Source organism: Georgenia sp. Marseille-Q6866, assembly GCF_965111665.1.
On the sequence record NZ_CBCOOR010000012.1, the window covers coordinates 1 to 115,343 of the forward strand.

Consider the following 115,343-nt stretch of genomic DNA (forward strand, 5'->3'; position numbering starts at 1 on the left):
GGGGAGAGTGGGCGGGAAATGGGCGAGGCCCGGACCTGTCGGTCCGGGCCTCGCGCTCCGGGTGAGTGACGGGACTTGAACCCGCGACATCCGCGACCACAACGCGGCGCTCTACCAGCTGAGCTACACCCACCATGCACGCCTCAGGGAGGCGCAGCAGTCACCCACTGTAGCCGCTGGACCCCAGCGGTGTGGAATCCGGACGGCTCAGGAGCCGGTGATGCGTGTCTCACCGCCGGCCTTGGCGGCCGCCTTCGCGGCGAGGCGCTCGATCTCGGCCGCCGTCGGGCTGGAGGTGACGGCCTCGGCGGCCGCCTTGACGGTGGGCGTGTCCGGGCCCTCGCCCTCGGGCCACAGGACGGCGCGGTAGTAGCGCAGCTCGTCGATGCTCTCGAGGATGTCCGCCAGCGCCCGGTGGCCACCGTGCTTCTGCGGGGAGTGGAAGTAGGCGCGTGGGTACCAGCGCCGGGCCAGCTCCTTGACCGAGGACACGTCGATGATCCGGTAGTGCAGGTGCTCGACGAGCTCGGGCATGTCGCGCTCGAGGAAGGTGCGGTCGGTGCCCACCGAGTTGCCCGCCAGCGGGGCCTTGCGCTGCTCGGGCACCCAGCGGCGCACGTAGGCGAGGACCTGCTCCTGTGCATCAGCCATCGTGAGCCCGGCATCGAGCTCCTCGAGGAGGCCGGAGGACGTGTGCATCTCGCGCACGACGTGGCCCATCTGCTCCACGGCCCCGGCGGGCGGCGCGATGACGAGGTCGATCCCCGCGTCCACCGGCCGCAGCTCGGAGTCGGTGACGACGACGGCGACCTCGATGAGCGCGTCCCGGCTGAGGTCCAGCCCGGTCATCTCGCAGTCGATCCAGACGATCGGGTCCTTGATGGTTGCAGGCACCGTCCCACTCTAGGTGCTGGCCCCCGACCGTTACCGAATCGAGTCCGCCGACGGCGGAAATCATTCCTTGGGACGACGCCGACGGGACGGCCCGCTTACTAGCGTGACTCGCATCGGCTCGCAACTGGAGCGCGCCCCACCCGAGGAGATGCCCATGCGCACCGCCCGAGTCGTCCTTGCCTCCGTCGCCGCTCTCGCGGCGCTCACCGCCTGTTCGGACGGTCCCTCCGCCGAGAGCGCCGAGCTCACCTGGGAGGACAGCCCCCTCAACAAGGCGCTCGGCGCCGTCTGGGGCAGCGGGCAGGACCCGGAGGAGATGGAGCGCGAGGAGGCGGAGCGCATGCGCGAGGTCGAGGAGGTCGTCGCCTCCTGCATGGCCGACGAGGGCTTCGAGTACACGCCCGTCGAGTACGACACCGGCGGCATGATCGTCACCGAGGACGAGGACTGGGACACCGAGGAGTGGGCCCAGCAGTACGGCTACGGGGTGACCACCGACCCGTGGTCGGCGCAGGAGGAGGAGGTCGCGGAGCCCGAGGAGGAGTGGGTCGACCCCAACGACGAGTACGTCAGCGGGATGTCCGCCTCCGAGCAGGAGGCCTACTACGAGGCCCTCTACGGCCCGCAGACCTTTATCGAGGAGGATGAGTGGGTCGAGGACGAGGAGTTCGTCGAGGAGTACGACTGGGAGGAGGCCGGCTGCCAGGGCCTGGCCAACCACGAGGTCTACGAGGAGGGGGACCCGTGGTCCGACCCGGCCTTCACCGAGCTCTTCGAGGCGATGGACCAGCTCTACCAGGACGGTGAGAAGGACCCCCGCATGCGGGAGGTCAACGACGAGTGGGCCGCCTGCATGGCGGACGCCGGCATCACCGGCATGACCACCCCCACGGCCGCGACCGAGCAGTTCTACGAGGAGTACGACGCGCTCTACCAGCAGGCCGACGCCGAGATCGACTGGGAGAACCTCGACTGGGAGGCCCTGGATGCCGCGGGCGGGACCGACCCCGTCGCGGAGGTCATGGAGAAGATGGGGCTGGCCGAGCTCCGCGAGCGGGAGATCGCCGCCGCCGTCGCCGACTTCCACTGCCAGGAGGAGCTGGACGTGGAGGCCCGGTCCCTCGAGATCCAGTTCGAGCTCGAGGAGAAGTTCATCGAGACCTACCAGGCGGACATCGACGCCGTCGTCGCGGCGTACGGGAAGGACGCGTGATCCGCCTCCGCCGCCGGCAGCAGCCGAGCGAGCCGGACGGCGCCGTCCTCGACCTGCCCGGTGAGCCCGAGGAGGAGCTGCCGCCCGGGGTCCGGCCGCCCCGCGCGAACCGGACGATCGTCGTCGTCGCCGCGACCGCCGTCGCGAGCCTCGCGGCCGGGATCGGGGTGAGCAACCTCGTCATCTCCCCGGCGCAGCGCGCGGCGGAGGCCGCGCCGCCCGAGGCCGGGCTCATCACCGTGCCGGTCGAGGAGCGCGAGCTGTCCACCGACCTCACCCTGCGCGGCGACGCGCTCTACGACGACCCGGTCTCGGTGGCCCTCGAGACCACCGACATGGGCGGGCCCGCCATCGTCACCGGGCAGGTGCCCGAGGTCGGGGACCTCGTCGAGGCGGGGCAGGTGGTCATGGAGGTCGCCGGGCGGCCGGTCGTTGTGCTGCCCGGGGAGCTGCCCGTCTACCGCACGCTGCGCGTGGGCAGCTCGGGGCCCGACGTCACCCAGCTCAAGGACGCGCTGCACTCGCTCGGCCTGGGCGTCGGCAACCGCGACTCCGACGTCTTCGACGCCGCCACCTCCGCCGCCGTCGACGCCCTCTACCAGGAGGCCGGCTACGCCTCGCCCGTCGCGGAGGAGGGGGCCGACGAGGCGCTCACCGCCGCCCGCGAGGGGCTGCGGATGGCCGAGGAGGCCTACGCGCAGGCGCAGGCGGAGGTCAACCGGGCCGCGGGCGGGCTGCCCCGCTCGGAGCGGCTGCGGCTCGACACCGCGGTGGCCCGCGCCGAGCGAGCCGTCCAGGTCGCGGCGCCGGAGGGCGCCGAGGCCGTCACCCAGGCGCGGGAGGAGCTGGCGGTCGTCCGTGCCGAGCGTGAGGAGGCGCTTGCCGCCCCGGACACCTCCGCCGAGCGCTCCGCCCGGGACGCCGCCGCCACCGCCGTCGAGGACGCCGCGCGGGCGCTCGCCGAGGCGCGCAACAACGCGATGACCCCGCTGCCGGCGGCGGAGGTCGTCTTCGTCGACACCCTGCCGCGCCGGGTCGACTCCGTCATGGTGCGCCGCGGGGACACGGTGAGCGGGGAGGCGCTGACCATCTCCGGGGCGACCCTCCAGGTCCTCGCCAGCGTCTCCGACGCCGACGCCGCCCTCGTCCCCGAGGGCACCACGGCCTACGTCACGGTGGGGGACGAGGAGATCGAGGCGACCGTCACCGAGACGCGCACCCCCAGCGCCCGGCCCGACGCCGACGGCGAGGGGGAGGGTGACGGCGGCGGCGGCGGTGGCGGCGACCGGCACGAGCTCGTGCTCGTCCCGGTCGACATCACCGAGGAGCAGCGCGCCGAGATCGTCGGCGCCAACGTCCGCGTGACGGTCCCGCTCGAGTCGACCGGCGGGGAGGTCCTCGTCGTGCCCGTCGCCGCGCTGACCGCCGGCGCCGGCGGGGAGAGCCGCGTCGAGGTGGACCGCGGCGGTGAGCGCACCGAGATCGTCGTCGTCGAGACCGGCCTCACGGCTGACGGGTACGTCGAGGTCAGCGGCGAGGGCCTGGCCGTCGGCGACCTCGTGGTGGTCGGACGGTGACGGCCGCGCCGGTCCACGAGGACACGGTCGTCGACGACGGCGAGGTGCCGCCCGTCGTCGACCTTCGGGAGGTCTCCCGCTCCTTCCCCGGCCCGCCCGCCGTCACCGCGCTGCACCCCGTCTCCCTCCGGGTGCCGCGCGGGGAGTACCTCTCCATCGTCGGGCCCTCCGGCTCGGGCAAGTCGACGCTGCTCAACCTCCTCGGCCTCCTCGACCGGCCCTCGGCCGGGGAGTACTGGCTCGACGGCATCCCCACCCACACGGTGGGCGAGCGGCAGCGCACCGCGCTGCGCGGCGGGCTCATCGGCTTCGTCTTCCAGGCCTTCCACCTGCTCCCGCACCGGACGGTCCTGGAGAACGTCCTGCTCGCCACGATGTACTCCGGCCTGCCGCGCGAGGAGCGCCTGCGCCGCGCCTACGCCGCCCTGCAGCGGGTGGGGCTCGAGCACCGCATCGGCTTCCGGCCCACGACGCTCTCGGGCGGGGAGCGCCAGCGCGTCGCCGTCGCCCGGGCGGTCGTCACCGCGCCGCGGCTGCTGCTCGCCGACGAGCCCACCGGCAACCTCGACACCGTGACGTCCGGGGAGGTCCTCGACCTCTTCGACGAGCTGCACGCCGACGGCCTCACCCTGCTCGTCATCACCCACGACGACGCCGTCGCCGCGCGCGCCCAGCGCCGCGTGCGGATCACCGACGGCGTGCTGCGGGAGGTGCCGTGAAAGGCAACGGCTTCGGGCTGCGTGACCTGCTGCGCGAGTCCGCGCACGGCATCGGCGCGCGCCCCGGCAAGCTCGCCCTCACGATCCTCGGCACGGTGCTCGGCATCGCGGCGCTCGTCGTCACCATCGGGATGGCCCAGACCGGCGGCGGTCAGATCGCCCGCCAGTTCGACGCCGTCGCGGCGACCCAGGCCGTCGTCACGCCCGGCACCGCGGAGGGGGCGGGCGGCGCGAGCCGCTCACGCACGGCGCTGCCCTGGGACAGCTCCGAGCGGCTGGAGCGCCTGGCCGGCGTCGAGGCCGCCGTCCTCATGGCCGACCTCGACGCCGGGGAGCGCCGGATCACCTCCGTGCCGCTCGTCGACCCCGCGGCGGCCACCCAGGCCCAGCCCAGCCTCGTGGCGAGCTCGGACCAGCTGCTGCCCGCCCTGCGCGGGGAGCTGGCCACCGGGCGCATGTTCGACGCGGGCCACGACGCCCGCGCCGACCGCGTCGTCGTCCTCGGCTCCGGCGCCGCCCAGCGGCTGAGCATCAACCGGGTGGACTCCCAGCCCGCCATCTTCATCGGCGAGGAGGCCTACACGGTCATCGGCATCATCGACGACGTCGCCCGCCGCAAGGACGTCCTCGACGCCGTCATCCTCCCGCTGGGGACCGCACGCGCCGACCTCGACCTCACGGCGGCCACCGAGGTGCAGGTGCGCATCGCCGTCGGCGCCGGTCCGCTGCTCGCCGAGCAGGCGCCGCGCGCGCTGTCGCCGAACACCCCGGAGAACGTCACCGTCCAGGCCCCGTCCCTGGGGAACGTGCTGCGGGAGAACGTCCAGGGCGACATCAACGCGATCTTCCTCGCGCTCGGCGGGGTGGCGCTGCTCGTCGGTGGCCTCGGGATCGCCAACGTCACGCTGCTGGGCGTCATGGAGCGGGTGGGGGAGATCGGTCTGCGCCGGGCGCTGGGCGCGAGCCGCCGCCAGATCGCCACCCAGTTCATCGCGGAGTCGGTGACCATCGGTTTGCTCGGTGGGCTCATCGGGGCCTCGCTGGGCGCCTTCGCGGTCGTGGGGATCAGCGTGGTCCAGGAGTGGACGCCGATCCTCGACCTCGGTCTCGTCGCCGGCGCCGCCGCCCTCGGCGGGGTCATCGGTCTGCTCGCCGGGGCCTACCCGGCGCTCAAGGCCGCGTCCCTCGAGCCGGTCGCCGCCCTGCGCGGGGGGCTCTGACGCCGGCCTCTTGACCCCCGCTGAACGCGTGTTTAGTCTGTTGAACATGAGTTCAGCCGGTGCCACGGACGGTGGCGAGCTCACCGCCCGCGCCCGCATCCTCCACGCCGCCGTGCGCCGCTTCGCCGCCGACGGCGTGGGCGCCCCGCTCCGGACCGTCGCGGCGGACGCCGGGGTGAGCGCGGCGCTGATCATCCACCACTTCGGCTCCCGCGACGGGCTGCGCGAGGCCTGCGACGCCCACGTCCTCACGGTGGCTCGCGAGAACAAGACCCCCGTGCTCGGCGGCGGCGGTGGGGCGGGGGCGATGCTCACGCAGCTGGCGCAGATCGAGGGCTACGCGCCGGTCGTCGGCTACGTCCTGCGCCGGCTGCAGGCCGGTGGCCCGCTGGCCACCCAGCTCGTCGACGGTTTCGTCAGCGACGCCGTCGAGTACCTCCGGCAGGGGGAGGTGGCCGGCATCGTGCGGCCCAGCAGGTATCCCGAGGCCCGTGCGCGGGTCCTCACCGAGCAGGCGCTCGGCGCCCTGCTCCTCCAGCTGCCCGCCCAGCAGGAGCACCTCGACCTCGACGAGCTGCCCGGCTGGCTGCGCGCCTACTCCGAGCGCATCGTCGGCCCGCTCCTCGAGGTCTACACCGAGCCGCTGCTCACCGACCGGTCGCTGCTCGACTCCTACGTCGAGAGCCGCACCGGCCAGGCACCCGAACGCTGACAGGAGAGACACGATGTCGGACACCGCCATCCTCGCGCAGGACCTCGTCAAGACCTTCGGCTCCACCCGCGCCCTCGACGGCTTCTCGCTCCGCGTGCCGGCAGGTCAGGTCACCGGCTTCCTCGGTCCCAACGGGTCGGGCAAGTCGACGACCATCCGCGTCCTGCTCGGCATGCTCCGAGCCGACTCGGGCACCGCGCAGGTCCTCGGCCGGGACCCGTGGAGCGATGCCGTCGCCGTCCACCGGCGCCTCGCCTACGTCCCCGGCGACACGAGCCTGTGGCCCGGCCTCACCGGCGGCGAGGCGATCGACGTCCTCACCCGCCACGAGACGGGCAGTGCGCATCGCCGCCGGCGCGCCGAGCTGCTCGAGCGCTTCGAGCTCGACCCCACCAAGCGGACCCGGACCTACTCCAAGGGCAATCGCCAGAAGGTCGCGCTCGTCGCGGCGCTGTCCCGCGACGTCGAGCTGTACCTGCTCGACGAGCCGACCTCCGGCCTCGACCCCCTCATGGAGGCCGTATTCACCGAGGAGGTCCGCCGGGTCCGGGACGAAGGCCGCACCGTCCTGCTCTCCAGCCACATCCTCGCCGAGGTCGAGAAGCTCTGCGACACCGTGACGATCATCCGCGCGGGCCGCGACGTCGAGAGCGGCACCCTGGCCGAGCTGCGCCACCTCACCCGGTCCACCGTCACGGCCACGACGACGGCGGACCTGGACGCCGTCCGGCGGGCACCGGGGGTCCACGACCTCGCCGTCGACGGCGGCCGGCTGCGCTTCGACGTCGACGACACCGCCGTCCCGCAGCTGCTGCCCGTGCTCGCCGGGCTCGGCGTGCACAACCTCACCATCACCCCGCCCTCGCTCGAGGACCTCTTCCTGCGCCACTACGGCGACGAGCCGGAGCACCAGACCGCAGGGCGGAGGGCCGCACGATGACGACGACGACCGCCCCGGCCGCCACCGCGCGTGCGAGCACCGACGGCGGGGAGCTCCTCACCGGCACGGGCCGGCTGCTGCGCCTCTTCCTGCGGGTCTCGCGCCGGCAGATCCTCGTCTGGGCGCTCGCCTTCGCCGGGCTCGTGGCCGGCTCGGTGGCCACGCTCAAGGACACCTACCCCGACGCGCAGGCACTGCAGGCCCGAGCCGCCCTCATGGACAGCCCGGCCGCCGTCATGATGACCGGGCCCGCGTTCGCGCTGGACGACTACACCTTCGGCGCCATGCTCGCCAACGAGCTGTCGCTGTGGGTGTTCCTGCCCGCCGCCATCATGAGCGTGCTCCTCGTCGTCCGTCACACCCGCGGCGAGGAGGAGTCCGGCCGCCTGGAGATGCTGCGCTCGCTGCCCGTGGGCCGCTTCGCCCCGGCGCTCGCCGCCGTGCTCACCGTCACGGTCGCCAACCTCGCCGTCGGCGCCGCCGTCACGGCCTCGCTCGTCGGGACCGGGATGGCCGCGGCGGACTCGGTGGCCCTGGGGGTCGCGACCGCCCTCACCGGCCTCGTGTTCGGCGCGGTGGCCGCGGTGACGGCGCAGCTCACCGAGCACGCCCGCGCGGCCTCGGGCATGGCGCTGGGGGCGGTGGCCGTCGCGTTCCTCGTCCGTGGGGTCGGCGACGTCATCGAGCCCCAGGGCTCGTGGCTCTCGTGGCTCTCGCCCTTCGCGTGGGCGCAGCAGACGCGCCTCTACGTCGACCTGCGCTGGTGGCCGCTGGTGGTGGCGACCCTCGTGACCGTCCTGCTGCTCGGCCTTGCGGTGTCCCTCGCCCGGCAGCGCGACCTCGGGGCCGGCCTGCGGCCCGCCCGCCCCGGTCCGCCGGCCGCGTCCCGGTCGCTGCTCGCCCCCACCGGCCTCGCCCGGCGCCTCGTGTCCGGCACCTTCATCGGCTGGGCCGTCGCCCTGTTCCTCTTCGCCCTCGCGTTCGGGACGCTCGCGAACTCCCTCGAGGGCATGGTCGCCGACATCCCAGCGGTGGGGGAGTGGATCGACCTCGACCTCAGCGACCTCACCCGGTCCTTCGCCGCGGTCATGCTCGGGTTCCTCGCCGTCGGGCCGGCAGCGCTCGTCGTCTCCGGCGTCCTGCAGCTGCGGGCTGAGGAGCGGGCGGGCCGGGTCGAGGGACTGCTCGTCTCCGGGAGCTCGCGCACCGCCCTCCTCGCCCGGTGGGTCGCCGTCGTCCTCGTCGAGACAGTCCTCGTCCAGGTGCTCATCGGGCTCGGCGTGGGAGCCGGTGTCGCGCTGGCCACCGGTGAGGCCGCCTGGGTCGGTGAGCTCACGCTCGCCGCGCTCGCCCACCTGCCCGCGATCCTGCTCGTCGGCGCGCTGGCCGTGGCGCTGTACGGCCTCGCGCCGCGGGCGGCGGCCCTCGCGTGGGCGCTGGTGGTGTGGGCAGCGGTCGTCGCCTTCCTCGGGGGCCTCCTCGGGCTGCCCGGCTGGGCGCGCGACGTCTCACCCCTCGCCCACACCCCGGCGGTCCCCGACGCCGACCTCGCCCTCGCCCCGCTGCTCGTCATGGCCGCGCTCGCCGCCCTGCTCCTGCTTGCCGGTCTGGTCGGGCTGCGCCGCCGGGACGTCGGGACCGCCTGACCCCGCCGTCGGCGATGATGCCCGTTCACCGTCCGGACACCCGGCCGACCTACCGTGTGCCGCCGGGCGGCACGCCGCGCCCGGCCGGAGGAGGAGGTGGCCATCATGAGCGCCGGTGAGGACGAGCTGGCCCGACGGCTGGGGACGGGGGACGCCGTCGTCATCGGGCTCTCCTCGATGGTGGGGGCCGGTGTCTTCGCGGCCTTCGCGCCCGCCGCCGCCGTGGCCGGTGCCGGCCTCCTCGTCGGGCTCGCCGTCGCCGGGTTCGTCGCCTGGTGCAACGCGACGGCCTCGGCCCAGCTTGCCGCGCAGTACCCCACGTCCGGCGGGACCTACGTGTACGGCCGGGAACGGCTCGGTGCGTGGCCCGGATTCCTCGCGGGCTGGTCCTTCGTCGTCGGCAAGACCGCGAGCTGCGCGGCCATGGCGCTGACCTTCGGCGCCTATGCGGCCCCGCCGGGGTGGGAGCGACCGTTCGCGGCTCTCGCGGTCCTCGCCCTCGCCGCGGTCAACTACGCCGGCGTCACCCGGACCGCAGCGCTCGCCCGCGTCATCGTCACGTTCGTCGTCCTCGTCCTGCTGCTCGCGGTCACCGTCGGGGTGGGCACCGCCGACCGTGACCTGGCAGTACTGGTGCCGACAGACATGTCCTGGTCCGGTGTCCTGCAGTCGGCAGGACTCCTCTTCTTCGCCTTCGCCGGCTACGCACGCGTCGCGACGCTGGGCGAGGAGGTGCGCGACCCCGGGCGGGCGATCCCCCGGGCGGTCCTCACGGCGCTGGGACTGGCGCTCGTGCTCTACGCCCTCGTGGCCGTGATGCTCCTGCTCGCCCTCGGCCCGGAGCGGCTGGCCGCCTCCGCCGCTCCGGTGGCCGAGGCCGTCGCCGGGATGTGGCTCGCGCCGCTCGTGCGGGTCGCGGCGGCGCTCGCGGCACTCGGCGCGCTGCTCGCGCTCCTCGCCGGCATCGGCCGGACGAGCCTGGCCATGGCCCGGAACGGCGACCTGCCCGAGTGGCTCGCCGCGGTGCACCCGCGCTTCCGGGTGCCGCACCGTGCGGAGGTGGTGCTCGCCGTCGTCGTCGCCGTCCTCGTGCTGCTCGTCGACCTGCGCGAGGCGATCGGCTTCTCCTCCTTCGGCGTCCTGCTCTACTACGCCGTGGCCAACGCGGCCGCCTTCACCCAGCCCCGCGGCCGGCGCCGGTTCCCGCGGCTGCTGCAGGTCCTGGGCGTGGTCGGGTGCCTCGTCCTCGTCGCGTCACTGCCGCCGACGGCGGTGGTGGGCGGCGTCGTCGTGCTCCTCGCCGGGGTCGGCTACCGCTACGGGCGCGGGCGGCGGGCCAGCCGCCGGTAGGCGCGGTCCCACCAGTGCTCGGTCTGCGGGACGACGACGTGCTCCCCGCGCGCCATCCGCTCGAGGATGTCCGCGCGCACCCCGAGGAGCGTGAGGACCTGCGCGAGGGTGGAGAAGACGGCGATGAGGGCGATGGAGGCCACCGCCCACCGGTAGTCGAGCAGGCTCGGGTCGGTGCCGCCGCGCAGGTCCAGCACCCGCCCGACGACGATGGCCGCGAGCATCGCCCCGACGAAGCCGCCCGCGTTGACCAGGCCCGTCGCCGTCGAGATCCGCACGGGCGCGTTGTAGTCGCGGGCGATGTGGAAGCCGATCTGCGAGCCGGGGCCACCGATCGCGAGCATGACGAAGGCGATCGTCACGACGCCGTGCGGCGGCTGCCCGCCTGGCCACAGGACGAGCAGGGCCAGGGCGAGGATGCCGAGGAGCGCGACGACGATCGCCATCGGGGAGCGCCACGTGGGCCTGCGCCCCGCGAGCGGCCCGACGACGAAGCTCATCGTGAGCGTGCCGAGGACGAAGATCGACAGCTGGGAGGCGGCCGCGGCGTCGGACCAGCCGAGCCCGGCGGTGAGGTAGGGGAAGCCCCAGACGAGGGAGATGACGACGCCGGGGGTCATCGTGGCCTGGTGGGTCCAGAAGCCGAGGCGGGTCTCGCGACGGGCCCACGCGGCGCGGACGTCGGCGACGGCGCTGCGCGGGACGGCGGGCACGTCCGGGGACGGCACGGCACGGTAGGGCGCGGCGACCGCGGGCCGCAGCAGCAGGAGCGCATAGAGGAGCGACGCGGCCGCGGTGAAGGCGAAGGTGCGCGTCCAGCCCAGCCAGCCCAGGGCGGCGGCGAGCGGGACGGTGGCGGCGAGGTTGCCGGCCATCCCGATGAGCCCGGTGAGCATCGTGAGGAAGGCGTACCGGTGGTGCGGGAACCACATCGCGGCCAGCCGCAGGACGGCGATGAAGACGGCGGCGTCCCCGATGCCGAGCAGGGCGCGGGCCCCGAGGGCGACGGGGTAGCTCGTCGCGAGCGCGAAGCCCAGCTGCGCCGTCCCGAGCACGAGCGTGGCGACGAACAGGACGCGCCGCGGGCCGAAGCGGTCGATGGCGACGCCGGCGGGCACCTGCATGACGGCGTACAGGCCCAGCTGGACCATGACGAAGGAGCCGAGCTGGGTGGACGTGATCCCGAGACGGTCCACCGCGTCCGGGCCGGCCACGCCGAGCGAGGCACGGTGGAGGAGGGCGAGGAAGTAGACCCCGCCGCCGGCCAGCCACACGGCCCACGCCGACCGGCGGGCACGGTCACCGAAGCGGGAGAGAGGAGTCGTCACGATGCTCCATGATCCACCTGACCGCGGCGGTGCGTAGCATTCGTGGGGCATCACACCGTGAGAGAGGCGGCCCACCCTGAGCCCGGCGGACGACGGCACCACCCCCGACCCGCGGCGCTGGCGCATCCTCGCGGTGCTCCTCGTCGCGATCTTCATGTCGCTCGTGGGCGTGAGCATCATCAACGTCGTGCTGCCCTCGATCCAGCGCGGGCTGGACGCCTCGGACTCCGAGCTGCAGTGGGTGCTCACCGGCTACGCCCTCACCTTCGGCGTCGTCCTCGTCGCCGCCGGCCGCGCCGGGGACATTCTCGGCCGGGGCCCGCTGTTCATCGCCGGCGTCGCCCTCTTCACCCTCTCCTCGATCGCCGGCGGGCTCGCTCCCGACCCGCTCAGCCTCAACATCGCGCGGGTGCTCCAGGGCCTGGGGTCGGGCCTGCTCAACCCGCAGGCCGTGGGGATGATCCAGCAGTACTTCCGCGGTCCCGAGCGGGGCCGGGCCTTCGGTGCGCTCGGCAGCGTCATCGGGGTGTCGGTCGCCATCGGCCCCGTCATCGGGGGGCTCATCGTCCAGCTCGCCGGCGAGGCCCAGGGCTGGCGGTGGACCTTCCTCGTCAACGTGCCAGTCGGCATCGTCGCGATCGTCCTCGCGCTGCGCTGGCTGCCCCGGCCGCTGCGGAACCCGCGCGAGCGCGGCGGGCGGTCGGTGCTGCGCGAGCTCGACCCGGTGGGCGCCGTCCTGCTCGGCCTCGCGGTGCTCGCGCTGCTCCTGCCCTTCGTCGAGCGGTCCCTCGGGCCGGGCGGCTGGCTCGTCCTGCCCGTCGCCGTCGTGCTCCTCGGGGTGTGGCTGTGGTGGGAGCGCCGCTACCGGGACCGCGGGCACGCGCCCATGGTCGACCTCGCCCTCTTCCGAGTCCGCAGCTTCACCACCGGCACGCTCATCGCCGGCCTGTACTTCATGGGCGTGACGAGCGTGTGGGTGCTCGTGGCGCTCTACGTCCAGAACGGCCTGGGCCGCAGCGCCCTGGAGGCGGGGCTCATCGGCATGCCCGCCGCGGTCCTGTCCGCGTTCACCGCGAACTGGTCCGGCCGGCGGGTGACGCGCCACGGCCGGCGGATCGTCGTCGCCGGGATCTGCAGCGCGATCGTCGGCCTGGGGCTGAGCATCGCCGTCGTCCAGCTCGTCGACGCGGGCCACGTGAGCGTGTGGTGGATGCTCCTCACGCTCGCCTTCGTCGGCGGCGCGCAGGGACTGGTCATCACCCCGAACCAGACGATCACGCTGGGGGAGGTGCCGCTCGAGTACGCCGGCAGCGCCGGCGGGGTGCTGCAGACGGGGCAGCGCATCGGGACCGCGATGGGGCTGGGCATCATCACGGCCATCGCCTTCGCGGTGCTCGACGGCAGCGGGTGGCCGCTCGCCGTCACCGCCGGGTTCGCGGCGACGGCGGCACTGCTGCTCGTCACCCTCGTGGTCGCCGTCGTCGACGCGCGGAGGGGGACGGCGGGCGAGCTCCGGTCCTAGGACTCCCCGCCGAGGTGGCCGGCGAGGCGGGCATGACGCTGGGCGCTCGCCTCGTTCAGCCCGGTGATGGTGACGTTCTTGCCCTTGGCGGCGTACTTCGTCGTGATCGCGTCGAGCGTCGCGACGGTCGACGCGTCCCAGATGTGGGACCGGGAGAGGTCGATGACGACGTTCTTCGGGTCCCCGGTGTAGTCGAACTGGTAGACGAGGTCGTTGGACGACGCCCACAGCAGCTCACCGACGACCGCGTAGACGCGGGTGTCGTCGTCGGGGTGAGCCACCTCGACGACCTCGGTGAAGTGGGCGACCCGGTTGACGAACATGACGGCCGCGACGACGACGCCCGCGATGACGCCGTAGGCGAGGTTCTCGGTGACGACGGTGACGACGACGGTCGCGAGCATGACCGTCGTCTCGCTCTTGGGCATGCGGCGCAGGGTGGAGGGCTTGACCGAGTGCCAGTCGAAGGTGGCGACCGAGACCATGACCATGACCGCGACGAGCGCGGCCATCGGGATCAACCCGACGATGTCGCCCAGCCCGACGACGAGGATGAGGAGGAAGACGCCGGCGAGGAAGGTCGAGATGCGGGTGCGGGCGCCCGAGACCTTGACGTTGATCATCGTCTGGCCGATCATTGCGCAGCCGCCCATCCCGCCGAAGAAGCCGGTGATGATGTTGGCGGCGCCCTGGCCCCAGGCCTCGCGGGTCTTGTTCGAGTGGGTGTCGGTGACGTCGTCGACGAGCTTCGCCGTCATGAGCGACTCCATGAGCCCGACGAGCGCCATCGCGACGGCGAAGGGGCCGATGATCTGCAGCGTCTCCAGGGTGAGCGGGACGTTCGGCAGGAACAGGGAGGGCAGGGAGTCGGGCAGGTCGCCCTGGTCCCCGACGTTCGGGACGGCGAGGCCGAAGGCCAGGGTCACCCCGGTGAGAACGACGATCGCCACGAGCGGCCCTGGCACGGCCCTGGTGAGCCGCGGCATGAGGACGATGAGCGCGATGCCCACGACGACCATGGCGTAGACGTGCCACGAGACGTCCGTGAGGTAGGGGAGCTGGGCGAGGAAGATGAGGATCGCGAGGGCGTTGACGAAGCCGACCATGACGCTGCGCGGGATGAAGCGCATGAGCCGGGCGACGCCGAGGAGACCCATGGCGACCTGGATGAGGCCGGCGAGGATGACCGTCGCGATGAGGTAGTCCATGCCGTGCTCGCGCATGACCGGCGCGATGACGAGCGCGACGGCGCCGGTCGCCGCCGAGATCATCGCGGGACGCCCGCCGAGGAAGGCGATGGAGACGGCCATCGTGAAGGAGGCGAAGAGCCCGACGCGGGGATCCACGCCGGCGATGATCGAGAAGGAGATCGCCTCGGGGATGAGCGCCAGCGCCACGACGAGTCCGGCGAGGACCTCCGTGCGCAGGCGTCGCGGGTCGCGCAGGGCGCCGATGACGGAGGTGACGTCCTGGGTGCGGGCCATCCGGCGTTCCATCGGGCTGCGGTCGGAGCGGCGCATGCCGGCGAAGGGTGAGGTCACGAGGTCTCCCGTGGTCAAAGGCGCGCACGCCCGGCGGTCAAGGACAGGTCGGCGCGCCGTCGGGCCAAGTCGGTGAGCGACGGGTGCCCGACCGTGGCCGGCACGGACCCGCGGTGCTCCGTGGGGAACCCTAACGTAACGTCAGGGTGGTGCCCACATGATCTCCCTCACGCCGCGTCGTCGGACCGCACGGCGTCGATAGAGTCGGGGCTCGAAACGCGGGAGAGGACGCTGGCGATGGGTCGGATGCAGATCGGTGAGGTCGCCGAGCGGACAGGGCTGTCCCTGCGCACGATCCGCTACTACGGCGAGGTCGGCCTCGTCGCGCCGTCGGGCAGGACCGAGGGCGGCTTCCGTCTCTACACCGACGGCGACGTCGCCACGCTCGAGCTCATCAAGACGATGAAGCCGCTGGGCTACACGCTCGAGGAGATGAGCGAGGTCCTCGGGGTCATTGCCGAGCTCGACCGTGAGACGGCGGCCGGTCGGAGGGCCGAGCTCCTCGAGCAGCTGGCGGCCATCCGCGCGACCGCAGCGACGCGGAAGGAACGCCTCGTCGAGCAGCTGGCCGCCGCCGAGTCCTTCATCGTCCGGCTCGACGAACGAGCCGGCCACACCCCGGCGCCGTAGGGGACGGCGCCGGGGCAGGAGTCAGCTCGCCGCGCCGTCGCCCGACTCGTCGCGACCGGCACCGGCGGCTGCGGGCGTCAGGCCCGCCGACCGGCTGTCGTCCGCGCGGCCGCGGACGAGGTCGAGGAGATCGATGCCGGTCTGGGCCTTGAGCAGCGTGCCGAGCTCCTGAACACCCACGGAGACCTGCTCGGTGAGGCGCGAGGCGCCGGACTTGTCGATGACCGTGATGTCGTCGATGCTGCCGAGCGCGTCCGCGTAGGGCTGGGCCATGCGGGGCAGCGCGTCGAGGATCATCTGGAGACGGGCCGACTCGGGGAACGCCTGGTAGGCGTCCGACTCGGCCTTGATGGCGGCACCGCGGGCCTCACCCTTGGCACGCTCGGCGGCCGCCTCGGCCTCGCCGCGCGCCTGGGTACCGTCCGCCTCGGCACGGGCGAGGGCGAGGGCACCCTCGGCACGGCGCTGCTGCTGGACGAGGTCGGCCTCGGCGCGGGCGCGGGCCGCGGACGCCTCGGCGTCGGCCTGCGCGATGGTCCGCTGGGCCTCCGCCTCGGCCTTGCGGATGGCGGTCGTCTTGGACGCCTCCGCCTCCTGCTCGACGGCGTACTTGCGGGCGTCGGCCTCCTGCGCGGCCTCGTACTTGCGGGCCTCGGCGGGCTTGCGGACCTCGGTCTGCAGCTCCTGCTCGCGCAGCGCCGCCCGACGCACGGCGACCTGCTCCTGCTCGATGAGGACGGCCTGCTGCGCCTCGGCCTCGGCCCGCTCCTTGGCCGCCTCGGCCTCGGCCTGGGCCTGCGCCGTCTGCTGGGCGATCTGGGCGTTGCGCAGGGCGAGGGCCTTGTTCGACTCGGCGATCTGGACCGCGGCCTCGTTGGACCGCTCGGTGCTCTCCTGCTGGGCCTGCGCCTCGGCGATCTCCGCGTCACGGGCGACGGCGGCGGCCCGGGGACGCCCGAGGTTGCGGATGTAGTCGCCGGAGTCCTCGACGGTCTGGATCTCGAAGTTCTCCAGGACGAGGCCGCGCTCGGCGAGCATCGGGACGGCGATGTCCTTGACCTCCTTCGAGAACTCCTGGCGCTCGTAGAGGATCGACTCGACGGTCAGCGTTCCGGCGATCGTGCGGAGCACACCGACGAGCACCTCGCTCGTCTGCTGCTCGATGACCTGCTCCTGGCTACGGCCGGCGAAGCGCTGGGCGGCGGCACGCACCATCCGCTCGGTGCCACCGACCTTGACGACGGCGATGGAGCGCAGCGTGACACCGACACCGCTCTTCGTGGTGGCGTCCTCGGCGGCGACCGAGAAGCTCTGGGAGGCCAGCGACAGGCGCACGACCTGCTCGAAGACCGGCTTGACGAAGGTGCCGCCTCCGATGACGACGCGCTGGCCGGACAGGTCGGTGGTCTCGTCCCCGGTCTCCGGGTTGATGACGGGCTTGCCGCTCTTGCGGCCGGTGATGATGAGCGCCTCGTCCGGGGTGGCGATCTTGAAGCGCACCTTGGCGTAGATGAAGCCGATGATGACGAGGACGATGAGGGCAACGACCGCCACGACGACGATCAGGGCGGTGCCGGCGAGTTCCATGGAGCTCCTATGCAGGTGAGCGGTACGGCCGTGCGCAGCCGCCACCGGCGAGCACTGCCGGCGGGGACTGGTGCCCGCAGATCGGCGGGCACTGCCACCCTACCGACGGCCGCGCCGACAGCTGTCGTTTTTCATGGGACGGCCAGGGCCGTCTCGGCAACGAGCCTGCTGCCGCTGCCCCCTCTTCTTCGTGGACCGGTCGAGTTGTGGCGCTCCCGCAGTCGCGGCGGTGCTAAGTCCATCGCGAAGGTAGTGGGGCTAGCTTCGGGTCCCGTCTCGCGCCGTCGAGGGCGCTGGGCACCGTCCTGGTGGCCCAGCGGGTAGACGCTCGGCGTCGTGCCGCTCACCGCCGTCGGCGCCGGAGGTGGGGCGCCTCGGCCATGACCAGTGCGATGACGGCGCGGGCGTCGTCGACGATGTCCATTGCGGAGCATCGTGCCAGCGGCAAGCTCGATTGTCAGTGGTCGGTCATAGCCTTGGAGCAGGACGGCAGAGCAGTCGAGAACCCGCAGAGGGGGTGGGGTCGGTGAGCACCATCGATGACTTCGACCCGCACGCGGCTTGGCTCGAGGACCCGAGCACTCACGAGCAGGTCGGCGAGCACTCCGCGCGCCGTCTGGAGGAGCTGTGGGCCCAGGAGGAGGACGCCGCCGACGTGTTCCTCGACGGCGGGGACACGCCGCCGCCGTCGATGGTCACCACCGAGCAGCCGAGCTTCGAGCCGGTCCAGCCGGTGTCGGCCCAGGCCCTGGCGGGCATGGCCCCCGACGGTCAGCTCCTCGCCGAGCTGGAGGACATCGACCCCCGCGAGGTGGACGAGTACTACCTCGTGGAGATGGCCGCCGGCTACCAGCGCATCGCCGCGTGGGCCACCGCCAAGCTCACCCGGGTGGCCGGTGAGCTGTCGCGGCGGCCGCTCATGAACGGCAGCGGCACCCTGCCCTCACACGTCAGGGGCGGGAACATGGCCGCCGACGAGCTCGCTCCGCGCCTGGGGCTGAGCCGCTTCGCCGCGCAACGGATCGTGAGCAACGCCCGCGCCTTCGAGGACGTCTTCGCCCTCACCGGTCAGGCGCTGGCCGTGGGACACATCGACGCCCGCAAGGCCACGACGATCGTGTCGATGCTCGAGGACTACCCGGTCGAGATCGCCGTCCTGGTCCAGGACTGCGTCATCGACGACGCCGGGACCCAGACCCACAGCCAGCTCGTCGAGGCCATCAAAAAGGCCGTCATCGCCCTCAGCCACGACGACGCCGACCTCTTCCACGCCCGCGCCCGCGCCAAGCGACGGGTCGAGCACCCCCGCCCGCTGCCCGACGGCATGGCCTGCATCCGCGCGGTCCTGCCGGCCACCGACGCCGCGGCCATCGACCTCGCACTCGAGGCAGCCGCCCGCTCCGCGCAAGCCGGCGGCGATGACCGCACCCTCGACCAGCTCCGCGCCGACATCCTCTCCCTCATGGGCCACACCGCGCTCGAGCTCGGATACGTCGGACTGCCACCAGGTGCCACCGTGACCACCGAACAGCCGACACCCCAGCCGGCGCCCGACCGCCTGGCCGCACCCGAGCCGGCACCCGACAGACCGGCCGCACCCGAGCCGGCACCCGACCCGCCAGGGGGTCCTGAGCGCGACCCGTCGCCGGCACCGATCGGCCCTTCGGACGACACGACGGTACCGAGCAGCCCAGCGGTCGAGGAGGCTCCCGCCGCGGACGCCCCCGAGGCGCTTCCCGGCCCGTCCACACCGGCCGCGGAGCAGGGTGACGCCGGCCGGCTCTCACCGCCGGGCACCACGGGTGCCGATCCGGCCGCTCCCGATCCACCAAGCCACCGGTCCGAGGGGACAGGTGCGCCCACGGTCGGCTCCTCCACCACCGCGCCACCGCCCGAGCCACCCGAGCCGCCCGCGCCACCCGAGCCGCCCGAACCGCCTGAGCCGCCTGAGGATGCTCCGCCGCCCGGCAGGGCCGGCACCCTGCCAAGTCGTTGGCACATGCCCGTGGGCCACATCGGCGGGCAGCGCGCCCAGATCCGCGTCCTCGTGCCCCTCTCGGTCCTGCTCCCACCCGACATCGCCAGACAGCTCGGCCTACCGGCCTCGAAGCCGGCCGACAGCACCGGCGCGGAGCTCGCCCCACTGCCCGACGCGGACGCCATGCTCGCCCTCCTCGACCGCGAGCCCGCCGAGGTCGCCGTCCTTGAGGGCTACGGCCCCATCTCCCCCGCCGTCGCCCGCGCCGCGGCACTCGGCGGGACGTGGCGACGGATCGTCACCGACCCGCTCACCGGCACCATCCTGGACCACGGCCGCACCCGCTACCGGCCACCCACCGAGCTCGCAGAACTCATCCGGCTACGGGACGGCACCTGCGTGCGCGCCGGCTGCACCCACCCCGCTCGCCGCTGCCAGCTCGACCACATCGTCCCGTGGAACACCGCAGGAACCACCTCCATGCTCGGCCTGGAGGACCTCTGCACCCACGACCACATCCTCAAGACCAGCGGCCAGTTCCAGCTCCGCCGCCTGAGCAGCGGCGCCTACGAGTGGGTGACCCCCAGCGGCCACGTCTACCGCCGCCACCCCGGTGGCCGCGTCACCCGCGAACGCCGCCGCAGACAGGCCATGCCGGACACGCCGAACCTCTAGGGAACCCAGGGTTCAGCCCGCGTCACGGGCCAAGCCATCGGACCCTCCGGGCAGGACACGGAGGAGCCGCTGTAGAAGGGCTCGACGGCGTCGTAGGACGGGAGATCGACGTCTTCCGGGAAACACGAACTCGGGTACGCCTCCCGTGCTGCGGTCCGGAGTTCCTCATGAATCTCGTCGCTGACGGCGCCCGCGGTCACGAGCAGGGTGCCCACTGCCACAGCGACGACGCTGTCCGGCGTCGACGCCGCATGGCCGGCCTGGGCGTCGGGACGTCGACGTCGGTGTCGTCCATGGTGAGCCCGTCTTACATGGAATGCGGCACCCTGTTCATGGCCACTATGAGGCTGAGCGTTGCAGGCGTGTTCTAGATGTACTGACCGGCGTCTGTTCCGCGACCCGACGGATCTACGGGAGCCCGTGAGAAGCCCGATCTCGGCGAGCTCGTCGCCTGTAGACGCACTCGGCCAGTCCGATGAGCGCCGCGACGGTGAGGCAGACAAGGCCGAGAACTGTGTAGACCATGACTTGGCTGCTCCTGTGCGGGAGGATCGCGAGCAAGGCGGCCAAGATGATCGAGACGGATGCACCGCCGAGCGCGCAGACTGCAGCCCAGAACCGTAGTGCCTCGCCCGCGAACGGGCGGCTGACTGCCCTCTTTGAGGTAACCGACCCACGCGGAACGCTCCTTTGCATGCCATGACCGTAGCGGAGGTCCGGCTCACGCATCTGACGTCCAAGGCGAGGAACCGGGCACGGCGCAGTGGAGCGTGGTGCGCCAGCGATGGACCGCCCGGGAGGGCATGCTCATGACGTTCCTAGAGCCAGTGGTGCCTCTTGAAGACGGTGTACAGGACCACGCCGAGCGCGACCATGGCGAGCAGTGCCAGGGGGTAGCCGTAAGCCCACCCGAGCTCCGGCATGTGGGTGAAGTTCATGCCGTAAATCGTCCCGACCAGGGTGGGGGCAAAGAGGATCGCTGCCCACGAGGAGATGCGTTTGACCTGCTCGCTCTGCTGGTAGCTGGCCTCGGTGACGCGGCGCATCTCCTCGTTCTGCTGCTGTGCCACGAGCGTGGCGTTGACCGCCAGGGCGTTCTGCAGCAGGCTGCGGAAGGCGTCGGCGCGCTCGACCACGCGCAGGGTGTGGTCGCGGACGTCGCGGAGCCGGTGCCGTAGCTCGACGTCCACCTCGTACGCGTCGAAGCCACGCTCGAGGTCCTCGAGCATGCCCACGAGCGGGTGGGTGGCGCGTTGGAAAGCCATCACCTCTCGGGAGAGCTCGTAGATCCGCCGTGAGACGGTCGGGTCGCTGTCGAAGAGCTGGTCCTCGATCTCGTCGATGTCGTTCTCCAGTCCGGCGACTACCGGGCCGTACTGGTCCACGACCTCGTCGAGGATCGCGTAGAGCACCGCCTCCGGACCGAGGCGGAGAGTGCCCGGGTCGTCCTCGAGCCGGCGCCGGACCCGGCCCAGGTCCGGTGACTCGGCATGCCTGACCGTGACGACGAAGCCAGGGCCGGTGAACACGTGCAGCTCTCCGAACTCGACCTCCTCGACGTCCTCGAGGTACCGGGCGGGGCGCAGGACGGTGAACAGGGTGTGGCCGTAGCGTTCCAGCTTGGGCCGTTGGTGGGCCTTGTTGGTGTCCTCCTCGGCCAGCTCATGGAGGCCGAACTCGCCGGCGATGGCGCTGACCTCCTCCGGCGTGGGGCGGTAGAGCCCCACCCAGGCCATGCCACCGTGCTGGTGGAGCAGCTCGAAGGTCTGCTCCAGGGTGTGCGGTGTCGCGGCCCGTTGCCCGTCGACGTAGATGACGTTGTCCACGACTCCCATGACGTGTGCTCCCTTGTTGGCCGTGTGGACGAAGTGTTCGGCGACGCGTGCCGGATCTGGCGGAGGCTCGGAACCTGACCCGACGGTAGTGGGTTGCCGCTCGGCGGGTGGGGCGACGGCGATCGCGCCGTGCAGGCGGCGGTGGTAGCGGGTCCGGAAACCGGCCTCCAGATGTCCGGCTCTGTGGCGCGGTGTCCTGGTGCGTCGGGTGGCGAGCAGTGTTGCGGTCCTGTCCGTTGTCGTGCTGGGCGCGTGCGCGGAGGCCGGTCCGCCTCCAGCACCAGCCGGCACGGGTGAACCTCCCGCGGTCGAGGCGTCCCCGGCCGCCATCCCCTTGCCCGAGCCGGTCGAGGGAACCCTGTGCGCGGAGCACCCGCGGGTCGCGGTCGTGGACACCCAGTCCGGCACCTGGGCCACCTGGGACCGGACGAGCTGTGGCGAGGCGCTCGAGTACGCCGCCGTCGTCGGTCCGGACTGGCCGGCGCTGTCCTACGCCGTCGTCGACATCGACTCCGGTGAGCTGCTCGACTCGGTGGAGCTTGCCGAGGTCGGGGAGGGAGGCCACCTCACCACGACCGCGAGCCTTATGGCGTCCACGCTGGCGAACGGTGGGGCAGTGCTCGACGCGGACGCTGCCGGCCCGTACTCCGACCTGGCTCGGCCGGAGGATCCCTTCGGCCTGGTCCTCGAGTCGGTGGCAGGCCTGGAGGATGCCGCGATCGTCGGTGGCACCTACGAGTCCCCGGGCGGAGTTGGCTTCAGCTTCCGCGTCCAGCGCGGCGAGGGCATGGTCCTGGCCGAGCCCCTCGGTTTCGCGACCGAGCCCCTGGAGGTCGACGGGGGCGAGGGGTGGACCTTCGGTGGCCCCTCGTGGAGCTTCACCGCGGACGCCGTGACCGCCGACCGTGAGTGCGGCGTCTCAGTCGCCGCGCAGCCCACCGGCACCGACGTGCCACCGTGGCCGGAAGGCTACGCGGAGTCCCTCTCCACGACCGTCCTCAGCCGCCTGCTGGCCACCTGCTAGTCAGGTGTTCCGCACCGCGTGGCGGACATGGACCACCCCGTTGTCGAAGCGGCGCTGGTCCAGCAGCTCGAGGTCGAGGCGGACGCCGCGGGGCAGCGCCGGCTTCCCGCCGCCCACGACGACGGGATAGAGAAGGAGGACGCACTCGTCGACCAGGCCGTGGCGGAACGCCTCGGCGCCGATCGCCGCACCGCCGATGCTCAGGTCCGCGCTGGAGTCGGCCTTCAGCTGCCGGACCGCCTCCGGCTCGAACCGCTGCTCGACCCTCGTCCGCGCCGTCGTCACGTCCTCGACGGTCGAGGAGTAGACGACCTTGTCGGCGTCGCGCCAGATCTGCGCGTACTCCCGGACGACGGCCGGCTCGTCGGTGAGCCAGTCGTCGTCCTCCCAGACACGCATCGCCTCGTACATGCGCCTGCCGTAGAGCGAGGTGCCGATGCCGCGCTCGTGCTCGTTCCAGAACGCGTGCACCGCCTCGTCCGGCTCCGACCAGTCGAAGGCGCCGGCCTCGTCCTCGAGGTAGCCGTCGAGCGAGACGTTGGCTGCGTAGATGAGCTTGCCCATGGGTGCCTCCGGGGCGTGACGGGGCTCCAGCGTCCAGCGGCGCGGAGGCGCCGTCAAGAGCGCGGCGCAGGAGCTCGTCAGGGGCGCCCCAGGCAGGACTCGAACCTGCAACCTACGGATTAGAAGGCCGTTGCTCTATCCATTGAGCTACTGGGGCCCGGCAAACCGGCAGGCCCAACGGTAGTGCCTCCCGGCGACACGCACCCCGACACGTGACGTCCAGGCTTGGTCTGCCCCTGCTGACCAGGGAGGATAAGGGCGTGACTGGCGCCCCCGACCCCCGAGACGCCGTCTCGGCACGTCATGTGCGGGGCCGGTCACCGATTCTCGACGTCGTCACCGACCTTCTCGACGACGTCACCTCCGCCCGCTTCCCCCTCGACCTGCCCGGTGCCGAGGCGCTGCGTGAGCTGCGGGACCGGGTCGAGACGCAGATCGGGGCCCACCTGCTGCCGCGCCTCAAGCGCGATGCGGGGCCCGCCGTCGTCGTCCTCGGCGGCTCGACCGGCGCGGGGAAGTCGACGCTCGTCAACTCCGTCGTCGGCCGCGAGATCTCCGACGCGGGTGTCATCCGGCCGACGACGATCAGCCCGGTCCTCGCCGTCCGCCCCGAGGACACGTGGCTCGTGGCCGAGCACCCGATCACCGAGCTCGCCGACGTCGTCCCCGACGACGGCGTGCCGGCCGGCCTGGCCCTGCTCGACGCGCCGGACCTCGACTCGGTCCTCGAGGGCAACCGCACCCTGGCCAACCTCCTCCTCGAGACCGCCGACCTGTGGCTCTTCGTCACCACCGCCGCGCGCTACGGCGACGCCGTGCCGTGGCGGGTGCTGCGCCAGGCGCAGGAGCGGGGCATCACCGTCGCCGTCCTCCTCAACCGGGTCCCGCGCCGCGTGCTCCCCGAGGTGCGTGCCGACCTCATGCGCCGGATGACCGACCTCGGTCTGGGGGAGGCCCCGCTCTTCGTCGTGCCGGACGTGGGCCCGCACGAGGGCCTGCTCCCCGCCGACGTCGTCGAGCCCGTCCGCACCTGGCTCGCGCTCCTCGGTGGCCGCAACACCGCCCGCGGCGTCGTGCGCCGCACCACTCAGGGCGTGTGGGGGACGCTGCGCGAGGAGCTGCTGCGCCTGGCCGACGGCATCACCGAGCAGGCCATGGCCGCCGGCACGCTCCGCTCCCGGGCGGAGCACGCCGTCGACGAGGCCGCCGACGCGCTCGTCTCGCGCCTGCGCACCGGCGTCGCCACCCAGGGCGCCCCGACCACCCGCTGGCTCTCCGCGGCCAGCACCGGTGGCGTGCTCGCACCCCTCACCGGTGACGCCTCCCGGGTCCGCAAGGGCTGGCGGGGCAGCGGCACACGCGACCGCAGCCGCGCCGCCGTCGCCATCGGGGCCGAGACGCGCCAGGCGCTCGCCCCGCTCCTCGTCGACGCCGCGGCGGACGCCGCCGCGGACCTGCGTCGCGCCTGGTCCGAGCCCGGCCGCGGCGGCGCGGACCTGCTCGTGGCCGACGACGGCGCACGCGACTCCCGCGCCGGGTCCGCCGTCGCCGCCTGGGCCGCACGGACCGACGCGCTCGCCGAGCGGGTGCTCGGTGACTCCGCGCGCGTGCTCGACGCCGCCGGGCTCAGCGGCCTGCTCCAGGCGGCCGCCGCCGGCCTCGAGGGTGCCGCCCGCGCCGTCCGGTCGCTCGTGCCCGGCGAGGACGTCGTCGCGACGGTGGCCGAGGACCTCCACGCGACCGCCGCCGCCGTGGTCCGTGACGAGGCCGGCCCCGCCCTCGACCGCCTCGCCGCCCTCGGGCTGCGCAGCGAGGCCGGTGCCGGTCTGCGGCTGCGGGCCAGTGAGCTGAGAGGACACCAATGAAGCACCACGGCGCCCACGCCGCTCCCGCCCACGACGACGAGCGGCTGAGCACACACGTCCAGCGGATCGCCGCGGCGCTCGAGCAGGCCGGTGACGAGGTCGCCCCCGAGCTCGTCGCCGCCTCCCTCGCCGACATCGCCCAGGTGGAGAAGCGGCTCGCGCTCGGCGTGGACCGCACGGTCGTCGCGCTCGTCGGTGGGACGGGCTCGGGCAAGTCCTCCCTGTTCAACGCGATCTCCGGGCTGCGCTTCGCCGACGTCGGCGCGATCCGGCCCACCACCGACCGGGCCGCCGCGTGCGTGTGGGGCGGCTCGGCCACCGAGCTGCTCGACTTCCTCGAGGTCTCCGAGCACCGCCGCATCGGCCGCGAGAGCGTCCTGGACGCCGACGAGGAGCAGGCCCTGCACGGCCTCGTGCTCCTCGACATGCCCGACCACGACTCCGTCGCCGAGGCCCACGCCGACCAGGTCGACCGGCTGCTGCCGCTCGTCGACATGCTCATCTGGGTGGTCGACCCCCAGAAGTACGCCGACCACGCCCTCCACGACCGTTACCTGCGCGCCCTGGCCGACCGCCAGGAGGTCATGCTCGTCCTCGTCAACCAGGTCGACACCCTCCCCGCGGGCGCCGTGCCGCGGGTGGTCGAGTCGGTCCGGGAGCTGCTGCGTGCCGACGGCCTGGGCGGTGTCGAGGTCATCACCACCTCCGCCGTCACCGGGCAGGGCATCGCGGACGTGCGGGAGATCCTCGCGCTCACCGTGGCGCGGTCCTCGACCGCCGCCCGCACCGCCGAGGCAGAGATCGGTGCCGTCGCCCGCAGGCTGCGCGCCGCCGTCGGGCAGGACGAGCCGGCCCTCGGCACCTCCGAGGTGGCAGCGGCCGCCGGTGAGCTCAGCCGTGCGGCCGGGGTCGGCTCCGTCGCGGACTCGGTGCGTGCCGCCGTCGTGCGGGTGCGGTCCAGCGCGTTGGCCCATCCCGAGCCGCCGGCCACCGGTGCCGTCGAGGCCGTGCGGGGGCGCTGGCTCGCGGCCGCGACCGCCGGCCTGCCCGAGCGGTGGGAGCGCGCCGTGACGCAGGCCGTGCCCCCCGCGGGGTCGCTGCGCGAGTCCGTCTCCTCCGCCGTCGACGGCGTGCCGCTGCCCGAGGTGCGCCGGCCGGGACTGCTCGCGCTGCAGGTGGGCGGCCTTGTGCTCGCCGCGCTCGGCGTGCTTGCCCTCGTCCTCGGTGCCGCCGGCGCCCTCGGGGCCGGTGACCTGCCCGGCGGTGTGCTCCTCGGCGTCGGGGCGGGGCTGCTCGTTCTCGGCGCCGCGGGCGTCGTCATTGCGCGGGTGTCACGCGGCTCCCAGGGGGAGCGGGTGGCGGCACGCTACCGCCAGGAGGTGGAGGAGCGGGTCGGTGAGGTCGTGCGCGGCGAGCTCGCCGCGCCGACGGTCGCCGTCCTCGAGCGGCACCGGACCCTGCGTCTCGCGCTGGACGCGGCTGCCGCACAGGACGGCTGAGCGAGGGCTCCGTCCACAGTCGGTCCCCTCGCCGCTCCCGGGTGAGGGCGCCGCACGGCATCGTCGTGCTCGACGCCGGCACCCCGCCGGCCCCGAGCCAGGAGCACTGCGATGAGCGACACCAACCAGATCACCGTCCGCGGACGCGTGGGGACCGACCCGGAGATCGTCCTCACGCCCAACGACAGGGAGGTGACGAAGTTCCGGCTCGCCTGCACCCGCAGCTACCGGGACTCCGCCAGCGGCGAGTGGCGGGAGACCGGCACCGAGTGGTTCACCGTCAAGACGTGGGGACCGAACGGCAAGTTCGTGCAGCGGTCGATCCGCCGCGGCATGCCGGTCCTCGTCCAGGGCATCTTCAGCTCCGAGGAGTGGGCCGGGCCGGAGCGCACGAGCCACACCAACGTCATCACCGCCGGTGTCATCGCGGTCGACATCAAGTACGGCCTCGTCACCTACGCGAAGGTCATCGAGCAGGCACCGGCGGAGGCCTTCGCCGCGCGGGAGACGGCACCCGGGACGGACGAGGAGCGGGACCCGGAGGACGGCGGCGCACCCGTGGGGGAGGGCCTGGAGCCCGCGGACCCGTGGGAGAAGGCGCCCGTCGAGGTGTGATCGCCTGCAGCGAAGGCCACACCGGCGGCAGACGACGACCGGGCGGCCGTGGCCTACCCTGGAGGACGCAAGTGGCCGGGGCTCCGGCCCGCATCCTCGAGCACTGGGAGAGTTGTGGCCGAGTACATCTACTCGATGGTCAGGGCACGCAAGGCGCACGGCGACAAGGTCATCCTCGACGACGTCTCCATGTCCTTCCTGCCCGGCGCCAAGATCGGCATGGTCGGTCCGAACGGCGCGGGCAAGTCGACGATCCTCAAGATCATGGCCGGGCTCGAGCAGCCCTCGAACGGTGAGGCGCGGCTGAGCCCGGGCTACTCCGTCGGGATCCTCCTGCAGGAGCCGCCGCTCGACGAGACGAAGAACGTGCTGGAGAACGTCCAGGACGGCGTCTCGGAGATCAAGGCCAAGCTCGACCGCTTCAACGCCATCGGCGAGGAGATGGCGAACCCCGACGCCGACTTCGACGCGCTCATGGCCGAGATGGGCACCCTCCAGGGCGAGATCGACGCCGCCAACGCGTGGGACCTCGACTCCCAGCTCGAGCAGGCGATGGACGCGCTGCGCCTGCCGCCGCCCGACGCGGACGTCTCCGTCCTGTCCGGTGGCGAGCGGCGCCGCGTCGCGCTGTGCAAGCTGCTGCTCGAGGCGCCCGACCTCCTGCTCCTCGACGAGCCCACCAACCACCTCGACGCCGAGTCGGTGCTCTGGCTCGAGCAGCACCTGGCCAAGTACGCCGGCGCCGTCATCGCCGTCACCCACGACCGGTACTTCCTCGACCACGTCGCCGAGTGGATCGCCGAGGTCGACCGCGGCCGCCTCTACCCCTACGAGGGCAACTACTCCACCTACCTGGAGAAGAAGGCCTCCCGCCTCGAGGTGCAGGGCAAGAAGGATGCCAAGCTTCAGAAGCGCCTCCGGGACGAGCTCGAGTGGGTCCGCTCCTCCGCCAAGGGCCGCCAGGCCAAGTCCAAGGCACGTCTGGCGCGCTACGAGGAGATGGCCGCCGAGGCCGACCGCATGCGCAAGCTCGACTTCGAGGAGATCCAGATCCCGCCGGGCCCGCGCCTGGGCTCGGTCGTCATCGACGCCAAGAACCTCGAGAAGGGCTTCGGGGACCGCACCCTCATCGACGGGCTGTCCTTCTCCCTGCCGCCCAACGGCATCGTCGGCGTCATCGGCCCCAACGGCGTCGGCAAGACGACCCTCTTCAAGACGATCGTCGGCCTCGAGCCGCTCGACGGCGGTGACCTCAAGATCGGGGAGACCGTGAAGATCTCCTACGTCGACCAGTCCCGCGAGGGCCTGGACCCGAAGAAGACGCTGTGGGAGGTCGTGTCCGACGGGCTGGACTTCATCCAGGTCGGCAAGGTCGAGATCCCCTCGCGCGCCTACGTCTCGCAGTTCGGCTTCAAGGGCGCCGACCAGCAGAAGCCGGCCGGCGTGCTCTCCGGTGGTGAGCGCAACCGCCTCAACCTCGCGCTCACGCTCAAGCAGGGCGGCAACCTCCTGCTCCTCGACGAGCCGACGAACGACCTCGACGTCGAGACCCTCGGCTCGCTGGAGAACGCGCTGCTCGAGTTCCCCGGCTGCGCCGTCGTCGTCTCCCACGACCGGTGGTTCCTCGACCGCGTCGCCACCCACATCCTCGCCTGGGAGGGCACCGAGGAGAACCCGGCGAACTGGTACTGGTTCGAGGGCAACTTCGCCTCCTACGAGGAGAACAAGGTCGCTCGACTGGGGCCCGACGCCGCGCGCCCCAGCCGCATGAGCTACCGCAAGCTCACGCGCGACTGATGACCCGACTGACCGTTCCCGTGAAGCTCCGCTGGTCGGACATCGACGGCTACGGGCACGTCAACAACGCGGCGATGCTCACCCTCCTCGAGGAGGCCCGCATCGCCGCGTTCTGGGCGAGCCCGGAGGACCCGGACGTCACCGGCGGCAGGATCCTCGCCGCCGGTGACGGCGCCCAGACGGCCACCTTCATCGCCCACCAGGAGATCGAGTACCTCGCGCCGCTGGAGTACACGACGGCGCCGGTCCAGGTGGAGATGTGGCTGGCCCGCATGGGTGGGGCCAGCATCGACGTCTGCTACGAGGTGCCCGGGCCCGAGGGCGTCGCCGTGCGGGCGATGACGACGCTCGTGCTCGTCGACCGCACCACCGGCCGCCCGCGCCGCATCAGCGACGACGAGCGTGCCGCCTGGTCCGAGCTCGTCGAGGAGCCGGTCACCTTCCGCCGCAACCTCACCCGCTGACCCCGCCGGACGAGACCCGGCTACCGGCGCGGCGGACTCCCTTCCCGGCGAGCGCTGAGTTGTTACTGACGTCCCGCCACAACTCAGCGCTCGACGCTAAGCGACCTTCGTCGAGCGCTGAGTTGTCACTCCGCGACGGAGGTCACCTCGACTTCGATTCCCCGGGGTGTGCACACTTGAGGAGTGACCCCTCCCCCTCTTCGGCTCGGCACGCGCGCCTCGACGCTGGCGCTCACGCAGTCCACCACCGTGGCCAAGGCGCTGGAGGCGGCGACCGGCCGGGAGGTCGAGCTCGTCCGGATCCGCACCGAGGGCGACCGCAAGCGCGCCTCCCTCGTCACCCTCGGCGGCACCGGCGTCTTCGCCGCCGCGCTGCGCGAGGCGCTGCTCGCCGGGGAGTGCGACCTCGCCGTCCACTCCCTCAAGGACCTGCCCACGGCCCCGACGCCCGGCCTGTCGATCGGCGCGCTGCCCGAGCGCGCGGACTCCCGCGACGCCCTGTGCGCCCGCGAGGGCTGGACCCTGCAGACGCTTCCCGACGGCGCACGGGTCGGCACCGGCTCACCGCGCCGGGCCGCGCAGCTGCTCGCCGCCCGTCCTGACCTCGACATCGTCGACATCCGCGGCAACGTCGAGACCCGCCTGGGGCGCGTGCAGCCCGGTGACCTCGACGCCGTCGTCCTCGCCCACGCCGGGCTCGCCCGCGTCGGGCGGCTCGAGGCGGTCACCGAGACCCTCGACACGGAGGTCGTCGTCCCCGCCCCGGGGCAGGGCGCGCTGGCCGTCGAGTGCCGCAGCGAGGACCTCACCGACCCGGACCACCCGCTCGCCGCCGGCCTGCGCGCCCTCGACGACCACGCCACCCGCCTGGCGGTCACCGCCGAGCGCGTCGTCCTGCGCGTCCTCGAGGCCGGCTGCGCCGCGCCGCTCGGCGCCCTCGCCCATCTCGAGGGCGGGGCGCTGCACCTCCACGCGACCGTCGTCGAGCACGACGGCAGCCGCCGCCTCAGCCACCGCGCCGACGTCGCGCTCCCGGCCGACGACGCCGCCTCGCTCGCGGCAGCGGAGTCCCTCGGCACCGAGGTCGCGAACGCACTCCTCGAGGCGGGTGCCGCGAGCATCACCGGGCGGCCCGCGTGAGCCTGGCCGCCTGCGCCACAGCCCCGTCCCGCCGGGCCGGATCGCTGCGGCCCAGGACCGCGCGCGCCACCGGACCGACGGCATGAGCCTCGCCGGCCGCACGCTCCTGCTCCCCAACACCGACGCCGCGAACCGCCTCGCCCACGCCGCCGAGGAGCTCGGCGCGCGCACGGTCACCGCGGACCTCATCCGGCACGAGACGATCGCTCCCACCGACGAGCTCGACGCCGCGCTCCGCGCCGCTGTGAGCGTCGACTGGGTCGCCCTCACCAGTGCCACGACCGTCGCGGCCGTCGCCGAGCGCGCCGCCGCCCTCGGCACGACGACGGCGCAGCTCCTCGCCGGCCCGCGCGTCGCCGTCGTCGGCCACGCGACCGGCGCCGCCCTCGCCGCGCACGGAATCGACGCGGACCTCGTCCCGCCGGAGCGCTCGAGCGCCGTCGACCTCCTCGCCGTCTGGCCCGCGGGCAGCGGCACCGTGCTCGTCCCGCGCTCGGAGATCGCCGCCCCCACCCTCGTCGCCGGCCTGCGCGAGCGCGGCTGGCAGGTGCGCGACGTCGTCGCCTACCGGACCGTCCCCGTGACGGTCCCCGACCCCGCGGTCACGGAGCTGCTCGACGGCGGAGGGGTCGACGTCGTCGTCCTCACCTCGGGCAGCACCGCGAGCGCCTTCGCCGCCCTCTACGGCACCGCCGCACCCACGCGCGTGTGCGCGATCGGCGAGAGCACCGCCGACGCCGCGCGCCGTGCGGGGCTGCCGGTGCACGCCGTCGCCGACCACCAGACCACCGCCGGCCTGCTCGAGGCGGCCGGCCGCGCCCTCACCACCGGAGCCCGCCCATGACGCACCCGATCCCCACCGCCCGCCCGCGCCGGCTGCGCCGCAGCCCGGCGATGCGGCGGCTCGTCGCCGAGACCCGCCTGCACGCGGCGGACCTCGTGCTGCCGATGTTCGTCAAGGAGGGCCTGGACGAGCCGGCGCCGATCACGTCGATGCCGGGCGTCGTCCAGCACTCGCTGGACTCCCTGCGCCGCGCGGCCGTCGAGGCTGCCGAGGCGGGGGTCGGCGGGCTCATGCTCTTCGGCGTCCCGGCCGTGCGCGACGCGGTCGGCTCCTGCGCGACGGACCCGGACGGGATCCTCAACGCGGGCCTGCGTGCGCTCGTCGAGGAGGTGGGGGACGCCGTCGTCGTCATGTCCGACCTGTGCCTGGACGAGTTCACGGACCACGGGCACTGCGGCGTCCTCACGGCCGACGGCACCGTCGACAACGACGCGACCCTCACCCGCTACGAGGAGATGGCGCTCGCGCAGGCGGAGACCGGCGCTCACCTGCTCGGGCTGTCCGGGATGATGGACGGCCAGACCGCGGCGGTGCGGGCGGCCCTCGACGGCGCCGGGCACACCGACGTCGCCGTCCTCGCCTACTCCGCGAAGTACGCCTCGGCCTTCTACGGGCCCTTCCGCGACGCCGTCGACTCCGCCCTCCAGGGCGACCGCCGCACCTACCAGATGGACGCCGGCAACCGCCGCGAGGGGCTGCGCGAGGCGACCCTCGACCTCGCCGAGGGCGCCGACGTCGTCATGGTCAAGCCCGCGATGAGCTACCTCGACGTCCTGTCCGACGTCGCCGCCCACTCCCCCGTGCCCGTCGCCGCCTACCAGGTGTCCGGGGAGTACGCGATGATCGAGGCCGCGGCGGCGCAGGGCTGGATCGACCGGCGCCGCGCGATCGAGGAGTCCCTGCTCGGCATCCGCCGCGCCGGCGCCGACCTCACCCTCACGTACTGGGCGACCGAGGTCGCCGGCTGGCTGCGCTGACCACCACGACCCCGAGAGGCACCCGATGAGCGACCTGCCCACCGACCCCATGGACGAGATCTTCACCTCCGCGCGTGCGGTGATCCCCGGCGGGGTGAGCTCCCCGGTGCGCGCGTACGGTTCGGTGGGTGGGGTGCCGCGGTTCGTCGCGTCCGCGCGCGGGCCGCACATCACCGACGTCGCCGGGCGGGAGTACGTCGACCTCGTGATGTCGTGGGGGCCGGGGCTGCTCGGCCACGCGCACCCCGAGGTGGTCGACGCCGTGCAGCAGGCCGCGGCGCGCGGGCTGTCCTTCGGGGCGCCCACCGTGGCGGAGGTGGAGCTGGCCGAGGCGATCCGCGAGCGCGTGTCCCCGGCGCAGCGGGTCCGCTTCGTCTCGACCGGCACCGAGGCGACGATGACGGCGATCCGCCTCGCCCGCGGGGCGACCGGCCGCGACCTCATTGTGAAGTTCGCCGGGCACTACCACGGGCACGTCGACGCGCTCCTCGCCGCAGCCGGCTCCGGGGTGGCGACCTTCGCCATGCCCGGCTCCGCCGGGGTGACCGCGGCGACGACGGCGCAGACCATCGTCCTGCCCTACAACGACGCCGTCGCCCTCACCGAGCTCTTCGCCACGCGCGGGCACGAGATCGCCGCGGTCATCACCGAGGCCGCGCCCGCGAACATGGGCGTCGTCCCGCCCGAGCCCGGCTTCAACGGGCTGCTGCGGCAGCTGACCGCGGCCCACGGCACGCTCCTCATCCTCGACGAGGTGCTCACCGGATTCCGCGTCCACCCCTCCGGCTGGTGGGGCCTGGAGCAGGCCGGCGACGGCGGCACGCGCGCCTGGGAGCCGGACCTCGTCACCTTCGGCAAGGTCGTCGGCGGCGGGATGCCGCTCGCCGCCGTCGGCGGACGGGCCGAGCTCATGGACCTCCTCAGCCCGCTCGGGCCGGTCTACCAGGCGGGCACGCTCTCGGGGAACCCGCTGGCGACGGCGGCCGGTCTGGCCACGCTGCGGCTCGCCGACGACACGGTGTACGCCCGGGTGGACGAGGCGGCCGGCGTCGTCGCCGACGCGGTGGGCGCCGCCCTGTCCGCCGAGGGTGTCCCGCACCGGGTCCAGCGGGCCGGGAGCCTGTTCTCCGTCTTCTTCGGCGAGGCCGCGGCTGCCGCGCCGGTGCGGAACTACGCGCAGGTGCAGGCGCAGGACGCCTTCCGCTTCCCGCCGTTCTTCCACGCGATGCTCGAGGCGGGCGTGGCCCTGCCACCGTCGGTCTTCGAGGCGTGGTTCCTCTCGGCCGCCCACGACGACGACGCCGTCAACCGCGTCCTCGACGCCCTGCCGGCCGCCGCGAGGGCCGCAGCCGCCGCCCGCCCGGAGTAGCACCGGGCGGCCCTGCCCGCCGTCCGTCCGCGCGGGCAGCGGCTCGCCCCGGTCGACCGTGCGCCCTCTGGTCCACCATGCTCCCGGTCTACCGGGCGCATGGTGGACCGAGGACCAGCACGGTGAGGCGGGCTCGCCCGTTGTGGCGCTCCCGGGAACACCTCAGCTGTCGGCGGGGGCTGGGCCTCAGGCGCAGGGCGCCGGCGGGGTTGGGCGGCGGCGCGGAGGGCGGAGGCGAAGGAGGGGTGAGCGGGACGTCGGCCATGAGGGCCGCCTGGTAGGCGTGGTAGACGTCCGGCTTGCCCTCCCACGTGCCCGACGCCGGCCGGTTCGCGGGGTCGAGCTCGTGGTGCCAGGAGCCGCCGTCGCGGTCGACGAGGTAGGTGTCGGCGTAGGCCCACCAGCGCTCAAGGTCGGCGGCGTGGGCGGCGTCGCCCGTCACCCGCTCGAGCACGGTGGACGTCGCGATGGCCTCGGTGACCACCCAGTGCATCCGGGCCCGGACGACGGGCTTCCCGGACCAGTCGGTCGTGTAGACGAAGCCCTCCGCGCCGTCGGCGTCCCAGCCGTCCGCAACGGCCCGCGCGGTGAGCGCCACGGCGGTCTCGGCCAGGTTGGCAGGAGCGTCCGCGCCCAGCGTGGCGTCGACGGCGAGGAGGAGGCGCGCCCACTCCAGGCCGTGGCCCACGGTGGCGCCGTAGGGCTTGAAGGGGTCGGCCGGGCGGTCGCGGTTGTGCTCGAGCAGCGGTGTCCAGTCGGTGGCGAAGTGCTCAGGGATACGCCACTCGTTCTCCCGCGCCCAGGTCGCGACCTGCGCCGAGATGCGCCCGGCGCGGCGGTGCCAGCGGGTGTCCCCGGTGACGTCCCCGGCGGCGAGGTAGGCCTCGACGCTGTGCATGTTGGCGTTGATGCCGCGGTAGGGGTCGAGCGTGGTCCACGCGCGGTCCCACTCGTCGACGACGAGCCCGGCGTCCTCGTCCCAGAAGTGCTCCTCCTGCACCGCGAGCGCGAGGTCGAGCAGCTCCTGCGCACCCTCGATGCCGGCGGCGACGGCGGAGCTCGCTGCGAGGACGACGAAGGAGTGCCCGTAGGCCTGCTTCGTCGTGTTCGACGGACCGTCGGCGGTGACGGCGGCGAACCAGCCGCCGTGCTCGTCGTCGTGGAGCGGGCCGCGCAGGGCACGTACGCCGTGGGCCGCGAGCGCCGCCAGCTCCTCGCGGGACGGACCGCCCGGTGCCGGCTCCTCGCCGGCGAGGACGCCCAGGCTGAAGATGTGCGTCATGCGGCAGGTGATCCACAGCTCGGCGGTCGTGGGGTCCACCCGGCCGCGCTCGTCGAGGTAGCCGAAGCCGAGCTCGCAGCGGGCACCCGCGCCGAACCGCAGGAGCTCGGCCCGCTGGGCGCGGCGGTAGTCGTCGCTGCCCGGACGGGGGTCGGCGGTGGTCGTGGGGTGCGTCATCTCGGTTCCTTCCGGATCGCGGCCGTCCATACCGTAGTGCCTCGGGCGGCCCGTCCCCCGCGCACCTGCCGCGCACTGTTACGCCGCCGAAACGTCCGCGACGCGCGCGCGACGCGTGTCCGCTGGGATGGCGTCGCCAGCCCACAGGGGCCGGCCTAGCGGAAGGACCTTCATGCCGACCTCGAAACGCCACGCCGCCGCAGGGCTGGCCGCCACCCTGGCGCTGCTCGCCGCCACCGCCCCCGCCGCCACCGCCGTCACGGACGTCACCACCCCGGGCGGCGCCAGCTACGATCCACGACGCCTACCGCCCAGGCCTGGACACCGGCTCGATCCGTTCCCTGTCCGGCTCGCGCGTCGAGGGCTTCGGCAACGTGTTCCTCGACGTCGACGGCGGCGAGGGCCGGATGAACGGCCAGATGCTCCGCGGGTTCGGGATCACGGCCGACGACGGCGGCTTCGAGTCCACCCGCTCCGTCCTGCTCGACGGCGTGCAGGTCGCCCGGACGCTCGACGTCGTCGGCGAGAGCCTCCGTTTCCTCGACACCTTCACGAACACGACGGGCGGGCCACTCACCGTCGACGTCTCCTTCGGCGGCTCCCTGGGCTCGGGCACCGGCAGGAACGCCGGGACCATCGTGGACACGTCCGACGGCGACACCACCCTCGAGGTCGAGGACGTGTGGCTGACGTCCGCGCCGGCAGGTGACGGCGTCCGCCCGGTGGGCATCGTCGTCGGGCACGGGGTGGACGCCCTCGGTGACCAGCAGGCCGGCCCGTTCACCGCGCCCTACGAGCCGACCGGCTCCCGCGCCAACCACCCCGGGTTCGTCCACTCGCTGACGATCGTGCCCGGGGAGAGCCAGTCCCTTCTCAGCTACGTCGTCGCCGGCTCTGACGAGGCCGGCGCGCTCGACGCGCTCACCGCGACCACCCGCACGCTCGCGGAGGAGCCGGACGTGGACGGGCTCGACCAGCCGGCGCTGTGCAGCGTCGTCAACTTCGACCTGTCCGACGACGCCGCGTGCGCCGCCGCCGGACTGCTCGCCCAGCCCACCGCCGAGCTCACCGCCCTCGCGTCGGAGGCCGCGTCGACGACGGCGGGCTACGACGTCACCGGGGCGACCATCGCCCAGCTGCAGGCCGACCTGCGCGCGGGCCGGACGACGAGCGTCGAGCTCACCCGCGCCTACCTCGACCGCATCGAGGCGTACGACGACGGCGCACTCGGCTTCCGCAGCTTCATCACCGTGGCGGACGACGCGCTCGAGCAGGCCGCCGCCGCTGACGCGGCGCGCGCGGCGGGCGCGGACAGCGACCTCCTCGGCATCCCGGTGGCCCTCAAGGACCTCTACGACACGGCCGACATGCCGACGACGGGCGGCACCCTGGCCCTCGAGGGCTACCGTCCCGCCGCGGACGCCTGGCAGGTCGCGCGGCTGCGCGAGGCCGGCGCGGTCATGATCGGCAAGACGAACCTCTCCGAGTTCGCGAACTCCGGGTCGATGTCGGAGTCCGGCTTCATGCAGACGTGGAACGCGCTGTACCCCTCGAAGACGTCGCACGGCTCCTCCGGGGGCTCGGGGACCGCCGTCGCCGCGGACCTCGCCGCCGCGGCGATGGGCTCCCAGACGGGCGTGTCCCTGTACGCGCCGTCGACCTCGGCCGGGCTCGCGACCTTCCGCGGCACCGACGGGCTGTCCTCCACCTCGGGCGTCATGCCACTCACCTGGGCCCAGGACTACGCCGGTCCGATGGCGAAGACCGTCACCGACCTCGCGTTCCTGCTCGACGCCACCTCGACGCGGAGCACCGGCAACAACCCTGACGACCTGCTCACCGCGCGGGTGGACAACACGCTGCGACCGGAGTCCTTCACCGCGGGACTGGACGACGGCGCCCTCGACGGAGCGGTCCTCGGTGTCATCCCCGGATCTTTCGTCTCCACCGCCATCTCCGGCGACCCGACCGGACCGGCGGCCCGCGAGTCGCTCGAGCTCCTGGCCGCGCAGGCCGGCGCGACCGTCGTCGAGATCCCGGAGCCCCCGAGCTTCGAGCGCGCCCCGGGAGGCAACCGCGGCGCCGAGGGCTGGGAGCGGTACATCGCCGAGCAGACCGCGTTCCCCTACGCGGACGGTGACGAGCTGCTCTCCTCCCCGCTCGTCCTGCCGTACAACCAGCGCGAGCGGGACACCGAGCCGATGACGGACGAGGAGGTCGAGGCCTACCTCGACTGGCGGGACCGCTACAAGGAGCACATCGCCGAGTGGATGGACGAGGCGGGCGTCGACGCCGTCGTGTACCCCGGCTTCCTCTCGGCCATCGGGAACAACGATGTCGCCTCCGCCGTCCACACCTCCGACCGCGCCACCGGCGTGCTCACCTCGAGCGTGGGTCTGCCGACGGTCGTCGTGCCGGTGGGTGCCAGCCCGCTGGGCGAGTCGATGAGCCTGCAGGTGCTCGGGCGGGCCTGGTCGGACGCCGAGGTGCTCGCCATGGGCTTCGCGCTCGAGCAGCAGGTGAGCGACCGCGTCACCACCGACTTCGCGCCGGCGCTGCCCGTGAGCGCCGGTGAGGTCCCGACCGAGGTCGAGGTGACCGTGCCCGACAGTCTGGAGACCGGGACACCGGCGACCGCGGTCGTCGACGTCGTCGCCGCCGGCGGTGTGCAGCCGGGCGGCGTGGTCGTCCTCGAGGTCGCCGGGCGCACCTTCACCGGGACGGCCGGCGCGGCCGGCACCACCTTCGCGCTCCCGGACCTCCCCGTGGGCGAGTACGACATCACCGCCTCCTACACCGGTGGCCCGGCCACGGCGCCGTCGTCGGGGAGCGCGGTGCTCGCCGTCGTCGAGCCCGTCGAGGAGCCGACCGACGAGCCGACCGAGGAGCCCACCGAGGAGCCCACCGAGGAGCCCACCGACGAGCCGACCGAGGACCCGTCCGAGGAGCCCACCGAGGAGCCGAGCGAGAACCCGTCCGAGGAGCCGGGCGCCGGCGCACCGACCGACGAGCCGAGCACCGACACCCCCGACGACGGAGAGCTTCCGGCGACCGGCGGAGACGGAGCAGCGCCTCCCGCACCGGGTGGTGGCCTGGCCATCACCGGTGCCGCCGTCACCGTCGCCGCCCTCGCCACGGTCGTCCTCCTCGCCGCGGGAGGCACGATCCTCCTCGCCCGCCGCCGGGCCTCCGCCTAGCCCGACAGCCGCTCCGCCGACAGCCGGACTCCTCACCCGAGGAGTTCGGCTGTCGGCGCGAGGCGGACCCGCAGCCGGGGTGTGCCACTCCCTGGTGCACCCCGGCCTTCTCCCGCAGCTGCGCCCGCGCGAGGCTGGAGCCATGCCCACACCACCCTCCCCGTCCTTCGTCCTCACCGGTGCCCACGTCATGCCGGTCCCGGGGGCCACGACTCCCGCGGACCTCACCGTCGTCGGGGACCGCGTCGCCGCTGGCTCACCGTCCCCCACCACCGAGCGCGTCCGCGCCGACGGCGCGTACGCGGTCCCGCTGCTCGTCGAGTCCGCCGTCGCTCAGCTGCCTCCCGCCGAGCGGGACAGGTTCGACCTCGTCCCCGGCAACGCGGCCACCTTCGCCGTCGTCCGCCGGCCGGTCGACGAGTCGCAGGTGCGCCGCATGCTCGTCGTCGACCCGCGCGACCTCCTCGCCGTGTACGTCGCCGGCCACCTCGAGGCCTGGGACGGCGAGCCGACGCGACCCGCGGGCGAGGACCTCACCGACCCCACCGTCCGTGCCACGTGGGCCGGCACCTGGCACGACACCGGTCGCGCCCTCCAGCAGCACCTGCGGCCCGACGGGCGCTACTCCGAGACCAGGAGCGGCCGCGCCGACGCGTTCACCGGCCGCTACTGGGTCCACGAGGACCGCATCACCTACCTCGACGACTCCGGCTTCTGGGCCTTCGGCCAGCTCGTGGACGGCGTCCTCCACCACGCCGGCTTCGTCATGACCCGACGGCGGAGCCTGCCAGGGAGCGCCAGGTCCTGGTTGGGCGCGGGCGCGGCCCGTACCGTCTGAGGGTGACCACCTCCGAGCTCGGCTCCTTCCTCAAGGCGCGGCGCGGCCACGTGCGGCCCGCGGACGTCGGCGTCACCGCGCACACCCCGCGCCGGGTGCCCGGGCTGCGCCGGGAGGAGGTCGCCGTGCTCGCGGGCGTGAGCGTGGACTACTACGCGCGCCTGGAGCAGGGCCGCGAGCGCAACCCCTCGCCGTCGGTGCTGGGCGCGATCGCCAGCGCCCTGTGCCTCGACCTCGACCAGCGCGAGCACCTCTTCCGCCTCGCCGGTCTCGCGCCCACGGCGCTGGCGCCCGCCACCGAGCCGCCCCCGCAGGCTTTGCGTGAGCTGCTCGAGGCGTGGCCGCACACACCCGCCGTCGTCATCGACCGCCGGCTCGACGTCCTCGCGCACAACGCCCTGGCGGCCGCCCTGTACGCCGACTTCGCCCGCCTCGACAACCTCGCCCGCATGACGTTCCTCGACCCGGTCGGGGCGCGGTTCTACGTCCGCTGGGACCGGGCGGCGGAGTCGTGCGTCGCCAACCTGCGTCTCGCGCTGGGGCACGTGGACGCGGCCGACGGCGTGCGCGCGCTCGTCGCCGAGCTCGCCTCGGCCAGCGCTGCCTTCCGTCACCTGTGGGCGCGGCACGACGTGCGCGGCAAGACGCACGAGTCCAAGGAGCTCCACCACGGCGAGGTCGGCGAGCTCTCCCTCGACTACCACGCCTTCGACGTCAGGGGACTGCCCGGGCACCAGCTCGTCGTCTACGGTGCGGCGCCCGGCTCGCCCAGCGCCGAGAAGCTCCAGCTGCTGGCCTCCCTCCACGCGGCGCCCGCCACCGCGGCCGCCCCGCCCGAGGTGTAGGCACTTCCCCGACCCGACGCCTAGGACGGCGCCCCCTCCCGGCACGGACGACGGCGGGAGGTGCACTGTCGGCGGCCGTGGCGTTACTGCGTGGTCGCCGTCGCCAGCTCGCGGGCCTCCGCACGGGCAGCGGCGACCGCCGCCTCCAGCCGTGCCGCGGCACGACGACGGCGGGCCACCGCGAGCACCACGAGCCCGGCCACCAGCGCGAGGAGCGCGAGCTGCGCCCACGGCACCGCCCACACCGAGACCGTCCCGACGGCGGCCGGCAGCTCACCGGGCACCTCGTCGCTCCCCACGACCACCGGCGTCAGGCCGACCTCGACGCCGAGCCGGAAGGTCGGCCACGCCTCGACCGACGCCGTCTGCGTCGCGGACTGGCCCGGCAGCACCTCACGCGGCCCGTCGACGACCACGTCGCCGCCCCCGGTCCCGAGCAGCCCCGTCACGCTCGCGACCTGCGCCGCCCCGAGCCGCACGTTGCCCTCGTTCTCCACGGTCCACGACAGGTCCACCGTCCCGGGCGCGAAGGGGTTCCACGACGGCCGGTACTCGGCCTGCAGGTCCGCGACGCCGAGCGCGGGCAGGAGGTCCCCGGCCACCCGCAGGTGCAGCCGCGCACCGGCGCGTGAGTCGAGGGAGACCGAGCTGCCCTCCACGTCGGTCCCCACGGACCGCAGCGAGGCGACGATCCCCGCGGGCTGGTCCCCCGGCGTCGCGTCGTCGGGCACGGTGACCGTGAAGGGCACGACGGCGCTGCCCATGGGCTCGAGGTCGACCTCCTCCTCGATCTCCACCCACGAGCCGGCCGCCTCGGGCGCGACGTCGCTGGGCAGCACGTCGAAGTTCCCACCCGCCGTCACGGTCCCGTCCGAGGCGAGGAGCGCGAGCGTGATCGGCTCCTCGGAGTAGTTCGCCACCTCGACGTGGTCGGTGTGGCTCGCCCCCGGCTCCAGCTCGAGCCGGAAGGACACCCGCCCGTCGGCGCCGTCGGCCCCCGCCGGCGCGATCCCGAAGGTGACCTGGTCGGCGGGGCGCGACGGCGCGTCACCGGTCGCGTCCTGCGGCTCCCCCTCCGTCGGCGGTGCCCCGCCATCGGGCACGGACTTCTCCCCGAAGTGCGGGTCGGCGACGTCCGCGTGCACCGCGGCGGGGACGACGACGGCGAGGGGCAGGGCGAGCAGCAGGCTCGCCACCGTGGTGCGCAGGTGACGCATGGGTGGGTCCTTCACGGGGTCGAGCCGTGCCCGCCGGCGGGTCGCACCGGCGGGCACGGCAAGGGGGTGGTGTGGTCAGTCGACCGGGAAGAGGGTCACGGTCAGCGACCCGGTGTAGGCGCCGTCGCGCGTGTCGACGGGCACCTCAAGCTCGAGGTCGGCGTCGAGCACGGCGGTGCCGATACGGCCCTCGGCGTCCGCGTACGCGAGGGTCTGCGCGGCGGCGAGGCCCTCGCCGCCGGACATCACCGAGCGCACGCGCTCGCCGGGGGTGACGCCGTCCTGCTCCTCGACGAGGCCCGGGGTCCAGCCGAGGTGGCCGGCGCGGATGACGCGCTCGTCCGCGGAGACGAGCGAGGAGGCCTGGCCGGAGACGGCCCAGCCGGCGGCCTCGGCGCGCGAGTCGGTCACCGAGACGGTGGGCAGCTCGCCGTCGAGACGAAGGCGGTCACCGGCGTGGCGCAGGTCGCCGAGCGCGACCTTGCCGTCGGCCACGGAGAGCACGAGCGTGCCGGGCAGGCCGGGGCCCTCGCCGTCACCGAGCTCGGGGATCACGGCCTCGACCTCGATGCCGCCCTCGGAGGGCTGGGTGGCCCACAGCTCGTCGAGGAGGACGCCTGCGAGGTCGGTGTTGTCGAGGTACTCGCCACGGACCGGGTCGGTGCCCGTCGCGCGGGCGAGGAGCGTGTCGACGCCGACGCCCTTGGCGAAGACGGGGACGAGCTGGTTGGTGTGGCTGCCGGAGTACCAGTCGAGCTCGGGCAGCTGCTCGGCGTCACCGTGCATGGGGGTCCAGCCCGGGTCGGAGCCGGCGCCGGCGAGGTAGCCGGTCTCGTGGTCCGCCGTGACGATGATGAGGGTGTTGTCCCAGGTGGCGTCGCTGTCCTCGGACTCGACCCACTCGACGGCTGCCTCGACGGAGGCGTTGAAGTCCTGGGTCTCCTCGATGTTGCGGACCGTGTCGTTGGCGTGGCCGGTCCAGTCGATGGCGCCGCCCTCGACCATGAGGAAGAGGCCGTCCTCGTCCTGCTCGAGGACGTTGAGCGCACCGGCGGTCATCATCTCCAGGGAGGGGACGTTGTCGTTGAGGGGCGTCTGGTACGGCGCGGTCTCCTCGCCGTCGGACGCGCGGCCCTGCTGGAGGGTGGAGGCGACCTGCGCGAGACCGAAGACGCGCTCGGGCACGTCCTCGCCGGCGGCGAGCGCCTCGAAGTCGGCTTTCTCCTCGACGTAGCTGAAGCCGGTCTGCCCGTCCTGGAGGCGGGCGAAGTCCCCCTCGCTGATGTAGTCGTACGACGGCGTCTCGCGCGCCTCGCCGGAGTCGGTGAAGCCGGGGTGGCCGGCGCCCATGACGACGTCGAGGTCGGTGCCGAGCATCTCCGTCGCCATGCCGACGTAGTCGTTGCGGTCGCCGTTGTGGGCGACGTACCCGGCGGGGGTGGCGTGGTTGAAGGGCACGGAGGTGACGACGCCGGCGGCGCGGCCGGTGGCCTTGGCGCGCTCGGTGAGGTTCTCGACGCGGTTGCCCTCGTGGTCCAGGCCGATGACGCCGTTGTTCGTCTTGACGCCCGTCCCCATGGCGGTGCCGGCCGCGCCGGAGTCGGTGCTGTTGCCGGCGATGTAGGCGAAGTCGGTCCAGGCCCGCTCGGGGTCGTAGGAGTTGCCGTGCTGGAAGGTCGTCATGTTCGTCAGCGCCCAGTCCTCGTAGACCTGGACGGCGTTGCCCGGCAGCGTCTTCACGCCCCCCTGGGCGTCGGAGAAGACCTGGTAGCGGCTCTGGCCGGTCTCGTAGAGGTTGGTGCTGGCGATGTGGTTGTAGCCCATGCCGTCACCGATGAAGACGATGACGTTCTCGGGGATGGCAGGCGTGTCCTCGGGGGCCGCGCTCGCAGCGGCGGCCGTGCCGACGAGGGCAGCGACGACTCCGGTGGCGATCAGACCGCGGCGGGTCAGGCCGCAAGGTCGGTGATCCATGGGGATGCTCACTCTCGACTCGATTCGTGCCCGCGGCGTGCGGGCCGCCTCGGACGGTAGGAAGCGGGGGTGAACCGAGAGGCCGAGTTGAGGGAAGTGTCAGTGAACGGCAAGCGACCGGCAGTCGAGACGATGCGGGGTCTGCTACCGACGCAGGAGCAGCTCTGCCCCTTCGACGGACCCGCTTCGGTGGCGCCCGGGGCCGTGAGGTGTGGGTTCGTGGACCTCAGAGGTCGAGAAGTCCACACCTTGCGATGCGCCGACCCGGCGAGAAGGTGACATGGCGCCGAGGCGTTAAGTTGCTCCGTCTGGTGGAGCAATCTCACGTCTCCGCACACACACGTCCCGCGGAGCCTCCCCTCCTCCGACGCCGACAGCCGGATCCCTCGGGGAGGAATCCGGCTGTCGGCCGTGAGTGGTGGCGTGGGGGGGCTGGCGACCTACAGGCTGGCGCGGAGGGCGCGGAGGCGGGTGAGGCTCGCGTCCTTGCCGAGGATCTCCATCGACTCGAACAGCGGCGGGGAGACGCGGCGGCCGGTGATCGCCACGCGCAGCGGCGCGTAGGCGAAGCGCGGCTTGATGCCCATCTCCTCGACGAGCACCGCCTTGAGCGCCTCCTGCTGGGCCTCCGGGGAGAAGTCCGCCAGCCCCTCGAGGACGGCGATCGAGCGGTCGAGCACGTCGGCGGCCTCGGGACGCAGTGCCCCCCGCGCGTCCTCCTCCACCACGACGGCGTCGTCGGCCACGAAGAGGAAGCCGAGCATCCCCGGCGCCTCGCCGAGCAGCGTCATGCGCTCCTGCACGAGCGGCGCGGCGGCGGTGAGCAGCGCCTGCTGCTCCGCCGGCAGCTCCTCGAAGGTGCCGGCCCCCACCACGCCGGCGTCGCGCAGGTACGGCACGAGCCGCCCGCGGAAGTCGTTCGCCGAGAGCAGGCGCAGGTGAGCGGCGTTGATGGCCTCGGCCTTCTTGAGGTCGAAGCGCGCCGGGTTGGGGTTGACGTCGGCGACGTCGAAGGCGGCAACCATCTCCTCGCGGGTGAAGATGTCGTTGTCCGGGGAGATCGCCCAGCCGAGCAGCGCGAGGTAGTTGAGCAGACCCTCGGGGGTGAAGCCGCGCTCGCGGTGGAGGAAGAGGTTGGACTCCGGGTCGCGCTTGGACAGCTTCTTGTTGCCCTCCCCCATGACGTAGGGCAGGTGCCCGAACTGCGGCATCACCGAGGCGACGCCGATGTCGAGCAGCGCGCGGTAGAGCACCACCTGGCGCGGGGTGGAGGACAGGAGGTCCTCACCGCGCAGCACGTGGGTGATGTTCATCAGGGCGTCGTCGACGGGGTTGACGAGCGTGTACAGCGGCTGGCCGTTGGCACGGACGATGACGAAGTCCGGTACCGAGCCGGCCTTGAAGCTGATCTCGCCGCGGACGAGGTCGGTGAAGGCGACGTCCTCCTCAGGCATGCGGATGCGCAGCACCGGCTCGCGGCCCTCGGCGCGGTAGGCGGCCTTCTGCTCCTCGGTGAGGTCGCGGTCGTAGCCGTCGTAGCCCAGCTTGGGGTCGCGCCCGGCGGCGCGGTGCCGGGCCTCGATCTCCTCGGGGGTGGAGAAGGACTCGTAGGCGTGCCCGGCCTCGAGGAGCTTCGCGGCGACGTCGGCGTAGAGGTCCATGCGCTGGGACTGGCGGTAGGGCTCGTGCGGGCCGCCGACCTCGACGCCCTCGTCCCAGTCGAGCCCGAGCCAGCGCATCGCGTCGAGGAGCTGCTCGTAGCTCTCCTCGGAGTCGCGGGCGGCGTCGGTGTCCTCGATCCGGAACACGAAGGTCCCGCCCACGTGGCGCGCGTAGGCCCAGTTGAACAGCGCCGTGCGGATGAGCCCGACGTGCGGGGTCCCCGTCGGCGAGGGGCAGAAACGGACGCGGACGGCGCCGGAGCGGGCGCCGTCGTCGGCAAGGGCGGGAGCGGGGTTCTCGGTCATGGTGCCCCCAGCCTATCGAGCGCCGTCGGCGACCTCCTTCAGCCGCTCGACGTACTCGGCCCACCACCGCTCACCGCGCCGCGGCAGGTTGGTCGCGCCGGTGCGCAGACCGGCGGTGCCGTCGATCTGCTCGCGGACGATGTCGGCGTGGCCGGCGTGCCGGGAGGTCTCGGCGATGACGTGGACGAGGATGTGGTGGAGCGTGACGTCGCCGGCCCGCCACCACGGCACGCGGCCGGGTGAGTCGAGGTCGAGCTCGGCGATGGTCGCGTCCGAGAGCGCCCACGCCCGGCGGTACAGGCCGACGACGTCCTCGACCGACTCCTCCGCCGTCGCCCACATGTCCGCGTTGTCCTCGGCGTCCTCGCTCATCCACGGCAGCGCGACGGGGCTCGGCCGGCCGAAGGTCTCCCCGAAGTAGCCGAGCTCGACGCCGGCGAGGTGCTTGACCAGGCCGAGCAGGTTGGTGCCGGTGGGCGTGTGCGGCCAGCGCAGCTCCCGCTCGGGCAGGCCCTCGAGCTTCCACAGCATCACGTCGCGGCTCCGCTGCAGGTACTCGTGGAGCATCTCCTTGGGGTCCCTCATGACGCCGCCCGGGAGAAGCACAGGCAGAAGGGGTGGCCGGCCGGGCTCGCGTACACCTGGAAGTCCTCGTCCTCGTCCGGGTACTGGGCCTCCTGGAGCAGCTCGGCCCCCACCGACATCACGTGCTCGTGGGCCGCGGCGACGTCCTCGACCCACAGGTCCACGTGCACCTGCTGGGGGTTGCCGTCGGGCCACTGCGGCGGGACGTGGTCGGGGGCGAGCTGGACCGAGACCGGGTTCGCGCCGTCGACCAGCACCTTGTGCCAGTCCTCGGCGGTGACGGTGACGGTGCCGCCCAGGACGCCCGCCCAGAAGCGGCTCTCGGCCTCGATGTCGGCGGCGTCGAAGACGGTGGTCAGACGCGTGATCCTCATGGTGGGTCCCTCCCTCGGGTGCGGGCCACGCTAGCGGGCACCGCGGCCGAGGGGAACGGCCCCTCGCGGGTGTGGGCGTGAGGGCCCCGGTGGGTCTACAGTCCTCGCGTGCCACACACGGGTCGCGCGCGACCTTCCCTCCGCCGGCGTTCCCCGGCACATCCCGCACAGGTCATCGTGGCGAGCTACGCCGCCGCGCTCGCCGCCGGCACCGCGCTCCTCATGCTCCCCGTCTCGGTGACCCCGGAGGCAGGCGGCAGCGCCGGCCTCGTCGACGCGCTCTTCACGGCGGGCTCGGCCGTCTCGGTGACCGGCCTGATCGTCGTCGACACCGCCACGTACTGGAGCGGCTTCGGGCACGTCGTCATCCTCGCGCTCATCGAGCTCGGGGGGCTGGGGCTCATGACCTTCGCGTCGCTGCTCGGCCTCCTGCTCGTCCACCGCCTGGGCCTGCGCTCGCGCATGGCCACGAGCGCCTCCCTCGGCACCCCGACCACCGGGGACCTGCGCGAGCTCGTCGTCGGGATCGCCAAGGTGGCCCTCACCGTCCAGGCCGCCACCGCCGTCGTCCTGGCGGCACGCTTCGCGCTCACCTACGACTACCCGCCCGGGCAGGCGCTGTGGCACGGCGTCTTCCACGCCGGCTCGGCCTTCAACAACGCCGGTTTCGCGCTGTACTCCGACAACGTCATGGGCTTCGTCGCCGACCCCTGGGTGTGCCTGCCCCTCGCCGTCGCCGTCATCCTCGGTGGCGTCGGCTTCCCGGTCTTCATCGAGCTGCGCCGCCACGTGCGCGTGCCGCGGCTGTGGAGCATGAACACCCGCATCGTCCTCGTCGGCACCGCGGTGCTGCTCGTCGGGGGCACGGTGACGATCACCGCCCTCGAGTGGGACAACCCCGGCACGCTCGGCCCGCTCGACGCGCCGGGGAAGCTGCTCGCGGGCTTCTTCGCCGCCACCGTCGCGCGCACCGCCGGCTTCAACTCGGTGGACACCGCGGAGATGAACACCCAGACGTGGTTCGCCCAGGACGTCCTCATGTTCATCGGCGCCGGCCCGGCGGGCACCGCCGGCGGCATCAAGATCACGACGGCGGCCGTCCTGCTCGCCATCGTCCTCACCGAGATCCGCGGCGAGGGCGCCGTCAACGTCTTCGGCAAACGGCTCTCCCGCTCCGTGCACCGCCAGGCCATCACGGTGCTCACGCTCTCCGTCGCCGTCGTCATGGGGAGCACGTGGGCGCTGCTCATCACCACCCAGTTCACCCTGGACCAGCTCGTCTTCGAGGTGATCTCGGCCTTCGCCACGGTGGGTCTGTCCACCGGGATCACCCACCTCCTGCCCGACGGCGGGCAGCTGCTGCTCGTCGTCGTCATGTTCGCGGGCCGGGTGGGTCCCGTCACGCTCGCGACGGCACTGGCGCTGCGTTCCCGCAAGCGCCTGTACGAACTCCCGAAGGAGAGACCCCTCATTGGCTGAGCACCTTCGCCCCCGCCGCCGCGGCATCACCTCCCTGGGGCGCGACGACTCCGTCGTCGTCATCGGCCTGGGCCGCTTCGGCCAGGCACTGGCCCTGGAGCTCGCCGCGTCCGGCGTCGACGTCCTCGGCATCGACACGGACGAGACGATCGTCCAGGACCTCAACGGCCGCCTCACCCAGGTGGTCCGCGCGGATGCCACCCGCGAGGAGGTGCTCCGCCAGCTCGGTGTCGCCGACCTCAGCCACGCCGTCGTCGCGATCGGCTCGAGCATGGAGGCCTCGATCCTCACGAGCTCGTGGCTGCTGCGCCTGGCCGTGCCGCACGTGTGGGCCAAGGCCATCACGGCGGCCCACGGGCAGATCCTCACCCAGCTGGGCGTCCACCACGTCGTCTACCCGGAGAGCGACATGGGCCGGCGGGTGGCGCACCTGCTGCGGGGAACCATCGCCGAGTACCTCGACCTCGGCGGCGGCTTCGCGATGGTGACCGCGGCGGCCCCGGAGGCGATGACGGGCCGGCCGCTGGACAAGGTCGGCTTCCGCAAGAAGCACAACCTCAACGTCGTCGCCGTGCGCCAGCCCGACGGCAGCTGGGGGCACGCCACCGGTGAGACCGTGCTCGCCAAGGGCGACACGATCATCGTCGTCGGCCCGGCCGCCGTCGCCGAGCGCTTCATGGAGATGACCTGAGGCGACGCACTGCCGTCGTCACGAGACGACGAACGCGCCCCCGCGAGCGCCGTCGACCGCTAGTGTGGGCACACGCACAGACCTCGAGCCGGTTCGCACGTGCCGGTGGGGGGCCGACGACGGCGCTACTTCTCGGGCGGGGAGTGGCGCCGCCGTCGTGCGGACGCCGACGGCAGGGCCTCCCGGCGGGAGCGGTACCCTCGGCCGGAGGTCGTCGGAGGGAGAAGCACCATGGCGCTGACCGTGGCGGTGGCGCAGTTCGCGCCCGGGCAGGACAAGGCCGCGAACCTGCGGATCATCGAGGAGCACCTGCGCACGGCGGCCTCCCGCGGCGCACGGCTCGCGGTGCTGCCCGAGTTCTCCGTCTTCACCGCGCCGGCCATGGATGAGCGCTTCGTCGCGAGTGCCGAGCCGCTGGACGGGCCGAGCGTCGGGCGGCTGCGGGAGCTGTCGGCCGAGCTGGGCCTCACCGTCGCCGCCGGCGTCAACGAGGCCGCCGACGGCGAGCGGATCCGCAACGCGCTCGTCGGCCTCCAGGACGGGGAGCTGCGCGCGGTCTACCGCAAGGTCCACCTCTACGACGCCTTCGGCTACCGGGAGTCCGACCGCGTCATGGCGGCCGACCCGCAGGAGGCCGCGCTGCTCGAGGTCGACGGCTTCACCGTGGGCCTGCAGACCTGCTACGACGTTCGCTTCCCCGAGGTCTCCCGCACGCTCGTCGACGCCGGCGCAGACGTCCTCGCCGTCCCCGCCGCCTGGGCGCCGGGGCCGCTCAAGGAGTACCACTGGGGCACGCTGCTGCGGGCGCGGGCGATCGAGAACACCGTCTACGTGCTTGGCGCGGACCAGACGGGGCCGACGAGCGTCGGCAACAGCGTCGTCCTCGACCCCATGGGCGTCGCGCTGGCCGCGGCCGGAGAGGCGCCCGGCGTGGCCGTGGCCCAGCTGGACCGCGCCCGCCTGGAGCAGGTGCGCGAGACCAACCCGGCGCTGGTCCTGCGCCGCTACCGGGTGTCCCCCAAGGAGAGCTGAGCAGCCCCGGACGGCTGCGTCCGATTTGGCGCACATGCCTATACAATTTCGCGGGCGGCAACGGGTGCCGCCGGACGGAGGCAACGATGCGCTCGAATATCCGGATGGCAACTGTCGTCCTCAGCCTGGGCCTTGTCGTGGCCGCGTGCTCCGACGCGGCGGAGGCGCCGGCGGACGCCACGCCCAGCCCCACCGCTGAGGCACCGGCGCCGACGACGGAGAGCACCGAGGCCGCGGATCACGGTGCCCACGGGGCGCACGGCGCCGAGGACCACGACGCCGCAGCCGCAGCGGCCACCGGCCCGGTCACCGCCTCCGTGCTCGGCACCTCGACCGGCACCTACGGCCCCCTCGACGAGGGCCTGGGCAGCGGGACGAACACGCTCGTCGTCGAGGGCACCGTGACGCTCGTCAAGGACGAGTACGGCACCCAGATGTCCACCAACGTCACCGGCCTCACCTCCGGGGCGCCCCACCCCGCCCACCTGCACGACGGCTCGTGCACCGAGTTCGGCGGGCACTACATGCACGACCACGCCGGCCCGCCCGAGCCGCCGAACGAGATCTGGCTGTCCTCGTCCAACGACCCGGCCGGCCCGCTCGAGCCGAGCCAGACCGGCAGCGCGCTCGGCTCCGGCGGGGCCGACTGGGTCCCGCGGGAGACACCGCTGTCGATGATGATCCACGACTCCGAGTTCCCCGGTCTGCCCATCGCCTGCGCGGACTTCGCCGCCTACGACGGTGCCGTCACCCTCGTGCTCGAGCCTGCCGAGGACGGCGTCGAGGCGATCGAGTACTCCCTAGACGGCGGCGAGTGGCTAGCCTACGAGGGCCCGGTCGAGATCGCCGACGCCGGTGAGCACACCGTGGCGTACGCGCCCGCGGGCGAGCACGACGACGCCCCGGAGATCTCCTTCACCCTCGCCGGCTGAGGCAGCGGCAGCAGCGGCAGCCGGCAGCCGGGCCAGCCTGCCGGCCCGGTCCGATCCCCGCTGCTGAGACCGAGCTGCGCGGCTGACATATCAGCAGCGCAGCTCGGTCTCAGCAGCGAGGTCCGGGGCTGCTGCTCCAGGACCGCCAGGTCACCCGGAGGGGTCGGTGACCTCCCGCAGCCGGATCAGCGCCTCCCGCAGGCACTCGGCCAGCTGGGCGCCGAGGTGCTCCTCCCACTCGCGTTCCACCGCGGCCACCACCTGCAGCGCCTGCTCGGCGGCCACACGGCCCTGCGGTGTGAAGCGGATGAGGCGGGCCCGCCCGTCGGCCGGGTCCGGGACCCGCTCGACGAGCCCCTTCTCCTCGAGCGCGACGACCAGCAGGCTCGCCGTCTGCTTCGTCACCTGCGCCTGCCGCGCGAGGTCGGTGAGCCGCGACCCGCCGTCAGCGATCCGCTGCGCGAGCCGGGCCTGGGCCGGCGTCACGTCGAAGCCGGCCGCCCGCATCGCGCCGACCACCCGCTCGTCCATGGCCCGGTAGGAGACGAACATCAGCGTCGCGAGATCCATCGGCACACCCCCTTGACAGCGGTCAGGTACGGAGGAAACTAGTCAGCAACACTGACCATCATAGGGGTCATCATGAGCAGGGTTCCTCCCACCCGGCTCGTCCGGGCCGCGACCACGGTCCGGACGACGGTCCAGAAGCTCGCCGCGCGCATGGTGCCGCCCGAGGTCGGCGTGCTCGAGCTGGCCTCCGGCTTCATGGCGACGCACGCGGTCTACGCCGCGACGCGCCTCGGCATCCCGGACGCGCTCGTCGCCGGCCCGCTGCCCCCCGCCGACGTCGCCGCGCGGGTCGGCACGCACGAGGACGCGACGCACCGCCTGCTGCGGGCGTGCGCCATGTGGGGAGTCTTCAGCGAGGAGCCCGACGGCCGCTTCGCGCTGACACCGCTGGCGGACCGGCTGCGCGCGGGAACGCGTGACTCCATGCGCGCCGTCGTCCTCATGCTCGGCGACCCGAGCTACCAACGGGTCTGGGCGGAGCTCGCCACGACCGTCCGGACGGGCGAACCGGGCGCCGAGCGGGCCCTCGGCCGGTCGATGTGGGAGCACCTGGAGCACGACGCCGAGTTCGGCGACGTCTTCCACGCGGCCATGACCCGTCTCTCCGCCCTGGACTGGCCCGCGGTCTCCGCCGTGTACGACTTCACCCGCTTCTCCCGGGTCGTCGACCTCGGTGGCGGGCACGGGCAGCTCCTCGCCCTCGTGCTCGGGGCCGCCCCCGCCGCCGAGGGGGTGCTCGTCGAGCGCTCGTCCATGGCCGACAGCGCTGCCCGCCTGCTCGGGGAGGCCGGCCTCGGCGACCGCTACCGGTTCGAGGCCGGGTCGTTCTTCGACACGGTTCCTGCCGACGGCGACCTCTACCTCCTGCGCCGCGTGCTCCACGACTACGACGACGCCCAGGCCGCCGCGATCCTCACCACCCTGCGCGAGCACGTGCGCGAACGCGCGACCCTCCTCGTGCTCGACGGCGTCGTCCCACCGGGGAACACGCGGGACTTCTCCAAGGCGCTCGACCTCGACATGATGCTGTTCGTCGGTGGCCGAGAGCGCACCGAGCCCCAGTGGCGCGCCCTGCTGGCCGACACCGGATTCCGGACCACACGGATCGTCCCCACGGTCTCGCCCATCTCCCTCATCGAAGCCGTCCCGGGCAGGAAGCCATGAGCACGTTCGCCCAGATCTGCGCCGCTCTCGCGGCGGTCATCGTCATCGCCGTCTCCCCCTTGGAGGCCTTCTACATCCACCGCCCCCGGGTCCAGCGCTTCCTCGGCATCGAGCCGGACGGCCTTTCGAATGTCCACCTGTGGTCCTTCTGCATCGGGGCACGCAACGCCCTGGTCGGCGTCGGCACGCTCGTGGGGCTGGGCATGGTGAACCTCGGCGACCCCGCCGCCGGCACCGTCCTCGTCGTCGCCTGCCTGGTGTACCTGCTGCTCTCCTCGCTGTCCATGGGCCTGGCCGACGCGCTCGGCTACTGGCGGCCGCGCGGGAAGAGCGTCAAGGGCACCGTCGCGTCGTCCGTGCTGCCGGCCGCCGCGCTCGTCGCCGTCGCGCTCTGAGGCGGCGGCCGGCGCCCCCTCCCCTGTCCTCGCTGCAGAAACGGAACTGCGCGGCTGATATGTCAGCCGCGCAGTTCCGTTTCTGCAGCGTGGTCCGCGAGGTCCAACGCCCGGAGCTCAGTTGTCCCGGATCACTGATCACTCCACCGGGATGATGACGCCCTGGTACTCCTCCTCGATGAACTGGTCCATCTCGTCGGAGGTGAGCAGCTCGTAGAGCGTGGCGATGCGCGGGTCCTCGGCGAGCTCGGGGGTCGTCGACAGGACGTTGTAGTACTCGCTGTCGCTCTCCTCGGCGAGGATCATCTTGTCCTCACCCAGGCCGGCGGGCAGGGCGAAGGCGGCGGTGACGATCGCGGCGTCCTGGTCCTCCACGGCCTGCGGGAGAGTGGCGTTCTCGATCTCGACGAACTCGATGTTGCGCGGGTTCGCGGTGATGTCGGCGACCGTGATGGGCTCCTCGGTGACCTCGATGAGGCCGTGCGCGGCGAGGAGCTTGAGGGCGCGGCCCTCGTTCGTCGGGTCGTTGGGGATCGCGACCGAGGCGCCGTCGGGCAGCTCCTCCAGCGAGCCGAAGTCGTTGGAGTACAGGCCCATCCGCGGCAGGTACACCTCGCCGACGGACACGAGGTCCTCCCCCATGGCCTCGTTGAAGGTCTCCATGAAGGTCGTGTTCTGGAAGAGGTTGGCGTCGGCGTCGCCGTCGACCACGGCGGGGTTGGGCGTGTTGTAGTCGCTGAACTCGACGAACTCCACGGTCAGCCCCTCGGCGGGGGCGAGCTCCTCGGCGACGAAGCGGAGCATGTCGCCGGCGGGGACGGCGAGGGCCGCCACGCGGATGGTGTCGGACTCTGCGTCGGAGGCTGCGCCGTCGTCGTCCCCTCCGCCACAGGCGGTGAGGGCAAGGGCGGCGACGACGACGACGGGCACGGTGCGGGTAAGGCGCATGGATCTACTTTCTAGCGGTGGGAAGCGCGTCGGGCGACGTAGTTGCCGACCGACTGGAGGATCTGGACGAGGACGACCAGGAGCACGACGACGACGAGCATGTACTCGAGGCTGTAGCGCTGGTACCCGTAGCGGAAGGCCACGTCCCCGAGCCCGCCGCCGCCGACGGCCCCGACCATCGCGGAGTAGCCGATGAGGCCGACGACGGTCGTCGACAGTCCCAGCGTGAGGGCGGGGACCGCCTCGGCGAGGAGCACCTTGAACATGATCGTGCGCTTGGTCGCGCCGAGGGAGACGGCGGCGTCGACGACACCACGCGGCACCTCGCGGACCGCGATCTCCACGAGCCGGGCGAAGAACGGGATGCCGGCGATGGTGAGCGGGACGATCGAGGCGGTCGGGCCGATGAAGGTGCCGACGACCAGCCGGGTGAAGGGGATGAGCAGGATCATGAGGATGATGAACGGGATCGAGCGGCCGATGTTGACGACGACGTCGAGCAGCCGGTTCAGCGCCTTCCCCAGGGCGCGGGAGCCGAAGGGCTTGGCGTAGAGGCCGCCGTCCTCGGTGGTGACGAGGAGGACGCCGATCGCGATCCCGACGACGACCGTGAAGAGGAGCGCGACGAAGACCATGTAGAGGGTCTCCCAGGTCGCGCCGGTGACGACCTCGACGAGGTCGGACCAGAAGTCCGGGTCGTTGCGGTCGATCATCGGACCACCTCCACGAAGAGTCCCTGCGAGCGCAGGTAGGTGAGCGCGGTCTGGACCTGCTCGCCGGTCCCGGGGATCTCGAGGCGGGTGCGGCCGGTCTGGGTGCCGTCGTGGATGGTCTCCATGGCGGCGCCGAGGATCGCGACGTCCAGGCCCTGGTCGCGGGCGAGGCGCGCGATGACGGGCTCGGAGGAGGTCTGCTTGGTGAAGGTGACGTCGATGATCGTCGTGCCGCGCGGGCCGGGCAGCTCGCCGAGCTGGAAGAGCTCGGCGGCGAGGCGCGAGCCCGGAGTGGTGAGCAGCCGGTCCATGGGGCCGTGCTCGAGGATGCGGCCGCTCTCCATGAGCGCGGCGGAGTCGCAGATGCGCTTGATGACGTCCATCTCGTGGGTGATGAGAAGAACGGTGAGGCCCAGCTCGCGGGACAGGCGCCGGATGAGGTCGAGGACCGAGCGGGTGGTCTCCGGGTCCAGCGCCGAGGTGGCCTCGTCGGAGAGGAGGACGCTCGGGTTGTCAGCCAGGGCGCGAGCGATGCCGACGCGCTGCTTCTGGCCGCCGGAGAGCTGGGCGGGGTAGGCGCCGGCGCGGTCGGACAGGCCGACGAGCTCGAGGATCTCGGTGGCGCGCTGGCGGCGGTCCGCGCGGGAGGTGCCGGCGATCTCGAGGGCGAGCTCGACGTTGGACTGCGCGGTGCGGGAGGACAGGAGGTTGAAGTGCTGGAAGATCATCCCGGCGCGACGGCGGGCCTCGCGCAGCTCCTTGCCCTTGAGCTCGGAGATGACGGCGCCGTCGACCGTGACGGTGCCGGAGTCCGGCTTCTCGAGGGCGTTGACCGTCCGGATGAGCGTGGACTTGCCAGCACCGGACTGCCCGACGATCCCGAAGATCTCCCCCGGCTCGACGTGCAGGGTGACGTGGTCGAGCGCGTGGACCTCGCCGCCGGGTGTGCGGAAGGTCTTGGACACGTCCACCAGATCGATCAACCGGGCCTCCTACGGTGCACGAGGCGCGCGGGGGTGCGGCGCGTCGTGGGCAGGACCAGGGTCCGACGCCAGACGGGCTGCTGTCCACCTCTAGAGACGCACATCTCAGGATGTGACTTGTGACGTGCAGCGCGGCAGGCGCGGCTGCGCGGCTGCGCGCCCGCCCGCGCTTGCGTCGCACTTCCCGATCTTAGGGCGCCGGCGGATCCATACGGTCGATGCAACACATGGGAGGTGTTGCATGGTTCGTGGTCGGCGCGATTGCCTACGAGCATGGGCGGGGAGCGGAAGGTGCGACCCAAGGGGGCACCGCTCGGGCCGCACCGCTCACCTCAATGAGCCGGCCTATCGCGGGTCGGAGACCGGCAAGAGGCGGCCGTCGACCATCTTCACCACGCGGTCGCAGTGCGTGAGGACGTCGTGGTCGTGGGTGACCATGACGACGGCGACCCCCCTCTCGTGGCAGCGGGCGGCAATGGGCTCGATGACCTCGTGGCTGCGCTTGCGGTCCGGCGCCGCCGTCGGCTCGTCGAGGAGCGGCAGCGGGTCGAAGGACCGCGCGCCGCGACGCCCGGCGATCGGCGGGCGTGGCGGTCACCCTCGTCGGCAGCCGCGACCGCCGGAGCATCACCCGCTCCCTCCCTCCACCGTCGGGCGTCCCGGTGGAACGGTGGGACCAGGAGGTTCGACGTCGGCGTCGGGAGCACACGATGGTCTGCAGGAGCGTCAGCAGTGCGGTCGGCGGTCGGATGCGCGCCGTCGTCGTCGTGCTGGCGGGGCTGCTCGCGGTCCTCGCCCTCCTGACGGCACCCGGGGCACAGGCGCAGACGGAGGAGCCGACCCAGGACCCCACCGATCGTGCCTGCGCACTCGCAGGCAGTCTCAACGCACAGGCCCGCCCTCAGGACGCGCGTGCCCTCATCGACGAGCATCGCGCCGCAGCGGCAGCGCATCGCCGCGACTGTGCCCCGGAGTACTTCGAGGCACAGGCCCGGACCTCGCTGGCGACGGTCATCTCCACGCTGGCGGACGACGGCGCCCTCGCCCCGCTGCGCGGCCAGCTCTCCGACGTCTGCGGCACGTCGGCGGACACGCGCAGCGAGGTTCTCGCGGCCTGCGACGTCGCCGTGTCCACCGAGCAGCCCATGACCTGGAGCGAGGACGTCGCGTCCTCCCTCGCGAGCTTCGTCGAGCGGTGGGCGCAACCACTCCGGGACCTTGCGCTCACCGTCCTGGGCTTCCTTGCCGCCGTCTACGTGCTCGCCCGTGTCCAGACTCGTCGCCTCTCGCCGACGCGGTACGTCGCGCTGGCCAGGATCGGTGCCAGCCGTCGTGGCGCGAAGGTCGCCGCCGGGGTGGTGGTGCTCGCCGCGACGGCTGCGTTCGTCTTCCTCGTCGTCTGGGCACCGCGCGCGAGCGGGGACGCACCGGTGATCGCTGCTGTCGCCGTCGGGGTCCTTGCCCTCACGGCGTGGGCGGTCAACAGCGTCGCCCGGCTCCTGGCGAGCTCGCTGCGAATCGCGGTGACGGTGCGGGGCGCGGACGGCAAGGAGTCGACGAGCGCGACCGCGCACGTCATCGGCATCCTCAACGAGCTCGGAGCCCGGGGCCCGCGGGGGGCGCAGTTCCCCCGCGGCACGGACGTCTCCGCGCTCGACACCGCCGTCATCAGCGCGCTCCCCGCGGGCGCCGTTGCGAAGCTCCTCCTCGCCGTCCTCCACGTGCTCGTCCCGCGCGCCCCGTGGGAGGTGTCCGTCGACGAGGAGTGCGCGGACCGCGAGACGGTGGAGGTGACCCACAACGGCCGCTCCGCCCTCGTCGCGGTCGTGGACCGGGACGCGCTCGGCCTCCGCACGCCGGTGCTCACCGCGAGCGCACCTCTCTCCACGGGAGCGGCGATCCTGCCCGACCTGCACCGCATGAGCGCCGCCCTGGTGCTGGGCAAGCTGCACGAGGTGCATCGGTTCCCCGGGCTGGGCGGCGCGACCGACGGCCTGTCCGTCGGGTTCCAGGCCGTGGCGACCAGCGACTTCGCACGCGACTACGACGCCGCCGCGCCGCTCCTCGCCCGGGCCGTGGGCCTGGACAGCGCGAACCTCGCCGCGACGCTCGGCCTGCTCCACTGCAGGTTTCGCAGCGCCAGCACCGCGCCGGACCTCAGGCTCTACGTGGACGAGCTCGCCGCTCTCCTCGAAAGGCTCGAGCACCTCCGCGAGGACGACCCTGCGGGCGCGATGCTCCTCATCTGCCGAGCACGGCTCAACCGGCTCGTCGCCCGGATCAACCTCGCCTTCGCCGACGGCGGTGACGGTGCCGCCGGGCTGGAGTGCGCCCGGGAGCTGGCGACGGCGCTGGTGACGGACGTGGACACGCGCGCCGCGGCTCCGGCCGTCCCCGCCGAGAGCATCACCCTGCTCCGGGCGATCGGGCGCAACGCCCGGATCCTCATGGTCGTCGGGACGAACGGCTCCCTTGAGGCACCACTCACCCCGCTCGAGCACCACCAGGCCGCCTGCCACTACGCCACGGCCCCCACGCCGGACTTCGAGCGCGCGGTCCACCACCTGCGTCTCGCGGCCGCCGAACCGCAGCTCGCCGCATGGCGCGCACTGGACCCCCAGCTCGCGCACTTCCGTTGTACCGACACATACCGCGCGGCGTTCCCGCCCGAGAAGGACGAGTTCTTCTCCCTGCCCGGGATCGGCCGCCTGAAGGAACACCTCGCGCGCCTGGGCATCACGAGTGAACGCGACCTCCTCGCGCACTCGCCCGCCGAGCTCGCCCAGCTGCTCGGCACGACCTCGGTCGTGACGGGCCGCCTGCTCGCGCTCGCCCGCCTGGTCTCTCAGGTGCCCGCCGACCTCCATCCCTGGCGTTTCACCATCGGCTCCTGGGTCGCGCGGACGGCGCATCCGGGCCTCACGCGAGCGGAGCTGGCGGAGGCAGTCGCCGAGGACCTCGCGGAGGACCTCACCGCCGGAGAGATCACGGCGCTCCAGGCGTGGGTCCGCGAGGGCTCCTGCCGCCGGTCCGACGTCGCGGACTATCTGCGGGCCGTCGCCTGAGCGAGCGGCGCGGCGCCGTCAGCCACCCAGTCGCGCGAGCCCCTCGGCCGCGCGCTCGAGGACGCTCTCCTGTTTGACGTAGGTGAAGCGCACCCACGAGCCGAGCGCCTCCGCCGTCGGGGACCCCGCGGCGCAGAAGGCGCTGACGGGGATGCCGACGACGCCGGCCAGCTCCGGCAGCCGGCGGCACAGGTCGACGGCGTCGGTGAAGCCGAGCGGGGCGGCGTCGGCGACGACGAAGTAGGTGCCGGCGGCGCGCACCGTCGCGAAGCCGGCAGCGTCGAGCGCGCCGGTGAGGAGGTCGCGGCGGGACTGCAGGGAGGCAGTGAGCCCGGCGACGTACTCCCCCGTCTGCCCGTCCTCGTCCGCGAGCGCCGTCGCGACGGCGTGCTGGAAGGGGCCCGAGGCGACGTAGGTGAGGAACTGCTTGACGGTGCGCACGGCAGTGACGAGCTCAGCGGGGCCGTGGACCCAGCCGACCTTCCAGCCCGTGAAGGAGAAGGTCTTGCCGGCCGAGGAGATGGTCAGCGTGCGGCCGGCCGCTGCGGGCAGCGTGGCGAGCGGGACGTGGCGGACTCCGTCGTAGGTGAGGTGCTCGTAGACCTCGTCGGTGACGATGACGGCGTCGCGCGCGGCGGCCTGCTCGGCGAGCAGGGTGAGCTCCTCGGTGGTGAGGACGGTGCCGGTGGGGTTGTGCGGGGTGTTGACCAGGACGAGGCGGGTGCGGGCGGTGAAGGCGGCGCGCACGTCGTCGGGGTCCAGGTGGAAGCCGTCCGGGCCGGGGCGCAGCGCGATGGTGCGGTGGGTGGCGCCGGCCATGGCGATGGAGGCGGCGTAGGAGTCGTAGTAGGGCTCGAGGGTGAGGACCTCGTCGCCCGGGCCGGCGAGCGCGAGGATGGTCGCGGCGATCGCCTCGGTGGCGCCGGCGGTGACGAGCACCTCGGTGTCCGGGTCCACGCCCAGGCCGTACTCGCGGGCCTGGTGCACGGCCACCGCCTGACGCAGCTGCGGGATGCCGGGGCCGGGCGGGTACTGGTTGTGGCCGTCGCGGATGGCTGCGATCGCGGCGTCCTTGAGGTGGTCCGGCCCGTCGACGTCCGGGAAGCCCTGGCCGAGATTGACGGCGCCCGTGCGGGTCGCCAGCTCGGACATCTCGGCGAAGATCGTCGGGGCGACGGCGCCCGACGGCGAGAGCAGGCCGGCGCCCCGGGCCACGTCGATCCAGCGGTCACTACGCATGCCGCGATCCTCGCACCTCACGCCGTGGTCGCGACGCGTCGTCCAGGGCGGTGAAGCTCTCGAGCGCGTCGAGTGCTCCACACGGCCGTCCCCTCGACGCGCGCTCCACAGACCGACGACCACGCACCCGTCTTGCTCGCCGAACCGCGAACCATGGAGCCATGGGAGTTCGCTACTACGCCTACCCGCTCGCCCCCGAGCTCCTCGGGAGGGCGATGGACGATCCCCGACCGTTCCTGTCGGACGACCCGCTCGCCGACGCCTGGGGACTTGGCCGGCCCAGACACTCGCAGATGCTCTATCTCGACAAGTGCTGGCGCCAGCTCCAGAGCCTCACGAGCCCTCCCGGTGGCAGGCCGCGCCCCTCCCACGCTCTCGTTGCGGGCAACGTGACGTACGTCGGCGGGGGCTGGCTGCCGTGGACCGACGTCCTCACCCCCAGCGACGTCGACGACGTCGCTCGAGACCTCGTCCTGCTCGACGCGAGCGATGTCGAGGCCCGCTTCGCCCCTGTGGACGGTGGAACCGCTGAGGAGCGCGACGACCGCAAGTACGTCACTCACTACCTTCGCAGGACACAGGAGTTCACTGCCCAGATGCAGGAGCGCGGATGGGGCCTGGTCTACCTCATCGGCTGACGGCTCTTCCTTGGCCAAGCTTGGCCACATAGACTTGGAGGCATGCGCGTGGTGAATGTCGGCGAGGCGAAGAGCCAGCTGTCCAAGCTCCTCGCGCTGGCCGAGGCCGGCGAGGAGGTTGAGATCGCGCGGGACGGTGTGCCCGTCGTGCGGCTCGTGCCCGTGCGGCAGGAGCGGCCCGGGGCCCGGTTCCTCACCGGGGCCGGCGCTCTCGCCGGCCAGATCCGGATCGGCACCGACTTCGAGCTCACCGACGCCGAGGTCGACGAGATGCTCGATCCGTGAGACTCCTGGTCGACACGCACGTCGTCCTGTGGCAGCTGTCCGGTGAGCGCTCTGTGTCGCCCGAGGCACACAAGGCACTCCTTGCCGCCGATGACCTCCTCATCAGTGCCGTCTCCTTCGCGGAGATCGGGATCAAGGTGTCGCTCAACAAGCTCGACGTGCCACCCGGTCTGGAGGACGCCGTCCAGGCGCTTGGTCTGAGGGTCCTGGGACTGTCGCCCGCGCACGGCCTCGCCGTGGGGGACCTCCCCCTCCACCACCGCGACCCCTTCGACCGCCTCATCATCGCCCAGGCCGTCTGCGAGGGCTTGCCCGTCGTCACTGCAGACCCGCGGTTCGACGACTACCCGATCACGATCGTTCACGCTGGGTAGGCCACCTGGAGTCGTCATTCGGCGGCTACCGCGCTCGGCGCCGGCCGAAACGTCAGCAGCAGTCCCGTTTCCAGCAGCACGAGGGCGCCAAGGCCGCCGAGGACCACCCCGGGAGCACCCGTACTGGGGAGCTCACCTCCCCTGCCGGGCGCAGCAGGCGACGGCGGCCCCGGCTCGGACGGTGCAGGCCCAGGCTCCGCCGGGGCGGCTCCTCCGTCGGCGTCGACTCATCCACCTCCCCTTCGACCACACCACACCATCGCCGCGTCGAAGGTCGCCTGCCCCTCCTCGGTGAGCACCGCCGTCACGTCGTCGCGCGCCGAGCCGGACGACGGGTACTGATCCCCCTCGCCGTGCGCTCCGCGCCGCCCTGGTGTCGACTGCCGAGAGAGCCGGAGCTGAGGAGTGAGCTGTTGGGACCGATGATGTGGATCGCGACCGCCGTCGGCGCCGCGCTCGTGCTCGCCGCGCTGTGGGACGTCTTCCAGACGCTGTGGAACCCGAGCGGTCAGGGGCCGGTCTGCCGGGTGCTCATGCGGCTGGTCTGGCGGGCGTCCAAGCACGCGGGCGCTCGCGCGCAGCGGCTCAGCGGCCCAGCCACGCTCGTCCTCGTCATCCTCACGTGGGCGGTGATGGTCGTCGTCGGGAGCGCACTGATCTACTGGCCGCACGTGCCCGAGGCCTTCTCCTACAGCCCCGGCCTGATGCCTGAGGAGCGCGGCGACCTCCCCGACGCGCTGTACCTCTCCATCGTCGCCCTCGCGACGCTGGGACTGGGCGACATCGTTCCCACGGCCGGGTGGCTGCGGCTGCTCGTCCCCCTCGAGGCGCTGCTCGGTTTCGCCCTGCTGACCGCAGCCGTCTCGTGGGTGCTCCAGGTCTACCCCGCGCTGACCCGCCGCCGTTCGCTCGCCCTCCGGCTCGACGCGTTGCGCCGTGCCGGCACCGTCGAGGCGCTTCCGAAGCTGGACCCGTCCGCCGCGTCCGGGCTGCTCGGTGAGCTGTCCGACGGCGTCGGGAAGGCCTACGTCGATCTCCTCCAGTACAGCGAGACGTACTTCTTCCGTGACAGTGCCGCCCGGACCACGCTCGCGGTGACGGTGCCCTACGCCCTCGAGCTCGCCGAGGTGGCCAGGAAGAGCACGACGGAGGATGTGCAGCACGGAGGACGGACGCTCTCAGCGGTCCTCGCCGACCTCGCCGAGGTGCTCGACGACCAGTTCCTCCACACCGGCTCGGACACGGCCGGCGTGCTCGCCGCCTACAAGGCCGACCAGAGCATGCCCTCGTAGGCGAGGACGTCGCCGGTCGCGAGCCCCGCGCCGTGGGTCGACACTGGGCCGGCAACAGACCCCGAGAGTGCGGAGGTGGCCCGTGACAGGGAACGAGCACCGACAGGACCAGGACGACGACGGCGGACACTCCGGCTCCGGACGGATGTACCTGCGCTTCGGCGTCATGCTGCTGACGGCCATGGTGGTCATGTACTGGGTGATGTTCGTCGGCACGTGGGAGTGGGACCACGTGCGCTTCAGCCAGAGCCGCGTGTTCATGGCCGTGACGATGGGCGGCGCGATGGGGCTCGTCATGCTCGCGTGGATGCTCAACATGTACCGGAGCACCAAGGCGAACGTCGTCGTCGTCGTGGTCAGCCTCGCCCTGCTCGCCGGAGGGACCGCGCTGGACCGCACCCAGGCCACGGTGGGCGACTCCTCCTACATGAAGGCGATGATCCCGCACCACTCGCTGGCGATCACGCGCTCCGAGCGCGCCGGGCTGGAGGACGTTCGCGTGTGCGAGGTTGCGGTGGAGATCAGCGAGGCCCAGCGCCGCGAGATCATGGAGATGGACTGGCTCATCGAGGACATTGCCGGCTCTTCGCAGATGAGGGTGTAGAGGTAGTGGGCGCGTCGGTCGCTGGGTAGAGGTCGAGGTCTTCCGATGATGGAGGTTCCTACGCCAGCCACCCGAAAGACCTCGACATACTCGACGCTACCTTCACGCGCCCTGACCTGACCACGTTCGCCCGCCTGGACGACCTCGGCTTGGAGGTCATCGGCCAGCTGCTCGAGCCCGACCGCGCGGTGCTCGCCTGCCGAGTCACTGCGGCCGACGAGTGGTGCCGCCGCTGCGGCTGCGAGGGCGTGCCGCGCGACACCGTCACCCGCCGGCTGGCGCACGAGCCGCTGGGCTGGCGCCCCACCACGCTGCTGATCACCGTGCGCCGCTACAGGTGCACCGGATGCGGGCACGTGTGGCGTCAGGACACCACCGCAGCGGCCGAGCCGCGGGCGGCGATCTCCCGCGGCGGGCTGCGCTGGGCCCTGGAGGCGATCGTGTGCCAGCACCTGACCGTCGCGCGCGTGGCCGAGGGCCTGGGCGTGTCGTGGAACACCGCGAACACCGCCGTCCTGGCCGAGGGACGCCGGGTCCTGATCAGTGATCCCGGGCGGTTCGGCGGGGTCCAGGTTGTCGGTGTGGATGAGCACGTGTGGCGCCACACCCGCCTGGGCGACAAGTACGTCACCGTGATCATCGACCTCACCCCGATCCGCGACGGGACTGGTCCCTCGCGGCTGCTGGACATGGTCCCGGGCCGCTCGAAGCAGGCGTTCAAGCAGTGGCTGAAGGACCGCGGCGAGCACTGGAGACAGGGCGTGGAGGTCGTGGCGATGGACGGCTTCACCGGGTTCAAGACCGCCACCACCGAGGAGCTGCCCGAGGCGGTCGCGGTCATGGATCCTTTCCACGTCGTGCGCCTGGCCGGCGACGCCATGGACCGGTGCCGGCGCCGCGTCCAGCAAGATCTCCACGGCCACCGCGGACGAGCCGCCGACCCGCTCTACCGGGCCCGGCGCACCCTGCACACCGGCGCCGACCTGCTCACCGACAAGCAGCAGTCCCGGCTTGAGGCGCTGTTCGCCCGCGAGGAGCACGTCCAGGTCGAGGCCACCTGGGGCGTCTACCAGCAGATGATCACCGCCTACCGCCAACCCGACCGCGCCGCCGGCCGCACGGTCATGACCCAGCTCATCACATCCCTGAGCTCCGGCGTTCCCGCCGCTCTCCACGAGGTCCGCACCCTGGGCCGGACCCTGAAGAAGCGCGCCGCCGACGTCCTGGCCTACTTCGATCGGCCCGGCACGAGCAACGGTCCGACAGAGGCGATCAACGGGCGCCTCGAGCACCTGCGCGGCTCCGCCCTCGGCTTCCGCAACCTCACCAACTACATCGCCAGATCACTGCTCGAGACCGGAGGCTTCAGGCCGCAGCTACACCCTCAATTATGAAGAGCCACATTGCCCAGAACGGCCCGGCCACCACCGCCGCGGAGGCCGAGGCCCGGCCCGTTCCCGTCTTCGCGGAACCCGCCGAGCGGGACTGCAGCGGTGGCTGACTCCCCACACGCAGGCAGCCGCGGGCTGCGTCAGATGAACTCTTCGGCGTCCCCCAGGTCGGCGATCGGGGGGCGCGCCACTGCCGGCTGAATGTCGTCCCCGTGAGCCACGGGATCGCGCGGCGCCTCTGCGCGCTCGGCTGTGATCTCCGTGAGGTGGTCTCGCTGCGTGCCCATAGGGTCGCCTTCCGGTTCGGCTGTGGTCACCGCCCGGTGTCGGGCCTATTGATATCACGACGCGAGCCGACCGACACAATTCTCCCGGCACCATTCCAGAATGCGGTTCACCCGGCTGAGCTGAAAGCGAGACCGGCCATTCCGGCCAGCTCTCTGGCGGACCTCATTCGCTGGACTGGTTGGCGGAAACTTATGATTCATGGACGGCGTGGAGGCGAAACACCTTTCCCCTTTCCGTCACGACCATGGACGACGTCCAAGGAACGCAGTGGCGTGGCTGACCGCCGGACTTACCAGCACAGACAGAATGGATGACCGACCGGGTCAGTGGACCTTCTCGCCCAGGCGCGGCGCGATGTCGGGGTTCGCGCGGAGGAGCTCGTGGACGGTGCCGTCGGTGAAGGCGGCCGAGACACGCGCCATGGGCTTGTCGTCGAGCACGACGATCGACTGCCGGCCGTCGGGGCTCCAGCCCGTGCCGCGGTAGGGCGCGGTGATGAACTGGATGCCCTCGGCCCTGAGGTGTCGGGCGCCGATGGCGAGGTCGCGCATCGTCCCGAGCGTCAGGCTGTCGTCCACAGCGACCGACTGGGTCGCGGTGTCGAGGAAGCGGGCGAGCCGGAGCGGGTCGGTGAGGAGGTCGCCGTCGACTGCCCGCGCCATGACGGAACGCATCCAGTTCTGCTGGCGCTGGACCCTGCCGAAGTCACCTCCCTCGACGTTGGTCCGCTCGCGCGCGTAGTGCAGGGCCTGGGCGCCGTCGAGCCGGTGCGGGCCCGGGTCGAGGACCTCACCGCCCACCTCGAGCGGCTGGCTGAGGGTGATGTCCACCCCGTCGAGCTCATCGGTGACTGCCACGAAGGACTCGAAGTCGGCGACGACGAAGTGGTCGGCACGGACGCCGGTGAGGTGCTCGACGGTGTCGATCGTCAGCTGTGGGCCGCCGAAGGAGAAGGCGGCGTTGATCTTGTGGTGCCCGTGGCCCGGGACCTCCACCCAGGAGTCCCGGGGAATCGACATGGCCGTGAGCGATCGCCGGTCGGCCGAGAGCTGCACGAGCATCATCGCGTCGGTCCGCTGCGCGCCCACCTCCCACTGGGTCGGGTCACCGGCGGAGATTCGCGAGTCGGTCCCGAGCAGCAGGACGTTGACCGGCTCGCTGTCCGCGGCGAGCGCGGCGCCGTGGTGCAGGGTGAGTCCGGGGATGCGTTCGATGTCCCGGTCCAGCCGCAGCTGCACGCCCAGCAGGAGCGCCGCCGCGCTCACCGTGAGCACGATGATCATCGCGACCGCCACGACGAGGGCGATCACCCCACGACGACGGCGAGGTTCGTCCCCGACCGTCGCAAAGATCTCCGCCATGTCCGCCCTCCGGAGCTGTGTCGAACGTGCCGCGGATCGGGTGCCCTGCGGCCGCCGGTCCGAGGCGCGCGCTGCACGGCAGCGCACTACTAGGACAACCCGCCGGGATGGGCGCCGTGCACGCTGACGCGGGTACCGGAAGATGATTGGCCCGACGGCGGGCGGTGATGAGGGTGAGCACGCATCCTCACCCTGCCGCCTCGGTGAGCCGGCTCCTTCCTCGTCGGCCGAGCGACGAAGGCGATGCCGCCCACGGTCACCCCGCCGGCCGCCACGGCCCACCACGGGAAGCCCAGCGCCTGGGAAGGCTCCCCCGCCACGGCCCCGGGCGCCGTCCCCACGCGTTCGGCGACGACGACGATCCGCTCGGTGTTCATCCCCAGCGGCGTGCAGGTGATGAGCGTCAGCAGGTCCCGGCCCTGCTGGACCGGCTGGTGCTCGGCGTCCCCGGGAGGCAGGACCTCGTAGCTGACGGCCTCGTAGGTGAGCACCTCGCCGGCCACCTCGACGATGACCTCGTCACCCACCGTCACGTCGTTGAGGTGGGTGAACGCCGTCGCGGTCGCGAGGCCGCGGTGCCCCCCGATGACGGCGTTGGTGCTCGGCCCGCCGACCGGCAGGCTCGTGCCCTCCACGTGCCCCAGCGCCCGGCTCAGCACCTCCTCGCTCATGCCGTGCCGGATCGGCTGGTCCAGCGCGATCGACGGGATCCGCAACCGGGCCATGACGTCGGTGTCGCCGACGGTGAGGATGGAACGGTAGCCGTGCTCCTCCAGCCCGACGCCGTAGAGCAGGGCGTCGTTGTACTCGCGAGCGCGCTCGAGCACGCGGGTCCGTTCGGCGGGGACGAGTGTGCGCATCGTGCCCGCGAGCTCGTCGTTGGCCCGGTCCTGCTCGAGCTGCATGAACCACGTCGCCATCGGGGCGTAGAGCATCACCATCGCCCCGCCCCACACCATGAGGGCGATGACGAGGCGGGTGGGTCTGCTCAGCGTTGACACGGGGTCCTCCGGGAGTGCGGCCGGGCGGCCCGCAGCGGGCCGCCCGACCACGGTCCTAGCTGTGGGCGCGGGCCTTGCGGCGCTTGCTCGCGACGGCGAGGCCGGCGCCGCCACCCATGAGCCCGAGGCCGAGGAACCCGGCCAGGGCCATCCCCTGGGCACCGAGCACGGGCAGGGTCACGCCGTCCCGCTGCGCGTTGGCGATCTCCACCCGGTTCTCGCCGGTGGTGATGGTGACCGGCTCGATGGTGCCCGCGGCCGTGTATCCCGCCGGGGCCTCGATCTCGACGAGGTGGACGGTCGTGCCGGCGCGGAAGCCGGGCAGGAGCACGGTTCCGTCCGTGCCGGTGGTGAACGTGCTGACGGGGCTGCCGTTGACGACGAGCTCGAGCGGGTTCGTCCCCTCCTTCGCGTCGTCGGCACTCGCGAAGGCCTGGAACACCGCACCGGCCAGCGAGGCGTCGTCGTCGCCCTCGGCGTACTTGTAGATCTCCAGGGAGCCCCACTCGCTGACGGCGGTGGCCGTCAGCCGTGCGTCACCGATGAGGAGCTCCGCGGTGTTCTCGATCGTGCCGTCCCCGATCTCCACCACGGTCGTCTCGCCGGAGAGGCTGAGCGTGGCAGTGGGCCCGGCGATCGTCGCGAGCTTCGCCAGGCCGCTCGCCGTGAACGCGATCGTGGCGGTCCGGGTGCTGGGGTCGAAGCCGCCGCTGTAGTCCTCGGTGTCGCGCAGGCCCACGTCGGTGGGCTGGGTGGTCACTCGGAAGGTGTCGACGACGTACGTCAGGCGCGGGTCGAGGGTGTCGGTGACGACGTACCGGGACAGTGGCTGTCCCGCCGTGGCAGCTTGCGGGACCGATCCGGTGATCGTCCACGTCACGCGGTCTCCCAGCGTGACCGCGCTCGCGTCGTCGACCGTCTTGTCCGCCGTGACGACGGAGCTCTTCGGGACCACGTCGACCTCGTAGAGCCACCCGCCGACCACGTCGTCGTCGGGGTACGGGATCGTCACGAGGAACGGCGCCGTCCGGGCCGCGACGTCGGGGCGGTGCCCCGTCTCGGTGACGTAGTAGAGGCCGAGCTCGAGGTTCGTGAAGACGGCCTTGCCGTCAGCGCCTGTCGTGGCGGAGCCGGCGGCAACCCGAGTGGCTAGGTCCCCGCTCACGTCGTCGACGTGGATGTCCTCGACTGCCTCCCAGCCGGCGGCGGTCGTGAGGTCCACCTGCTTCCCGTCGTACGCGGTGACCCGCTCGATGGTGAAGGTCACGCCGTCGATGAGGATGGGCTGGGCATTCTCCGCCACGCGGGCCTGCGCGGTGATGGTGAGCTCGCCGTTCCTGGCGACGTCGATGTTCGAGGGCGGCGCAGCCGCGGTAGCCGATGCGGTGACGGCGAGGCCGGGGACCACGAGGGCGGCGACGGTCAACGCGAGGGCAGCGCGGAGTCGCTTGGGCACAGGGAGCATGCTGGTTCTCCGGTTTCTCCGGCGGTGGCCGGCTGTTGGTCCCGACGGGTCTGGTTGAGCCGTCGGAGTGGGAGCAGGAGGGGTGCGCGACTACGTCGCGCTCGTGGTGCGGCGGCGATGGAGAACGACGCCGGCGGTGAGACCCACGGCCGTGACCGTGGCCCCGCTCGCGAGGAGGGCAGAGCTGCTGAGGCCCCCGAGGGGAGGCAGGGCGATGGGGCTCGGCACGAGCGTGACGAACCGGTAGATCTCGTGGGCGCTCCCGGCGACAGAGATCGCTGACGCGTCCACGCGTTCCCAGTGCGAGCGGACCGCATGGTCCGGCGCCGTGGGAGTGGGGCCGACGTACCGCTCGACGGCCACCTGAAGGGCGGTGCTGGGCACCCCCTCACCGGGGTGCTCGGCGAGTGCGTACTGGTGGCCCGGCCGGACGAGCACGGTGTTGCCGTGACCGGGGGACGTCGCGCCGTCGACGGTGGTCGCGCGCAGCGCCCCTCCCCCGGCGCCCGGCGTGGCACTGAGGTCCCAGGCGGAGGGCGCGGTGCCGGTGTCCCCGGTGACCGTCTTGAGCAGGGTGAGCCGCGCGGTGACGGCGGTGACGGCGCACGTCACGTGGGTACGATCGGGGACGACGACGGCGCCGTCGACGACGTCGACCGTCACCTTCACGCCGTCGTCCCGCTCTCCTGTGCACTGCCAGGGACCGTCCCGCACGTACTCGGGCGGCCCGCCGCTCTCCTTTAGGGTGTAGCGCACGCTGGCGTCCACGGGCGCGGTGGCGGTGCCGCGCCCGGTGACGGCGGGCTCGCCGTCGGGTGCGGTGGCCGAGAGGGTCCAGGCGGCCGGGTCACCGTCCGGCACGTTCATGTGGAGCGTGAGCACCGGGCGCGCCTCGAGGCTGAAGGTGTTGGTGGCCTTGACGGCCTGCGTGGTCCCGGAGGCGATGGAGAGGTTGACGGCGCTGACACGCAGCCCGCCGACCGTGTATTGGACACCGTCGAAGACGGCACCGGCGGGGGCGGTGACTGCTCGCTCGGTGACGGACACCGCGGTTCCCGGGACCAGACCGGTGAACGACCGGGAACCGCCGTTGGCCAGCCGCACCGCCTCGGTGGCGCCACCGATGGTCACGTCGAAGACGAACTCCCGGGCTCCGACCAGCGCAGCGCCGTCGCCTGCCACTGCCTTGGTGAGGGTGAACCCACCGGTCGGGGGCGAGGGGCACGGCAGCTCGCCGAGGAACGTGTGGTGGTGGATCTCCCCGCCGCCGGCCGTGGTGACGTTCTTCGCGAACCACTGACCGTTGGTGCTCCTGTCGGAGCTGAACTCGAGGTCGGCGCGCGGCGCCCAGATCGATCCGAGCTCCAGGCCGTCGACCCGGACCGTCCCGGTGACGCCGGAGAGGTCGAGCAGGATGTACCGCGCGTAGGACTGCTGGGCGTTTGCGTCGAGCGACCAGCCCTCGACGTTGATCTGCCCGATCGTGGTGGTGCCGGCAGGAACCTTGACGATCAGGGGCGCCTGGGCACTGGGGACGTAGGTCGACGCCGCGCCCTCGAGCTTGATCACCTTGCCGGCGACGTCGCTGTAGGACACGACGTTGGGTCGGGTGCTGTCGAGCGTGGAGATGTACGCGAGGTTCCAGTCCTGCCGGACGTCGACGACGTTCAGGAGGGACGGCTTCGCGCCGTACATCCGGCTCAGGCACTGACTGGTCCGCGCCAGCTGGGCGTCGACGTCGAAGTAGGCCGCCGCGCTGGACTGGCTCGTTGTCACGCGCTGCTTGGCGGTGGTCGTGTAGGGCAGCGCCTTGAGGTCGAGGCGCCCCTCGGTGTCGCTGCTCGAGCTGAGCAGCCGCGTGAACTGCCCGTTGACCTCCGGGACGGCGCTCAGGTTCCGCGTGTCGGCGAACTTGGCGATGGCCCGAGACTCCGCCGATCCCGCCGGCGCGTTGTCGTTGGTGAGATCGATGTTGCCCTGGCCGGTGAACTGGCCCGCGAGGACACGGACCGGGTCGCCGTCGATGGTGGGGGCCCCGTAGTCCCCCATCCCCGACGCCCGGTGCCGCACCGGGAAGTTCCCGGTGCTCGACGACACCGACCCGAAGGCCGCGATCGCTCCCTCGAGCTCACCGTTGCCCAGGGCTGCGTCTCCCTGCGCCAGGACCGTGAAGCCCCGGTTGATCTCGAACGGGTTGAACGGCTCGCTCGCGGCCTGGGCGGGAGCGGCGAGCTGGAGGCCGCTGAGCGCGAGGGTCGCGACGGCGACAGCCGCAGCGCCGACGAGCCGTACTCGGGTGCGCGTCATTACACCCCTCCCCTGCGTTCCATCGCGTGTGGGCGTCACATCCCGATAGCCTCATGCTTTCGGAGGACCCTTTCTATCCTCCTTTCGGAGGGTATGCCAGCGACTGTGGCGAACATCACGTCCGAAACCTCGCAGAATCGTCGATTTCCGGACGACGGCCACCGGGCAGGCTCGGGCCGGCGCACACTCGCGCCTACTCGACGTCACACCCTCCGGTCACGATGGGACCGTGACTCAGGAGCTGCTCGCGTGGGACGCGCACGCCACGCTGTGGCAGACCGTCCTCAACGAGGAGTCCATCCCCCACCGCCGCGCCCAGCGCAGCTGCGACCTGCCTGTCCCCGTGACGGCACGGCTCGTGTGGGAGCGCGACGGCGTGGAGCACCTCGAGACCGTCGCGTGGGCGTGGACCTCACGCAGCGTGCTCGTCGAGCTGCACGACAGGCGCCGTCAGACCATCGGCGTCTGGCTACCCGCACACGACGCCCGGCGCTCGGCGAGCGCCGGAAGACACCTCACTTAGACGGCTTCCTCGCCGTAGCTGTCGGTGACGAGGCTCTCTCGCAGCCGCGACTGCACCGTCGCGTGCTCCGCCATGAGGGCTTCGTACCACAGGGGCACGGCCTTCATCTCCGACGTCCGGTCAGCTGCCTGCTCTTCTCCCATGGGGCTCCCCTCCCGCCGGGTATCGGCACCCCGCCCGGTGCCGATATGTCCGACAGTAGACGATGACTCCCCGCGGAGCTCAAATTCCGCTACCGGCTGACGCGTGCGCCCGTACAGGCGCCTCGGGTGCGAGGGCGCGGTTAACCTCGGGTACGACAGCCCCGGCCACGGGGCAGGCCCGCACCCAGGAGGACCCGTGCACCCCTTCGACGAGATCACCGTCGACCAGCTCCGCGCCGCGGGCAGCACCAAGTGGACGACCTTCCCCGACGCGCTCGGGGCCTTCGTCGCCGAGATGGACTTCGGCGTCCCACCGCAGGTGGCCGACGTCGTCCGGCAGGCCGCCGACGCGCACGCCATGGGCTACCTCCCCGCCGCCGACCGCACCGCCGCCAGGCGCGCGACGTCGCAGTGGCTGGCCCGCAGCTTCGACTGGCACATCCCCGAGGACAACGTCCACCTCCTCCCCGACGTCCTGTCCGCCATGCGCATCACCATCCAGCGCTTCACCCGGCCCGGCTCCCCCGTCATCGTCCCGACGCCGGCCTACATGCCCTTCCTCACCGTGGTGCCCGCCCTGGACCGGGAGGTCATCGAGGTTCCCTCGCTCCTGGACGAGGACGGCCGCTACCGCCTCGACCTCGAGGCCATCGACGCCGCCTTCACCGCCGGCGCCGGCCTGCTCGTGCTGTGCAACCCGTGGAACCCCGTCGGCCGCGCCCTCACCCGCGAGGAGCTCACCGCCGTCGCCGAGGTCGTCGACCGTCACGGCGGGCGCGTCTTCTCCGACGAGATCCACGCCCCCCTCGTGCTGGACGACCTCCCCCACATCCCCTACGCCTCCGTCGACGAGCGCACCGCCGGCCACACCATCACCGCCGTCGCCGCCTCCAAGGGCTGGAACATCCCCGGGCTCAAGTGCGGACAGATGATCCTGTCCAACGACGACGACGTCGCCACCTTCGCCCCGTACGCCACCGACGCGAGCGACACGGTCGGCCTCCTCGGCGGCCGTGCCGCCATCGCTGCCTACACCCACGGCCAGGACTGGCTCGACGACGTCGTGGACTACCTGCGCGGCAACCGCGACCTCCTCCTCGAGATGGTCGACCAGATCCCCGGCCTCACGGTCAGCCCCGTCGAGGGCACCTACATCGCCTGGCTCGACTGCCGCGAGCTCGACCTGCCCGGCGGCCCGGCACAGTTCTTCCGCCGCGAGGCCGGCGTCGCCCTCACCGACGGCACCCAGTGCGGGGAAGCCGGCGACGGCTTCGCCCGCCTCATCTTCGCCACGCCCCGGCCCATCCTGCGGCAGGCCCTGGAGCAGATGCGCGCCGCCGTAGCCCGTGGCTGAGGAGGCCGCGGTCACAGCCCTTTCTCACGCCGCGACGTAGCGTGGAGGGAGAGCCTTCCCATCGAGCTGAGGAGTGTCGTGAAGCCCTGGCCTGAGATGGTCCCCCGCCTGGTCGCCACCGACATCGACGGCACGATCGTGCCGCACGGTGGCACCGTGAGGCCCCGGACCCGCGCCGCGTTGCAGCAGTACCTCGAGCGAGGCATCGACGTCGTCCTCGTGACGGGGCGCCCGCCACGGTGGCTGCCGCCGGTGGTCGAGGCAACGGGCCTCACCGGACCGGTCATCGCCGCCAACGGGGCGATGGTCGTCGACGCCCAGTCGCTGGAGCCGACCGAGCTCAAGGCCATCACGCTCGAGCAGCTCACCGAAGCGATTGAGCGCTTCACCGCAGCGCTGCCGGACGCCGTGTTCGCGGTCGAGACGCCCTCGGAGCTGCGCATCGGCCCCGGCTTCGCGGAGGCGCCAACGCGCGGCCCGCGTGAAGGCCTCACCCCGGAGGGACCGCCCATCATCGAGGCGTCCTCCATCGACAAGCTGATCCAGACCGCGGACGTCATCAAGATTCTGGTCCGCAGCCCCGCGTCCGACCCCGACGAGATGCTCGACACGGGCCGCGCCGAGGCCGGACACGTCGTGAGCGTGACCCGATCCGGCGTCGCCAAGCCGCTCCTCGAGCTCGGCCCGCTGGGCGTCACCAAAGCCTCGACCCTGGCCGAGTACGCGCGTACCCGCGGCATCGATCAGGCGGATGTCGTCGCCTTCGGGGACATGCCCAACGACGTCGAGATGCTCCGCTGGGCCGGCCACGGCTTCGCCATGCACGGCGGTCACCACGAGGCGCTCGCCGCAGCGCCCCACGTCGCCCCTCCCGTCGAGGAGGACGGCGTCGCTCAGGTGCTCGAGACCTTCCTCGCTCTGCGGCCTACCCACAGCTAGACCGCTCGCCCATCCTCCACACAGGCCAGTACGGCGGCACGCGGAGCATACGGGCCCGTGTCGCTGCGAAACCTGCCAGGATGCCCTCGTGACCGGGTTGCTGAATGTTCATGTCGACGGCACCTCGTCGCGCCGGCCCGCCGGCCTGCAGATAGCGCAGGTTGTTCTGGGCGCATTGATTTTCCTCCTGACGGCGCTCGGATTCTTCCTTCCTGACGGGGCAAAATGGCTCACGGGCATACCGGTAGCCGCCCTGGTGTTCGCCGGGCTCATCGTCACCTGGAAGAAGTCGGAAGCGGAGCAGGCCCTCCGGAGAGACTCGGAGAGGCTGGCCAAAGCGGAACGTGATCGTAGTGCGGTTCTGTTCGGCCACAATGTTCGCGAAGTTCTCGACACCATTGACGGTCTCGTCGAGAAGAGTCCGGGGAAACGCTCGGATGAGGTAGCAGCCGTACGCCTCTCGGCCGCGGTCCAGACCAAGGAGGGGGTCAGCCCGACCGATGCCCGGGCCGCTTACTTTCGCGTAGCAGACATCACCGCCCCGTCACGCACGATGAGTCCCGACAAGGTCGCAAGCAGCCCCGAGCGGCAGGACCGCTTCACCACCGTTTTCGACGAAGCGAATCCAGCAGACTCGGATGTGTGGGAGATCGTCGATGGCCACAGACCCCCCGCGTTCGTCGAGGACACCGCACGCTGGGTGGTAGAACGCGCCAAGGGCGACACGGTACCGACCTACGGCACCTTCATCACTGTCCGCGTCCAGGCAGGGGGCATTCCCTTCGGCGCACTGACGGTAAACGCAATCAGGCCAGGTAGCCTCCTCAAGGAGGATCGCTTGTTCGTGGAAGCGATTGCCAGCTTGCTCGGAATCGCTGAGCTGTTCTGCCTCACCTACCCCGCGTACCAGAAGGCCGTCACTGCCACGGCCAGTCGAGCCGCGGTGTCGGCGCAGGCGAGTACAGTGGGCACCTCAGAGGGAGGCGCAGGATGACCGTAATTTGGGATGCCAGCGGTGGAACATACATCGCGGCACCTGACGTGGATGCCCGCAGGGCCGCTATTCGCAGGCTGCTCCGGGAGATCGAGGACGAGCCCGCGAGCAACGAGGTGGCGGAGGAGCGACGGCGCGCTCGACTCCGTTGGTCGAACCTTGAACCTCAAGACACGGACGAGACCCCGTAGCGGTGTAGCAGCTCCCTCCTAGCGCTGTCAGTGAGGACACAAGCGTTACAGGGCAATGAGGCTGACTACCCAGGTGGCGAGGATGGCGGCGACGCCCTCGATCGCCGTGGCCGGGGTCAGGGTGCGGTAGGCGGTGGCGACCGGGATCCGGCTGAGCTGGGAGACGACCCAGAAGTAGGAGTCGTTGGCGTGGGAGACCACCATCGCGCCGGCGCCGATCGCGAAGACCGTCAGCACGGCGCCCATCGTCTCGCCCAGCCCGAGGCTCTCGAGCATCGGCGCGACCAGTGCCGCCGTCGTGATGATCGCGACCGTCGAGGAGCCCTGCGCCGTCTTGAGCGCCGCCGCGATGATGAAGGGCACGAAGATGCCCAAGCCCAGCGTGCTGAGGTTGTCGGCGATGAACCCGGTGAGCTCGCTCGCGCCGAGGACCCCGCCGAAGGCCGCCCCCGCGGCGGTGATGAGGAGGATCGGCGCGGCGACGCCGATCGAGCCGGTGACGATGTCGTTGAACTGCTCGAGGCGACCCTTCCCCCTGAGGAGCAGGACACCGAGCGCGAAGCCGATGATGAGCGCGATCGACGGGGACCCGACGAACTGCAGCGCGGTGAGGAGCGTCCCCTCGCCGAACGGGGCGCTGGGCAGGTTCCCGAACGAGGCGAGGCAGATGAGGACGATCGGCACGAGGATCGGCAGGAACGCGAGCGACGCCGGGGGCAGCGTGCCGTAGCTGGCGCGCAGCTCCTCGTAAGACTGGTCGAGCTCCGGCTCCCCCGAACTCTTGGGGAGCAGCTCGAAGCTCTTCCTCCGCAGCGAGCTGGCGAACAGGAGCGCCGCCCCGCCCGCCACCGCCGCGATGGGCAGCCCGAGCCCGATGACGAGCCCGAGGTCCTCGATGACGCCCAGCTCGCCGGCCGCCGCGAGCGGGCCGGGCGTGGGCGGGACCATCGTGTGCGTCGCGTACAGGCCGGTCATGAGCGCCACGGCCATGCCCACCGGGGAGACCTTCGCCCGCACGGCGATCGCCTTGCGCAGCGAGTTGAGGATGATGAACCCGGAGTCGCAGAACACCGGGATCGCGACGATGTACCCGATGACGCTCATCGTGAGGTTCGGGAACCGGGTGCCGAGCACCTTGATGAGCGCGTCCGCCATCGAGATGGCCCCACCGGAGCGCTCGAGCACCAGGCCGATCATCGTCCCGAAGAGGATGACGAGCCCGATGTTGCCCATCGTGTTGCCGAAGCTCGTGAGGATCGTCGGCACGATGTCGGCGGTGGGTAGGCGGAAGGCGAAGCCCCCGATGATCGCGGCCCCGATGAGCGCGAGGAACGGAGAGATCTTGAGCTTCGCCGTCGCGAACACGATGGCCGCGACGAGCGCGACGAGGATGAGGACGTCGATCATGAGGTGCTCCCTTGCACGTGGTGGTCGTCAGTGGCGGCTGCGGGCGAGGAGGCGGCAGACGGCTTCGGTCGCCTCGGCGACGAGCTCGGCGGCGCCCTCCCGGAGCTCGTCCTCGGTGGCCGGCCCACGGGCGATGGACACGGCCGCGGCCAGTCCCGCCGCGGCGGCTTCCGCCGCCGACAGCTCGACCCGACCGGCGACGACGACGATCGCCGCGCCGTCGGGAGCGCAGTCCCGGACGCCGTCGACGACCTTTCCGCGCAGGGACTGCGCGTCGAAGCTCCCCTCGCCGGTGAGCACGATGTCCGCGTCGGCGAGCACGGCGGGGAGCCCGACGGCGTCCGCCACCAGCCGCGAGCCCGGCACGATCTCCGCACCCAGGACCGCGGACAGCGACGCGGGCAGACCACCGGCGGCACCCATGCCCGGCGTGTGGAGGATCGCGGCCTCGTCGGTGCCCGTCACGTCGGCGAGCCGCGTGGCGAGGTGCGCCAGGCCGGCGTCCAGGGTGGCGACGTCCGACGGCGTTGCGCCCTTCTGGGGGCCGAAGACGGCGGCCGCGCCGCGTTCGCCGACGAGCGGGTTGTCGACGTCGACGGCGATGCGCCAGCTGGCCTGGCGGGCGAGCGGGTGGAGGTCGTCGAGCTCGATGCGGTCGATGGCGGCGAGCCCTCCCCCGCCCGGCTTGGTGGGGCGGCCGTCACTGTCGAGGAAGCGCACGCCGAGCGCTCGGAGGACGCCGGTGCCGCCGTCCGTCGTGGCGGAGCCACCGATGCAGAGCAGGATCTCCCGCGCCCCGGCCTCGAGGGCGGCGCGCGCGAGCGCACCGACGCCGGCAGAGTCCGCGCGCAGGGGCTGGAGGGCGACGTCGCGCACGTGCGGGAGCCCGTTGGCCTCGGCCGCCTCGATCACCGCCCTCGTCGCGTCCGCGGAGAGCCCGTACCTGGCGGTCCGCGGCCGACCAAGGGCGTCGGTGACGTCGTGGCGCAGTTCGCGGCCGTGCCAGGCATCGAGCAGCGCGTCGAGGGTGCCCTCACCGCCGTCGGCCATCGGCACCGCGGAGATGTTCGCCCCCGGACCGAGTGCGCGACGCGCTCCGTCGGCCATGGCGCGCGCGACCTGCAGCGCGCTGAGGCTCCCCTTGAAGGAGTCCGGCGCGGCGACGACGTTGAGCACCGGCTGCATGGAGGAAAGGCTATGGCCCGGCGTGCGCGCCCACCTGTCGCGGAGATCGCTACCTGACGACGTCGCCCGCTTCCGCGTCGATGGCCTGTCTCAGCCGCGTCCGCACCGCCGCATGCTCGGCTGCCAGGGCAGCGCGTCCCGGCTACACGGTCCCGGTCCTGACGCTGGCACGATGCCCCAGTGCCCGCTGCGACTGAGACCGTCCCTGTCACCACCTCCGCCCGGATCCGAAGCTGGCTGAGCTCGCGCTCCTCGCACTTCACGCTCGCGTCGTGGCTGGTTCGCCACGCCCCGGCCCATCCTGCGGCAGGCCCTCGAGCGGATGCGCGCCGCCTCGCGTCCCGCTGACCGGGGACAAGCGGACGCCGCGCCGGAGCCGTCATGGGGAGGACGGCTCCAGCGCGGCGCTGGTCCCGGTCCGCACCGCTACCGGGCGGTGGAGCGGTAGGAACCGGGGTCTTGAGGCCCGGTCCGCACCGCTACCGGGCGGTGGAGCGGTACGAACCGGAGGTCTTGAGGCCCCGGTCCGCACCACTCACGGGCGGTGGAGCGGTACGAACCGGGGGTCTTGAGGGCCGGTCCGCACCGCTACCGGGCGGTGGAGCGGTACGAACCGGGGTCTTGAGGCCCGGTCCGCACCGCTCTCGGGCGGTGGAGCGGTGCGGACCAGGGGTCTGGGAGGTGACTACCCCGCGGGGATCACCTCGATGGCGCTGACCTTCGGCTGGTCGACCGTGGCCGAGAAGTCGATGTCCAGGTTCCCGTCGGTGACGGTGATCGGGACGTCGACGACGTGGGCCGTCGCCGGTGCCACCTGCGAGTTGAGGTCGAGGTTGACGATCTCCGTCGCCCCGCCCTCGAGGTTGACGCTGAAGACGCGCTTGTTCAGGCCACCGGAACCACCACCGGGCGCCCCGTGGTAGATCTCGGCGAAGTGCAGCCGCACGATGTACTCGCCGCCGTTGACGCCGATGTCGTACCCGAACGTCCCCGCCGCGCTGCGCTCCGTGAAGTACAGCACGTCGTCCGTGGTCCCCGCGATCGAGGTCACCGACGAGTTGGAGAAGATCTTCCCGCCGTTGAACATCGTGTCCGCGAGCCACTGCACGCCACCGGTCGTCACCGCGCCACCGCCGGAGTTGATCCGGATCGGTGCCTCGTCGACATCCGGCAGCTCGACCTCCACCGGGGTGGCGGTCGTGGAGACCGTCCCGGAGATGTCGACGGCCAGTACCCGGTAGTACCCGGTGGCCGCGGCCGGCGTGCTCGCGTCGGTGAACGAGGTCCCGGTGACCGGGGTCCCCCCGGTCAGGCGGGACCACGGCCCGGACTCGGACAGCGCCCGCTCGACGTGGTAGCCGACGACGAGGTCCTCGTCGGTCGCGGTCCAGGACAGCTCGACCGACCCGTCACCGACCTCCGCCGCCAGTCCCGCGGGAGCGGCAGGCGCCGTCGCCGAGTGCGGGGTGACAGGCAGGACGTTGGTGATGAGGTAGACGTTGTCCTGGAAGTCGCAGTTCGTCGCACCGATGCCGCACTGGTTCGGCGAGCTGATGTAGTCGTGACCCACGATCCACGCCCCGGCCACCGCGTCGCCGTTCCGGTCGATGACCGGCCACGTCTTGGAGGCCATGTAGTTGGCGTTGTTCGTGGTCTGGCCACTGACGACGATCCCGAAGTTGCCGGACGGGTTGGCGGACAGCTGCGTCGGGTTGCCCTGGTTCGTCAGCGGGAGGATCGACTGCCCGTACGCCGCGGCGTGCGTGACGGTCGTCCCACCGATGTTGATCGTCTCCTGCTGCCCGCAGCAGCCGTGGAAGGCTGCCAGCTGGCGGACGACGACCGGCTGGCTCGGGTCCGCCTTCTTCCACTGCAGGGAGCGCACCTCGTCCCCGTTGAGGGGGGACGTCCGCATCTCGTCACCGTTCTTGAGGTTGCCGATGTCGGTCGTCCAGCCGTACAGCGCGGCGAGCTGGTTGAGGGAGAGCTCGTTCCCGCCCTCGGGCGCCGTCATGTACCCGCCACGGACCTGGATGGTCATGATCGGGTTCGTCGGGTCGCTCGAGGTGAGGACGAGCTGCGCGGCGCGGATGCCCTTGCTCCCGGAGTTCGCCGTGAAGGTGACCTCCAGGGGCAGGGAGTCCCCCGGCGCGACGACGAACGGGGCCGTCGGCGCGCCGGTGACGGTGAACTGGGTGGCGTTGCTGCCGCCCAGCGAGACGTCCGTGATGCGCAGGTCCTTGGTGCCGGTGTTGGTCACCGTGACGGTGGCCTTGTCGATGACCTTGTGGGCCACCACACCGCTGTTGATGCGGTGAAGGGTGATCCAGTCCTCGGACATCCCGGGGATCGGCGCACCCCCCTGACGCGTCGCCTGCTCGTTGCGGATGGACATCGTGCCGCCGACGTCGAGGATCTCCAGGGAGATCGCACGGACCGTGGTCCGCCCCTCGCTGTCGGTGGCCGTGACCTCCAGGACGTGCTCGCCCAGGCCCAGGGTGAAGGGCTCGGTGTAGTCCACCGGCTCCCCGCCGTCGACCGTGTAGGTGAGCGACTCGAGGGTCGAGCCACCGGGGGCGTCGGCCGAGATCGCGATCTCGGCCGGGCCACCGCTGTAGGAGTCGGCAAGCGCGACGCCGTTGGCGGTGACGGTGACGCTGGGCTTGAGGAGCGCCGAACCCGTGATGCGGATCCAGTTCACCTTGGTGTTGTCACCCGAGTTCGTCATCGTGAGCTTGCCGTCGGTGACGGTGACCGTCCCGCTGCCCGTCGTGAAGGGCGTCGCGTTGGAGGGAGCGAAGCTCTTGACGATCTCCACCCCCTCCACGGTCACGCCGTGGACGGAGTCGGTGTAGCCGGCGTCGCCGACCGACACCTCCACGCCGTATGTGCCGTTGCCCAGCGCGTACTCCCAGGTCCCGTTGGTGTAGGTGGGCTGGGTGGCGTTGTCGAGGAACGCGAAGGACTTGCGCACGTTCTCGGTCGGGAAGGCGATGCTGCCGGTGGGGGTGGCGCGGTAGCGCGTGGCTGCCGTCCGGTCCGCCGGCTGCCCGGTGGCGGCGTTGAGCCAGCCGTACCCGCGGGTCGCGGAGTACGCCTCACCGGCCTCCACCGTCCAGCCCGGCGTGGTCGGGGCCGTCGCCGGGGCGAAGGCCACCTGCACTGTCTCGGTGGGTGTGGGCTCCTCCCCGCCGAGGCCCTCACCGTCGATGGTCACCCAGGCGAGCTTGGTGTTGTGCCCACCGCTGGTGATCGTCAGGCGACCGTCGGTCACCTCCACCGTGCGCACGCCGGTCTGGTGCGGGTTGGTGTTCGTCGGGACGAAGCCGGTGATGACCGGCTGCCCCTCGGCGAGCACCGTGTGGGTGGAGTCGGTGTAACCCGAGTCACCCACGGCGGCCGCGACCTCGTAGGTGCCGTTGGGCACCTCGTACTCCCACGTCCCGTTCGTCAGCGACGTCACCTGGTTGTTGTCCAGGATCGTGAAGGTCTGCAGGAGCGGGTCGTTGATAAACGTGACGCCCGACGTCGGCCCCGTGCGGTAACGCATGGAGTCGGAGCGGTCGGCGGGCGAGGTGCCCACCAGCCAGCCGAACCCGGCCTCGGCGTCGAAGGCCGCGCCCGTGTCCGCCGTCCAGCCGGAGGGAGTCGGAGCCCCCGCCGTCTGGAAGTTGACCTTGACGGCGGCACCGTCACCCGGGTCGTCCGGGCCCTCGTCGACGTCGAGCGGGACGACGTCGATGTAGTTGATCTTCGTGTTGGTGCCGCCGACGGCGGTGACGGTGAGGAAGCCGTCCTCGACGTCGACGTCCGCCGTCGCCGTGGTGTGGCGCGTGTTCGAACCGGCGTTGCCGCTCGGCACGAACGGATCGATGACTCGCTCACCCTCGAGGTTGATGACGTGGCTCTCCGGGTCGGAGTTGACCGACGGGTCACCGGCGGCAACGGTCACGCGGTAGGAGCCCTCGGGGAGCGCGAGCTCCCAGTAGGCGTACGCCGAGACACCGTTGAACGTGTTGCCGTTGTTCGTCACGTCCTGCGACTGCATGTGCATGAGCGTGTCGAGCCGCTGGTCCGACTGCGAGGTGTTGCGGTCCCGGCCGTTGCCGGGCCCGCTCGTCCCGCCGACAGAGAGGTCGATGACCTGCCCGTTGGCCTGGTTCTTCCAGCCGTAGCTCAGGCCGGTGCCCTGGTCGGTGCGCGTCCGTGCACCAAAGGGCTGGCCGAAGTCACGCAGGTAGCCACTGGGCAGCGCGGCGGCCTCGTTGGAGAAGTTGATCCGGATCGGGTCACCGACCGGCTCGACGGGGGCCTCACCGGCGGGACGGACACCGGTGACGAGGAACAGGTAGTCCTGGTAGTCACCGTTGCTGGCGTCCTCGAAGGCCACGATGTAGGCGTTGCGGATGAGCGTGCCCTCGCGGTCCTTCGCCGGGTAGATGCGCGCCCGGTGGGCGTCCGCGGCCGGCGAGTTGAGCCGGTCCTCGGTGTAGCCGAACCGGTCGAACTTGTCGGAGCGGTAGAAGAAGCCGAACTCCGCGGTGCCCGGGTCGAAGTTCGTCGAGCCACCCGTCGTGATGGGCGGGAGGAGCGACTGGTACCCGGAGGTGTCGATCTGCGCGATGATGTTCCGCTCGGAAGCGCCGCCGTCACCCGTGTACCACCCGAAGGGCAGGTGCTCCTTCGGTGCGTAGTGCGCGAGCGGACGCATGTTGACGGGGGCGGTGCCGGCCTTGACGAACAGCGGCTCGAGCACCTCCTCGCCCCTGGCGGCGGGGTTCATGCCACCGGCCAGGTTGGTCCAGCCGACGTTCACGTTGTACCCGAGGGTGCCGAGGACGTTGTGCAGCGAGGGCTCGTTGCCACCCTCGATGCCCTGCATCGCCAGACCGTAGAGCCCGACGTCGATCGTCTGGTCCCCGCCGGTGAGGCGCAGGACCGCGGACCGCTGCCCCGCCGTCGACCCGGGCTTGAACGCCACCGTGATGGTGGTGCTCTGCCCGGCGGCGAGCGTCGTGGCGCCGCCGGTCACCGTGAACTCACCGGGGTGGGACCCGACGAGCGTCCGACCGAGGGTGACCGACTCCGTGGACTCGTTCGTCACGATGAGGGACTTGCCCGCCGACGTCGTGTTGACGACGGTCGAGTAGACGAGCTCGTCGGCCGAGACCGCCATGCTCGGGGCGCGCTGGTCCTCCGGCACACGCAGGAGGTACAGCTTCTGGTTCGACCCACCGCGGTCGTACTGGTTGACGTAGAGGTTTCCGTTGTTCGGGTCCTCCACGATCTCCAGCGGGTCGTCGAACCCGCTCACACCGGACATCGTCGTGTCCGGCACGCCAGTCAGACCAGCTGAGGTCTGCTCACCGAGCACCTCTCCGGTCTCCGAGTCGACCTGGAGGAACAGCAGGTCGTCGTTCTGAGAGAACCGGATGACGACGAGTCGGCCCTCGAGCTGCCCACCGAAGGTCTCGCTCTTGTACTCGAGCACACCGTTCGGGGACTTGTTGAAACCGAGGTTCCACTCGACACCGCGGTAGTTCGGGTCCGCCTTGACGCCCGAGGGGTACCTGCTGCCGCCCTGGCCCGCGTACTGCGGCGGGTTGGCCGGGTCGTTGCCCTCGTGCAGCACCCACTCGCACCGCTCGGGGTTCGGGTGGCCGTAGTAGCCGCCCTCCTCCACGCGGTAGAGGTGGTCCTGCTGCGTGGGGTGGCCCTTGATCGGCGGCACGTTCCCGCCGGTGTACTCCTCGCCGTCGATACGCCGGTCGAGGCAGGCCTCGGTGGCGTCCAGGCCGTCCACCTCGGAGAAACCGGGGATGCCGGAAGCAGCCTCGCGGGTGAACGTGCCGTCCGAGTTCACCGTGACGCCGGGGCTGTTCGCCCCGCCTGCCGTGCCGTTGGTGGGCACGTACAGGTGGCCGTTGCTGTGCCAGGCGAGGTCGTAGGCGTTACGGATACCCGTGGCGAAGATCTCCAGGGGAGCGTTCTCAGCGAACGGGTCGTAGGTGCCCCCGTCAGCCGTCTTGACGTCGATCGCCGGACCGCCGTCGATCGCCGCCGCCACCTGCGGGTGGTCCTGGTCGAAGACCAGGGTCGCTGCCGTCAGGAGCTTCTCCCCGCGCTGACCCCATGCGTCGTCGAGGTCACCAGCGGCCTGGTTGGAGCCCTGCAGGAAGTACAGGCGCCCGTCAGGGCCGTAGGCGATCGAGTTCGTGAGGTGGTCGGTGCGCGAGCGGGGCAGGCTGGTGAAGACCTTGTGCTCGGTCCCGAGGTCGTCACCGGTCAGCAGGCTGACGCCGCTGATCCACTCGTCGGTCTCGTTGCCGATGTTGGCGCTCGTGGAGGTGACCCACAGGCGCAGGTCGTCGGCGGTGGCGTCCCGGTCGAAGACCAGGCCGACCATCGCTCGACCCTGGTAGCCCAGGTTCGTCATGTTGGACAGCGTGCCGTCCTCGGCCACGTCGAACCGGAAGAGGCCCTGCCCGATGGTGGTGGCGTACAGCTTGCCGTCCGGTCCGAAGGCGAACGACGCCCAGTACTTCCCGGCCCCGATGGGCAGCTCCACCTGCTCGAACTCGATGTTCTTCAGCGGCGTGAACTCGTCGCTCCCCCCGCCTCCGATCTCGCCCTCACCGGTGGTGAACACCGACGTGAACGGAAGGAACGCGGCACCGAGGTTGTCCTTGACGTTGCTCGTGACGACGAACCGGTAGCCGGTGTTCGCCTTGAGCGGCTGGTCCGGGGACAGCGAGATGACGTCGTTGCCGCCGGAGGTGCCCACCTGCACCGGCACCTGCGTGCCCGAGGGCAGCTCGTACAGGTGAACGTTGCCCTGCAGGGTCGTCGGGTCGACGCCCACGCCGGCGTAGGGGATCCGGATGGTGGAGGACACACCGGCCGTGACGTCGTGGTCGACGCTGCGGTTGTCCGGGAGCACCGTGTCCACGTGCGGGGCGAGCGGCTGACCGACGACCTCGACGTAGGCGAGCTTGGTGTTCGTGCCGCCGACCGGGTTGATCGTCAGCGCGCCGTCCCACACGCCCACCGTGACGGTGGCGGTGCGGAACTGCTCGGCGTCGGTGGCGACGAAGGACTCGATACCGACGCCGGCCTCGATGTTGAGCACGTGTGTGGAGTCGTAGCCGTTGGTGCCCCGCTCATCGCCCACGGCGACGGTGACCTCGTAGAGGCCGTCCGGCACGGCGAGCTCCCAGGTGCCCGGGATGTCGACACCGTTGGTGCCGTCCACGTCGCCGTACTGCATGTGGATGATCGAGTTGAGGTTCGGGTCCACGTCGTCGTGCACGCGGATCCGGCCGTTGCCGACGAGCGAGACCGGGTTGCCGTCCTCGGTCGTCCAGCCGTAGGTCAGGCCGGTCCCCTGGTTGGCACCGGTGCGTGCGCCGAAAGGCTGGCCGTAGTCGAGGACATAGCCCTCGACAGGGGTCGCCGACGCCGTGGCGAAGTCGACCTTGACGTCGAGGGTGTTGGGCACGCGCGGCACCGCCATGACGACGTTCGACAGCTCCGACGTGTTGCCGGCCCTGTCCACCGCCTCGACGGCGTAGTGGTACGTGGTGCCGTTGGTGACGCTCATGTCCGTGTACGTCGGCTCGAGAACGAGTCCCTCACCGGAGACGACCTCCGTGGTGGTGCTGGTGCCCACCTCGGGCTCGAGGGCCCGGTGGATCCGGTACCCCGCAACGTCCTCGGAGTCGGACGCCGTCCAGGACAGGTCCACGACGCCGTCGCCGGCCGTGCCGGCGAGCTCGGCCGGGGCGGCCGGGGCCTCGGTGTCGGGCGTCTCGAGAATCTGTGCGACGACTTCGTTGGAGAGGTCGGACATACGACCCTCGCCGTCCACGGCGACGACCGCGTAGAAGTAGGCCTTCCCGACCTCGGCGGTGTTGTCGGTGAAGCTCGTCCCCATGACCGGGTCGGCCCCGGAGATCGGAGCCCCGTCGGCCGTCACGCCGGCCTCGGTACCGCGGTAGACGTAGTAGCCGACGACCGAGGTGGTGGCGCTCGCGGTCCACGTGACGCCGATGGTCTCGGCACCAGCCGAGGCAGCGACATCAGTGGGCGGGAGGATCTGCTCGAGCGTCACCTCGACCTCGTTGGAGGCCACGGACTCGTTGCCCGCGGCGTCGACGGCGGTGACGACGTAGTAGTACGTCTGGCCCGGGTCGACGTTCGGGTCGAAGAACGAGGTGTCGCCGAGGAGGGTCTCACCGGAGTAAGCAACACCCTCGGTGACGACGCCCTGCTCGAGGGAGCGGTAGACGCGGTAGCCGAGCGTGTCCTCGGAGACGCTGGCCTGCCAGCCGAGCTGGACGGTGTCCGTCGCCGTCGCGGTGAGAACCGTCGGGGCGACCGGGGCGGTGACGTCCACGGCACCGGTGCGCTCGTAGCTCACGGTGACGCGGGCGGCGCCGGCGGCCTCGAAGTACTCCACCACGAACTCGTGCGGGCCATCAGTGAGCTCAATCGAACCGGTGTGGAGCCGGGAATAGTCCCCCGTGCCCCACTTGTCGATCACAAGCTCGTCATCGACGTAGACGCGCACGCCGTCATCGGCCTGGGCCTGGAACTCATAGGTCCCCGCACCCTCGTTGACCGTCGTGGTGAACCGAGCAGAGAAGTCGTTGGACTCCAGACCAGCCGGGCTCCCGGAGTTGTACCAGTTCTTGTCGACCGCACTCAGGCACTCCCGAGAAACGGCCTCACCCTCCAGCTCACGACCATCGAAGTACTCCGCAGCCCACAGACCCGGCTCACACGCCGGACCCTCACCAGGCTGGACCTTGAAGTAGTCCACGGTGACGCGGGCGGCGCCGGCGGCCTCGAAGTACTCCACCACGAACTCGTGCGGGCCATCAGTGAGCTCAATCGAACCGGTGTGGAGCCGGGAATAGTCCCCCGTGCCCCACTTGTCGATCACAAGCTCGTCATCGACGTAGACGCGCACGCCGTCATCGGCCTGGGCCTGGAACTCATAGGTCCCCGCACCCTCGTTGACCGTCGTGGTGAACCGAGCAGAGAAGTCGTTGGACTCCAGACCAGCCGGGCTCCCGGAGTTGTACCAGTTCTTGTCGACCGCACTCAGGCACTCCCGAGAAACGGCCTCACCCTCCAGCTCACGACCATCGAAGTACTCCGCAGCCCACAGACCCGGCTCACACGCCGGACCCTCACCAGGCTGGACCTTGAAGTAGTCCACGGTGACGCGGGCGGCGCCGGCGGCCTCGAAGTACTCCACCACGAACTCGTGCGGGCCATCAGTGAGCTCAATCGAACCGGTGTGGAGCCGGGAATAGTCCCCCGTGCCCCACTTGTCGATCACAAGCTCGTCATCGACGTAGACGCGCACGCCGTCATCGGCCTGGGCCTGGAACTCATAGGTCCCCGCACCCTCGTTGACCGTCGTGGTGAACCGAGCAGAGAAGTCGTTGGACTCCAGACCAGCCGGGCTCCCGGAGTTGTACCAGTTCTTGTCGACCGCACTCAGGCACTCCCGAGAAACGGCCTCACCCTCCAGCTCACGACCATCGAAGTACTCCGCAGCCCACAGACCCGGCTCACACGCCGGACCCTCACCAGGCTGGACCTTGAAGTAGTCCACGGTGACGCGGGCGGCGCCGGCGGCCTCGAAGTACTCCACCACGAACTCGTGCGGGCCATCAGTGAGCTCAATCGAACCGGTGTGGAGCCGGGAATAGTCCCCCGTGCCCCACTTGTCGATCACAAGCTCGTCATCGACGTAGACGCGCACGCCGTCATCGGCCTGGGCCTGGAACTCATAGGTCCCCGCACCCTCGTTGACCGTCGTGGTGAACCGAGCAGAGAAGTCGTTGGACTCCAGACCAGCCGGGCTCCCGGAGTTGTACCAGTTCTTGTCGACCGCACTCAGGCACTCCCGAGAAACGGCCTCACCCTCCAGCTCACGACCATCGAAGTACTCCGCAGCCCACAGACCCTCAGGACATGCCGGCGCTGCAGGCGGCGTGGTGACGACGGCCTGGCTGGCTGCGGGGGTCGCGCTGCCGTCGCCCACGGCGACGACGAGGTAGTGGTAGGTGGTACCCGGCTGCACGTCCTGGTCGACGAGCGCGAGCCCGGTGACCGGCGTCGTGCCGTTGATCGGCTGGTCCGCCGTCGTGGCGGGGGCACCGATGCCGCGGTACACGTTGTAGCCCTCGGCACGCTCGGCCGCGTCCCAACGGAGCTCGATCGCGCCGTCGGTGCGGACGGTCGCGGCGACGCCACCGGGAGCGGCGGGAGCCTCGGGTGCCTGCTCGGGAACTGCGACCTCGACGGTCGCGACGTCGGACTCGCCGGCGTCGTTCATGGCGACGACGCCGTAGACGTATGTCGTCCCGGCGGTGACGTCCTCGTCGAGGTACGTCGGCTCGGTCACCTCCGCGAGGGGCTCACCCTCGGTGAGGGTGCCCTCGTCCTCGGAGCGGTACACGACGTAACCGGTGGCGCCGTCGGACTCCGTCCAGGACAGGCTGACACCGGACTCGGTGACGTCACCGGCGAGGTCCGCCGGTGCGGCGGGAGCGGTGGGCGCAGCGGGGACGTCGACGACGACGTGCTCGGAGATGGGCGACGTGCCGCCGGTGTTCACGGCGACGATGGCGTAGACGTAGCTCTCCCCCGCCTCCACGGTCTCGTCGAGGTACTCCGTGCCGGTGACCGGCTCGGAGTTGATCGGCGAGGCGTCGGCGAGCGAGTCCGCGTCAGCGGCGCGGAGCACGTTGTAGCTGTCGGCTCCCTCGCTTCCGCTCCACTCGACGGTCACGCCGGATGCCCCGTGCGTCGCGGAGACGTCGGAGGGAGCGGCCGGAGCGGCCACCTCATCGGCGTTGGCGTAGATCTCCACGTAGGCGAGCTTGGTGTTGTTGCCGCCCACCTGGTCGATCGTCAGCGTGCCGTCCTCGACCTCGACGGTGCCGACGACCTCGTCGAACTGACGGGAGGCGGTGCCGACGAACCCGTCGAGGATCGTCGTGCCCTCGGCACGCACCACGTGGGTGCTGTCGTAGTTGGCGCCGTCACCGACGGCGGTGACCACGGTGTAGCTGCCGTTGGGCAGGTCGTACTCCCAGACACCCTCCTCGACGGAGCCGTTGGGGATGTCCATGTGGGCGATCGTCGCGAGCCGCAGGTCAGGGGTGATCCCCGCACCTTCACGAAGGCGGACGTTGGCAGTGTTGTCGAGCGGGGTGCCATCGTCCGCGGCGATCCAGCCGAAGCCGCGGTCCGCGGAGTAGGCCAGTCCGGTGTCGGCGGTGTAGCCGGCGGGGGGACCGATGTCTCCGGTCTGGAAGTTGATCCTCTCGACCAGCTCGGCGTCGACCTCAGGAACGGTCGCCTCGGTCTCGGCAGGCGCCGAGACGCTCCCGTCGGAGTCAACGGCAACGATCGCGTAGTGGTACGTCTCGCCGACGAAGGTGGAGTCGTCCTCGAACTCCGGCGTCGTCAGCGGCGCGTCACCGCCCAGACCAGGGCCACTGGTCGCGACAGGAGTCGTCGTACCGCGGTAGACGCGGTAGCCCACGACGTCGGACGAGACGTCAGCGGCGTCCCAGCTGAGAAGGACGTTGGCGGGGCTTGTCACAGCCTCGAGTCCGGCCGGCGAAGCCGGCGGTGTCATCTCCTTGACGGAGAAGTCCGTGAACGAGTACGTGACCTCGCTGTTCGCCGGCATGTTCCGCTTCGTTGCGAAGATGCCGCCGAACGCGGTCACGTTCGGCACCGTGGCGCTGAGAAGAGTGGCGTCGATGAAGTTCTCCGGGAGCGCCAGCGGGGCTCCAAGGGACACCGCCGGACCGCTTCCGAGTCGGTAGGACCCGGTGATCGTCTCAGCGACTGCGTTGACGTCGAGCTGCAGGGTGACTGGGCCAGTACCCAGGGCAGCTGCCGTCGTCGTGAGCGTGCGCTGGTCGGTCGTCGCGTTCGGCACCGCCCCGTTCGTCTCGCGAGACAGCTGGATCTGGCGGCCCGAGGTGTTGCTCTGAGTGCCGTTACCGAGGACTGCCAGCTTCACGTAGTTGTCGTCGTTCGGGCCGAACCACAGGCCGCCCTGCGCGGAGCCGTACACACCGCTCGGGCTCTCAAGTGTGGTGGTGAAGCGCAGGATGGCGTCGGTCGCGTCGACACCAACTCCGAGAGTGTTGTCCTGCTTGTTGACGTCGCCGGTCGCACCGGCCGCGTTGGCGTGTGCGATTCCCTGAGTCGCGAGGATGTTGAGCTTGCTGTCGCTGACCGAGAGGTTCTGCGGCAGGTAGTACGTGCTGTCGGCGCTCGACGGCTGGATCATGGTGAAGCCGGTGCCGACGTCACCGGAGGTGTTGAGCCCGCCCTCGGTGCCGGTGAAGTCGAGCTCGACCGTGTTGTCCGGAGCTGCGATCGAGCCCGGGCCCAAGGGCGAGTACGGGGTGGTGGCCCACTCGCTCGGGTCTGTCGGGACCTCGTCGATGGGCAACCCCAGGGCGGAGGTCGCTCCGACCGTCATGGTGGCGAGGACAGCGAGGGCAGCGGAGCTCGCTACCACCTTCCGTTGTCCGTCGCGCGACCAGAGCCTGCTTCGTTGGCGCATCGTCACTCCTCTCAGTGCCGCGCACGGCTGACGGCCGCGCGCGTCTTCAGAAGTGCCGGGTGGGGACATGGAGGCATGGTGAACGTCCGTCTCTGTGAGGTGCTGGAGGGGCTGCCGGGCCCCCCAAAGCGACGGACCGGCAGCGCACCAGCAGAACAACACCTGGCGGCTCACTAGCGGCCAGGAGTCGCAGGTGACAGCGAGACGATCGGCTGCGGAAAGCGGGGTGACAGAGGCTGAGCGAGGGTGACTCGCTCGTGCGATTCGCTAGCCTCCCGTGAGGATCGCGCGCGCGAGGAACCGCGCCGCCGCGCCGGTCCGGGACCCCAGCCCCCCTCTTCCACCCCCTCCGGAGGGTGCCGTTCGGCCGCCGGTAGAGGCGTGGCAGTGCGCCCGGCCGGCGCAGCCACTCACCCCGATGGCAGCCCGCCCCTCGTCCTCGAGGCCGCCCCAGCGCCTGTTCGAGCGGCGTTGTGCGCGCCCGGTCCGCGAGCGCGCCGAAATCCGACTTTATGCTGCGACCGTCGACAGAGACGTCCTCGTCTCTATCACACGATCACACACCTGACCGAAGGAGGTTCGCCGTGGCCAGCACGACCTCGAACCCTCCCGGCCTCGCCGGCCTCCGCTCCTCCGCAGCGGTTCTCGACGAGGCGATGGTCCGTGAGGCCACGCAGCTGGACGTGCTCGGGCGCAGGCCGCTCGACCACGACATCGCCGGGCTGTCGGACTACCTCACGGGGCGGCGCGTCCTCATCACCGGCGCGGGCGGCTCGATCGGCTCCGAGCTGGCGCGCCAGGTGCACCGCTTCGCTCCGGCCGAGCTCGTCCTCCTCGATCGCGACGAGTCGGCCCTGCACGGGGTACAGCTCTCGCTCTACGGGTCGGCGCTGCTCGACACCCCGGACATCGTCCTCACGTGCATTCGCGACAGGGAGGCGCTTCGCGAGGTCTTCCAGCGGCACATGCCAGAGATCGTCTTCCACGCTGCCGCGCTCAAGCACCTCCCCCTGCTGGAGCAGTATCCCGCCGAGGGCTGGAAGACGAACGTGGTCGGAACCCACAATCTCCTCGTGCTCTCGGCCGAGTGCGGCGTCGAGAAGTTCGTCAACATCTCGACCGACAAGGCCGCGAACCCCACGAGTGTCCTCGGGCAGACGAAGCAGGTAGCCGAGCAGCTCGCGGCCTGGTACGGGGAGAACGCCGACGGGACGTACCTGTCGGTGCGCTTCGGGAACGTGCTCGACTCACGCGGCTCGGTGCTCCACACCTTCCGCGGCCAGATCGCGCGCGGTGGCCCTGTCACCGTGACCCACCCCGACGTCACCCGGTACCTCATGACCATCCCCGAGGCCTGCGAGCTCGTCCTTCACGCAGGAGCTGTGGGTAGTGACGGGGAGGTCCTGGTGCTCGACATGGGCCAGCCGGTGCGGATTCTCGACGTCGCACGCCAGCTCATCGCACGGTCTGGGCAGGGCGTCGAAGTGGTGTTCACCGGGCTGCGCCCCAACGAGAAGCTCCACGAGGAGCTGTTCAGCGCCGGTGAGGTGGCGGTCCGTGGCCGTCACCCTCTCATCTCCCACGTCACGGTGCCGCCGTTGGCGCCAGAGCAGCTCGGCGAGCTGCACGACGGCTCCTCCCAGCACCACCCCCGGCCGCACCGTCGCGAGCCGGTCCTCCACATGGAAGAACGCCGATGACCACCAGATCTGCAGACCTCTCACCAGGGCTCACTGGCCGTGCCAAACCCTCGAGTGCGACCCGGACCACGTGCCTCTTCGTCACCCAGTGGTATCCGCCGGAACCCGCTGTTGTGGCAGAACGCATCACTCAGGCTCTCCGTGACTCCAGCTTCGATGTCTCCGTCCTGACCGGGATGCCGCACTACCCTGCGGGGCGCGTCTTCAGCGGCTACCGGGCCGGTCGGCCGGTACGTGAGCACCTGGACGGCATCTCCGTGTCCCGAACCCCCGAGTATCCGAGCCACTCCTCGTCGGTGGTCGCCCGGATGGCCACGTACCTGAGCTGGGCCGTCTCGTCGACGCTCCTGGGTCAGCGAGCCCTGCGGTCCGCGGACGTCGCACTCGTCTACTCCTCCCCCGCCACGTCCGGGCTGCCTGCCCTCGTGGGCAAGTTGCTTCACCGGACTCCCTACGTCCTTGTGATCCAGGACCTCTGGCCAGACTCGGTCTTCGCCGCGGGCTTCGGCACACCGCTCGTCGCACGCGCCAGAGGAGCGCTCGACCTCATGTGCCGGGTGCTCTACCGGCATGCGGCGCACATCTGCGTGATCTCGCCCGGTATGGTCGACGTCCTTGTCTCCCGCGGCGTGCCGCGCGAGAAGCTCACGCTCGTCTACAACTGGCGTGACGATCCCCAGCCCGCGCCCCCGCACACCATCCGCCGGACCGGCCCCGTCCGGGTGCTCTACGCCGGCAACCACGGCCGGGCCCAGGGCCTGGAAGCCCTTGTCCGCGCTGCGGCCGCCTCCCCGACGATCGATCTCACGCTCATCGGGGACGGGGTGGACAAGCCCCGCCTCATACAGGTCGCAAAGGAGACCGGCGCCTCGAACGTCTACTTCCGTGAGCGGCTGGACAGGGAAGAGTTCGAGGCGTTACAGGGGGAGTTCGACGTCCAGGTCGCATCCCTCGGCGCGGACCCACTCTTCTCGTACACGATGCCGAGCAAGGTCCAGGGCATCCTCGCCGCCGGTATGCCACTGCTCGCGATCGCCTCCGGGGACGTCGCCCGTGCTGCCGACGCCTCGGGGGCTGGTTGGACAGCCGATCCTGACGACGTCGATTCCATCCGGCGTGCGCTCGGTCGGATCGGTGCGACGACTTCCTCCGAGCTCGAGTCGCGGGGCCACAAGGCACGCCGGTACTACGACCAGCACATGGGTCGCGAGGACAACCTCTCGCGCCTCCGTGCGATCCTCGAAACCGCGAGCAGCCGTCCGCAGGGAGCGCGGCGATGAACGGGCTCAGCGGTGCCACCGTCGTGATCACCGGTGGGACGGGTTCCTTCGGCTCTACGATGGTCCGTGACCTCCTCGGCAAGGACGTGGCTGCCGTCCACGTCCTCAGCCGCGACGAGGCGAAGCAGGACGACATGCGTCGCCGCTTCGACGATCCCCGGTTGCGGCTCTTCCTCGGTGATGTCCGTGACTCGCAGAGCGTCGAACGTGCGATGACCGGTGCTGACTTCGTGTTCCACGCGGCAGCTCTCAAGCAGGTCCCCTCGTGCGAGTTCTTCCCCGAGCAGGCGGTCAAGACCAACGTCCAGGGCAGCTACAACGTCATCGAGGCGGCCTCGCGTGCCGGCGCCCGCTCGGTCGTCTGCCTCAGCACCGACAAGGCCGTGTACCCGGTCAACGCGATGGGCATGTCGAAGGCGCTCATGGAGAAGACCGCTCAGGCCTTCGCCCGGAACAACCCGAAGTCCCGGACCGTCGTCTCGGTCACCCGGTACGGCAACGTCATGTACTCGAGAGGGTCGGTCATCCCGCTGTTCGCCAAGCAGGCCCAGGAGGGGCGCGCCCTGAGCGTCACGGAGCCGCGGATGACTCGCTTCCTCATGTCGCTCGACCAGTCGGTAGACCTTGTCAACCATGCCTTCCTCCACGCGGAGCCCGGGGACCTCTTCGTCCGAAAGGCTCCGGCCAGCACTGTGGAGACTCTCGCCCGTGCAGTCGCCGCGATCCTGGGCAACGACAACCCTGCCATCGACGTCCTCGGCACCCGCCACGGCGAGAAGCTCCACGAGACGCTCCTCACCCGTGAGGAGATCGTCTCCGCACAGGACCAGGGCGACTACTTCCGAGTTCCGCTCGACGGCCGCGGGCTGAACTACGCGGCGTACGTGGAGCAGGGTGAGCACCAGACGGCCTGCCTGGACGACTACACCTCGGAGAACACCGACCGGCTGTCACTCGCCCGAACCATCGACCTCCTTCTGACGCTCCCGGAGATGCGAAAGTTGCTGCCGGTCCCAGGAGTTCCGCCGCTCTACGAGCCGCAGGCGCGTCCGACGGTGCGGCAGCGCACGGCGAAGGTGCTTGCTTGATGCGGATCGTCGTGACCGGAGCCGACGGCTTTCTCGGCTGGCACACCCGTGCACGCCTGCGTGCCCTCACCACGCACACGGTCGTCCCGATCTCTCGGCCGACCTGGCTCCAGCTCACAGAGGCGATCAACGAGGCTGACGCCGTCCTCCACCTCGCGGGCGTCAACCGAGGCGCGGGCCGGGAGGTGGAGGACGGCAACGTCAGCCTCGCCGATGACGTCGCCGCCGCCGTCAGGCTGAGCCGTCGTCGCCCGGTCGTCGTGTTCGCGAACTCGGTGAGAGCAGGCGAGGACACCTCCTACGGTGCGGGCAAACGCGAAGCAGCCACGAGACTTGCCCGTGCGGCGGCCGACGCAGGATCGCGCTTCGTCGACGTCGCGCTCCCGAATCTCTTCGGGGAGCACGGACGGGCGGGATACAACTCCTTCGTCGCCACCTTCGTCGCGGCGGTCACCCGTGGGGAGACTCCCGAGATCAGCGACCGGGAGATCGAGCTCCTGCACGCGCAGGCCGCTGCGCAGGTCCTCATCGACGCCATGACCGGAACCTCGCACGAGGTTCGACCACGAGGGACGCGGACAACCGTCGGCAATGTCCTCAGCACGTTGCAGGGCCAGCACGCCCACTACCGCACGGGTGAGATCCCCCCGCTCGCGAACCGGCTCGAGACCGACCTATTCAACACCCTGCGCGCGGCGATGGTTCGTGAGCACCTGCCGATCCCGCTGCTCCGGCACACGGACGCACGTGGCGCCCTGGTCGAGACGGCTCGTGTCCACGGTGGGGCGGGGCAGACCTTCGTCTCGACAACTCGCCCCGGCGTGACGCGCGGGCAGCATCTCCACCTGCGCAAGGTGGAGCGTTTCGTCGTCGTCTCCGGCCGCGCGCGGATCTCGCTCCGTAAGGTACTCAGTGACAAGACGAGGCACTTCGACGTCACAGGTGAGGAGCCCGTGGCCGTCGACATGCCGACGCTCTGGGCCCACAGCATCACGAACACCGGGGACAACGAGTTGACCACGATCTTCTGGGCCAACGAGCTCTTCGATCCTGAGGACACCGACACCTTTCCCGAGGACGTGTAATGGCGGGCCGCCTCAAGATCATGACGGTCGTAGGAACGAGGCCGGAGATCATCCGCCTGTCGCGGATCATCGCCGCCTTCGAGGCACACGCCGACCACGTCCTCGTCCACACCGGACAGAACTACGACTACACCCTCAACGAGATCTTCTTCGACGACCTCGGTCTGCGAGCTCCCGACCACGTTCTCGACGCCGACACCTCCTCGCTCGGCGCGGTGCTGGGTGACGTCCTTCGAGGCACGGAGCGCGTCCTCCTCGAGGAGCGCCCTGACGCCATGGTCGTTCTCGGCGACACGAACAGCTGCATCTCCGCGTTGATGGCACGCCGCCTTAAGATCCCGGTCTACCACCTCGAGGCCGGCAATCGGTCCTTCGACCCCAACGTGCCCGAAGAGATCAACCGTCATGTTGTCGACCACGTGGCCGATTACAACCTTGTGTACACCGAGCACTCACGCCGCAACCTCCTGGGCGAGGGCCTGCATCCGTCCCGGGTCGTTCTCATGGGCTCACCGATGCGAGAGGTACTCGAGCACTACGCGCCCCAGGAGGCGGAGAGCGACGTCCTCGCACGCCTCGGTCTGTATCCGGACGGGTACGTGGTCGCGAGCGCTCACCGCGAGGAGAACGTCGACACGGAGGAACGGCTCAGGGGCGTGCTCGACTCCCTCGCCGCCGTCGCGCGGGAGTTCAACGTCCCCGTCCTGGTCTCGACGCACCCGCGGACGCGGAAGCGGATCGAGGCGCACCGGCTCGACATCGCTGAGAACATCCGGCTCCACGAGCCCCTCGGCTTTCACGACTACGTAGCGCTCCAGCGCCACGCATTGTGCGTTATCTCCGACTCCGGCACGATCTCCGAGGAGTCAGCCATCATCGGCTTCCCGGCCGTGACCATCCGCGACGCCATCGAGCGTCCTGAGGCCTTCGACACGGGCACAATCGTCGCCACCGGTCTCGTCCCAGCCGACGTCGTCGACGCCGTCCGCCTGGTTCTCGACCAGTTCGCCACCCATGGGCCTGCGACTGTACCCGCCGAGTACGAGATCACCGACAGTTCCCGCCGGGTAATCAACTTCATCCGCTCGACCGTCGCTACGCATCACGAACGTGCGGGGATTCGACGCTAGATGGACACTGGGGCGGCAGGGGTAGACGGGAGAACGGCGAGGCGGACGGGAACTGCGCTGGCATCAGCAGCAGCCGTCACAACCGCGCGGCTGGCTTCGCTTGTCGCCGCGGCTGTCCAACTCCCTATTCTTACCCGACTGCTGGAGCCTGAAGACTACGGAAAGCTCGCGGTGGCTATCGCTGTCGCTACGTACTTCAGCGTCTGCACCGAGGTGCACGTCCTTCCGTTCCAACGATTCCCGGGCACGGCGGAAAATCGCACAAACTATGGGTACGCCGCCAGACGCACATATGGCACGGTCATCGCAATCGCCATAATGCTCCTAGCCATCAGCTACCCACTCGGAGGGGACTGGCAGTACGCGCTCGCGATAGCGGGCTGGGGTTTCGGTGTGGCGGCGAGTCGGTTCGTTGCCACCGCCTGGCTGGGCTGGATGAAGCCGTGGTCCTACGCCGGCGCGATAGCTGTGAGCACAACAGTGCGCACGACTGTACTCATCACCCTGATCACCACCACAGGCAACGCCGACACATCCATGGCGATCGCCGGGCTCACGTGCGGCGTCGCAGCCCTCCTCGCTGGCCCGCGCCTTGGCGCCCTGGGGCGTGCCGGTCACGGTAGGCCCTGGCGGCTGACTTTCGGCGTACAGCTCGCTCTCACCTCGGCCGCAATCACACTGATGGGGAATGCGGTGCTCGTCATGCTGCCTCTAGCGGAGGCCCCCGAAGCCGTCGGGCGCTTCGCTGCGATGGCTCAGTTCGCGGCGCTCACGAGTGGTTCCGCCCTAGGGCTCCTCACGACTGTGGCATACCCGCGTCTACGCCAAGCTTGGGACGTCGGACGACACGAGGATGTCTATACAGCGATGTCAAACACGGCCCTCCTCATCATCGCGACTACTGCCGGGGTCCTCGCCGTAGCGAGCACAGGCGACCACCGGCTGGTACGGCTCGCTGTCGCCGAGAACCTGCGTGACCTTTCACTCCTGCCTGCCGTAACCATTGCCACGGCGATTGCGGCGCTGGCCATCACGGCGAGCTGGGAGCACCAGTTCCGGCTAGAAGTTCGCTCACTCTCGCGCAGGACCCTACTCGCCGTCCTCGCCGGTACCGCACTCGTCGCCATTCTGGTCTTCCAGCTCGGCCTCCCTGGCGCTGCCTTTGGAGTGGTTGCGATGCCGAGCATCCACGTCTTGTTTGTGGCTTCCGGGACCTATCGCCCCTTTCGACGATTGGCATTGACCACCGGGCTGGCGACGGCTGCGCTTCTCGCTCTGCTCACCAACCCCTCTCCCACCGTCGTCACTATTGTCAGCGCGGCGGTGGCCTCGCTGGTGGGCGCCGTGCTGCTGAGGAGGCTCCGTGCGCGACATGTATGACGTGACGTTCTGGCAGAACTCGCCCTCGATCCACCAAGCGCCGCTCATGGCCGCCCTCGCCGCCGACGGCCTACGAGTGCGGGTCGTGGTGCCCAGCGCGGACAACGCCGCACGTCGGGCCATGGGCTGGCATCGGCCGGACTACGGCGCCGCCACGCTTTGCATCGCCGACGACCTCGGCACCATCCGGGAACTTGCCGAGTCGGCACGGCCGGACCGTGCCCACGTCTTCACCGGCCTCGGGTCCAACCGGGCCGTGAGCACGGCCTTCCGCACCCTCGCCGCAGGGACTCACAGGCATCTCTCGGTCATGACCGAGTCTTGGGACCCCCGCGGAGCCCGTGAGCTGCTCCGCCGCGCGCGCTACACGGCCCGGGTGCTGGGCAGCCGCCGGCACATCGACAGCGTCCTCGCCATCGGCAAGCTGGCCGCCGCCCAGTTCGCCTCGGCGGGCATCCCCGCCGCCCGTATCGCACAGTTCATCTACTCAGTGTCGGACGCGGAGCTTCCGGCGGTGCGGGACGCCGCTGCGATTCCCGAGGTCATATTCGTTGGGACCCTCAGTCCACGCAAGGACCCGCTGCTCCTCGTCGAGGCCGTGGCCTCCCTCCGGGACGTCCGCCTCACCGTGGTGGGTTCCGGGCCGCTCCGCGACGACGTCCGGCACGCAGTGTCACACCACGGGCTGGAGAGCCGCGTGCGCGTTTGCGAGAGCCACGAGAACGCCGCCGTCCGTGCCTTGATTGCCCGGTCCGACCTTCTCGTCCTTCCGAGCCGGTACGACGGGTGGGGCGCGGTTACGAACGAGGCGCTCATGGTGGGAACCCCGGCGGTCGTGAGTGACCGCTCCGGCTCGTCGCTGCTCGTCGCCCACTCGAACCGGGGTCGCGTGTTCCGTACGGGAGATGTGGGGTCACTCGCGAGCGCGATAAGTGACGAGCTGGCTGACGGTCCCCCTCCCACCGAGCGGCGCCAGCAGATCCGGCAGTGGTCACAGGAACGCATCTCGCCGAAAGCCGTGTCGCCGTACCTTCACCAACTGCTCCTAGAAGACGTGCACACCGCCCCTCCATGGCTCGCGGAGCAGGAGGCTCGATGAGCATCTTCGTCCCCGCGGTCGCGATTGCGGCGGTACTGGTCTGGGCTGCGCTGCTGCTCAATCATCCGCAGACCCGAGTTCCCCTATTGTGCGGCACGGGATTCTTCCTGGTTGTGTCCTCGGCCGGTGTCCTCACCGTCCCCGTTGCCGGTGTGGCCGCACGCCCAGCCGGCGTCGCACTGATCGCGCTCGCCGCACTCACATCTCCGGTGCCCCGGCCAGCCGGGGCACCGGCCCTCGCCGGGCGGTGGGCCCTGGCACTGTGTGCTCCGTTGGCCACGTACGTCGTCCTGACGACGGCACCGAACGGACAGTGGAACCAGCTCGCGCTATATCTCGTCGCCCTGTGCCTGCCTGCCGTCCTCGTGGTTTCGACGGGCAGTCATCTCACCGTCACCGATCTGCGCAGGGGGCTGGCCGTCGGGCTGGCGGGTAGCGTCGCCGGCTCGCTCGCGGTCGCCGTCGTGCGCCCCGACCTGGGGATCGAGGGCGGCCGGCTGCGTGGGTTGCTCGAGAATGCGAACGGCCTCGGATTCCTCGCCTTTCTCCTGGGAGGTCTCGCCATCCTCGTCCCGACTCGCTGGTCTCGACTGTCCCTCGTTTTGTCCGCCGTCGCGCTCATGTGGTCGGCGAGCCGGGCGAGTGCACTTGCGCTCGTGACCATTGGGCTGCTCGAGCTGCTGAGGCGGCGCCGGTACGGGCTTGTGGCATCGCTGGCAGTCGCGCTCGTGCTCGGTGTGGTGGTCGTGACCCGACTCGATGTCCCGATGGGCCCCCTCGAGGGCTTGCTCCGCACGACGGACTCCCGCTCGAGCTCTCTCGCCACCGCACTGGCCGATTCCCGTACAAGTCCGCTGTGGGGTGTCGGCCTCAACAGCGAGTCCTCGATCATCGCCTCCTCGCCGCTCCGGGCGCTGAGCAACGGAGGGGCTCTCGGTCTGCTCTGCGTCGCTCTGCAGGCTGTTCTGGTCCTCAGGGCGAGCCTCGTGTCGGGCCGCGCGACGGTATTCGCCGCAGCGGGCCTGTTCCACAGCCTGTTCGAGGGCTGGCTCCTCTCCCCGTCCAGCCCTTTCCTCCTTGTGTTCGCTGGAGCCTGGATCTTGGTCGCCAGGTGGGCACCCGCGGCGTCCGACGGAAACTTGGCCACCGATGTCGACTCCTGGCGTCCCACCTTGACGGGGCGGTGGGCCTTGTGAGGATCGGTGTCCTCGCACCTGGCTACCCGCCCGCCTACCTCGGGGGTGGGCCGATCCGGACAATGCACGCTCTCGCACGTATCACTGCTGACAGGCACGAGGTCCTCGTCCTGACGAGCAACCGCGACCTCGGCGAAGCAACCCGGCTCGACGTCCCGTCCGACCAGTGGCTCCACCGCGACGCTGTGGAGGTGTACTACGCCTCGGCCGATCGTGCCGGCAGGTACTGGTCGGCCCTGAGGGAGCTGAGACGCCGTCGGCCCGACATCATCTACCTCAACTCGTACTTCAGCCCGCGCTTCTCGCTCCTCCCGAGGCTGCTCCACCGGCTGCACTGGTGGGGGGCGGCGGCACTCATCCTCGCGCCCCGGGGCGAGCTAAGCGCCGGCGCCCTCGGGATCAAGTCGGCGAAGAAGCGGGCGCTCATGGCAGTGGCACGTCTCATCGGGCTGGACGACGCCACGGTCTGGCATGCGTCGAGCGAGCGGGAGGCGGCCGACATCCAGGGGACGATTCCCGGGGCTCCCGCCGTCCTCGTCCGCCCCAACGAGACCGATCTTCCCCCAAAAGCGGCTCCTCCTAGGGACACTGCTCGCACGATCCCGCGCTTCGTCTTCGTCTCCCGACTCGTGCCGATGAAAGGCCTCGACGTCGCGCTGCGAGCGCTCGCCAAGGTCAGCGAAGCGCTCGAGCTGGACGTGTTCGGTGCTGAGGAGGACCTTCAGCACGTCACCCTCTGCCGCAGGCTCGCCCAGCAGCTGCCGGCGCACGTCCGCGTGACGTTCCGCGGCCCGCTTGCGCCGGAGGCCGTCCGATCAACCATCGGCGCATACGATGCGCTTGTCCTTCCCACCCGCGGGGAGAACTTCGGGCACGTCATTGCGGAAGCATTGTCCGCTTCCTGTCCTGTGCTGACATCCGATGCGACGCCGTGGACGGACGTGCTCGCCGGGGGCGGTGGGGTCGTCGTCTCGCCCTCGACCGTCGAGTGCTGGACGCGGGCCGTCGACGACTACGCACGGCGAGTGCGCGCAGAATCCAGGTCACTACGAAGTGCTGCGAGCGTCGCTTACGAGTCGTGGCGGGCACGGCAGGACGGCCCCACCATCTTCGACCTGTACGACGACCACCGCCGCTTGGCGGGTGGTCAAGACCTCGCTGGCACGGAAAGTGCACGACAACACGGGACAGAAGGGGAATAGGGCTGTGGTTGGATTCCCCGACGGGCGATCAGGAAGAACTGGGGCTGGAATGTTACTAGGCGACTACTTCAACGCACTACGCGGCCGATGGCTCACCGTCGTGGTCGTTATGGTCATGACCGTTGCGGGTGCGGCTGGCGTGACGCTGCTCTCGACCCCGCAGTACACGGCGACGACGAGCACCTTTTTTGCGGTGCAGGGCGGGGAGTCGGTCACCGACCTCGCCCAAGGGTCAACCTTCACGGAGAAGCAGATGGCGTCCTACGCCCGCATCGCCAGCTCGCCCCTTGTGCTCGACCCGGTCGCCGAGATGTTCGGCGGTGCCGATGTGGAGGCACGGGACCTCGCCGAGGCCCTCACGGTCACGGTCGCCGAGGACACCACCATTCTCGTCGTCTCTGCCAGTGACCCGGACCCGGTGCGCGCCCGCGACCTTGCCAATGCCGTAGCCGACCAGCTCACCGCGTCCGTCGGTGGGCTCTCGCCCGAGCGTCCCGACGGGACGGAGTCGGTCCGCGCAACGATATTCGAGGAAGCGGAGGTCCCCGAGAACGCTTCCTCCCCCAAGCTGCTCGAGAATCTCGCAATCGGCCTCGTGTTGGGACTCGTGCTCGGCGTAGGCCTCGCCCTCCTCCGGGAGATGCTCGACACGAAGGTTCGTTCCGAAGCCGACGTCGCCGCGGTCACCGACGCGACGCGGCTGGCCACCGTGCCGGTCGCGGAGTCGGAGGCGGACCATCCAGTCTTCATGCATGACGCCCCCATGAGCCCCCGCGCAGAGGCGATTCGGCGGCTGCGGACCAACCTGCAGTTCGTGAACTTGGGCGGTCGTAGCCGATCCATCGTCGTCACCTCGTCCATCGCCGGAGAAGGCAAGACGACGACGTCGATCAACCTGGCGGTGTCCCTCGCCGACGCCGGCTCACGCGTCGTTCTCGTCGACACCGACCTGCGCCTTCCTAGCGTCGCCGACTACCTCGGCTTCGAGGGCGCTGTCGGCCTCACCACCGTGCTCATCAACCGCGCCGAGGTGGCGGACGCCGTGCAGCCCTGGGGCGATACACGCCTCGACATCCTGCCCTCTGGAGGCATCCCTCCGAACCCGAGCGAGCTGCTCGGCTCTGATGCGATGGCCCGCCTGCTGACGGATCTCGCCGCGACGTATGACGTCGTCATTCTCGACAGCCCTCCGCTGCTCCCGGTAACAGATGCCGCGATCCTCAGCCGGATGGCCGATGGCACCATCGTCGTCGCCAGCGCTGACGGTCTGCACAAGCAGCAGCTCCGCGCATCACTCGACGCTCTTGAGACGGTGGAGGCACACGTCCTCGGCGTCGTACTCAACAAGGTCCAGCGCAAGGAGCGCGACCGGTACTCCTACGAGTACCGCAGCGGCGGCGCCACCGGACACGGCGCGACGCGAAACGGCCGATCCGGGCGTCGGGCGGCACCGGCGGCCGTGTGGAACCGCCGCCAACGCGCTCAGAAGTGACGTACGACCGCGGCAGGCACACCAGCGATGAGCACGTCGTCGGGGAACTCTCCCCGCACCACCGCCCCAGCCGCGACTACGCACCCGGCACCTACGACGGTGCCGGCGAGGAAAAGAGCACGGGCACCGACCCAAGTCCCTTCCCCGATACTGATCGGAGCAGAGTCCCCGGGACCGGCCCGCCGTTCGTGGCCGCCGATAGTGTGCGTACCGGCAACGAGCATGACCCCCGGACCGACGTCGCAGCGGGCACCTATCGTCACTTTGGCTATCGACGTCGAAATGACCTGCGCACCCGCGCCGAGCCACGTTCGCTCGCCGATCGACACGTTCGGATAGTGGATCCGGACGGTGCCGTTGACCTCGGCGGTGCCGGCGACGTCCACCCCCGCGGCACGATAGGCCGCTCGCCGTAAACCGAACCACCGGGTTTGCGGGGTTACCGCTGATAAGAGGTTGGCCAGCCAGAGGATCACGCCTGCGAGCGTACACATCACTCTGCTCAATGACTCGTCGGCCACTGGTTGCGTCAACTGACCAACGTTGTGCGCACTACCGTCATAGCCCTACGTCCTCATGTGCACCATCTACGCTCCTCGTCCGGTCATCGCCGCCGACGGGGCGATGGTCGTCGACGCCCAGTCGCTGGAGCCCATCGGCGATGTCATAGCGTCGTAGCAACAGCGCTGGCCGGGCGAGGGGTTGCATGCGGTGCGCAGGATGCTGACGGCGACGGACAGGGCGGAGATCTCCACGGGTCTGAAGGCGGGGTGGACAGTGCGCAGGATCGCCGAGCACCTCGACCGTTCCCCGTCGGTGATCTCGCGTGAGATCCGGCGTAACTCGACGAAGACGCGCGGGTACAAGATGGTCACCGCTGACTGCCGCGCCCAGCGGCGCCGGTCCCGGCCCCAGACCGGGAAGGTCGAGGCCGACCCCGTGCTCCGCGCCCGGGTCCTGGCCGACCTGAAGCACTCACGCACCCCGCGTCAGATCGCCGGCCGCTTGCACCTGGAGGCCCGGAACGACAGCGTGGGCCTGATGAAGGGATCGGTGCCAGCCGGCGGTAAGACGGTCAGCCACGAGGCGATCTACCGGTTCATCTACGCCCTGCCCAAGGGCGAGCTCACCGCGCACGGAATCATGCTTCGGTCCCGGCGCACCCGCCGCCGCGCACCCAGGCCGCTGGGCCAGCGCGGTGCCCCGATCGTGGGGACGGTCAGCATCGATGACCGCGAGGACCTGGCAGAGCGGCGCGTGCCAGGACACTGGGAAGGGGACCTGGTGATCGGCGCCCACGGCCGGTCCGCGGCCGCGACGCTGGTCGAGCGCACCGCGATTCACCACGATCCTGGCGTTGCCGGCGGGCAAGGACAGCGAGCACCTCGCCGACGCCCTGATCGACAACACCGACGAGCTGCCCGCGATGATGCGCAAGTCCCTGACCTGGGACCAGGGCAGCGAGATGGCCAAGCACGCCGCCCTGACCCTGGCGACGAACATGCCGGTCTACTTCGCCCACCCCCACTCCCCATGGGAACGCGGCACCCACGAGAACACCAACGGCCTCATCCGCGAGTACCTGCCCAAGGGCACCGCGATCCCGACCCACCAGCCCTACCTGACCTCAATCGCCGAAGAGCTCAACGAACGCCCCCGCGCCGTCCTCGGATACCTCACCCCACGCGAAGCCTTCGAACGACTACTCACCGACAGCGTTGCTACGACGCCTTGACACCGCCATCGAGCTCAAGGCGATCCCGCTCGAGCAGCTCACCGAAACTCTTGAGCGCTTCACCGCAGCGCTGCCGGACGCCGTGTTCGCGGTCGAGACGCCCTCGTGCTGCGCGTCGGCCCCGGCTTCGCGGAGGCGCCCACGCGCGGCCCGCGTGAAGGCCTCACCCGGAGGGACCGCCCATCGTCGAGGCGTCCTCCATCGACGAGCTGCTAGACATTCGAGAGCCTCGGCCTCGACGGGACGATGGGCGGCGTGCTGATGGTGTTCGCGATCGGTGCCGGCGCGATGGTGGTGTCCCACGCCAACGACTCATACTTCTGGGTCGTCTCCCAGCTCAGCCGGATCCCGCGTGGTGAACGTCGAAGAGCACCATTTGCCGTCGTTCAACGCGGGCATCGCCGATGACCGAGTGCCCGAAGGCTGGCGACAGCCTAAGGATCGAACTAATATACCCGCCGGCAACTGACGTCGATTCGTTCACCGGGAATCACCGCGGCGTTGGGTCAGACGTCCCAGCATGGTGATTGTGTACGCGACTAGTGATCCTTGAGTTCCTGCAACTGCACTCGAGCGGCGTCCTTAACTCTCTCCGGTAAGTCGCCGATTATTTCGGCGCGAGTAGTGCGCCAGCTGTCGAGGTCATGAACCGACGACGTCGCGTTCTGATCTAGGAGCATCATTGCCGCGTCGAGCTCCTTAGCGGCCTGTACCAGAGCGGCCGAATCGTTGATTTCGATGTGTACAAGCGCACGGTTCACCCGATCAACCGTCGGCCAGACCTCGACTTTCGCCACTGTGCGCTTGTGTTCCATAGGGGCGAGCGCAACGTCTCGCAATGCGAGTACGCTATGGTATGCCGCTGCGAGGTACTCACTGGCCCGCGCCGCAAGCGCTGCTCGGGATTCTTCCCGAGTCTTGACAGCGAGAAGATTCCTGGCTCATCCGAATCCAGGGTGTAGTCGAGGTCTGAATCCGCCGACCTCGAGGAGTGATCGGGCGATGTAGTTGGTGAGATTGCGGAAGCCGAGGGCGGACCCGCGTAGGTGTTCGAGGCGTCCGTTCATGGCTTCGGTGGGGCCGTTGGACGTGCCGGGGCGATCGAAGTAGGCCAGGACGTCGGCGGCGCGACGCTTGAGCGTTCGGCCGAGGGTGCGGAGCTCGGTCATGGGCGCCGGGACACCGCCGCTGAGGGAGTCGATCAGGCGGGTCATCAGGTCGCGTGCTTTGGCCCGGTCGGGCTCGCGGTAGGCGCAGATCATGCGCTGGTAGACGGCCCAGGTGGCCTCTACTTGGACGTGGTCCTCACCGGTGAACAGCGCCTCGATCCGCGTGGTCTGCTTCTGGGTGAGCAGGTCGGCGCCGGTGTGCAGGGTGCGGCGGGCGGCGTAGAGCGGGTCGCCCTTGCGGCCGCGGTGGCCATGGATGTCTTGCTGGACGCGGCGGCGGCACTGGTCCAGAGCGTCCCCGGCCAGGCGGACGACGTGGAAGGGGTCCATGACCGCGATGGCTTCGGGTAGCTCTTCGACGGTCGCCGTCTTGAACCCGGTGAAGCCGTCCATCGCGACGACTTCGACGCCGTCGCGCCAGGCCTGCGGGCGGTCGGCGAGCCAGGTCTTGAACGCCTGCTTGGAGCGGCCCTCAACCATGTCGAGCAGCCGGGAGGGGCCGGTCCCGTCGCGGATGCCGGTGAGGTCGATGATGACGGTGACGTACTTGTCCCCGCGGCGGGTGTGGCGCCACACGTGTTCGTCGACGCCGATGGCTCTTACGCCGTCGAACCGGGTCGGGTCCTCGATCAGGACTCGGCGCCCTTCGGCCAGCACCGCGGCGTTGGCGGTGTCCCACGAGACCGCCAGTGCCTCGGCGATGCGGGCCACGCTCAGGTGCTGGCACACGATGCCCTCCAGCGCCCACCGCAGAGCCCGGCGCGAGAGCTTGGCTCGCGGCTCGGCCGCGGCACCGGTGTCTTGGCGCCAGACATGTCCGCACCCGGTGCACCGGTAGCGGCGCACGGTGAGCAGCAGCGTCGTGGGCCGCCAACCCAGCGGCTCGTGCGCGAGCTCACGGGTGACGGTGTCACGCGCGACGCCCTCGCAGCCGCAGCGCCGGCACCACTCATCGGGCTCCACGACTCGGCATGCCAGGACCGCGCGATCCGGCTCGAGCCGCTGCCCGATGACTTCGAGGCCGAGCTCGTCCAGGCGTGCGAACTTGGTCAGGTCAGGGCGAGCGAAGGTAGCGTCAGACACGTCGAGGTCTTCCCGATGGGTTGGCGTAGGAACCCCCATCATCGGAAGACCTCGACCCCTACCCGGCCCCCGACACGCCACTTCGCGCTGGGCGCCCGGCCGACACCGCCTCTACACCCTCATTCCGGAAGAGCCAGATTCCTTCCCTCGTCCGCTTGCTTGCGCCCGTTCAGCCAGGTGATGCTTGCGGTGATCGCTGCGCCGACCACGGCTCCCACCAGTGCGAAGATCGGTGTGGTGTCCACGCATCGCATGATGCCAGCCGAAGCATCGCGTCGGCCGCAGATTGGCGGCTGTTCGGACATCTGGTGGGGAGCGGGACTCGCGGCGGTAGCTGAGGGCGGGTAGGGGTCGAGGTCCTCGATGATCGGTAGCGACCAAGCAACCGTTCGTCCCGAGGACCTCGACGTTGACCAACGCTACGGGGTGCAGCGATGCGCCCACCACTGATCCCTGCGCGCTGCGACACAATCCTGGGCATCCCCGAGCTCAACGTGGAGATCGCTGAGCGCACCGACGCGCTGTTGACCATCACCGTCTCCACGCCCTGGCAGCTGATGGGCTGCCCGACCTGCGGCGTCATCGCGCCCAGCCGAGGACGCAGGCGCCGAGAGCTGCATGACGTGCCGGGCATCGTGCCAGTGCGGGTGATCTGGCGTCAGCGCACCTGGCGCTGCCCCGACCCGGCCTGCCCAAAGGGCACGTTCGTCGAGCAAGTCCCCGCCCTCGTCGCATCGCGGGCCTCGCTGACGAGCAGGGCGGTGGGATGGGCGATCGGCCAGCTACGACGCGAGCACGCCACCGTCGAAGGGCTCGCCCGGCAGCTGGGGGTGGACTGGAAGACGCTGTGGCGCGCCATCAAGCCCCGCCTGCAGGAGCTGGCCGCCGATGAGTCCCGCTTCCAAGGCGTCATCTCCCTGGGGGTCGATGAGCACCTGTGGCACCACGTCGATGTGCGGCGCCGCGGCGCCAAGGAACTCACCGGCATGGTCGACCTGACCCGCGACGCCGACGGCAAGGTCCGCGCCCGGCTGCTGGACCTGGTGCCCGGGCGCTCGGGGAAGGCCTACGCCGACTGGCTCACCGCCCAATCCGAGGAGTTCCGTGCCGGGGTCCAGGTCGCGGCACTGGACCCCTTCGCCGGATACAAGACCGCGATCACCAACGAGCTCGCCGACGCGACCGCCGTGCTGGCGCCTTCCACGTCGTCAAGCTCGCCACCCAGGCCGTTGATGAGGTCCGTCGCCGCGTCCAGCAAGAGACCCTGGGCCACCGCGGCCGCAAGGGCGACCCGCTCTACGGCATCCAGAAGATCCTGCGCGCGGGCGCGGAGAACCTCACCGAGCGCCAGCTTCACCGGCTCGCTGCGGCCATCGAGGCCGACGAGGCACACCAGGCCGTCTACCTCGCCTGGCGATGCTCCCAGGACTTACGCGCGGCCTACCGCTGCGCCGACCTGACAGCCGGCCGGGCGATGGCCGAACGCATCCTGACGATCTTCCACACCTGCCCGGTTCCCGAGATCGCCCGCCTGGGACGGACTCTGCGACGCTGGAAGGACGCGTTCTTGGCCTACTTCACCACCGGCCGCTCCAACAACGGCGGCACCGAGGCCATCAACGGCATCATCGAACTCCACCGCCGCCTGGCCCGCGGCTACCGCAACCTCACCAACTACCGACTCCGCCTGCTCCTCGCCGCCGGAGGACTCAAGACCTGATCCCCACCGAATGTCCGAAGAGCCAGATTGGTTTCAGAATCGAGGGCTTCTCGTCTGCAAAGAGCGTCTCCTCGCCGCCCGCAGATTGCCCGTGCGATGCACTCCGAGCTGAGTCGAAGGTGGGATTCGGCGCCTCTGCCGAGGCCGATAGCCGTTTGACGGCAGCCGGTACTGCGCGCGCGGACCAGCCGCAATCCCGGCACAGTCGCACCTGTCCGGATGTCCCGATAGCCGAACCGGCCACGGGTCCGTCCGCACGACCTCGTAGTTCTCCTCGAAGTTCATGCCAGCCGCGTTCCGCAGGGGATGGGCACGCGGAACTGGAGCGGTCACCGTCGGCTTCGACTTGGGGGTGCCGTCGGTCGGTGCTGAGAGGATCGGCCCTGTGTCCGCATCACAGCCGCCCCTCCGGGCTGCCGTCTTCCTCGGGCTGAGCGTCGACAATCGGGCTCTGAGATTGCCCCCGCGCCTCTCGCCGAGCGCTGAGTTGTGACGTGGACAGCTCAGCTGTCGCCGGAGGGCGTGAGGGTGGGGCGGGGGCGAGAAAGGTCTCGAGCACCTGGGCGACGCCGTCGTTCTCGACGGGCGGGGCGACGTGGGGCGCTGCGGCCAGCGCCTCGTGGTGACCGCCGTGCATGGCGAAGCCGTGGCCGGCCCAGCGGAGCATCTCGACGTCGTTGGGCATGTCCCCGAAGACGACGACATCGACCTGGTCGATGCCGCGAGTACGCGCGTACTCGGCAAAGGTCGAGGCCTTGGTGACGCGCAGCGGGCCGAGCTCGAGGAGCGGCTTGGCGACGCCGGAGCGGGTTACGCTCACGACGTGTCCGGCCTCGGCGCGGCCCGTCTCGAGCATCTCGTCGGGGTCGGATGCGGGGCTGCGGACCAGGGTCTTGATGACGTCCCCTATGTCTAGCAGCTCGTCGATGGAGGACGCCTCGACGATGGGCGGTCCCTCCGGGTGAGGCCTTCGCGCGGGCCGCGCGTGGGCGCCTCCGCGAAGCCGGGGCCGACGCGCAGCACGAGGGCGTCTCGACCGCGAACACGGCGTCCGGCGGCACCGATCGCGAACACCATCAGCGCGTCGCCCATCGTCCCGTCGAGGCCGAGGCTTTCGAGCATCGGGGCGATAAGCGCCGCCGTCGTGATGATCGCGACGGTCGAGGAGCCCTGCGCCGTCTTGAGCGCCGTGGCGATGATGAAGGGCACGAAGATGCCCAGCCCGAGCGTGCTGAGGTTGTCGGCGATGAACCCGGTGAGCTCGCTCGCGCCGAGCACGCCACCGAAGGCGGCACCGGCGGCGGTGATGAGCAGGATCGGGGCGGCCACGCCGATCAAGCCGGTGACGATGTCGTTGAACTGCTCGAGCTTGCCCGTGACGCGAGGCAGATGAGGATGATCGGCACGAGGATCGGCAGGAACGCGAGCGGCGCCGGGGACAGCTTGCCGTAGCTGGCGCGCAGCTCCTCGTAGGACTGGTCGAGCTCCGGCTCGCCGTCGCTCTTCGGCAGCAGCTCGAAGCTCTTCTTGCGCAGGCTGCTCGCGTAGACAAGGGCCGCGAGCGCTGCCACAGCCGCAATGGGCAGGCCGAGCCCGATGACGAGCCCGAGGTCCTCGATGACACCGAGCTCACCGGCCGCCGGCAGCGGACCAGGGGTGGGCGGCACCATGGTGTGCGTCGCGTACAGGCCGGACATGAGCGCCACCGCCATGCCCACCGGCGAGACCTTCGCGCGCACCGCGATCGCCTTGCGCAGCGAGTTGAGGGTGATGTAGCCGGAGTCGCAGAACACCGGGATCGCGACGATGTAGTTGATGACGCTCATCGTGAGGTTGGGAAAGCGGGTCCCGAGCACCCTGATGAGGGCGTCCGCCATCGAGATGGCTCCCCGGACCGCTCGAGCACCAGCCCGATCATCGTCCCGAAGAGGATGACGAGGCCGATGTTCCCAGTGTGTTGCCGAAGCTCCCGAGGATCGTCGGCACGATGTCCGCGGTAGCCAGGCGAAAGGCGAAGCCCCCGATGACCGCGGCCCCGATGAGGGCGAGGAACGGGGAGATCTTGAGCTTCGCCGTCGCGAACACGATGGCCGCGACGAGCGCGACGAGGATGAGGACGTCGATCATGAGGTGCTCCCTTGCACGTGGTGGTCGTCAGTGGCGGCTGCGGGCGAGGAGGCGGCAGACGGCTTCGGTCGCCTCGGCGACGAGCTCGGCGGCGCCCTCCCGGAGCTCGTCCTCGGTGGCCGGCCCACGGGCGATGGACACGGCCGCGGCCAGTCCCGCCGCGGCGGCTTCCGCCGCCGACAGCTCGACCCGACCGGCGACGACGACGATCGCCGCGCCGTCGGGAGCGCAGTCCCGGACGCCGTCGACGACCTTTCCGCGCAGGGACTGCGCGTCGAAGCTCCCCTCGCCGGTGAGCACGATGTCCGCGTCGGCGAGCACGGCGGGGAGCCCGACGGCGTCCGCCACCAGCCGCGAGCCCGGCACGATCTCCGCACCCAGGACCGCGGACAGCGACGCGGGCAGACCACCGGCGGCACCCATGCCCGGCGTGTGGAGGATCGCGGCCTCGTCGGTGCCCGTCACGTCGGCGAGCCGCGTGGCGAGGTGCGCCAGGCCGGCGTCCAGGGTGGCGACGTCCGACGGCGTTGCGCCCTTCTGGGGGCCGAAGACGGCGGCCGCGCCGCGTTCGCCGACGAGCGGGTTGTCGACGTCGACGGCGATGCGCCAGCTGGCCTGGCGGGCGAGCGGGTGGAGGTCGTCGAGCTCGATGCGGTCGATGGCGGCGAGCCCTCCCCCGCCCGGCTTGGTGGGGCGGCCGTCACTGTCGAGGAAGCGCACGCCGAGCGCTCGGAGGACGCCGGTGCCGCCGTCCGTCGTGGCGGAGCCACCGATGCAGAGCAGGATCTCCCGCGCCCCGGCCTCGAGGGCGGCGCGCGCGAGCGCACCGACGCCGGCAGAGTCCGCGCGCAGGGGCTGGAGGGCGACGTCGCGCACGTGCGGGAGCCCGTTGGCCTCGGCCGCCTCGATCACCGCCCTCGTCGCGTCCGCGGAGAGCCCGTACCTGGCGGTCCGCGGCCGACCAAGGGCGTCGGTGACGTCGTGGCGCAGTTCGCGGCCGTGCCAGGCATCGAGCAGCGCGTCGAGGGTGCCCTCACCGCCGTCGGCCATCGGCACCGCGGAGATGTTCGCCCCCGGACCGAGTGCGCGACGCGCTCCGTCGGCCATGGCGCGCGCGACCTGCAGCGCGCTGAGGCTCCCCTTGAAGGAGTCCGGCGCGGCGACGACGTTGAGCACCGGCTGCATGGAGGAAAGGCTATGGCCCGGCGTGCGCGCCCACCTGTCGCGGAGATCGCTACCTGACGACGTCGCCCGCTCCTCGTCCAACTCGATGGCCTGTCTCAGCCGCGCCCGCACCGCCGCCCACCCCACAACCCTCTACGCCTCACTCGACGCGCGCACCGCCGGCCACACCATCACCGCCGTGACCGCCGCCAAGGGCCGGAACACCCCCGGCCTCAGACAGATGGTCCTCCCCAACGACGACAACGTCGCCGCCTTCGCCCGTACGCCACGACATGCGGGAAACGCTGGGTCGCATGCAGAAGGCCGTCGTCAGCCGTACCTGAGCTATAGGCGCCTTACCCGTTGCTGTGGCCCCGATCACGCTGCGCAGTGGGCGACGGGTGTCCCGTATGCTGCCTAGGGATCGAGGTCCTTGAATGCTGAGGATTCGTGCCGCTCGATCCGCACTCGGCGCACATGCTATAAGGAGGATCATTTGTCCGGGGGGACGCTGGCTCGAAGAGGCGCGATCGTACTGTGGGACTGCGTCGCTTGGGTAATCGCTGTCGCGCTCATCGTGGGCACGCGTCACGAGTTCTACCTCAACGCCGGGCAGTGGAGCACGGTGTTTCTCTACGTCGCCCTCGCATGCGGGGCTCAGATCGTCGTGGGCACGCTCCTCAAGCTTTACCGCGGGAAGTACCGCGTAGGGAGTTTCGAGGAGAGCCTCGGTCTTCTCCTGTCCATGGTGATCGTTGCGCTCGCGTTGATCGTCGCCTTCGTCTTCATCGGCGGCCTCGAACTCTTCCCGCGGAGCATCGCGCTGCTTGCGCCGCCTTTCGCCCTCATGTTCATGGCCGCAGGCCGGTGGGCGTACCGCGCGTGGACGACCCCGAAGCGCCCGTCGACCGAGGACACGGAGAACGTCCTCATCTACGGCGCGGGAGACGCCGGCTACCAGCTCCTGCGCCTCATCGAGATGGACTCGTCATCCCCTTACCGAGTGGTCGGCTTCATCGATGACGACCCGGGCAAGCGCCACCTCAGCCTGTTCAACGCCCCAGTGCTTGGCGGCCGCGACGACATCGTGCGCCGCGCGCGGGAGCGCGACGTCACGACGGTGATCCTGGCGATCTCTGCGGCGAGCAAGACCATGATCGCCGAAGTCGCCGACATCGTCGAGGGCTCCGGGATGAAGTTCCTCCTGCTGCCGCCGCTCAGCCAGATCCTCGGAGGCCGGGTGAGGCTGAGCGATGTCAAGGAGGTCGACATCGCTGACATCCTCGGGCGCCGCCAAATCCGCACTGATATCGCTACTATTGCCGACTACCTCACCGACAAGCGCGTCCTCGTCACCGGAGCCGGCGGCTCCATCGGATCAGAGCTTGCCCGTCAGGTGCACAAGTTCGGCCCCGCGGACCTCATCCTCCTCGATCGCGACGAGTCAGCTCTACATGGAGTGCAGCTCTCGATCTACGGCAAGGCGCTCCTCGACACGCCGGACATGGCGCTGGCGAGCATCCGTGACAAGGACGCACTACGGAGGATCTTCGAGAGCCACCGCCCTGAGGTCGTCTTCCACGCCGCCGCACTGAAGCACCTACCGATGCTCGAGCAGTACCCGGATGAGGCGTGGAAGACCAACGTCATCGGCACGCAGAACCTCCTCGAGCTCTCGGCGGAGTTCGGTGTGGAGAAGTTCGTCAACATCTCGACCGACAAGGCGGCAAATCCGACAAGCGTCCTCGGCAAGACCAAGCGGCTGGCAGAGCAGCTCACCGCCTGGTACGGCCAGTATGCGAGCGGCACCTACCTCTCGGTGCGTTTCGGGAACGTTCTCGGCTCCCGAGGTTCGATGCTCCACACGTTCCGGCAGCAGATCGAACGCGGCGGTCCCATCACCGTGACCCATCCCGAGGTGACCCGCTACTTCATGACCATCCCCGAAGCCAGCGAGCTCGTCATTCAAGCCGGCGCCATTGGGAGCGACGGAGAGGTTCTCGTACTCGACATGGGTGAGCCCGTGAAGATCCTCGACGTTGCAAGGCGGCTCGTCACCCACTCCGGTTACGACATCGAGATTGTCTTCACCGGGCTGCGCCCGAACGAGAAGCTGCACGAAGACCTCTTCAGCGAGAGCGAGACGGGCTTGCGCCCACACCACCCCCTCATCTCTCACGTCGCCGTGCCAGCTATCAACCCTGACGAGCTCGACAACCACCGTGACCACGACGCACCCCCAGACGGCGTCGTTCGACTGTCGAACCAGCCGGATGACAAGGAGCACTACAGGTGAACCACCGAATCCTGCTCTCACCCCCGGACACCGGGCCCGCTGAGGAGGAGGCTGTCCTGCGCGCACTCCGCGGAGGCTGGATTGCTCCGCTCGGCCCGGAGGTCGACGCCTTCGAGGAGGAGGTTGCGACTTACACCGGTCGAAAGCACGCTGTGGCGCTCTCGTCGGGAACCGCGGCCCTACACCTCGGCCTACTCAACCTCGGGGTCGGCCCTGGCGACGTGGTGGTCACCGCCACAATGACCTTCGCCGCGACCGCCAATGCCATCATCTACACTGGCGCCGAACCCGTCTTCGTCGATTGTGACGAGACCGGCAACATCGACGTGGACCTTCTGGACCACGCAGTCACCGACCTTCGCGCCCAAGGAAAGAACATTGCGGCGATCGTGCCCGTCGATCTCCTCGGCAAGGTGGCGAACTACGAACGCATTAGCGACGTCGCCGAACGCGCTGGAATTCCCGTTCTGTCCGATGCCGCGGAGTCGCTCGGCGCGTGGCGGAACGGTCGGCCTGCCGGGAGCTTCGGCGACGCGGCCATCTTGTCCTTCAATGGCAACAAGGTCATGACGACGTCAGGAGGAGGCATGCTCCTCACCGATGATATTGAGATGGCCTCGAGAACGCGGTACCTCGCCACTCAGGCACGTCAGCCAGTTGTGCACTACGAGCACGTTGACATCGGCTACAACTACCGTCTATCGAATATCCTCGCCGCCCTCGGCCGGGCACAGCTGAGTCGGCTCGACGATATGATCGCGCGCCGGAGGGCAAATCGATCCGAGTACAAGCAGTTGTTCGAGGACGTGGCGGGAGTGACGATTTTCGGGCAGCCCGACGAGTCGACCGACGGCGGACTAACGCGCGATAACTACTGGCTGACGTCTCTAATAGTGGACGCGACGGCCTCCGGCTGGTCTAACGATGACCTAATTTCCCACCTCGCGAATCATGGCATCGAGGCGCGCCCTCTATGGAATCCCATGCATCTGCAACCAGTCTTCGCGAACACTCGGCGATATGTCACGGGAACGGCCGAGAAACTATTCGCCAGCGGGATCTCTTTGCCGAGCGGTTCCGCCCTCAGCGCGGCTGATGTCGAACGGGTTCGCCATGTCATTCTCAAGTTCCTCTGTCACGATTTCCCTGGCCCTGCACGACATGACGGGCGCACTTCCGATGTCGGCTAAGTCGGCGCCGGCTGGCAGCATGGCGAAACGCATCGCGGATGCTATCGCCGCTTCGGCGGGCCTCATCGTTCTGTCGCCCGTCCTGCTGGTATGCGCCGTCGGCATCCGGGTGACCATGGGCGCACCTGTTCTGTTCCGGCAAGAACGGCACGGCCTGCAAGGCCGCCCATTCGTGCTACTCAAGTTCCGGACGATGTCGTCCGCAACAGACCATGAGGGCCAGCTGCTGCCCGATCACGAGAGATTGACGCGGCTCGGCCGGTTCATGCGGTCTACCAGCATCGATGAACTCCCTGAGCTGGTAAACATACTAAGGGGGGAAATGAGTCTTGTCGGCCCGCGACCTCTGCTTCCCCGCTACACCGCGTACTTCACACCGAAAGAGCTACGCCGCTTCGAAGCCCGACCGGGACTGACGGGTCTCGCCCAGGTCAACGGGCGTAACGAGGCGAGTTGGGACGACCGACTCTCTCATGACGTTGCATACGTCGATGGCTGGAACATCTTCCTCGACGCACGCATCCTGGCACGCACTGTCCAGGTCGCCCTTACCCGATCAGGTTTTGCGGCGGATCCCCGCGGGCAGATGCTCGACCTCGACGTCGAGCGCGGGATCGGTGCGCCGCAATGAAGATCGAGCCCGCCCGGCCAGAGCACGCCCCTGCC

The 115,343-nt window shown here is 71.1% G+C and carries 86 protein-coding genes, 2 tRNA genes and 5 pseudogenes (1 of these 93 running past the window's edge); 58 read left to right on the plus strand and 35 right to left on the minus strand.

Features of this window, described 5'->3' with window-relative positions; translation table 11 throughout:
* Positions 1–60 precede the first annotated feature (60 nt).
* Positions 61–133 (minus strand) — tRNA-His (locus ACWPXV_RS11195).
* 74 nt (positions 134–207) lie between these two features.
* Positions 208–894, minus strand: a complete 687-nt coding sequence (orn, locus tag ACWPXV_RS11200) for an oligoribonuclease (protein WP_454085308.1) — start codon at positions 892–894, stop codon at positions 208–210.
* A 154-nt stretch (positions 895–1,048) separates the two neighbouring features.
* On the opposite strand from orn, the gene ACWPXV_RS11205 reads away from it, so the two are divergent.
* The 8 genes from ACWPXV_RS11205 to ACWPXV_RS11240 all read left to right on the plus strand — a co-directional run bounded on the left by ACWPXV_RS11205 (position 1,049) and on the right by ACWPXV_RS11240 (position 10,271).
* Entirely contained in the window at positions 1,049–2,107 is a 1,059-nt protein-coding gene (locus tag ACWPXV_RS11205; protein WP_454085309.1) for a hypothetical protein, read from the plus strand.
* A complete protein-coding gene (locus tag ACWPXV_RS11210; protein ID WP_454085310.1) occupies positions 2,104–3,684 on the plus strand; it encodes a hypothetical protein in 1,581 nt (526 codons plus the stop codon). Before ACWPXV_RS11205 ends, ACWPXV_RS11210 begins: the two co-directional genes overlap by 4 nt.
* Positions 3,681–4,403 carry an ABC transporter ATP-binding protein gene (locus ACWPXV_RS11215; RefSeq protein ID WP_454085311.1) on the plus strand — a complete coding sequence of 241 codons (723 nt, stop codon included), beginning with the start codon at positions 3,681–3,683 and terminating at the stop codon, positions 4,401–4,403. The genes ACWPXV_RS11210 and ACWPXV_RS11215 overlap by 4 nt, the downstream gene beginning before the upstream one ends.
* Positions 4,400–5,623, plus strand: a complete 1,224-nt coding sequence (locus ACWPXV_RS11220; protein ID WP_454085312.1) for an ABC transporter permease — start codon at positions 4,400–4,402, stop codon at positions 5,621–5,623. Before ACWPXV_RS11215 ends, ACWPXV_RS11220 begins: the two co-directional genes overlap by 4 nt.
* A 46-nt stretch (positions 5,624–5,669) precedes the next feature.
* Entirely contained in the window at positions 5,670–6,335 is a 666-nt protein-coding gene (locus ACWPXV_RS11225) for a TetR family transcriptional regulator (RefSeq protein WP_454085313.1), read from the plus strand.
* A gap of 13 nt (positions 6,336–6,348) precedes the next feature.
* Complete coding sequence (locus tag ACWPXV_RS11230; protein WP_454085314.1) at positions 6,349–7,275, plus strand: ABC transporter ATP-binding protein; 927 nt, start codon at positions 6,349–6,351, stop codon at positions 7,273–7,275.
* Positions 7,272–8,921 (plus strand): ABC transporter permease, encoded by a 1,650-nt coding sequence (locus ACWPXV_RS11235; protein ID WP_454085315.1) that lies wholly within the window; start codon positions 7,272–7,274, stop codon positions 8,919–8,921. The genes ACWPXV_RS11230 and ACWPXV_RS11235 overlap by 4 nt, the downstream gene beginning before the upstream one ends.
* Positions 8,922–9,026: 105 nt before the next feature.
* A complete protein-coding gene (locus tag ACWPXV_RS11240) occupies positions 9,027–10,271 on the plus strand; it encodes an APC family permease (protein ID WP_454085316.1) in 1,245 nt (414 codons plus the stop codon).
* Here the strand turns inward: ACWPXV_RS11240 and ACWPXV_RS11245 are convergent.
* On the minus strand, positions 10,238–11,599 hold the full coding sequence (locus tag ACWPXV_RS11245) for an MFS transporter (RefSeq protein ID WP_454085317.1): 1,362 nt from the start codon (positions 11,597–11,599) through the stop codon (positions 10,238–10,240). The genes ACWPXV_RS11240 and ACWPXV_RS11245 overlap by 34 nt on opposite strands.
* A gap of 133 nt (positions 11,600–11,732) precedes the next feature.
* Here ACWPXV_RS11245 and ACWPXV_RS11250 point away from each other — a divergent pair, with 133 nt between their 5' ends.
* Entirely contained in the window at positions 11,733–13,121 is a 1,389-nt protein-coding gene (locus ACWPXV_RS11250; protein ID WP_454085318.1) for an MFS transporter, read from the plus strand.
* On the opposite strand, the gene ACWPXV_RS11255 is transcribed toward ACWPXV_RS11250, so the two are convergent.
* Entirely contained in the window at positions 13,118–14,641 is a 1,524-nt protein-coding gene (locus ACWPXV_RS11255; protein WP_454085400.1) for a SulP family inorganic anion transporter, read from the minus strand. The two genes, ACWPXV_RS11250 and ACWPXV_RS11255, sit on opposite strands and share 4 nt — an antisense overlap.
* 258 nt (positions 14,642–14,899) lie before the next feature.
* Here ACWPXV_RS11255 and ACWPXV_RS11260 point away from each other — a divergent pair, with 258 nt between their 5' ends.
* A complete protein-coding gene (locus tag ACWPXV_RS11260; RefSeq protein WP_454085319.1) occupies positions 14,900–15,292 on the plus strand; it encodes a MerR family transcriptional regulator in 393 nt (130 codons plus the stop codon).
* A gap of 21 nt (positions 15,293–15,313) precedes the next feature.
* Here the strand turns inward: ACWPXV_RS11260 and ACWPXV_RS11265 are convergent, their stop codons facing one another.
* Complete coding sequence (locus tag ACWPXV_RS11265) at positions 15,314–16,879, minus strand: SPFH domain-containing protein (protein ID WP_454085320.1); 1,566 nt, start codon at positions 16,877–16,879, stop codon at positions 15,314–15,316.
* 526 nt (positions 16,880–17,405) lie between these two features.
* Here ACWPXV_RS11265 and ACWPXV_RS11270 point away from each other — a divergent pair.
* Positions 17,406–19,532: a DUF222 domain-containing protein gene (locus tag ACWPXV_RS11270; protein WP_454085321.1), complete on the plus strand. Its 2,127-nt coding sequence runs from the start codon at positions 17,406–17,408 to the stop codon at positions 19,530–19,532.
* Between the two features lie 818 nt (positions 19,533–20,350).
* On the opposite strand, the gene ACWPXV_RS11275 is transcribed toward ACWPXV_RS11270, so the two are convergent.
* Positions 20,351–21,367: a magnesium and cobalt transport protein CorA gene (locus ACWPXV_RS11275; RefSeq protein WP_454085322.1), complete on the minus strand. Its 1,017-nt coding sequence runs from the start codon at positions 21,365–21,367 to the stop codon at positions 20,351–20,353.
* A gap of 388 nt (positions 21,368–21,755) precedes the next feature.
* Here ACWPXV_RS11275 and ACWPXV_RS11280 point away from each other — a divergent pair, with 388 nt between their 5' ends.
* Complete coding sequence (locus ACWPXV_RS11280; protein ID WP_454085323.1) at positions 21,756–22,391, plus strand: hypothetical protein; 636 nt, start codon at positions 21,756–21,758, stop codon at positions 22,389–22,391.
* Here the strand turns inward: ACWPXV_RS11280 and ACWPXV_RS11285 are convergent, their stop codons facing one another.
* Positions 22,392–22,955: a dihydrofolate reductase family protein gene (locus ACWPXV_RS11285; RefSeq protein ID WP_454085324.1), complete on the minus strand. Its 564-nt coding sequence runs from the start codon at positions 22,953–22,955 to the stop codon at positions 22,392–22,394.
* Positions 22,956–23,039: 84 nt separating this feature from the next.
* A tRNA-Arg gene (locus ACWPXV_RS11290) sits at positions 23,040–23,112 on the minus strand.
* Positions 23,113–23,215: 103 nt separating this feature from the next.
* Here ACWPXV_RS11290 and ACWPXV_RS11295 point away from each other — a divergent pair.
* The 9 genes from ACWPXV_RS11295 to hemL all read left to right on the plus strand — a co-directional run bounded on the left by ACWPXV_RS11295 (position 23,216) and on the right by hemL (position 33,525).
* Positions 23,216–24,820, plus strand: a complete 1,605-nt coding sequence (locus tag ACWPXV_RS11295) for a hypothetical protein (protein ID WP_454085325.1) — start codon at positions 23,216–23,218, stop codon at positions 24,818–24,820.
* Positions 24,817–26,319: a GTPase gene (locus ACWPXV_RS11300; protein ID WP_454085326.1), complete on the plus strand. Its 1,503-nt coding sequence runs from the start codon at positions 24,817–24,819 to the stop codon at positions 26,317–26,319. The genes ACWPXV_RS11295 and ACWPXV_RS11300 overlap by 4 nt, the downstream gene beginning before the upstream one ends.
* Positions 26,320–26,430: 111 nt before the next feature.
* Entirely contained in the window at positions 26,431–26,934 is a 504-nt protein-coding gene (locus ACWPXV_RS11305) for a single-stranded DNA-binding protein (RefSeq protein WP_454085327.1), read from the plus strand.
* Positions 26,935–27,048: 114 nt separating this feature from the next.
* Positions 27,049–28,731: an energy-dependent translational throttle protein EttA gene (ettA, locus tag ACWPXV_RS11310; protein WP_454085328.1), complete on the plus strand. Its 1,683-nt coding sequence runs from the start codon at positions 27,049–27,051 to the stop codon at positions 28,729–28,731.
* Positions 28,731–29,195, plus strand: a complete 465-nt coding sequence (locus ACWPXV_RS11315; RefSeq protein WP_454085329.1) for an acyl-CoA thioesterase — start codon at positions 28,731–28,733, stop codon at positions 29,193–29,195. Before ettA ends, ACWPXV_RS11315 begins: the two co-directional genes overlap by 1 nt.
* 183 nt (positions 29,196–29,378) lie before the next feature.
* A complete protein-coding gene (hemC, locus tag ACWPXV_RS11320; protein ID WP_454085330.1) occupies positions 29,379–30,335 on the plus strand; it encodes a hydroxymethylbilane synthase in 957 nt (318 codons plus the stop codon).
* 82 nt (positions 30,336–30,417) lie between these two features.
* Positions 30,418–31,179: a uroporphyrinogen-III synthase gene (locus ACWPXV_RS11325; protein ID WP_454085331.1), complete on the plus strand. Its 762-nt coding sequence runs from the start codon at positions 30,418–30,420 to the stop codon at positions 31,177–31,179.
* Positions 31,176–32,156 carry a porphobilinogen synthase gene (hemB, locus tag ACWPXV_RS11330; RefSeq protein ID WP_454085332.1) on the plus strand — a complete coding sequence of 327 codons (981 nt, stop codon included), beginning with the start codon at positions 31,176–31,178 and terminating at the stop codon, positions 32,154–32,156. Before ACWPXV_RS11325 ends, hemB begins: the two co-directional genes overlap by 4 nt.
* 25 nt (positions 32,157–32,181) lie before the next feature.
* Positions 32,182–33,525, plus strand: coding sequence for a glutamate-1-semialdehyde 2,1-aminomutase (hemL, locus tag ACWPXV_RS11335; RefSeq protein WP_454085333.1), 1,344 nt, complete (start codon positions 32,182–32,184; stop codon positions 33,523–33,525).
* 88 nt (positions 33,526–33,613) lie between these two features.
* On the opposite strand, the gene ACWPXV_RS11340 is transcribed toward hemL, so the two are convergent.
* The gene (locus tag ACWPXV_RS11340; protein WP_454085334.1) at positions 33,614–34,984 is read right to left on the minus strand and encodes an AGE family epimerase/isomerase; all 1,371 of its coding nucleotides are present in this window, start codon (positions 34,982–34,984) and stop codon (positions 33,614–33,616) included.
* 374 nt (positions 34,985–35,358) lie between these two features.
* Here ACWPXV_RS11340 and ACWPXV_RS11345 point away from each other — a divergent pair, with 374 nt between their 5' ends.
* From ACWPXV_RS11345 to ACWPXV_RS11355, 3 genes are all read left to right on the plus strand, one after another.
* A complete protein-coding gene (locus ACWPXV_RS11345; RefSeq protein WP_454085335.1) occupies positions 35,359–38,181 on the plus strand; it encodes an amidase in 2,823 nt (940 codons plus the stop codon).
* Positions 38,182–38,323: 142 nt separating this feature from the next.
* Positions 38,324–39,019 carry an Atu4866 domain-containing protein gene (locus tag ACWPXV_RS11350; RefSeq protein WP_251840448.1) on the plus strand — a complete coding sequence of 232 codons (696 nt, stop codon included), beginning with the start codon at positions 38,324–38,326 and terminating at the stop codon, positions 39,017–39,019.
* A 2-nt stretch (positions 39,020–39,021) separates the two neighbouring features.
* A complete protein-coding gene (locus tag ACWPXV_RS11355) occupies positions 39,022–39,864 on the plus strand; it encodes a helix-turn-helix domain-containing protein (protein ID WP_251840449.1) in 843 nt (280 codons plus the stop codon).
* A gap of 83 nt (positions 39,865–39,947) precedes the next feature.
* Here ACWPXV_RS11355 and ACWPXV_RS11360 read toward each other — a convergent pair whose 3' ends face one another.
* The 5 genes from ACWPXV_RS11360 to ACWPXV_RS11380 form a co-directional block, all read right to left on the minus strand.
* The gene (locus ACWPXV_RS11360) at positions 39,948–41,081 is read right to left on the minus strand and encodes a DUF916 domain-containing protein (protein WP_251840450.1); all 1,134 of its coding nucleotides are present in this window, start codon (positions 41,079–41,081) and stop codon (positions 39,948–39,950) included.
* A gap of 75 nt (positions 41,082–41,156) precedes the next feature.
* Positions 41,157–43,055 carry an alkaline phosphatase gene (locus ACWPXV_RS11365; RefSeq protein WP_454085336.1) on the minus strand — a complete coding sequence of 633 codons (1,899 nt, stop codon included), beginning with the start codon at positions 43,053–43,055 and terminating at the stop codon, positions 41,157–41,159.
* Between the two features lie 440 nt (positions 43,056–43,495).
* Positions 43,496–45,022: a glutamate--tRNA ligase gene (gltX, locus tag ACWPXV_RS11370; RefSeq protein WP_454085337.1), complete on the minus strand. Its 1,527-nt coding sequence runs from the start codon at positions 45,020–45,022 to the stop codon at positions 43,496–43,498.
* Positions 45,023–45,034: 12 nt separating this feature from the next.
* Positions 45,035–45,607: a DinB family protein gene (locus tag ACWPXV_RS11375; RefSeq protein ID WP_454085338.1), complete on the minus strand. Its 573-nt coding sequence runs from the start codon at positions 45,605–45,607 to the stop codon at positions 45,035–45,037.
* A complete protein-coding gene (locus ACWPXV_RS11380) occupies positions 45,604–45,981 on the minus strand; it encodes a VOC family protein (RefSeq protein ID WP_251840454.1) in 378 nt (125 codons plus the stop codon). Before ACWPXV_RS11380 ends, ACWPXV_RS11375 begins: the two co-directional genes overlap by 4 nt.
* 177 nt (positions 45,982–46,158) lie before the next feature.
* Here ACWPXV_RS11380 and ACWPXV_RS11385 point away from each other — a divergent pair, with 177 nt between their 5' ends.
* The 4 genes from ACWPXV_RS11385 to ACWPXV_RS11400 all read left to right on the plus strand — a co-directional run bounded on the left by ACWPXV_RS11385 (position 46,159) and on the right by ACWPXV_RS11400 (position 50,115).
* Complete coding sequence (locus ACWPXV_RS11385; protein WP_454085339.1) at positions 46,159–47,460, plus strand: TrkH family potassium uptake protein; 1,302 nt, start codon at positions 46,159–46,161, stop codon at positions 47,458–47,460.
* Entirely contained in the window at positions 47,453–48,151 is a 699-nt protein-coding gene (locus tag ACWPXV_RS11390) for a potassium channel family protein (RefSeq protein WP_251840456.1), read from the plus strand. The genes ACWPXV_RS11385 and ACWPXV_RS11390 overlap by 8 nt, the downstream gene beginning before the upstream one ends.
* 231 nt (positions 48,152–48,382) lie before the next feature.
* Positions 48,383–49,183 (plus strand): carbon-nitrogen hydrolase family protein, encoded by an 801-nt coding sequence (locus ACWPXV_RS11395; RefSeq protein WP_454085340.1) that lies wholly within the window; start codon positions 48,383–48,385, stop codon positions 49,181–49,183.
* 104 nt (positions 49,184–49,287) lie between these two features.
* On the plus strand, positions 49,288–50,115 hold the full coding sequence (locus ACWPXV_RS11400; RefSeq protein ID WP_454085341.1) for a hypothetical protein: 828 nt from the start codon (positions 49,288–49,290) through the stop codon (positions 50,113–50,115).
* Positions 50,116–50,265: 150 nt separating this feature from the next.
* Here ACWPXV_RS11400 and ACWPXV_RS11405 read toward each other — a convergent pair whose 3' ends face one another.
* Entirely contained in the window at positions 50,266–50,685 is a 420-nt protein-coding gene (locus tag ACWPXV_RS11405; protein WP_454085342.1) for a MarR family winged helix-turn-helix transcriptional regulator, read from the minus strand.
* Positions 50,686–50,757: 72 nt separating this feature from the next.
* Between ACWPXV_RS11405 and ACWPXV_RS11410 the strand changes: the two genes are divergently transcribed.
* Both ACWPXV_RS11410 and ACWPXV_RS11415 read left to right on the plus strand, forming a co-directional pair.
* Positions 50,758–51,849, plus strand: coding sequence for a methyltransferase (locus ACWPXV_RS11410; protein ID WP_454085343.1), 1,092 nt, complete (start codon positions 50,758–50,760; stop codon positions 51,847–51,849).
* Positions 51,846–52,244, plus strand: coding sequence for a DUF1304 family protein (locus tag ACWPXV_RS11415; RefSeq protein WP_251840460.1), 399 nt, complete (start codon positions 51,846–51,848; stop codon positions 52,242–52,244). Before ACWPXV_RS11410 ends, ACWPXV_RS11415 begins: the two co-directional genes overlap by 4 nt.
* Positions 52,245–52,382: 138 nt before the next feature.
* Here ACWPXV_RS11415 and ACWPXV_RS11420 read toward each other — a convergent pair whose 3' ends face one another.
* The 4 genes and pseudogenes from ACWPXV_RS11420 to ACWPXV_RS11435 form a co-directional block, all read right to left on the minus strand.
* Positions 52,383–53,192 (minus strand): MetQ/NlpA family ABC transporter substrate-binding protein, encoded by an 810-nt coding sequence (locus tag ACWPXV_RS11420; RefSeq protein ID WP_454085344.1) that lies wholly within the window; start codon positions 53,190–53,192, stop codon positions 52,383–52,385.
* Positions 53,193–53,203: 11 nt separating this feature from the next.
* The gene (locus ACWPXV_RS11425) at positions 53,204–53,905 is read right to left on the minus strand and encodes a methionine ABC transporter permease (RefSeq protein ID WP_454085345.1); all 702 of its coding nucleotides are present in this window, start codon (positions 53,903–53,905) and stop codon (positions 53,204–53,206) included.
* Positions 53,902–54,888, minus strand: coding sequence for a methionine ABC transporter ATP-binding protein (locus ACWPXV_RS11430; protein WP_454085346.1), 987 nt, complete (start codon positions 54,886–54,888; stop codon positions 53,902–53,904). The genes ACWPXV_RS11425 and ACWPXV_RS11430 overlap by 4 nt, the downstream gene beginning before the upstream one ends.
* Positions 54,889–55,233: 345 nt before the next feature.
* A pseudogene (locus ACWPXV_RS11435) lies at positions 55,234–55,431 on the minus strand (ABC transporter ATP-binding protein); the annotation flags it as partial.
* Positions 55,432–55,598: 167 nt separating this feature from the next.
* On the opposite strand from ACWPXV_RS11435, the gene ACWPXV_RS11440 reads away from it, so the two are divergent.
* Positions 55,599–57,953, plus strand: a complete 2,355-nt coding sequence (locus ACWPXV_RS11440; RefSeq protein WP_454085347.1) for a hypothetical protein — start codon at positions 55,599–55,601, stop codon at positions 57,951–57,953.
* An 18-nt stretch (positions 57,954–57,971) separates the two neighbouring features.
* Here the strand turns inward: ACWPXV_RS11440 and ACWPXV_RS11445 are convergent, their stop codons facing one another.
* Positions 57,972–59,192: a pyridoxal phosphate-dependent aminotransferase gene (locus tag ACWPXV_RS11445; RefSeq protein ID WP_454085348.1), complete on the minus strand. Its 1,221-nt coding sequence runs from the start codon at positions 59,190–59,192 to the stop codon at positions 57,972–57,974.
* A 161-nt stretch (positions 59,193–59,353) separates the two neighbouring features.
* On the opposite strand from ACWPXV_RS11445, the gene ACWPXV_RS11450 reads away from it, so the two are divergent.
* The 6 genes from ACWPXV_RS11450 (at position 59,354) to ACWPXV_RS11475 (ending at position 63,779) form a co-directional block, all read left to right on the plus strand.
* Complete coding sequence (locus ACWPXV_RS11450; RefSeq protein ID WP_454085349.1) at positions 59,354–59,830, plus strand: DUF1877 family protein; 477 nt, start codon at positions 59,354–59,356, stop codon at positions 59,828–59,830.
* 42 nt (positions 59,831–59,872) lie between these two features.
* On the plus strand, positions 59,873–60,115 hold the full coding sequence (locus tag ACWPXV_RS11455) for a type II toxin-antitoxin system Phd/YefM family antitoxin (RefSeq protein ID WP_454085350.1): 243 nt from the start codon (positions 59,873–59,875) through the stop codon (positions 60,113–60,115).
* Positions 60,112–60,489, plus strand: a complete 378-nt coding sequence (locus ACWPXV_RS11460; RefSeq protein ID WP_454085351.1) for a type II toxin-antitoxin system VapC family toxin — start codon at positions 60,112–60,114, stop codon at positions 60,487–60,489. Before ACWPXV_RS11455 ends, ACWPXV_RS11460 begins: the two co-directional genes overlap by 4 nt.
* A 422-nt stretch (positions 60,490–60,911) precedes the next feature.
* Positions 60,912–61,781, plus strand: coding sequence for a potassium channel family protein (locus ACWPXV_RS11465; RefSeq protein WP_454085401.1), 870 nt, complete (start codon positions 60,912–60,914; stop codon positions 61,779–61,781).
* A 145-nt stretch (positions 61,782–61,926) separates the two neighbouring features.
* Positions 61,927–62,385 (plus strand): DUF305 domain-containing protein, encoded by a 459-nt coding sequence (locus ACWPXV_RS11470; protein ID WP_454085402.1) that lies wholly within the window; start codon positions 61,927–61,929, stop codon positions 62,383–62,385.
* Positions 62,386–62,471: 86 nt separating this feature from the next.
* A complete protein-coding gene (locus ACWPXV_RS11475) occupies positions 62,472–63,779 on the plus strand; it encodes an ISL3 family transposase (protein ID WP_454085403.1) in 1,308 nt (435 codons plus the stop codon).
* A 608-nt stretch (positions 63,780–64,387) separates the two neighbouring features.
* Here the strand turns inward: ACWPXV_RS11475 and ACWPXV_RS11480 are convergent.
* From ACWPXV_RS11480 to ACWPXV_RS11495, 4 genes are all read right to left on the minus strand, one after another.
* Positions 64,388–65,425: an LCP family protein gene (locus ACWPXV_RS11480; protein ID WP_454085352.1), complete on the minus strand. Its 1,038-nt coding sequence runs from the start codon at positions 65,423–65,425 to the stop codon at positions 64,388–64,390.
* An 89-nt stretch (positions 65,426–65,514) separates the two neighbouring features.
* The gene (locus tag ACWPXV_RS11485) at positions 65,515–66,426 is read right to left on the minus strand and encodes a class C sortase (RefSeq protein WP_454085353.1); all 912 of its coding nucleotides are present in this window, start codon (positions 66,424–66,426) and stop codon (positions 65,515–65,517) included.
* 55 nt (positions 66,427–66,481) lie between these two features.
* Entirely contained in the window at positions 66,482–67,882 is a 1,401-nt protein-coding gene (locus tag ACWPXV_RS11490) for a SpaH/EbpB family LPXTG-anchored major pilin (RefSeq protein WP_454085354.1), read from the minus strand.
* A gap of 99 nt (positions 67,883–67,981) precedes the next feature.
* Positions 67,982–70,198, minus strand: coding sequence for a collagen-binding domain-containing protein (locus tag ACWPXV_RS11495; protein WP_454085355.1), 2,217 nt, complete (start codon positions 70,196–70,198; stop codon positions 67,982–67,984).
* Positions 70,199–70,427: 229 nt separating this feature from the next.
* Here ACWPXV_RS11495 and ACWPXV_RS11500 point away from each other — a divergent pair, with 229 nt between their 5' ends.
* The gene (locus ACWPXV_RS11500; RefSeq protein WP_454085356.1) at positions 70,428–70,721 is read left to right on the plus strand and encodes a hypothetical protein; all 294 of its coding nucleotides are present in this window, start codon (positions 70,428–70,430) and stop codon (positions 70,719–70,721) included.
* Here the strand turns inward: ACWPXV_RS11500 and ACWPXV_RS11505 are convergent.
* A complete protein-coding gene (locus ACWPXV_RS11505) occupies positions 70,718–70,864 on the minus strand; it encodes a hypothetical protein (RefSeq protein WP_454085357.1) in 147 nt (48 codons plus the stop codon). The two genes, ACWPXV_RS11500 and ACWPXV_RS11505, sit on opposite strands and share 4 nt — an antisense overlap.
* A gap of 196 nt (positions 70,865–71,060) precedes the next feature.
* Between ACWPXV_RS11505 and ACWPXV_RS11510 the strand changes: the two genes are divergently transcribed.
* From ACWPXV_RS11510 to ACWPXV_RS11520, 3 genes are all read left to right on the plus strand, one after another.
* Positions 71,061–72,218 (plus strand): MalY/PatB family protein, encoded by a 1,158-nt coding sequence (locus ACWPXV_RS11510; RefSeq protein ID WP_454085358.1) that lies wholly within the window; start codon positions 71,061–71,063, stop codon positions 72,216–72,218.
* A gap of 78 nt (positions 72,219–72,296) precedes the next feature.
* Complete coding sequence (locus ACWPXV_RS11515) at positions 72,297–73,157, plus strand: HAD family hydrolase (protein WP_454085359.1); 861 nt, start codon at positions 72,297–72,299, stop codon at positions 73,155–73,157.
* 88 nt (positions 73,158–73,245) lie between these two features.
* The gene (locus ACWPXV_RS11520) at positions 73,246–74,151 is read left to right on the plus strand and encodes a hypothetical protein (RefSeq protein ID WP_454085360.1); all 906 of its coding nucleotides are present in this window, start codon (positions 73,246–73,248) and stop codon (positions 74,149–74,151) included.
* 236 nt (positions 74,152–74,387) lie between these two features.
* Here ACWPXV_RS11520 and ACWPXV_RS11525 read toward each other — a convergent pair whose 3' ends face one another.
* The 3 genes from ACWPXV_RS11525 to ACWPXV_RS11535 form a co-directional block, all read right to left on the minus strand.
* On the minus strand, positions 74,388–75,749 hold the full coding sequence (locus ACWPXV_RS11525) for a GntP family permease (protein WP_454085361.1): 1,362 nt from the start codon (positions 75,747–75,749) through the stop codon (positions 74,388–74,390).
* A 27-nt stretch (positions 75,750–75,776) separates the two neighbouring features.
* Positions 75,777–76,934 (minus strand): glycerate kinase, encoded by a 1,158-nt coding sequence (locus ACWPXV_RS11530; protein ID WP_454085362.1) that lies wholly within the window; start codon positions 76,932–76,934, stop codon positions 75,777–75,779.
* A gap of 685 nt (positions 76,935–77,619) precedes the next feature.
* On the minus strand, positions 77,620–89,457 hold the full coding sequence (locus tag ACWPXV_RS11535; RefSeq protein ID WP_454085363.1) for a PA14 domain-containing protein: 11,838 nt from the start codon (positions 89,455–89,457) through the stop codon (positions 77,620–77,622).
* 668 nt (positions 89,458–90,125) lie between these two features.
* On the opposite strand from ACWPXV_RS11535, the gene ACWPXV_RS11540 reads away from it, so the two are divergent.
* From ACWPXV_RS11540 to ACWPXV_RS11585, 10 genes are read left to right on the plus strand one after another with little or no spacing between them, the layout of a single operon-like run.
* Positions 90,126–91,241 carry a polysaccharide biosynthesis protein gene (locus ACWPXV_RS11540; RefSeq protein ID WP_454085364.1) on the plus strand — a complete coding sequence of 372 codons (1,116 nt, stop codon included), beginning with the start codon at positions 90,126–90,128 and terminating at the stop codon, positions 91,239–91,241.
* A complete protein-coding gene (locus tag ACWPXV_RS11545) occupies positions 91,238–92,521 on the plus strand; it encodes a glycosyltransferase family 4 protein (protein ID WP_454085365.1) in 1,284 nt (427 codons plus the stop codon). Before ACWPXV_RS11540 ends, ACWPXV_RS11545 begins: the two co-directional genes overlap by 4 nt.
* Entirely contained in the window at positions 92,518–93,609 is a 1,092-nt protein-coding gene (locus tag ACWPXV_RS11550) for a polysaccharide biosynthesis protein (RefSeq protein WP_454085366.1), read from the plus strand. The genes ACWPXV_RS11545 and ACWPXV_RS11550 overlap by 4 nt, the downstream gene beginning before the upstream one ends.
* Positions 93,609–94,694 carry a polysaccharide biosynthesis C-terminal domain-containing protein gene (locus ACWPXV_RS11555; RefSeq protein ID WP_454085367.1) on the plus strand — a complete coding sequence of 362 codons (1,086 nt, stop codon included), beginning with the start codon at positions 93,609–93,611 and terminating at the stop codon, positions 94,692–94,694. The genes ACWPXV_RS11550 and ACWPXV_RS11555 overlap by 1 nt, the downstream gene beginning before the upstream one ends.
* Positions 94,694–95,824 (plus strand): non-hydrolyzing UDP-N-acetylglucosamine 2-epimerase, encoded by a 1,131-nt coding sequence (wecB, locus tag ACWPXV_RS11560; RefSeq protein ID WP_454085368.1) that lies wholly within the window; start codon positions 94,694–94,696, stop codon positions 95,822–95,824. Before ACWPXV_RS11555 ends, wecB begins: the two co-directional genes overlap by 1 nt.
* Entirely contained in the window at positions 95,825–97,204 is a 1,380-nt protein-coding gene (locus ACWPXV_RS11565) for a lipopolysaccharide biosynthesis protein (protein WP_454085369.1), read from the plus strand.
* Entirely contained in the window at positions 97,197–98,303 is a 1,107-nt protein-coding gene (locus ACWPXV_RS11570; protein WP_454085370.1) for a glycosyltransferase family 4 protein, read from the plus strand. The genes ACWPXV_RS11565 and ACWPXV_RS11570 overlap by 8 nt, the downstream gene beginning before the upstream one ends.
* The gene (locus tag ACWPXV_RS11575) at positions 98,300–99,499 is read left to right on the plus strand and encodes a hypothetical protein (RefSeq protein WP_454085371.1); all 1,200 of its coding nucleotides are present in this window, start codon (positions 98,300–98,302) and stop codon (positions 99,497–99,499) included. Before ACWPXV_RS11570 ends, ACWPXV_RS11575 begins: the two co-directional genes overlap by 4 nt.
* Positions 99,496–100,701 carry a glycosyltransferase family 4 protein gene (locus ACWPXV_RS11580; RefSeq protein WP_454085372.1) on the plus strand — a complete coding sequence of 402 codons (1,206 nt, stop codon included), beginning with the start codon at positions 99,496–99,498 and terminating at the stop codon, positions 100,699–100,701. The genes ACWPXV_RS11575 and ACWPXV_RS11580 overlap by 4 nt, the downstream gene beginning before the upstream one ends.
* A 49-nt stretch (positions 100,702–100,750) precedes the next feature.
* The gene (locus tag ACWPXV_RS11585; RefSeq protein ID WP_454085373.1) at positions 100,751–102,193 is read left to right on the plus strand and encodes a polysaccharide biosynthesis tyrosine autokinase; all 1,443 of its coding nucleotides are present in this window, start codon (positions 100,751–100,753) and stop codon (positions 102,191–102,193) included.
* On the opposite strand, the gene ACWPXV_RS11590 is transcribed toward ACWPXV_RS11585, so the two are convergent.
* Positions 102,184–102,669, minus strand: a complete 486-nt coding sequence (locus ACWPXV_RS11590) for an acyltransferase (RefSeq protein WP_454085374.1) — start codon at positions 102,667–102,669, stop codon at positions 102,184–102,186. The two genes, ACWPXV_RS11585 and ACWPXV_RS11590, sit on opposite strands and share 10 nt — an antisense overlap.
* Before the next feature lie 244 nt (positions 102,670–102,913).
* On the opposite strand from ACWPXV_RS11590, the pseudogene ACWPXV_RS11595 reads away from it, so the two are divergent.
* Positions 102,914–103,928, plus strand: a pseudogene (locus ACWPXV_RS11595) (IS30 family transposase).
* 228 nt (positions 103,929–104,156) lie between these two features.
* A pseudogene (locus ACWPXV_RS11600) lies at positions 104,157–104,300 on the plus strand (GntT/GntP/DsdX family permease); the annotation flags it as partial.
* Between the two features lie 167 nt (positions 104,301–104,467).
* Here the strand turns inward: ACWPXV_RS11600 and ACWPXV_RS11605 are convergent.
* The 3 genes from ACWPXV_RS11605 to ACWPXV_RS11615 all read right to left on the minus strand — a co-directional run bounded on the left by ACWPXV_RS11605 (position 104,468) and on the right by ACWPXV_RS11615 (position 106,425).
* The gene (locus ACWPXV_RS11605) at positions 104,468–104,743 is read right to left on the minus strand and encodes a hypothetical protein (RefSeq protein ID WP_454085375.1); all 276 of its coding nucleotides are present in this window, start codon (positions 104,741–104,743) and stop codon (positions 104,468–104,470) included.
* 126 nt (positions 104,744–104,869) lie between these two features.
* Positions 104,870–106,180, minus strand: coding sequence for an ISL3 family transposase (locus tag ACWPXV_RS11610; protein WP_454085376.1), 1,311 nt, complete (start codon positions 106,178–106,180; stop codon positions 104,870–104,872).
* Between the two features lie 119 nt (positions 106,181–106,299).
* Positions 106,300–106,425, minus strand: a complete 126-nt coding sequence (locus ACWPXV_RS11615; RefSeq protein WP_454085377.1) for a hypothetical protein — start codon at positions 106,423–106,425, stop codon at positions 106,300–106,302.
* A 164-nt stretch (positions 106,426–106,589) separates the two neighbouring features.
* Between ACWPXV_RS11615 and ACWPXV_RS11620 the strand changes: the two are divergent.
* Positions 106,590–107,900: pseudogene (locus tag ACWPXV_RS11620) on the plus strand (ISL3 family transposase).
* A gap of 394 nt (positions 107,901–108,294) precedes the next feature.
* Here the strand turns inward: ACWPXV_RS11620 and ACWPXV_RS11625 are convergent.
* From ACWPXV_RS11625 to ACWPXV_RS11635, 3 genes and pseudogenes are all read right to left on the minus strand, one after another.
* Complete coding sequence (locus tag ACWPXV_RS11625; RefSeq protein ID WP_454085404.1) at positions 108,295–108,846, minus strand: HAD family hydrolase; 552 nt, start codon at positions 108,844–108,846, stop codon at positions 108,295–108,297.
* 110 nt (positions 108,847–108,956) lie between these two features.
* Positions 108,957–110,027, minus strand: a pseudogene (locus ACWPXV_RS11630) (GntP family permease); the annotation flags it as partial.
* Between the two features lie 27 nt (positions 110,028–110,054).
* Entirely contained in the window at positions 110,055–111,212 is a 1,158-nt protein-coding gene (locus tag ACWPXV_RS11635; RefSeq protein WP_454085362.1) for a glycerate kinase, read from the minus strand.
* Positions 111,213–111,687: 475 nt separating this feature from the next.
* On the opposite strand from ACWPXV_RS11635, the gene ACWPXV_RS11640 reads away from it, so the two are divergent.
* The 4 genes in view from ACWPXV_RS11640 to ACWPXV_RS11655 are tightly spaced (at most 19 nt apart) and all read left to right on the plus strand, a layout consistent with a single transcriptional unit that may run on beyond the window.
* Entirely contained in the window at positions 111,688–113,487 is a 1,800-nt protein-coding gene (locus tag ACWPXV_RS11640) for a polysaccharide biosynthesis protein (protein ID WP_454085378.1), read from the plus strand.
* Positions 113,484–114,677 (plus strand): DegT/DnrJ/EryC1/StrS family aminotransferase, encoded by a 1,194-nt coding sequence (locus ACWPXV_RS11645; RefSeq protein ID WP_454085379.1) that lies wholly within the window; start codon positions 113,484–113,486, stop codon positions 114,675–114,677. Before ACWPXV_RS11640 ends, ACWPXV_RS11645 begins: the two co-directional genes overlap by 4 nt.
* Before the next feature lie 19 nt (positions 114,678–114,696).
* Positions 114,697–115,308 carry a sugar transferase gene (locus ACWPXV_RS11650; RefSeq protein ID WP_454085380.1) on the plus strand — a complete coding sequence of 204 codons (612 nt, stop codon included), beginning with the start codon at positions 114,697–114,699 and terminating at the stop codon, positions 115,306–115,308.
* A protein-coding gene (locus ACWPXV_RS11655; RefSeq protein WP_454085381.1) for an N-acetyltransferase family protein crosses the window boundary here: on the plus strand, positions 115,305–115,343 show its start. The gene runs 693 nt beyond the window's last position; only the first 39 of its 732 coding nucleotides appear in the window; the start codon lies at positions 115,305–115,307; the stop codon falls past the right edge of the window. Before ACWPXV_RS11650 ends, ACWPXV_RS11655 begins: the two co-directional genes overlap by 4 nt.

Coding starts and splice junctions, on each gene's coding strand:
- ACWPXV_RS11205 (WP_454085309.1), top strand. CDS start 1,049: ATGCGCACCGCCCGAGTCGTCCTTGCCTCCGTCGCCGCTCTCGCGGCG.
- ACWPXV_RS11225 (WP_454085313.1), top strand. CDS start 5,670: ATGAGTTCAGCCGGTGCCACGGACGGTGGCGAGCTCACCGCCCGCGCC.
- ACWPXV_RS11230 (WP_454085314.1), top strand. CDS start 6,349: ATGTCGGACACCGCCATCCTCGCGCAGGACCTCGTCAAGACCTTCGGC.
- ACWPXV_RS11235 (WP_454085315.1), top strand. CDS start 7,272: ATGACGACGACGACCGCCCCGGCCGCCACCGCGCGTGCGAGCACCGAC.
- ACWPXV_RS11240 (WP_454085316.1), top strand. CDS start 9,027: ATGAGCGCCGGTGAGGACGAGCTGGCCCGACGGCTGGGGACGGGGGAC.
- ACWPXV_RS11255 (WP_454085400.1), bottom strand. CDS start 14,641: ATGCGCCGCTCCGACCGCAGCCCGATGGAACGCCGGATGGCCCGCACC.
- ACWPXV_RS11260 (WP_454085319.1), top strand. CDS start 14,900: ATGGGTCGGATGCAGATCGGTGAGGTCGCCGAGCGGACAGGGCTGTCC.
- ACWPXV_RS11265 (WP_454085320.1), bottom strand. CDS start 16,879: ATGGAACTCGCCGGCACCGCCCTGATCGTCGTCGTGGCGGTCGTTGCC.
- ACWPXV_RS11275 (WP_454085322.1), bottom strand. CDS start 21,367: ATGGGAGTCGTGGACAACGTCATCTACGTCGACGGGCAACGGGCCGCG.
- ACWPXV_RS11285 (WP_454085324.1), bottom strand. CDS start 22,955: ATGGGCAAGCTCATCTACGCAGCCAACGTCTCGCTCGACGGCTACCTC.
- ACWPXV_RS11300 (WP_454085326.1), top strand. CDS start 24,817: ATGAAGCACCACGGCGCCCACGCCGCTCCCGCCCACGACGACGAGCGG.
- ACWPXV_RS11305 (WP_454085327.1), top strand. CDS start 26,431: ATGAGCGACACCAACCAGATCACCGTCCGCGGACGCGTGGGGACCGAC.
- ACWPXV_RS11315 (WP_454085329.1), top strand. CDS start 28,731: ATGACCCGACTGACCGTTCCCGTGAAGCTCCGCTGGTCGGACATCGAC.
- ACWPXV_RS11325 (WP_454085331.1), top strand. CDS start 30,418: ATGAGCCTCGCCGGCCGCACGCTCCTGCTCCCCAACACCGACGCCGCG.
- hemB (WP_454085332.1), top strand. CDS start 31,176: ATGACGCACCCGATCCCCACCGCCCGCCCGCGCCGGCTGCGCCGCAGC.
- hemL (WP_454085333.1), top strand. CDS start 32,182: ATGAGCGACCTGCCCACCGACCCCATGGACGAGATCTTCACCTCCGCG.
- ACWPXV_RS11340 (WP_454085334.1), bottom strand. CDS start 34,984: ATGACGCACCCCACGACCACCGCCGACCCCCGTCCGGGCAGCGACGAC.
- ACWPXV_RS11350 (WP_251840448.1), top strand. CDS start 38,324: ATGCCCACACCACCCTCCCCGTCCTTCGTCCTCACCGGTGCCCACGTC.
- ACWPXV_RS11360 (WP_251840450.1), bottom strand. CDS start 41,081: ATGCGTCACCTGCGCACCACGGTGGCGAGCCTGCTGCTCGCCCTGCCC.
- ACWPXV_RS11365 (WP_454085336.1), bottom strand. CDS start 43,055: ATGGATCACCGACCTTGCGGCCTGACCCGCCGCGGTCTGATCGCCACC.
- gltX (WP_454085337.1), bottom strand. CDS start 45,022: ATGACCGAGAACCCCGCTCCCGCCCTTGCCGACGACGGCGCCCGCTCC.
- ACWPXV_RS11375 (WP_454085338.1), bottom strand. CDS start 45,607: ATGAGGGACCCCAAGGAGATGCTCCACGAGTACCTGCAGCGGAGCCGC.
- ACWPXV_RS11380 (WP_251840454.1), bottom strand. CDS start 45,981: ATGAGGATCACGCGTCTGACCACCGTCTTCGACGCCGCCGACATCGAG.
- ACWPXV_RS11395 (WP_454085340.1), top strand. CDS start 48,383: ATGGCGCTGACCGTGGCGGTGGCGCAGTTCGCGCCCGGGCAGGACAAG.
- ACWPXV_RS11400 (WP_454085341.1), top strand. CDS start 49,288: ATGGCAACTGTCGTCCTCAGCCTGGGCCTTGTCGTGGCCGCGTGCTCC.
- ACWPXV_RS11405 (WP_454085342.1), bottom strand. CDS start 50,685: ATGGATCTCGCGACGCTGATGTTCGTCTCCTACCGGGCCATGGACGAG.
- ACWPXV_RS11410 (WP_454085343.1), top strand. CDS start 50,758: ATGAGCAGGGTTCCTCCCACCCGGCTCGTCCGGGCCGCGACCACGGTC.
- ACWPXV_RS11415 (WP_251840460.1), top strand. CDS start 51,846: ATGAGCACGTTCGCCCAGATCTGCGCCGCTCTCGCGGCGGTCATCGTC.
- ACWPXV_RS11420 (WP_454085344.1), bottom strand. CDS start 53,192: ATGCGCCTTACCCGCACCGTGCCCGTCGTCGTCGTCGCCGCCCTTGCC.
- ACWPXV_RS11425 (WP_454085345.1), bottom strand. CDS start 53,905: ATGATCGACCGCAACGACCCGGACTTCTGGTCCGACCTCGTCGAGGTC.
- ACWPXV_RS11440 (WP_454085347.1), top strand. CDS start 55,599: ATGGTCTGCAGGAGCGTCAGCAGTGCGGTCGGCGGTCGGATGCGCGCC.
- ACWPXV_RS11445 (WP_454085348.1), bottom strand. CDS start 59,192: ATGCGTAGTGACCGCTGGATCGACGTGGCCCGGGGCGCCGGCCTGCTC.
- ACWPXV_RS11450 (WP_454085349.1), top strand. CDS start 59,354: ATGGGAGTTCGCTACTACGCCTACCCGCTCGCCCCCGAGCTCCTCGGG.
- ACWPXV_RS11455 (WP_454085350.1), top strand. CDS start 59,873: ATGCGCGTGGTGAATGTCGGCGAGGCGAAGAGCCAGCTGTCCAAGCTC.
- ACWPXV_RS11465 (WP_454085401.1), top strand. CDS start 60,912: ATGATGTGGATCGCGACCGCCGTCGGCGCCGCGCTCGTGCTCGCCGCG.
- ACWPXV_RS11470 (WP_454085402.1), top strand. CDS start 61,927: ATGTACCTGCGCTTCGGCGTCATGCTGCTGACGGCCATGGTGGTCATG.
- ACWPXV_RS11480 (WP_454085352.1), bottom strand. CDS start 65,425: ATGGCGGAGATCTTTGCGACGGTCGGGGACGAACCTCGCCGTCGTCGT.
- ACWPXV_RS11495 (WP_454085355.1), bottom strand. CDS start 70,198: ATGACGCGCACCCGAGTACGGCTCGTCGGCGCTGCGGCTGTCGCCGTC.
- ACWPXV_RS11505 (WP_454085357.1), bottom strand. CDS start 70,864: ATGGGAGAAGAGCAGGCAGCTGACCGGACGTCGGAGATGAAGGCCGTG.
- ACWPXV_RS11525 (WP_454085361.1), bottom strand. CDS start 75,749: ATGATCGACGTCCTCATCCTCGTCGCGCTCGTCGCGGCCATCGTGTTC.
- ACWPXV_RS11530 (WP_454085362.1), bottom strand. CDS start 76,934: ATGCAGCCGGTGCTCAACGTCGTCGCCGCGCCGGACTCCTTCAAGGGG.
- ACWPXV_RS11535 (WP_454085363.1), bottom strand. CDS start 89,457: ATGACGGTCGGAGCGACCTCCGCCCTGGGGTTGCCCATCGACGAGGTC.
- ACWPXV_RS11545 (WP_454085365.1), top strand. CDS start 91,238: ATGACCACCAGATCTGCAGACCTCTCACCAGGGCTCACTGGCCGTGCC.
- ACWPXV_RS11550 (WP_454085366.1), top strand. CDS start 92,518: ATGAACGGGCTCAGCGGTGCCACCGTCGTGATCACCGGTGGGACGGGT.
- ACWPXV_RS11555 (WP_454085367.1), top strand. CDS start 93,609: ATGCGGATCGTCGTGACCGGAGCCGACGGCTTTCTCGGCTGGCACACC.
- wecB (WP_454085368.1), top strand. CDS start 94,694: ATGGCGGGCCGCCTCAAGATCATGACGGTCGTAGGAACGAGGCCGGAG.
- ACWPXV_RS11565 (WP_454085369.1), top strand. CDS start 95,825: ATGGACACTGGGGCGGCAGGGGTAGACGGGAGAACGGCGAGGCGGACG.
- ACWPXV_RS11570 (WP_454085370.1), top strand. CDS start 97,197: ATGTATGACGTGACGTTCTGGCAGAACTCGCCCTCGATCCACCAAGCG.
- ACWPXV_RS11575 (WP_454085371.1), top strand. CDS start 98,300: ATGAGCATCTTCGTCCCCGCGGTCGCGATTGCGGCGGTACTGGTCTGG.
- ACWPXV_RS11585 (WP_454085373.1), top strand. CDS start 100,751: ATGTTACTAGGCGACTACTTCAACGCACTACGCGGCCGATGGCTCACC.
- ACWPXV_RS11605 (WP_454085375.1), bottom strand. CDS start 104,743: ATGGAACACAAGCGCACAGTGGCGAAAGTCGAGGTCTGGCCGACGGTT.
- ACWPXV_RS11635 (WP_454085362.1), bottom strand. CDS start 111,212: ATGCAGCCGGTGCTCAACGTCGTCGCCGCGCCGGACTCCTTCAAGGGG.
- ACWPXV_RS11650 (WP_454085380.1), top strand. CDS start 114,697: ATGGCGAAACGCATCGCGGATGCTATCGCCGCTTCGGCGGGCCTCATC.